The sequence below is a fragment of the Alphaproteobacteria bacterium genome (assembly GCA_016124955.1).
Lineage (GTDB): Bacteria > Pseudomonadota > Alphaproteobacteria > UBA9219 > RFNS01 > RI-461.
Genome location: WGMR01000007.1, coordinates 113,540 through 226,121, shown reverse-complemented (window position 1 = coordinate 226,121; position 112,582 = coordinate 113,540). Strand labels below are relative to the sequence as shown.

Genomic DNA, 112,582 nt, shown 5'->3' with positions numbered 1-112,582 from the left:
ATGCGGCGGTTGAGCACGACATCGAGCACGTCGATATCCGCCAGCTGCGCCTTGAAGATATAGCCGTATTCGTCGGCCAGCGATTGCAGCGCGCGGGTATATTGCATCGAAAGATAGCCGTGTTGCTGGCGCGCGACCTGCAAATCGTACATCGGCTGGTCGGGCGAAGGCGGGCGCTCATGGCCTTCGTCATCGAACGCTTCGTCAACGAAGCCCGGCAGCGTATTCAAATAGCCCTGCAAGCCGCGCACCACGCGTTCGGGCATGTTGGGATCGCGCGAAAGGCGGATGATGGGCCCGAGCTCGAGATGATCGCGCACCACGCCGACATCGAGCAAAAGACCCTGCTTGTCGCGCTTCCATGTCAGCGCGGGCATCAGCGCGAACATCAGCGCCACCGCGCGCTCTTTCCACATCGCGTTATCGCCGCCCGCATCCGGCATCAGGCTGACGATCATGTTGCTGAGATAGGAAGCCGAACCGTTCGAAAACGGGTTCATCGAATTGGAAACCGCGCCGTCGTCCGAGTTGCCGGTCATGTAATTCAAAATCAGCACGTCGTCATCGCGGCCGAAACGGCGGGCGACGGAATACAAATCGGCCCACAAATCGGTGTCCGCCTTGCCGTCAACGTAAACGTAGCCCGAACCCCAAGTCAGCGAATTGGTGACAAGCGATTTAAGCCCTTCCGTCTTACCGGCGCCGGTGGTGCCGATATACAGGAAGTGCGTGCGCGCATCGCTATTGGTTACCCAGGCTTCCTTGCCGGTGGGGTTTTCGTTGCCGATGAAAAGGATGCCTTCGGCCTTGCCCGGAGCGCCGGTGCCCGGCACAGGGTTGTTGGGATCGCGGATCTTGCGGCCCGCATAGGCCGGCAATTTAAAGGGAAGTTTGAACGGGCTTTTCAGCACCCAGCGGTAATACAGCAACCCGAAGAGCAGGACGAAATCCGCAAGCGTCGAGAATTCGGGCGAAAGAGCGAGGGAGAGCGCGAGGCCGATCATGATCAGCCCGCAATGCTCCATCTTGCTCATGAACAGCAAGAAGCGCGATGATAACGGGCTTATATCCCGGTACCAATAGGCTTCCTTCATTTGCATGTCTTGGACTGGCGTAACCATGCTGCTCTTCCGCTGTCTTGCCAAAACGGGGCTGCAAACAACCCCATCCATGCCTTACGATTGGACGGTTAATATACCTTAAAACGCCGCAAAAATCTTGTCTTTCCTGTCCCTCTGCCACCAACGCCCTCCGGCGCGCAAACGCCGGCTTCATGCATTTCAGGCACTTACGGCGCCTGCAGCACTTCGTCGGCCGACAAGGGAATGCCCGAAGGTGTCGGCGCCGGTAACGCCACTTGTCCCGGCTGGATTTGCGCTACGCCGATTTTGCCGCCAGCATCGCCGCTTGAAACACCGTTAAGCGCAACAGCGCCGATCAGCAAAATGACCGTGATCGTCGCGGTGATGGCGGCGGTGCGGATCACTTTGTTCAGCAAGCTGGAGGGCGAGGACATAAGCGCGCGCTGCACGCATGCGAAGGCGGTATCAACCTCTTCCCGCGTGGCGAAGCGCGCCACCACGGTAAATTCACCGCGCGACGACATGATCCCGAGTTCCCATTCGCCTTCCTTGCCCTGAATGGCGACGGCAAAGCTGTGATTTTTATCGAGATCCATGCGCCAAACGGTCGGCGGGTTGCTATCGCGGAACAGCGCAACAAGCGCCCGTTCGTTGATCGTGGCCTTGGTTGCAACCATCATGTTTCCCCCTTCACCTTTCTTTTACTTTGCCTTCGAACGTCCTACTTTGCCAGCTTTTCCGTTTTCCGCAAGCGGCGGAATCTTGGCCTGCGTATTGGCAAGATACTGGTTCAGCGTCACGATCGCGGTATCGATGCGCGGTATGGGCAAGGGCTTTTGCGCAATCTCCTCGGCCATGAAATGCGCCATGGCGCCGGCGCCTTCGCTATGGAACGCCCGGCGGCCGAAATTGTTGAGCGGGTACCAAAGATCGCGGTCGGCGCCGCGCAACCACAGAAATTGTGCGGGCGCGAGCACGCCGCCCATGGCGCGCGCCCATTTCAGCATGCCGATCATCGCGGTCGTGCGCCACGCATAACGCGCCGCGACGGGCTCGATCGTCCCGCCCAGCTCCGGATCGCGTAAAATTTTCTCGATTTTCTCGCGTAATTTATCTGTCACCACCAGCCCGGCCTTGTGCGACCAGCACATCGCGATCTCGCCCAGCAATTCCTCGGCCTCCTCGCGGCGCTGCGCGCCCTTGACCGCGAAAGCCGCAATCAACGCCTTGATGTGGATCGGCACGTTGCCGAAGCCGTTCCAGCGCGGGCCGAGTTGCTGGGTAAAGGCGCGCCGGGTGGCTTCGCGTTCGGGGATGCCGTTCACGACCTTGATGCGGTGAAAGGCGATCCATTCTTCCGGCGCCAGCGCTTCGGCAAACAGCGGCAGCGTGCTGGGCACGGGCGTATTGTAATTGCGGGCGCTGGAATTGATCGGATCGAAATCGACGATCGGGTTGATCACCGGCCACACCTTGGCCTGGTATTTGATCAGCGTTTCAAGATTAAAGTTGTGGGTAAAGCCGACGCGATTGGAGAAAAAGGCGGCATAGACGCCGATTCCGCCAATGACCAGCACCGCCGGCCACTTGATATAGTACATCACGATACCGTTGACCTGCGCCGAAACATCGCTGGTGAAGCGGGTTGGCGGCACCGTCTGTTCCTTGGCGGCGGTCGCATTCTTGATGAATTCGAGCCAGTCGCCATGGTTGCCGGTCAGGCCATTGATGATGCTCAGTTCGCCGACACGCAGCCAGCGCATGGCTTCCATGAAATAAACGCCGAGGAAATACCAGGCCAGCGCCCCGACCACGAACAGAAAAATCAGCAGGAAGAAGAATGCCGTTGAACTGTCGTCCCTGCCTCCGCCGCCTCCGCCGCTCATTGCTTCACCCCGTATGCCATGCTTGCATGCCGCAACCTAGCGCCTTTCGGCGCGCCCGTCATCCCGTCTCTCATGTTTGCTCGGCCCCATGGCCCAGCACCTGAGCCGCCAGCTCATCGACCAGCTCCTGCACAACAACGGTCGAAGCACCGCTTTCGACCTCGCCGCTTTCGGTGCGCATGATCACGCGACGGCGGATTTCCTGCCGCGCGCTGCCGCCGGGGAAGTTCTGCGCCAGCACCTGCCTGGCGCGGGCGGCACCGAGTTTTTCGTAAAGGCGCGTACGCAGCGTCACGTCTTCGGCCGATGTCGAAAGCGCCCACAGCTCAATGGGGCCCAGCGTGTTGATCAGATGCTGTTCATAACGTCCCTCGTTGGTGCTGAGCAGCATCAGCACCGGGGCGCCCGAAGGCCGCGGACCGGTCAGCCGGTAACGCATCACCCAGCGCGCGGTATCGGAAAGGCCGAAACATTGCGCGGTCGCGTTGATCGCGCGTTCGCTCACGGCCGTACCGCAGATCCATACGCCGGTCGCAAGATCGACCATGTCGCTGGAAAAATCCTCAAGCAATTGGGATGCGAGCACGATCTGCACGCCCCATTTACGGCCTTCGCGCACGTCGCGCACGACCTGCGAGCGCACGGCGGGTGTCTTGCTGGTGCGGTGGAATTCGTCGTAGCAAATACGCTTCGGGCTTTCCCGGATCTCGCGGATGCGCTGCTCGTGATAGGCACGGTATTTTTCAGGAATCGAGCGCAGCGCATCCGGCCCCATCCACCAATGCCGCACCAGCGCATGCCGCGCGAGCATATACATGATCGCGGTCTGCCTGTCGGCGTTATCGTCGCCCTGCGGCGCCACATCCTGCAAATCGACCGCGCACACCCGGGCGCCGCCGATATCGAACCGCGTGATCGAAGCGAGGATCGGGAATTCGCGCACCGCCGAAGCGATCATGCGCTCGAACGCGTGGATCACGCCTTCGGCCGAACCGCCGATCTGGGTTTCTTCGAGCAATGTACGAATTTGCGGGCGGCGCGCCGCCGTCACGGCATCGACCAGCGTCGGCACGGCGTGGCGCTGCGCCAGCATCGCTTCGTGGAACAGTTCGCGTTCGTGCAGCGCATCCACAACTTCCCACCAGTACGGTTCGGGCGGCAGGCGCAGATCGTGTTTCTGTATGGCTTCGTCCACATCCGCCTCGACGCGCGCGAGATAGGGGCGCGCTTCCGTATTCGCGCCGCTGTCGTCGCGCCAACGGTACATTTCATCGACCACAAAGCCGACAAGTTGCGTCATGCCGTCATAGGGCTGTTCCTGCCCCGGCGGCGTGCAGAGCAGCACCAGCAATTCGCCAAGATAGGAACGCTCATCCGGCATCGGGTAGCGGCAGCCGAGCTGGGTGTCGAACGGATTGACCGAATATTCCGGCGTCATGCGCAGCTTGAAATGCATCGCTTCATAGCGCCGTTCGGGCGGCAGCGCATCGCGCAGCAGCGATATAAGGCCGGAGGAAGATGGCCCGATATCGAGCACGGCGATGAAGGGCAAGCGCGCGATACCGGCCGAAAGACAGGTGCCGAGGTTGAGCGCGTTCATCAGCACCGATTTACCGGCGCCGGGTTGTGCGAAAATCAGATCGAACCATGTGGTGGTGAGCGTCGTACCCATCTGGTAGGGCCATGTACGGCCATCGGCGGTACGGAACAGCACCGAGCCTTCATCGAACGGCGAGCAGGCGCGCTGCCACGGCAGCAGCTTTACAACTTCGCGCAAGGGCGCGATCGCGGTCGGCGCGGTCGAAGCGCAGGCGACGCCGAGCGCCGACGACATCACGCATTCCAGCGGGTCGCCGCCTGCGCTGGAAGCCTGGCAATAGCCCCATGATTCGACCGCCTGCGTCAGCGAAGCGAGCCGCGTTTCGATCAGCCGCTCTTCCCCGGCGGGGGCGAAGGTTGCAAAGGAAATGCGCAGCTTCACGATCGGTTCGCTCTGCGAAAGATGTTGCAGCGCGTCGAGCGAACGTTTGATGGATTTGTTCACGTCGCTCGAAAAAGCGAGCACGGAGGAAATGAATTTCTTGAACCCTTCGCCCTGCATGCCGCCGCCTTCGATCAGGAAGGACATGCGGAAGGGCGTGTCGCTATCGATCAGGCGCGCGAGCAACTGGGTGAAGGGCGAAGGTTCCGCCGGCGCAAGCGTTAGATCCAGCGCGCCCCAAAGCGTATCGCCGATCCGGGCAACGGTGGGGGAAATGATCTTGGCGTCGCCCGTTGACAATTGCTGGCGCAGCGGCGGCCACAGCACATCGGAAAAATCGCGCGATTTTTTCGGCAAGCGCGGCATAAGCGGATCGCCCGGCAGGTTCGCGCGCCACTGGTCGTTGCGCAGCTGAGGATAGATGCTGGTCCGGATCGCGGCCAGCGCTTCGTGCACTTCCATGGCGCCGACCTTGATCCCGACATCTTCGAACGCGGCCAGCGAGGCGGAAACGTAGCTTTTATGGCGCACCCGGAGCGGTTCCAGCGCGGCATGCGGATGCTGGGCCTGCGTGGCTTTGACCCACTTCTTCTTGCCGCGCTCTTCGAACGCCTTTTTCATATCCGCGGCAGGCACCGCGGTGGGCCGCGTCCATAATGCCAGATAGATATCTTCGTGCGCCAGAAAGCGCGCAAGATTACGGCGGCGTTCGCCAAGCAAATCATCGAGATCGAGCTGTACCGCCTTGGCGGCCTGCCGGTTTGGCTTCATGTTGCGGTCGAGTTCGTGCCAGACCGCACCGGGGTCGCGCAAGAAATAGAATTGCATCGCATGACCGGGCCGGTCGAAGCGTGCGCCGAGCTTTACGCTCGCCTGATCCACAATCCATTGATATTCGCTGTCGCCGATAATCTGTTTTGCGCCATGGACGCGCACCAGCGTCATCAGCGAACCGTCGGCCGTAACCAGCGTGCGCTCGTCATCGGCGGTTTCAAGCTGGATGAACGCCTCCACCGGCTGGCGGACCGCCAGCAGGCCTGCGGCAAACAATTCGTCCAGAAAATTCAGCATGCGCCGGACCGGGAAATCCTTCGGGGTGGAAACAACGGGGCTACCCAGACAAAATGACTGAATCAGCCAAACAAATCAAAAGATTATTAACACAAGGTTGAAGGGGCGGCGGGGAGCGGGCAAGCAGCGCAGCCAGGCGGAAGAAGGTTGGCGGCCTAGGCCTTGCCGATCGTTTCGGTGGTGGCGTGCAGCATTTCCTGCCAGCTGTCGCTGGGGATCTGGCCGAAGGGGCCGTCCGCGCTGCGCCAATAGTTCAGCATGGCGGGAAACTGGTTGATATCGCCGGTCCGCCCGGCCACGACGCGCTTATCGAGCGGCAAAAGCCGCACGCCATCAAGCTTTTCGCCGCGCTTGCGGTATTCGTCGTCTTCAAGGTTTTCCAAAAGCACGGTGGCGAGAATCATGGGGTCGTCGCCGCCGATGCGGCGCTTGATATCGCTGCGGCGGGCCTTCAGGGCTTCAAGCGCGCTGTCGGCGGCCGTCGCCAGGCCGCTATCCTCGGCCTTGGCGACATAGATGGCGCGCGCGATGTGATTGAGATCGGCCTGAGAAATTTCAGGCAGCCAAAGCAGAGAGCCGGAGCCCATCGCAGTGACCGTTTCGAGTGCGAAACATTGTTCGCAGAATGTGCAGGCCGTCACCAGGTTGCTCGCACTGGTATCGGCCGCCGCCCAGTCGCGCGGGATTACGCGCTGAAAGCGGCTGGAACGGAAGCCGCAATATTGGCAGGTATAGTCATCACGACGCAAAATCGCCTCGGCATTGACGCGAGGCGGCGGAGATTTTTTGCGAACGGGGGAAGGCTGCCCGGCGTCAAGCTTGCGCTTGACGCCGAGCGTGATGGAGAAGGTCATAGGGCTCCTAGAAGTTCAGGGCGCCCACATCGACACCCGCACCGCTGCCCGACATGCCGAGCGTGTTCTTGAAGAACCCGGTCAGCGCAGGCAGGCCGACCATGGCGCCGCCGGCAAGCGTCTTGGCGATGCCGTTCTTGAGCGGCGTGCCGTTCGGGTTATCCGCGTGCTTCTTGAGGTCGATGATGCCAAGGCCGACGAACAAAACGCCAACCACAAACAGGATCATAGTGATGATGCCCGGAACCGTACCCATCTGAGTTTGGGTCTGGTTCGCGAAGCCGGACAGGTCGGTCACCTGCGCCAGCGAGATTTCCGGAAACGCCATACCAAGCGTAACCGCGATCAGGGCACCCGCGACGAGGTCTTGGGTGAATTGCTTACTCATGTTTGCCTCCTTCTTCCATCGTTGTTCGATTTACCCACCATTATACCACAACCCGTACGCGCGTCCCTAAACCACGAAACTGACCCCGAAGGTCCGCTCCGCGGCATAAAGGAACAGCGGAATATTTACGGCAATGGCGCCGCCGATCACATGCGTCAACCCCTGCCCGATGGTTTGCTGGCCCACGCCTTCGACCGCATGCTTGACCATAACCCAGCCGCGCAGAAAGGCAATCAGCCCAACAAGCTGGAAAAAGATAATTGCGGCCCGGATCGCTTCATCGGCGCGGGTTGTGTCACCTGAAACGCCGATCGACGACCAATCGATCCCGGCAAAGGTCGCAACTTCGGACTGCCCGAAAATCGTTTGCAGCATTCCGCCGAGCGATTGCGACAACACCACAAGAATGGTGCCGAACACCAGCTGGGAAACGATAATATGCATGGAATGCGTGCGCGGATCCTGCCCGAAGCGGGTGATCTTGAACAGTCCGCGCGCGATATAGAAAACGCCCAAAAGGAAAGCGATGGCAGCAACGCCGGCGATAATGGGCTGCTTTATGTCTTCGATGAAGTTGACCATCATCGCGGCAAGGTCGCCGCCGCCATCGGTCGTACCGCCGCCGGGCTGGCAATAGAAAGCGCCGCCGGCGCCATAGCCGAACATCGACTGAATTGCCCAACTGACGACTTCAGGCAGCGAAAGCAGCAGGCCGCCGCCGATGAGCATCAGAATTGCTTTGTGCGGCGGGCTGCGCGAACCGTCTTCGGCGCCCTGGCGCAACATCTGCACGCCAAGCGCAATTACAAAAATGCCGCCTATATAGCAGATGATCTGTATGACGGTCGGCAACTCGCCCATCTGCGTGAACGTATTGCACATCATCTCGCCGAAGCTGAGCGATTGCGCGAAGGCGTTTGCCGGCATGGCAAACATGGCCGCCAGCACCGTCAGCGCAAACAGAAGCGGGTTTTTAAGCACGGCAAGAACGGGGTCCGGCAACGCGATAGCGCGCCCGGCCGCGGGGCCGCGACGGGAAGCGGAAGCCCCAAGGGGGGCGCAAGGAAAATTCTTTCTGTTCATACAGTTATAGGAAAGCGCAAAGCATTAAAGAAAGATTTAATTTTCGACAATTTTGCCGGAATGCCCTGATATACCAAACGAATCAAGTTTGTAATTTCGCACTCGAAACAATCATCCGGGCAGCGATTCTGGGCGGGTAAAAGGGTTAAGCGCGCATTCACCATAAAAGCCCTGCCAAGAAAAGGCAGGATGCCGGGCACCGTTAACGCAGAATGCCCTTGCTGCCTTCGACCTGCCACTTGCCGTTGACCATGCGGATATTGCGCACCGTGCCGATGCCGGAAACGACATCGCCCGCCTTGATCTCAAGCAGTTCGCTCGAATGCGCACTTTTTGAAACCCAGGCAGTGCCTTGCACGGCGCCACGCAGCACCCAGCTTGGCGCGGGTTTGGCGGCAGGCTTGGGCTTGGCGGCAACCTTCTTGGTTTCGGTCTTTTTAGGCGCGGCCTTTTTCGGTTCCGTTTTTTTAGGCGCGGGCGCTGCCGCCTTTTTTTCCGGCTCTCCCATGGCCGTATCTTTGTCCGTCGGTTTGGGCGTCACCACGGTCTTGCTTTCGACCTTAATCCCGCTGGCCGCAGGCGTTGTGCTGACGCCGGCCAATTTTTCTTCAACCTTCGCGAGCCGCTTGTTGATTGCGCCGACATCCGTATCCGAAACCGCGCCGCCGTTGACCATGGCGGCCATCAGTTGGCCGACATCGGACTTAATGCCGGTAATGTCCTGACGCAGCGCATCGATATCTTTCTGCAGTGCCGCAAGCGTGAGATCGCCCGCCGTGGCCGGCACGGCTTCCGGAGCCGCAACAGAAGCGGGTGCTGCAGGCACAACCTCGACCGGTGCAACCGCCTGTTCACCTTCACCCGGCTGCGCGGGCAACGCTTCGGAAACCGGCAGCGCCGTTTCCGCAAGCGGCGCGGGCGCGGCAACGGGTTCCGGCGCGGTTGCTTCCTGCGCGGGCGGCATGGCGGGGCCCGGTTCTTCCTGCGCAGCCGGCGGCGCATTTTGCCCCAGAATAACGGAAAGGTCTTCGGTTTGCGCCATGTCGGTCACGATATTTTCCGGCGCGCCCGTGGTGATGGGCGGCAACATGTCCGCTTCAACTGCCGGGGTCGTTGGCGCCGCGCCTTCCATGCCGTCAAAGATCGTGCCGCTGGCCATGACTTGCTTGTCGGCCGCGCTTTCATCCATGGCCATGCCCGGCATGGCACTGCCGGTTGTCGGCGCCGCTGCTTCCATATCGGGTTGCGGCGCAGCTTCGTCCGGCGCCGGCATAGCCGGCGGCAACGTCTGTCCGCCCGCAAGGAACGTATAACCCACGCCGCCGATCGCGAGCAGGCTCACGGCCCCGACGACAAGCATGATCAGGATTGAAGATTTTTTACGGCCCGGCGTAACAGCCTGTTCCCCGCCTTGTCCCGGGCCGGGTGCAGCGGCCTGTGCCGCGGGATCAGGTTCGCCATCCGCCGGCATGTCGGCAAAATCGTCAACCGGCGGCTGACCGTCGTCCCACGTCTCGGTGGCGAACTGATCCTGCCCAAGATCGTCGGCGGCGCCGAAATCGTCGTCCGGGATCTGATCGTCGTTCTTGAAGGGATCGTCGTTCATGGCCTGCTCCGGTCAAAAAGTGCGTGGCGCGACGCAACCGCGTGCATCAGGGCGCGGGGGCCGCATAAGATGCATTTGTGGGCGCGGTGCTGGGGACGGGCACCGAACCCGGCTGCGGATAGTTGGTGACATTCGCACCGGCCTGGTATGCGGGCGCGCTGCCGGGCGGCGCATAGCCGGCTTGCGGCGCGTAACCGCCTTGCGACACGGCGCCGTTGTAATAGCCGCCGGCATAGGGCGCATAGGACGGCGGTTCCGGCGCGCGGTCTGTGACCGATTCGACAAAGAAAATCCCGATCGGCGCGCCCGAAGCGACGCGCACAAGCGTCTTGGTTGCATCCGCCTTTTGCTGCAGGAAGGTGCCGACCGTTTCCCCGGCTTCGCTCAAACCTTCATACACGCCCTGGCTGATGCTTTTCTTGCCCTGTTCCTGCAACGTCGTATCGTTGTTGATCGTGGTGGTCGATCCGCCTTGCGCCAGCGCCCGCCCGATACCGCGCGCGAAAGCGGCGGCGGCGGGCAAAATCACACGCGTGAAGTAACGGTGATCAACTTCGGTCGCGAGACCGCCGAGCGTGCTTTCGGGATCGAGCGCGAGCGCATTGACCGAATAATCCTTGCCCTTGTAGCTGATGAGATTAAAGGTCAGCACAAGATATTCTTCGAAATATTTGAACGAACCGACCGCGCGCGCGCCCGCAAGCGGGCCGGAAAGGATTTGCGCCAAAATCGGGCCAGGCACATCCGAATTCGCTTCCGTCAGCATCTGGCCGTAATTGACCGTGCCCGCCGGCACAAGGATGGTGCTTGGCGGCGCAGCGGTTTCCGGGGCATCCTTGCCGCCATCCTTGCCCGCATCATCCTTCGCCTTCAGCTCGTCCTTCAACGAAGTGCCGGAAACCAGCTGCAGCTGCTTTGGTTGCCAGCCTTCAAGCAACTGGTTCATCTGCGAACGCATCGCCTGCGAAAGCTTGTCGTCGAATTGTTCGGGGCGTTGCTGCTTCACCTGCTGCTGGATCTGCTGCACCTGCACCTTTTGCTGCTGCTTCATGCGCGCCAGTTCGTCGCGGAATTCCGCCAGCTTGTCGCCTTCATTCTCGTCCTTGTTTTCAAGGTCATCAAGCGAAATGCCGGTGCCGACCGGCGTCGGCATCGCGCTGCCGCCGGTTTTTTGCGCCGCGGCGGCGCGCTGTGCGGCCGCCTGTTTTTGCGCTTCGATGAATGCAGGGGTCGCGGTGCCGCCCGGCGCTTCGCGCAGGTCAGGCGTGCTCGCGACCCTTGAGGGAACCGGGGTGTTCGGGCTGCTGGTCAGGCTCATGATCGAAGCGATCACGGCCGCAACCACGATCATAACGACAACAAGCTTGAAGAAGGGCTGCGTACGCCAAGCTTCCGACACGTTCGCCATCATGCGTTCACGGCGACCGGCGCCGCCGTCTTCCGTATCTTCGGAAAGGACGGGCTCTTCCATCGACTCCTCGAAGCCGGCGGCTTGTTCTTCGAAATCGTCTTCGTTATCAGCCATCATTCTTCTTCCCGCGCAAGGCGTGCCCGCACCATCGCGCCGTTATCCGACAAAAGCAGCACGGGCGCATCACCTATTTCGTAAACCGTCATCCCGTCCGATGAAGCAACACTGGCATTCCAGGCGGGCGACAGCAAGGTCAGCGGCGTGCGCACGAAAACCTTTTCCCCCATCGACCATGCCATGGTGCGCGTATCCATGCCGCCAACCTTCAGGCGCTTGGCATCGCGCGGCGGCGCGTTATCGAGAAACGCCATGATCAGGGCGTCGCCGGCGCTCAGGCGCGGGCGGCTGATCAGCGGGGCCTTGCCGTTGGGCCCTATCATCGGTATGCGGGCATCGAAACGCAGATGCACCTTCGGCCCGCCGGCGACGAGGCGGAAGATGATCGGGGTCTTGAATTCCTTGAGCAGGACCGAGATATTGCCATCGCCAAAACGGGTCAGCGGCGTGATGCGGACAACATGCGTGCCCGCGGCGGTGGGCGACACTTCAAAGTTGCCGCCGACGCCGACATCGAGGATCGGCCACGGTTCGCCGGTCGAATCCAGCATCGCGATCGTGGTGACATAACCGGCCGCCACGTTGACGACCGGCGGATCGACGCCGGGATCAAGCGAAACGGTCTGGACCTTCACCTCGCCCTTCGGCGCACCGGTCGTGGGCGGCACCGCCGCTTCCTGCGTGGTTTCAAGGCGGCGCATGAAGGCGCGCACCTGTTCGGGCGAAAGCGGCAGCGTGCTCATGGTCGCGCGCTCGTAGGATAAATCATTGTGCTTTTCTTTGGCACGCTCCTGCTCGGCATCCATCTCCGCCGCCGCAGCCGCTTCGCTGGCTTCCATCATCAAAAGATCGGGATCGGATGTAATTTCGCCGGATTGCGGCGGCGCAGGCAGATCAATGCCGCCTTCCTGTGCGCCGGCCATGCGCGGCATAAGCGCCAGAAAGGCGCACAGCATCAGCAGGGCTGGGAACATGGGCAACGAGCGCATACACAATCCTTCACCGGGCCCCGTTTCGCCGGGACCGCCGCGCGGCTGGCACGGCGCCGTGGCGCGCCGAATCAACCTTATTTTCCGGTTATAACCTTTATTATGCAGGGCGTTAAGCAAATTGGCGACCCGCCATGTGCGGGCACGGCCCTTGACCGGGCCCGGTTGCCCCGCAGCCACACAAAACCGGTACTTTTCAGCCTTGCCCGGGCAAATCATCCTTATTCCTTACGTTTCTTGGCGTTCCACACCTTGATGGCAACGCCGTCCGGGTTTTCCGTGGTCGGCACCCGCACCACGGTCAATTCAACAATATTGCGTCTTTGCACGCTGCGGTTGTTGTTGGTCACATAGTTCATGATAACGGGCAGCTGCACAACCCACTGATAGCGTTTGTCCACAACCCCTTCCGATGTGATCACGGGCGCGCCGAACGGCGCCGTCGTCAGCACCAATTCCTGTTGCTGGAACTTTTTCAGCATGTCGTCCTGCAGCAGAACCTTGACGAACTGTTCCCAGCTTTTGGACAGGAACTTGCGCTGATGCTTCGATATCTCCTGGTTAAAGTTCGCGAAGTTGTAGGTCATGACCTGGGTTACGGTCGTGGTCACCCACGAAAGCACGGCCTGGTGCGTCATGTTCGGCATGGTCAGCGCAACCATGCGCTTGACCTGCCCCGCAGGCGTGGTGGCGAAATAGACGTTCTTGGTGCCCAGCATGGGCACGCCGACAATCATCAGCCCCACAAGCGCGATGATCGCCCACACCTCCATCATCACAAGCCGGCGCAAACGCGTGAAGCGCGCGTGGAAGGTCCGAAGATCAAGCCGCGCCTCGGCGGCCGTGAGCGTGTCGTCGAACAGGCCGAACGGACCGTCCTTGCCGCGCGGACGCGTGCGCACGGTTGCGCTTTCCGTCCCCCCGCGGCGCAGCGGCACCAGCGCCCGCGAAAGCGCGGCGCCCGCTGCGGCGGCCGGGTTTTTCGGTGGGGCAGTCTGATTTGCCATGGGGCGTTAACGCGTCTGCCGCGGCGCGGCGATCCATTGCTTGATGCCGATGCCCTTCGAACGTTCGAGCGTCGAGACGCGCACGATGGTCAGCTGCAGATCAAGCCGCTGTTCGGCCGGCGCCTTGTCGCCCATATATTTGACCGTGATCGGCACGCGCACCACCCATGTATAGATGCCGTTGTTATTGCCTTCGGCCACCACTTCGGGCGCGGCATCGATTTCGGCATCGACAACGAGACGCCGCGCGGTGATGGTTTCAATGATGCGCGCTTCCTTCAAAACGGATTTGGTGAAACTCTCCCAACCATCGGCGGTGAAATACTGCGCCGAATCCTGCAGCCGTTCGCGGTAATCGTGGTAACCGAACTGCATCACGCGCTTGGTTGTATCGGCCACCCACGAAACCAGGTCGCCGCGGCTGATAAAGGAATCGCTCAGCGGCACGATCGGCATGATGCGGCCGTCCGATGTGGTGGCGAAAAACACATGCTGCACGTTGGTGGTGACAATCATGCCGATCAGCGACCCGGTGAGCACAAGGATAACGAGCGCGAGGATGATGCTGAGCCGCAGCATAAGCCTGTAACCATCGCGGTAATAAGCGTTGCGATTAACAATGGTCTGAACGGCGTCGCGGATGGCCATGGCGGTTTACTCCGGAAAGTCGAGGTCGGGCAGCCGGTTGCCGGCTGCGTAATCGTTCGAATCCTTGCAGCTGTTGCAAATACGGTTATGCCGCCCTGCGGATGGAAATTTGGTTAAACACATCAGGCATACGCGCTCAACCATCGGTTCAGCCGGCTTGGCTTCTGCAGCGGGGGTTGTGTAACGGCGGGCCATGCCGGGTTGGGTTACTTCCCCTTCAGCCCGCTTCTGGCTTGGTTTGCGCCCCGGCGCGAAGCGGCGCGGCAACCCAAGGCGCGCGGCGCGCGTCATCACAGCCGCTACCGAACGGCCCAGTTTTTCAGCAATTTCTTCCGGCTGTTTGCCTTCCTGCCAGAGCGAACGAAGCATTTCGTCCTGATCGGCCCAGCTCGGAACGGCGGGCATTTTCTGGGGCGGCGTAGCGCGGACAGGGTTGTCAGTGTTCACCGGAAAAAACCCATGCAAAGCAGGAATAGAAGGCGTGCAACTAATACTTATACGTCCCCGTAATACTTGCAAGCGACTCTTGCAAGTATTACGAACGATTTCCGTGGAATAGTTGCATTTGAATCAGCCATAGCACGGGTCAAATTTCCGTAAATGCTGCGCAGGCAGATCCGAGAAATTTAAAAATATTATTATATAACAAATACTTAGTTGAAATCCAGCGTAAAGGCCTTTTCCTGGCCTACATCGGCTTGCGCAAAGCCGGCATCGAGATAGCCGCGAGGATTGCAGTCCATATCGCCTTCGATGCGGAAGGGCTTGTCGTCAGTGCAGAAACGGTATTTGCCGCCCCATTCCTGATGCGCGGGGCCGAGCGAGCGGGCGAAATAGAAATAGAAGCGGGCGGACAGCGCGGGGCCGTAAACCCGCAGGCATTTGTCGGGCTCGATCCGCCACCAGCCTTCGGAAACCCATTGCCCGCCTTCGCGGTAGCCAAGCGCCGCTTCGATCGGTTCCGCATAACGGTTGCAATAGATGAAAGCGGCGTGCGCTACGCCCGGCACGTAAAGGCATGCGACAAGCGGCACAAGCAGCCAGAACCGTTTCATGGCATCCCCGAATTTCCCTGCCGGTATCTATAGTGGTATCGTTAACCTGTTGGCAAGGAAACTACCTTATCAAACATAGTGGATTATTCCACCCGCCGCCTATAGCCACCGCCAAGGGAGCTCCGCATGCCCACCCACACCGGCCACGATACGCTGAAAACCCGCGCCACACTGGAAGCGGCCGGCAAGGCATATGATTATTTCAGCCTCAAGCTGGCGGAAAAGCATCTCGGGGACATCAGCCGCCTTCCCTTCTGCCTGAAGGTTTTGCTTGAAAACCTGCTGCGTTATGAAGACGGGCGTTCGGTCACCGTGGACGATGTCAGGGCGCTTGCCGGCTGGCTCAAGGATAAAAAAAGCGACACCGAGGTCGCCTACCGTCCCGCGCGCGTGCTGATGCAGGATTTCACCGGCGTTCCCGCCGTGGTCGATCTCGCGACCATGCGCGAAGTCGCGATCAAGATGGGCGGCGATCCGCAGCGCGTGAACCCGCTTTGCCCGGTCGATCTCGTGATCGACCATTCCGTGATGGTCGATGAATTCGGCAGCACCAAGGCGTTCGGCGTCAACGTGCAGCGCGAATTCGAACGCAACGGCGAGCGCTACAAGTTTCTGCGCTGGGGCCAGAACGCGTTCGATAATTTCCGTGTCGTGCCGCCGGGCACCGGCATCTGCCACCAGGTCAATCTCGAATATCTCGCACAGGTGGTCTGGGCCGATACCGATGCCGAAAACGGCAAAACGGTCGCCTACCCCGATACGCTTGTCGGCACCGATAGCCACACAACCATGATCAACGGCCTCGCCGTGCTCGGATGGGGCGTGGGCGGGATCGAAGCCGAAGCGGCCATGCTGGGCCAGCCGGTTTCGATGCTGATCCCCGAAGTGGTCGGCTTCAAGCTTTCCGGCCGCCTGCCCGAAGGCACGACCGCGACCGACCTTGTGCTCACGGTCACGCAAATGCTGCGCAAAAAAAGCGTGGTTGGAAAATTTGTGGAATTCTACGGCCCGGGCCTTGACGGCATGACGCTGGCCGACCGCGCGACCATCGCCAATATGGCGCCCGAATACGGCGCCACCTGCGGCATTTTCCCGGTCGATGCCGAAACCATCAACTACCTTAAATTCACCGGCCGCGAGGCTGACCGCTGCGCGCTTGTTGAAGCCTATGCCAAGGCGCAAGGCATGTGGCGCGATGCGAGCACGCCAGATCCCGTCTTCACCGACACGCTCTCGCTCGATCTTTCGACGGTGCAAGCCTCGATCGCCGGGCCGCGCCGCCCGCAAGACCGCGTAACCCTTTCCACCGCCGCGACGGAATTTGAAAAGGAACTGCCGAGCTTCAAGGTCACGCCCGAGCTGCGCGGCAAGAAAATCGCGGTCGAAGGCACGAACTTCGACCTGAAGCATGGCGATGTCGTGATCGCCGCCATTACATCATGCACCAACACATCGAACCCGAGCGTGATGGTCGCCGCCGGCCTTGTCGCGCGCAACGCGCGGGCGCGCGGCCTTACCGTCAAGCCGTGGGTGAAAACCTCGCTCGCGCCCGGCAGCCAGGTGGTGACCGATTACCTTGAAAAGGCAAACCTGCAAGGCGATCTCGATGCCATCGGCTTCAACCTTGTCGGCTATGGCTGCACGACCTGCATCGGCAATTCGGGGCCCCTTCCCGAAAACATCAGCAAGGCGATCACGGAAGGCGATCTGACCGCCTGCGCCGTGCTTTCCGGCAACCGCAATTTCGAAGGCCGCGTCAACCCGCAAACCAAGGCCAACTATCTTGCTTCGCCGCCGCTTGTTGTCGCCTACGCGCTTGCGGGCAACATGGCGATCGATATCACCAAGGATCCGCTCGGCACCGGCAAGGACGGCAACCCGGTTTACCTGAAGGATATCTGGCCCAGCCTCGCGGACATCAACGCCGCGGTCAAACAGGCGTTGACGCAGGAAATGTTCCGTTCGCGCTACGCCAATGTATTCAAGGGCCCGAAGGAATGGAGCAGCATCGCCACCGCCACCGGCAAGGTCTATGCGTGGGAAGATGCTTCCACCTATGTGCGCCTGCCGCCCATCTTCGACGGCATGGGCGTGGCACCCGCGCCGCTGAACGATATCAAGGGCGCGCGGCTGCTCGCGCTGTTCGGCGACAGCATCACGACCGACCACATATCCCCCGCCGGTAACATCAAGAAAACCAGCCCCGCGGGCAGCTACCTTACGGATCATGGCGTGCAGGCCGCCGATTTTAATTCCTACGGCGCGCGGCGCGGCAACCATGAAGTGATGATGCGCGGCACTTTCGCCAACATCCGCATCAAAAACGAGCTGATGGCCGAAAACGCCTCCGACGGCAACATGGTTGTGCCCGAAGGCGGCAACACCAAGCATTTCCCGTCCGGCGAAGCGATGACGATCTATGACGTCGCCATGCGTTACATGAAAGACGGCGTGCCGCTGATTGTGGTGGCGGGCAAGGAATACGGCACGGGCTCGAGCCGCGACTGGGCCGCCAAGGGCACGCGCCTTCTGGGCGTGCGGGCGGTCGTTGCCGAAAGCTTCGAGCGTATCCACCGTTCCAACCTTGTCGGCATGGGCGTGCTGCCGCTCGAATTTACGGGCGGCATGACGCGGGCCAACCTCAAGCTCACGGGCGGCGAAACCTTCGATCTCGGCGGCTTTGCCGGCGCGATCAAGCCGCGCATGGAAATCACGCTTGTCGTCCGCCGCGCCGATGGCACAACGGACGAGGTGAAGTTGCGCAGCCGTATCGATACGCTCGACGAGGTCGATTACTTCAAACATGGCGGCATTTTGCACTATGTGCTGCGCGGCCTTGCGGCGAAGGCAGCCTGACGGTTTTGCGTTGCCAGCGAAAGCTGGCGCGGGCCGCACGGAATGGCTAAACTGGGCGGGCACCAACCCGCCAGACAGAAGCCCATGTCCTCTCTCACCGCTACCGCTCAATCCATCAGCCTTGCGCGCGGCTGGCGCCGCATTTTGCTCGCGCTTTCGGCGGGCGCGCTTTCGGCGCTGGCGATGCCGCCGGTCAATTTCATTCCCATTCTGTTTGTCACCTTCCCCTGCCTCGTCTGGATGCTCAGCGGCACGCGGCGTTTGCGCGGGGCGTTCTTCGTCGGCTGGCTTTTCATGTTCGCCTATTTCACTTGCGGCCTTTATTGGATCAGCTTCGCGCTGCTGACGGACGCCGAGAAATTCGGCTGGCTGGTGCCGTTTGCGGCGCTGGTGCTGCCCGCGGTGCTCGCGCTGTTTTACGGTATCGCCGCCGCGGCGTGGCGGGCGGCGGCGTGGCGCGGCCCGGCCGGCGTTATTCTGTTCGCGCTGCTGTTCTTTCTGGCCGAGCTGGCGCGCGGCACGTCTTTCAGCGGCTTCCCGTGGAACCTGTTCGGTTATGGCTGGAGCGGGTTGTGGCCGGTGATGCAGCTTGCGTCCGTGACCGGTATTTACGGCCTGACGCTCATTACCTTGCTGCTATGCGCCTTGCCCGCCTTGCTTGCGCAAAAGAACGTTCTTCATTTTACGCTGGCGGCGACCATCGCGTTGCCGTTGATCATATTCGGTTGCTGGGGCAGCTGGCGGCTGCTTGATGTGCCGAACGATACCGTGCTCGATGTGCGGCTGCGCATCGTGCAACCGAACCAGGGGCAGGTTCTGCGGCTCGATGCCGCGCGGCGCGAACAAAATTTCGGCGAATTGCTGCAGCTCTCGGCGCAAAAAAACGATTTATTCGCGCCCACGCATATCATATGGCCGGAAACCGCAACGCAATACATGCTGGCGCAGGACCGCACCCGGCAAAGCCAGATCGCCCAGGCCTTGCCCCCGGGCGCGGTGCTGCTGACCGGCACCGTACGGTTGCAGCAAAATGGCGGGCAGGCGGATTATTTTAACTCCCTCGCCGCCATCGGCCCGGATGGCGATACGATGGCCACCTACGATAAAAGCCACCTTGTGCCGTTCGGGGAATATGTGCCGCTGCGTGCCATTCCGGCCATCGCTGCCGCCGCGGGCGGGATTGGCGATTTTGCCGCCGGGCCGGGCCGCCGGACCATGCGCGTGGCCGGTTTGCCGCCTTTCAGCCCGCTCATTTGCTACGAAGTGATATTCCCGGGCGCCGTGACGGGGGCGGGCGGGCGGCCCGCCTTCCTGCTTAATGTCACGAACGATGCCTGGTACGGCGATACATCGGGCCCGCGCCAGCATCTTGCCATCGCCCGCGTGCGCGCAGTGGAAGAAGGCCTGCCGCTGATCCGCGCCGCCAATACCGGCATTTCGGCGGTGGTGGACGCTTATGGCAATATTGTCGGCAGCCTGCCGCTGAATACGGCCGGGGTGATCGATAGCGCCCTGCCCGCCCCGATTGCACCGACATGGTTTTCCCGCCACGGCATAGCCACCGTGGCCGCGATGTTTTTGGCATTACTGGGAATCGGGCTTATGATGCGAAGGGAAGGAAACCGGGCATGACCGCAAAGAAACGCTTTTCCATCGGCGATCAGGAGCTTGACGATCTGATCCACCGCTACACGCGCGATATTACCGCGGCCGACAAGGCGGGCAAGTTCGATCCCATCTCGAACCGGGATGAGGAAATCGATAAAATGGTTCTTATCCTGCTGCAACGTCTGCGCAAAAACGTCCTGTTGCTCGGCGGCGCGGGGGTGGGCAAAACCGCTTTGTTCATCGGCCTCGCGCAGCTTATCAATAACAACAAGGTGCCGGGGCCGCTCAAGGGCGCGCGCATCATTGAACTTGAAATGTCGATGGTCGGCGCCGGGTCCACGTCGCGCGCCGATCTTGAAGGAAGGCTGATGCCGATCGTCAAGGGCGTGGCCGAACGCAACGCAACCCGCGAATTGCCGCCGATTATTTTCTGTATCGACGAATTCCACCAGCTCACGGTCGCTTTCAAAAGCTCGTCCGCCGCCGGCGTCGCCGATTTGATGAAACCCTATCTGACCACCGGCGATATCTATGTGGTGGGCGCCACCACGCGGGAAGAATACGAAGATTATGTGAAGCTCGATCCCGCCGTCGATCGCCGTTTCCAGAAGATTGTTCTGGAGCAGCCGGACGTGAAACAAACCGTCAGCATCCTGATCAACATGAAGCGCAATTTCGAAAAATATTACAACATCACGATCGCCGACAAGGATTGCGAACGCATCGCCAAGTTGACCGACCGCTTCATCCGCAACCGCAACAACCCCGATAAATCCATCCTCGCGCTCGATCAGGCCTGTGCCCGCGCCATCAAGGACGGCGACGGCAAGAAGCTCGATGGCGCTTCCGTCAACGCCGCCATCGCAGCCGACGCGGGTATCGACCCGATCGCGCTGGAGCAATAGCCCGTGGGCGCCGACCGGCCCATCCGCGTCGCTGCCATAGGCCTCGGCTGGGTCACCCGGCACCGCCACATACCTGCGCTGCTCCGCAATCCTTCTTTCCGGCTGATGGGCGTAATCGACCGCAACGGCAAGGCGGCGCAGGAAGTGGCGGCGCGCTATAACCTGCACCGCGTCGCCATCACGCACGATCTCGGGCTCGTGCCGTGGCTGGACGATATCGATGCCGTCACCATCGGCACCGCGCCTTTCGCCCATGCCGAAATGGCCTGCGCCGCGCTCGCGCGCGGCAAGCATGTTTTAACCGAGAAGCCCTTCGCCATGAATATCGCCGAAGGCGAACGCATGCAGGAAACCGCGCGCGCGGCGGGCAAGACGCTCGCGGTCATGCATAATTTCCAGTTCAGCAAGGCTATGCGCGCCTATGCGCGCGATGTGGCGCGCGGGCGCATCGGCACGGTCCGGCGCATCGCCGCAACCCAGCTCGGTAACCCGCGGCGGCGCCTGCCTTCCTGGTACCAGGACCTGCCCTTCGGCCTGTTCTATGATGAAAGCCCGCATTTCTTTTACCTGCTGCGCAAACTGGCGGGCGGGCCCTTGCTGCTTTTGCATGCGCATTGCCTTGAAGCTTCGCGCGGCGGCGCAACCCCCGCCGCGGCCGAACTGGTTTACCGCAACCACGCGGGCGTGCCGGTCACGGTTTCCTGCAATTTTGAAAGCCCGGTCAGCGAATGGTTTATTGGCGTGTACGGCGAAAATGCGCTGGCCTTGATCGATATCTTCCGCGATATCTACATCCGTCTGCCCAACGACAATACCCATGCCGCAAGCAACATCCTGCGCACCAGCATGGCCGTGGGGCTGCAACACTGGCTGCAGCATATCCCGAACGGGCTCGCCTATCTCACATGGCGGCTCGATTACGGAAATAACGAAGTATTCGCCCGTTTCGGTGATGCGATCCATGACGGCGCGGAACCCGCGGGCATTGCCGCCGCCGACGGGTTCGAGGTGTTGCGCATGCAGCACGAAGCGATTGAAGCGATGCAAAAATGCTGTCTGTGAAAAACATCCTCACCGTCACCCACTATTACCCCGGCCACGGCGGCGGGATCGAGCGTGTGGCGGCGAAGCTGCAGGAAATGCTGGCCGCGCCCGATACGCATTTCACGTGGGCCGCGAGCGATTGCGATGCGCCGCCCGCGATCCCCGGCGTAAAACCGATGCCGATGCGCACCAACAATTTTATCGAACGCACGAGCGGGTTACCGGTGCCGCTTTGGTCGCTGGATTCGCTGAAAGAACTGTGGCGTGCGGTCGAAGTGCACGATGCCGTGTGGCTGCACGATACGCTGTATATCGGCAATATCGTCGCTTATTTCGCCGCACGGCATTTCAAAAAGCCGATCCTGATCACGCAGCATACCGGGCCTTGCCCCTTCCGCAGCGTCACGCTGCGCGCATTGCTGCCTATGCTGCTTTACCTTGTCAGCACGCCTATGCTGCGCTTTGCAGACCACGTCGTGTTCATCAGCGATTTTGTGGCCGAGTTTTTCCGCGCCCGTGCATCGCTGCCGCATGCCCGCATGGTGCCGAACGGGGTCGATAGCACGATCTTCCGCCCCGTGGACGATGCCGAACGGGAACGGCTGCGCATCGCGCACAACCTCGACCCCGATCAGCCGGTGGCGCTTTATGTCGGGCGCTTCGTCGCGCGCAAAGGTTTGCCGGTGTTGCACGAACTTGCGCGCAAGATGACGCATATCAATTGGGTGTTCGCGGGCGCGGGCGCCGGACGTGGCAGCACGCTCGATCCGGCGCGATGGCAACACCGCAACGTGCTTACCTGGCATAATATCGGCCAGGGCGCGCTTGCAAGGCTTTATCAGCTGGCCGATTTTCTCGTGCTCCCCAGTGTGGGCGAAGGTTTTCCGCTGGTGGTGCAGGAAGCGATGGCTTGCGGCTTGCCCGTGGTGTGCAGCGAAGATGCGGCCAGCGGCAGCTATGCCGCGCGGGGGTATTTTACAACCCTGCCGGTCGATATCAGCCATGTGGCGGCAACGGCAAAATTATGGGAAACCGCCATCACCGGCAATCTTTCCGGCGGTCCGGCCACGGCGCAAAGGCGCGCCGAGCTGGCGTCCTTCGCCGCCAATATGTGGCATTGGGACCATGTAGCCGCCATTTACCGCGAATTGCTGCACGCCTCCTAGAAATCACGATTTGCCGGCGGGCGCCGCAAACATTGCGTGACAGCCCATGCGCCATGAAGCTATAATTTTGGCAGCAGTTCACCGGTTTTCCGTAAACGCGTTCCTTTCATGCCCCTTATCTGTGTCGCGATTGTAACCTACCGCAGCGACCCCACGCTTGAGCGGTGCATCGACAGCCTCGAAAAACAGACCTTCCGCGATTTCGAAGTGGTGATCGTCGAAAACGGCCTGACCACGCGTGTCGATGAACTCGCGTCGCGGCTCAGCGTGCCGGTACGCGTAATCAGGCCGGGCAAGAATATCGGCTTCGCGGCCGCCAACAACCTTGCGGCCAAGGGCACGGGTGATGGCGTGCGCTGGCTTGCGACCCTAAACCCGGATGCCTTTGCGGGCGCGCACTGGCTCGAACACTTCACGCACGCTTTGAAAAAATATCCGCATTGCGCGATGTTCGGTTCGCTGCAGCGCGACGCAGCCCGCCCCGATATCGGCGACGGGCTGGGCGATGCCTATCACGCCTTCGGTCTTGCGTGGCGCACCGGGCACGGCTTTCCGATACCGGAAAACCTTGAAGATGCCGAAGTATTCTCTCCCTGCGGCGGCGCGGCTTTTTACCGGCTCGATATGTTCCGCGCGCTTGGCGGTTTCGACGAGGATTATTTTTGTTATGGCGAGGATGGCGACCTTGGTTTCCGCATGCGTTTGCGCGGTCAATACTGCATCCAGCTCGCGCACGCCGCCGTGGCGCATGTCGGCGGCGCATCAAGCGGCGACAATAGCAAGAAAAGCGATTTTGCGGTCTATCACGGGCTGCGCAATCTGGTTTGGATATTCGTGAAGAACATGCCGCAACCGCTGTTCGCGCTGCTGCTGCCGTTCCACATACTCGCCATCGCCACCCTTGCGCTGCGTCATGTGCTGGGCGGCAATGGCGGGGCCGTACTGCGCGCTCTGCGCGACGCGGTGCGCGGAATCAAACCGATGCTCGGGAAACGCAAGGAAATCCAGGCCGCGCGCACAGCCGGGGCGCTGGAACTGATGCAGGCCTTTAGCTGGATGCCGGGCAAGATGTTGCGCCATGCCACACGCGGCAAGCCGGCACCGCCCAAGCCGAATGCTAGCGCGCCAGCTCCGCCGCACTGAGAAACTGCGCGAGCCGCGGATGCGGCGGATTGTCAATAATCTCGGGCCCGCCCTGCGCCACGATTTTTCCGGCATCGATGAACACGATGTTATCGGCGCTGCGCCGGGCAAAGTTGATCTGGTGCGTAATCAGCATCATGCCGATGCCGCGTTCCTTCAGTTTCGCGAGATGCCCGAGGATCACGCCCACCTGTTCAATATCGAGCGCCGAAGTGATCTCGTCGCACATCATGTATTTGGGGCGCAAGATCACGGCACGCGCCAGCGCCGCCCGCTGCCGCTGGCCGATCGAAACTTCATTCGGGTAGCGGTCAAGGAACGCTTCCATACCCAAAAGCTCGTTCAGCTCCGCAAGGTCGCGGGCGGCATCGATGCCCTTGCGGTTTTCGGTCGCCAGCATAATGTTTTGCCGTATCGTCAGATGCGGCCACAGGAACAATTGCTGGAAAACCACGGTCAGATCCGGATATGGCGGCGTGAGCGGCTGATCGGTCGTCCACGGGAAAACATATTGCTTGCCGTCCACCGCAATCATGCCCTTGTCAGGCGGGTCGATCAGCGCAAGCGAACGCAAGAACGTGGTTTTGCCGGTGCCGCTGGACCCGATCACGGCGGTGATGGTGCCCGGCGCGATCTTGAGCGATACGTCATCCAGGATGGCTCGCTCGCCAAAGGCCTTGCTGATATTACGCGCTTCGAGCATGCGTCAATGTTCCGAAAGATTACGGCCGAATTTTTTACGCAGCGCAAGCGCAAGCCCGTTGATCGGCAGACAGACGGCAAGGAAAAAAAGCCCGAGCGCGGTGTAAATTTCAACCGGCTTGTAGATCATGGCATTGATACGCTGCGCGGCGCGGAACAGCTCATCGACCGATATAAGCGAGGCGAAAAGCGTCACATGCAGCATCGTCACCTGCAAAAGCATCAATCCGGGCAACAATTGTTGCACCAAAAGCGGCAGCTGGATCTTCCAGGCAATCTGCTTGCCGGTCATGCCCGAAACCCGCGCAGCCAGAATATATTGCTGCGGAAAATCGGCGCAGGCCACGCGCACAAGATCGGCCACCGCAAAAACATTGATAACCGTAAAAGTAAAAGCCGCAGTATAGAACGGGTCGATCACCACATTCATCACCGCCTGCGCCGGGTAGTGCAGCCAGAACAGGAATACGAGAATCGGAATGCCGCCAAGAACGAAGGAGGCGATGCGCGAAGGCATGCCCACCGTGGCGGGGTGGCGCCAGCCCATGTAGCCGAGCACGGCGCCGAGCGAAATGCCGACGCCCCAGACAATGAGGGAAAGCTTGAGCGTCACCAGCAGCCCCGCAAAAAAGGCCTGATGGTAGGTTACGAGAATGTTATAGACGCTGGCGAGCATGCGCGCTCCAGCTTAAAGCATTCCGCCCGGCACACAAGGGCGGCGGCGGACGAAGGGCCATTGTCGCGTTAGTCGGCGTGATGTTCCTGCGGCCCGTTCTGCACATGCACCTCGACCACGGCTTCCCCCGCTTGCGCGAAATGCAACGTAAGCGGGAAAGTATCGCCCGCCTTGTAGGCCTGCCGCACGTCAAAAAGCATAATATGCCTGCCGCCGGGCCGCAGCGCCACGGGCTTGCCCGGCAAAAGCGGGATTTCCTGCACTTCCCGCATGCGCGCGATATCGCCATCCTTGATCACTTCGTGCAGCGAAGCTTCCGCCGCGGCGGGCGTGCTTGCGCCCGTCAGCGCATCGGGCTCCGCGCCGCCGTTCAAAAGCGGCAGATAGACCGCGCCGGTCGCGCCTGTCACGCGGGCCCAGACATGGCCGATGCTGATCGCGCCATGCTTATAGCTGTGCGCCTGCGCAGGTTGCGCGATCAGCGCGCAAATGAGAAATAAAACAAGTCTTGCTGCCGTAACCATGGCCTTCTCCTCAGTTCACGATATTCACGGGACGGCCGGCAACAAAGGCTTCGACATTGCCTGTCAGCACGTCCGCCATGCGACCGAGCGCTTCTTTGGTAAACCACGCCACATGCGGCGTCAGCACTACATTTTCCATTGCATAAAGCGGGCTTTCGTTTGCCCATTTGGCCAGCAGGTCCAGCCCGGCCCCGGCGATGCGCCCCTGCTTGAGCGCGGCAATCAAATCTTCCGTATCCACCTGCGGACCGCGCGCGGTGTTGATAAGCACGGCCGTAGGCTTCATCTTTGCCAGCGCCTTGCCGTCGATCAAGCCTGTTGTTTCCGGCGTTAGCGGTGCGTGGAGTGATAACACGTCCGCTTCGTGCAAGAGCGTATCGAAATCCACTTCCCGCACGCCCGGAATATTTTTGGGCGTACGCGTGCAGGCAATCACCTGCATGCCAAAGCCCTGCGCGATTTTCGCGGCATGCTGCCCGATTGCGCCCAACCCATAAATACCAAAAGTTTTTCCGGCAAGCCCGGTGCCAAGCGGCAGCGCTGCCACACGCTCGCTCGGCTCGGCGCCGAACAACCCGCCGCGGATCAACCCGTCAGCCACCACCAATTTGCGCATCACCGCTTGCGCCAGCGCGAACACGTGTTCCGCCACCGCTTCGGTGGAATAACCCGGCGTGTTGCCGATTTTGATGTCACGCGCCGTAGCAGCTTCGATATCGACAAGGTTCGTGCCTGTGGCATTGACGCATAGATATTTCAGATCCGGCGTGTGTGCGAAAAGCGAAGCTGTTGGCCGAACGCGGTAGGGGCTGACCAGGGCGATGTTAACACCCTGCAACCGCGCGATGGCGGCATCTTCTCCTGCTGTGTCTTTATAAAGCAGAAGCTCGCCGAGTTTATGCAGCCGGGCAACATGGCCCTCGGTCAGATAACAGTCATCAACGTTAAGTACCGCTATTTTCAAGCATTTATCCTTATTTGCGCCTTTCCTCGGTTGCAGACTAGCAGTGCTACGCAGCCCCCGGAAAGAGGCAAGCACCACACGGTTACGCCCGCCGCCATCATGCCCCCCTGTGGATAAACGGGCCGGGAAGGCCCGTTAAACCTGCATTTTTATGCACCCGAAGCATAAAAACCCGCTTGCCAATTGCACAAATTGGCTTAACCTTGGCCCACTTGTTGGTTTAGACGCAACAACGCCGCCGCCGGGAATGTTCCCGCGCGGGGCACAACATAAGGAAGGTAGAACAATGGCTGCAACGCAACCCACCGTCACGCTCAAGCACATCGCGGCTGACCTCGCTGACAAGCATGAGCTGTCGAAGAAGCAGGCGAACCAGATCATGGACGATCTGGTGACCCATGTCGTAAAGAACCTGAAGAAGGGCAACCGTATCCGTATGGCCGGCCTCGGCATCCTGCAGGTCCGCAAGCGCGCCGCCCGCATGGGCCGCAACCCGGCGACCGGCGAAGCCATCTCGATCCCCGCGAAGAAGAAGATTGCCTTCCGCGCGGCGAAGGAACTCAAGGAAGCCGTCGGCAACAAGTAAGTTGACGCTTTACGCAATAACGAAACCCGCCCCCCGTTACCGGGGGGCGGGTTTTTTGCTGCGCGCAATCCTGCTTGCCTGCGCGCTTTGCCTTGTGCCCGCCGCCGCGCAGGCCCATAGCCCTTACTTTGTAGATTTTTCCGGCCCGGTTTCCTATGAAGGCAATGCATACAAAATGCAGGGTTGGTTCGGCGACGGCATATTTGCCGCCGACCCGGTCAGCATCGTCATGCGCCACCCGAACGGCGGCTTCAGCGCCACGACTTTTCCGGTGACACAGGCCTCCGGTTTCTGCCCGCATATCAATTTCTGCTGGGGCTTTTTGTTCGACCCGACCGGAACCATCCCGCTCATCGTCCTGAGCCTGAACCCCGAAGCGATGATCAAGGACCCGCCCAAACTGCCGGAAAGCGGCCCGGCATATCCGGACTACGCCAAGCCGGAAATGGCCGGCTTTGAAGTTTCAATCAACTATCTGATGGCACCCATAGGCTTCATAGCCGCCGTCTGGCAAATGCAGCGCGTGCTTGTTGTTACCACACCTCTGGCTTTGCTGGCAGCGGGATGCCTCTATTTCATGCGGCGCTGGCGCATGGAAAAAACCGACGGTCTGTATAGAAAAGCGATCATCCTTTTTATGAAACTGGTTCTTGTTAGCGTGCTGCTGGGTATCGCCTTGGTGTTTGCCTATATTGCGCTTGTGGCTGCCAACGGCGCGGCCATCGCTGCACCTGTAATTCTCTGTTTTGCGGCAAAATATTTCTACAAAAAATACAGGCCGGCGCGGACATAACCTTCCGCCTGCCCTGCTGCCCCATAGGGACTTGCGCAATAAACTGCCGGCTTATTTATCGGTTGCGCCGGCAGACCCGGCAGGCGGAATAACGGCCGTTTCCGGCTCTGCCGCGGCGCCTTCCGGCGTTTCGGCCTTCGCGCCGCCGCGGCGGTAGAACGGGCTTTCCCCCGTCATGCGTATGGCGTAATTGACCGCGAACGGACCCGCGGTTTCAAGGATCGCGACCATGGCGAAAATCACGGTCACAACTTTGCTGCCGGCTTCGGGCGCAAGCATTTGTAAAGTTTGCGCAAGCCCGATCGCCAGCGCCGCCATCGGCATCAGCATGAAACTGAGCGCAACGGTTTCGCGATGATCGCGGCGCGGTTCCCCGCGGTTAAGAAGCAACGCGCTGTATTTCGCGAGCGAACGGATAATGGAAACCACAAGCGCGGCGGCGCCTACGGTCATCAGTTCCTTCACATGCAGGTTGGCGCCCGCCATCACGAACAGTACGATGAAGAAAATATCGGCGCTGGAGCCGAATTCGATGGTCGAAAGGCCGTTGCGCTGCGGTTCGAACCAGCGCGTAAAGATGCCGAGCATCAGCGCCGCGAACAGCGAGGAAACCTCGAACATCGCGGAAAGACCAAGCGTCACGGTAATGCCGCCGATGATCAGCGCAAAACGGTAATGCTGGTCTTCCTTGTTAAGCGCGCGGTCGATACGCTCCATGAAGAAAGCGATCGCGAGGCTGATCGCCATGGCGCCAAATGCCCTGTAGAGCGGAATGCCGAGCACGCTATACCAGTTCAGATCATGCCCGCCGAGCGCGAACGGCAAAAGCAGGGAAAACAGGAAGAACGCCAGCACGTTGTTCAAAGTCACGAGCGCCTTGGCGCGGTGGATGATCGGCCCGCGTGCCTGCATTTCGTCGGCTACGTGCACAAGCACGGCGGGCGAGGACGAAACCCCGATCGCGGCAACCAGCGCGCCCACCAGCATGCTGTAGCCGAAGGCGATCATGGCCGCGAGCACGCATATGAAGGTAAAGGCAGCCTCGGTCAATGCCGTGCGCCATACCGGCGTGGAGCGCAACATGTGCCGCAGCTGCACATCGCTGCCCAGTTTATAGAGTATGAGGCCGAGCGCGACATCGATGATCACGCGCGATTCCTTCAATATGTCAGCCGTAATCAGGCTGATCCCGCTTGGCCCGATGAATACGCCAAGCAGCATGAAGGCGGTGATGACCGGCAGCCAGCGCGCCCTGTGCGCCACGATCGCGCCCAGCACGCCAAGGATCAGGAACAGCCCGAACACGAACAGGATGTTCGGCAGCACGAAGGCGTGCGGCTGGAAGATTTTGAGCGCGATTTCAGGCGTGTCCATGGGTTGTACGCAAACGATCCGGCTGGCAATAACAGGGAAAAAACGATTCAACCCGCCGCCGCGCCTTATTGCAACCCTTTTATTTTAAAGCCCGCGGTCGGGCGGCGCCGCGCGGAAGAAACCTTCGGCGATCCAGCGCGGCAAACACTGTAAAAGCTGTGCGCCGCCCGCATGTTCGGCGGCCGCGCCCAGCGGGGCCCCTTCCCCGCCCAGCACGGAAAGAAACCCATATTCCCAGGGCGCCAGCCGGGCGCGCCGTACCTCGTTCTGGTGCCGGTACAGATAAAGGTATGTAGGCGCGGCTGCAATTGTCGCGGGATCCCCGCGTTTAAAGGCATCAAGATAAGCGGGCGCATCGTGCGCAAGACACAAAAGCTCGCTCGCCGGGCGCAGCGCCAGATGCATGCGCTCCAGCGTCTCGCCCGTAACGCCGGCCAGCGCGCCAACGCTCAGCGCTTCGCTGCGCGGGCCCATAAACACCTCGGCCATCACGCCTTCAAGCGCGGCAAGCGCGTGCGCGGCCGGATCGGCATGGGTTTCGCGCACAAAACGGCGGAAGGCAAAGGGATAGAAATCGAGATTATAGCTTTGCGAAGGCGTTTGCGCCGCATAGCCGCGCGCCAACCGCTCCATCGTCGCATCGCCGAGATAGCGCCCGAGCGCGGGGTAATCCGCGCGTACCGCGCTTATCAGACGATGGCGATAGCCTTGCACATAAATATCCAGCTGTTCGCGCGCGCTCATACGCTCATGCGGGCGCAACAACGGCTGCGCCGGCGCAGTCTTGCCGGTGATTACGGCGCGCTGTACGCGTTCAAGCGCATTGCGGTATTGCATGCCCCGCCTCTTTTGCCGTTTGCGCGGCTTGTGCATGGCGGCGCGCCTTGCCCACCTCTTCCAGCAACACAGCAAGCGGCGGGATCTGTTCGTCCCATTCCACCATGCTGCTCACAAGCCCCTTTTGCTGCACGGCATAGGCATACAGATCCCACACCGCGTCGATCACATGCGCGTCATGCGTATCGATGATATGCGTGCCCTTGTTCAGGTGCCCCGCCAGATGCATTTGCGCGATCTGCCCCGCGGGCATCGCGTCGATATAGGCGCGCGCGTCGTAGCCGTGATTAAAGGCGCTGACATAAACATTGTTCACGTCAAGCAAAAGCCCGCAGCCGGTCCGCTGCGCCAGCGCGCGCAAAAATTCCCATTCCGGGATGTCGGACGCCGCATATTCGAAATAACTCGAAGGGTTCTCAAGCACCAGCGGGCGGCCAAGAGATTCCTGGGCCTTATGCACGCGCGCGGCAATATGGGAAAGCGCCTTTTCGGTATAGGGCAGCGGCAGCAAATCATGCGTATTGTGGCCGCCAAGCCCGGTAAAACACAGATGGTCGGAAACCCAGGCCGGGCTCAGGAAAGCGGCAAGGTCTTTGAGCTTGGCCAGATACGCCTCATCCAGCGGGTCGGGCCCGCCGATCGAAAGCGAAACGCCGTGCATGACGAAAGGGTAATCGGCGCGCAGATCGGCCAGCATCTGCCAATAGCCTTCATGCGCATCAAGAAAGTTTTCGGAAATAATCTCAAACCAATCGAGCGCGGGCCGCCGTGCAATAACATCCTCGTAATGCGGGGCGCGCAGCCCCGCACCGAAACCGAGAAATGGATATGCGCCGCCGCTCATGTCTGTCGCCTGAAAAAGAAAGGCGCGGACCGCGCTTTTTTGTGAAAGCCGGTCCGCGCCCCGTTCTTTTTTCGTCCCAACGCTTATTCAGCCGGGGGCGCAAGCGTGCCGCCCATGCCTTCGCAGGCGCCGGTGTCAACCAGCTTCCATTCATACGGATCGTTATCCGTCGTGGCGTGACCGGCGCAGGCGTGCGAACCGTTGGCCGATTTGCAATCATTCTTGCCGGCCTTGGCGACGCCATAACATTTTTCCTTGGCTTCCATCTTCATATCGTGGTCCTCGGCGAAAGCGGCGCCGGCAGCACCTGCAGCAAGCACGCCCGCAAGGGCGGCACAAAGCATCGTCTTGTTCATGGTTCTCTCTCCTGTGGAAAGTTATTAACGGCAGGCGGGGTGCCTGCACGGTTTCATTCGCCGCCCATACCGGCCCGGTTACATCACCAGGAAAGATATTTACGCCCGAGAAACGCGCCCAGAATGGCAAGCGCCAGCATGGGCAGCAAGTGGGATTCGGCAAAATGCAGCACCGAATCGTCCGATTCCGCAAATTTCAGCACAAGGTGCCCGGTCGAGGATGCAGCCAGCAATGCGATCGCACCCGCAAGGCGAGGGTGCGCCGGCGCATTGCGCCGCAACAAGCGAAACATCCAAAGCCCGGGAATGACGGCAAAAATCGCGATGCACAGCGCGCAATTTATGCCGTGCTCTTCGGGTGCGGGCGCACCGTTCAATTCGGGATGCATAAGCCGGTACCCCAGAAGCCCGACATACAGCAGCAGGAACGGAACGGGCGCGAACGGAATGGCGCGTTGCTGCCGCATATCCGGGAACCCAAGCCACACCCCGGCAGCGCCGGATGTAATCACAAGCGCGGCCAGCGTTGCCGCTTCGGCAAGGAACAGCGGGGAGGCAAGCTGCAAAGCAAGATCATGCCGCGGCGCAAGGAACAACACTATCGCGCAGGTTCCGGCAAAGGTGGCAGCAAGCCAGCCGAGCAAAAGCAGCCACGGCCGCGCCAGGCGCACCGGCGCCGCACCGGCCACAATGCTTTCAATCGTTTGATCGATCCTGCTTGTCATAACTTCATGCCTTCATGCCTTCATCGACTTTCTGAAAACCTTGTAGCTGCGGTGCGCCGCCACCTTAACGGCGGAAACGCTCATGCCCATTTCGCCCGCAACCTCGGTCACGCTCTTATCCTCGCCATACATAAGCTGCAGTATTTTCCGCTGCTTTTCCGGCAGGCCCGCCATGACCCTTCTTATATCTTCGCTGTTTTCCATGCCTTCGGTTACATCGGTCGCCAAAGCGGCCTTAAAATCTTCTATATCGTCGGTTTCGCCCATATGGCGGCCATAATGGTGGCGCCAATAGTCATTGAGGCGATAGCGCGCGATTGCCATAACCCACGGCATCAACGGCTTGGCCGGGTCATAGGTGTGCCGCGCCCGGTGCAGCGAAAGCAGCACGTTTTGCAGCACCTCCTCGCGGTCCTTGGCGGGCGTTTTACGGGCAATATATCCCTGCAGCGGGCCGGTAAGTGACCGCAAAAGCTTTGTATAGGCCTGTTTGTCGCCTGCCTGCGCGGCGCACATCAGGGCTTCCGGCGTTGCCGCTTCAGGCGTCATGTTGTAACCGCCCGGCCATACGGCGCGAAGAAACCGGATATACGTTCCGCCGCCCCTCGAACCGCAAATGGTGCTGCCATGCCCAAACCCCTCCAGCAGATCGCCGTCAAGCTTGCGGCACGCATATTACCTGTCCTTGAATGGCTGGCAAACATCGTTCTTCTGGCCGTGCGGCTGTGGATGGCACGGGTCTTTTTCCTTTCCGGCCTTACCAAGCTTGAAAGCTGGGACAACACCCTGTTCCTTTTTACCCATGAATATGCGGTACCGTTTCTGCCGCCCGCCATCGCCGCCGCAGCGGGTACGCTGTTCGAGCTCGCCTGCCCGGTTTTGCTCACGCTCGGGCTCGGAACGCGGCTGGCCGCGCTGCCGCTATTGGCCATGACGGCCGTCATCCAGTTCACCTACATCAGCCACACGGACCATCTGTACTGGGCGTTGCTGCTCGCCGCCCTGCTGTGCATAGGCCCGGGCCGGGTATCGATCGACCATCTGATCCGGCGGAAATATATGCCCTAGTTCTCGACCGGCCGTATAAGCGCGAGCGGCATCGGCAATATGTCGATGACGCGCAGCGTAACGTCGGCGATATCGATCGTCTTGCCGCCGGGGGCCGAAATCACAATGGGCCGCACCAACAAATAATCCCCGCCGCCGCCCGCTCCGGCTTCATAAGGCACCGCGAAATCGCGCACGATCGTCTGCCATTCCGGGGTAAGCGTATAAGAATCCGTGCGTTCGGGCGCAATCATGGTCATGCGCTGCCCGCTGCTTTCTTCCGGCACATAGGCCACCTGCAGATCGGCCGTTACCTCGCCTTCCGGCGCGCGCGCGCGGAAAGCCAGCCGGAACTTGCGGCCGCGCAACGTCTTTGCGCCATCCTGCCGAATTTCGAAAGTAGCCCCGGTCGCAGGTTCAGGCAGGCGCCAGCGCACGGCACGCGCGCCGGCTTCCTGCTTTGCCCCGTCTGCCGGCAGCGCTTCTATTTCGTTCGCCTCAAGCGGCATAAATTGCCACACGGCTTCCCGCGCCATGTCCGGGCGCAGCGCGGCGGCTTTCTCGTCGCCCACGCTTTCAAGGAACTTCACCAGCTTGACGCGCATGAAATCGTTCAGCCGTTCGCGCTTCGCGCCGCGAAAGATCATAATCTGCCACGAGCCGCACTGGACCCGCTCGTCAGGCTCGCCGAAATAGAATGGCACGCGCTGGTACGCCGATCCTGCGGGGTACGACAAAATGAAATCATAACCGGGCTGCCCGCTCTTCGGGTCCAGAACATCCTGATACCAATGATAATTGTTCATCCAGTGCAGGATATCGAATTCGTACGTGACCTGATGAACCTGCACACCGGCTCTTGAAAACTCGGTAACCGGCTTGGCCTCAGCGTACTCACTGAGCCCATATCGCAGCCCTTCGCGGCGGGCAAGTTCGTCAACGCAAAGCATGTGCGGCCCGTAAGATGTACGGGGCAAGCCAAACGTGCCGTCTTCCCTTCGCAGTTGATCGAATATGTCCGGGCGGACAAACATCAGGACCGGCAAGGCCGCAACTAGCGCCGCAACCGGCAGCGCATACGCCAGCACGCTTTTCCACCCTTCGGTGGCGCGCAGATGCCTGAAATAGAACAACCCCGCAATTATCCACGCGCCGAATACATAGCTGCTAAGATAGCGGAAGTTCGGATACGTCCACAATTTCACGATCACGATCGCCGTCATGGTCGTCAGCAACGAAACAAGAAAGACAAGGTGAAGCGCTTTCAGCGCCAGTTGCCGTTCGGGCGATATGGGGGCGGCGGGCAAGGGTGAAAACCACCGGTCTTCGCGCTTCCGCATCAATGTCAGCGCGCCCAATGCGACCGCAGGCAGAAAGATACCGAGCGAGAAAACCGGCAGGGCGGCAATCATAAGGCCAAGATCGGCCAGAAGGTGGCCGAGATGACGGAGCGCGGGGCTGCCGGTTTCGCCGATCGGCACGTTCGAGAAATAAAGCGCCGAGGTTTCCTGCAACAGGAAAACAACACCCTGCGAGGCGACCACGCCCGCGCCCATCGCCACCAGAAACGGCAGGTGACGCCGCCACGGCAGTTCGCCGCGCGCCATAAACCAAAGCGCAACAAGGCCGATGGGCACGCCGAACCATATGATCCACCACTGGTCGGACATGCTGGCCAGCGTGGCAAACAGGAAAAGCCCGGCCAGCATACCCTTGCCCGCCGGGCGGGAAAGCGAGCGCAGCCAGAGCCCGAGCACGATAAGCCCGCACACGGCGGCACCGGCATGGATGGTGGGGGCAAGCAGTTGCAGCATTTCCAGCGGGACCGTTACGCCCTTCGGCGCCGGGAAAATATTGAAACAGGACGCCGTGATTAGCACCAACCCCCAAAACAGGATGAAAACGCCGTCACCGAAACGCAGGCGCCCGAACAGATACCGCGCCAGGCATGCAAAAAAGCCCGTCATAAATAGAACGATAAACAGCATATAAAGCGCGAAAGACTGGCTGTAATCCGCGCCGGTTTCGCGCAGTGCAAAAAATACCGCCCAGTCGGGGAAGAAATACGGCGCGCGGCTTACCAGCCAGCCGCTTATCGGGTAGGAGCGTTCGAAGAAATCCCGGTAAAGCGATTCTATATATACAAGATCACCGTTCAGTATTTTTCCGTGATAGTTGAAAGCTTCAAGCACCATCATGCAGGCAGCCAGAAAAGCGGCGCCAAGCGCGGCAAGCAAAATCCATCCGGCAATCTTCTTCATCGATCTTTCCTCATTCACGACACCCGCCGCAGGGTGGCGGCAAAACTTGCTTCATCCCTGTTCGCCAATTGCTGCAGCAGCGAGGCGGCAGCCTTGCGGCCTTCACGGATAGCATAGTTGGTGCCGCGATCCTCGGGATATATCTGCGCCATGGTGGCAATATGCGCGTTTTCGAACGGGGTTTGCTGGCGCGGCACATAATCGGAATAGCCGCGCTCGGTGACCGGCTGCGCGTAGGTTGCGCGCCAAACCTTGTAATCCTTGATCCAGGCGCGTTCAAAAGCGGGGAACATGCGCTGCAGATGCGGCAGGGCAAAATCCAGATACGATTCGTCATCATATTGCCAGACGGGTTCGGAAGAAGCCAGATAACGTGAAAGATAAACGACCCTGCGCCCGCCGTAATTTTCCGGCGGATCGAAATTCGTATGTTCGATCACGCCGACAAAAGGAAAGCCCGGGTCATTGACGTTTAGCCAATACGTATCGGAAAGGCTGCGATCGAGCGCGAGCACGAGACAGATGTTGCCGAGATAACGCACGCGCCGCAACCCGGCAAGCCAATCCGCCTGTGCGCCTTGCGCAAAAATATCGGCGATCACCGGCAGTGCGGGCGTGAAAAGATATTCCAGCGCCGTCACATCGCCGCCCGCGCCGGTTTGCAGCGCAACGGCGCGGCCCGCTTCCGTGCGTACGCCGGTAACGGCGCATCCATAGCGAATTTCACCGCCATGCGCGCGGATATCCGCCGCAAGCGCCTCGGCCAACCGCCCGAAGCCGCCCTTGAAATAAGCGAGCTGTTCGCCGCCGCTGCGGTCGCGCGTGGAGCCGCGCAAGGCAAGTTTTTTCCAGAACCAGACTGCGTTGATATCTTCCGCGAAGCACGAGAATTTTGCCGAAATCAGCGGTTCCCACACCACACGAAAGGCATTCTTGCCGCAAAGCGGCTCAAGCCATTCGCGGATGCTGAGATGTTCGATTTTCTTCCAGTCCTTCAAACCCCGCACGCGCAGCACCAGAAGCCCGAGCCTGATGCGATCGAGCAGCGGCAGCGCCGTGAATTTCAGCAAATCAAGCGGAGTCGAAAGCCGCCACATTTTCCCGCTGTAATACATGCCGGTACGTGACGCATGCGCCACAATATCACCCTCGAGGCCGAGTTCGCGCACCAGCGGCGGCACATATTCATCGTTCAAGAACCAGTGATGGTAAAATTTCTCGATCCGCACGCCATCACGAAAGGTAAAGGTGCCGGCAAGCCCGCCCGGCGCGGCATCGGCTTCAAGCAGCACAACCTTTTTGCCCGCGCGCGCAAGATCGAACGCGGCGGCAAGCCCCGTGAACCCCGCGCCCACGATCGCAACATCATATTGTTCGCTCATATATCCCGGCTCATTTGGTCCGCGCCTGCAAACAAGCGCCGATTGAACATGATCACCGCTGTTCCCGCAAGGGTCACCGGCAGCCACAGCCCCAGATGCGCAATAACGGAAAAACCGGCCGCCGTTTCGGGCGTGGCGCCCAGCATGGTGGCGGCGGCATAGCCCGCCAGATGGAACGGGCCGATATAGCCCGGGGAAGAAGGCACAAGCGTGGAAAGCGTCACCATAGCCGTCACCACAAGCGCGGCGGGATAGGCGGCCGAAATGCCCGACCCGTTCAGAAGCGCCCAAATCAAACCGCTTTCGCCCGCCCATACAAAGACGGAAAGCAACCCGGCGGTCACCAGCGCGTTGCGCCTGACCATGCTTTGCAGATCGGCCACAAAACCGCCAAGCACACCGATGCCGCTGGCCAGACTTCCCATGCTGCGCTGCTGCATCCAGCCGCCCAGCCGCATCAATTGCCGCATGGTGAAGTTGCCGAACCGCATGAAGCCGATCAGCGCGACCACGCCGCAAAGGGATAGAATAACCGCAATTTCCTTGGCCGCCTGCGGCAGTTCAAGACCGGGGCTAAGCAGCAACCCGGCGCCAAGCACCGCAAGCAATGTCAGCAAATCAAGCAGCCGTTCAAGCACAAGGCTGGCAGCGGCCGTTACCTTGCCCGCGCCGATGGCGGCGGGAAAAACCAGCGCGCGCACGACATCGCCCGCCCGCAACGGCAAAACATTGTTCAGCGCCATCGACCCCATGAAAGGCGCGGCGCAACGTAAAATCGCAACCCGGGCACCGCCCGCACGCAACATCAACGCCCACCGCACGATGCGCATCGCATAGCCAAAAACAAGCGCAGCGAGTCCGCCAAGCAGCAGCGCAGGATCGAAGCCCGACACAGTGCGCCACAGCGCGGCTATATCCAGTTGCCGCAAAACGAAATAGAGACAAACCACCGAAATAACGATGCCGATCAAACCGCCTGCGCGCCTGCGATGCTTTCCGGCCTTTGATGCTTCGGGCGGACGGGCGCCGGGCTCGATAATTTCCATAGTTTATTGCAGCCAGGGCGCCTGGCCCAGTTTCCATAAATCTTCGAGCGCGCGCTTGTCGCGCAGCGTATCGCATGCCTGCCAAAACCCGTGGTGCGGAAAGGCCATCAGCTGTCCGTCCTTTGCCAGCCGCGTCAGCGGCTCGCGCTCCCACGACGTGCGGTCGTCTTCGATATAATCCATAACGCCGGGAGAGAGAACGAAAAAGCCGCCATTAATCCAGCCCATTTCGTCCTGCGGTTTTTCTTCGAAACGCGTTACCTGCTTCGTATCGCCAAGCTTCATCACGCCGAAGCGGCCCGGCGGCTGCACCGAAGTAACGGTCGCCAGTTTCCCGTGCTTGCGGTGAAATTCGATGCTGGCGCGAATATCGACATCGGCGACGCCGTCGCCATACGTCATGCAGAAATCCTCGTTCCCCAAATATACGGCGACGCGCTTGAGCCGGCCGCCGGTCAATGTTTCCTCGCCCGTGTCGATCAGCGTGACGTTCCAGTCCTCGGTATGCGAATTGAGCACGCCAAGTTCGCCGTTTTTCAAATTCACCGTGATATCCGACATATGCCGGTAGTAATTGAAAAAAAATTCCTTGATCACGTATCCCTTGTAACCGAGACAGATCACGAAATCCTTCACGCCGTGCCTGCTGTAGGACTGCATGACATGCCAAAGCAGCGGCTTGCCGCCGATTTCCACCATCGGCTTGGGCCGGTTATCGGATTCTTCCGCAATCCGCGTTCCGCGCCCGCCCGCCAGAATAACGGCTTTTATGCCGGTTTTTTTCAAAGCTTGACCTCCTCAGGCAGAAAATTCAACGTCTCATCGACGATCGCCAACGGCTCCTGCCGCAAAATAAGATAGATGCGCAGCAGGTATTCGCCAAGCAGCCCGAGCAGGAACGAAAGAAAGCCTATGCCGAACAGCACCAGAATGTGCAGGCTGGCAAGGCCTTGGGGCAAATCGGGGTGCACGATCTTCAGAAACAAATAATAGCCGACACCAACAATGCTGACGCCTACGAAAAACAGCCCCATATAGGTGGCAAGGCGCAACGGCACGGTCGAATGATTGAACACCCCGGTAAGCCCAAGATGTATCATTTTTTTAATCGGAAACTTGCTGAGCCCGGCGGTACGTGCTGCACGATCATAGACAATGCCTGTCTGCCAAAAACCCAATCCGGCGATTAACCCGCGCAAATATGGTTGCGGGTAGCGGTACTTTTTGCACGCTTCGATCACCTTGCGGTCAACGAGGCGAAAATCCCCGACGTCGCGCGGAATTGGGTGCTCGCTGATCGCGTCAATCACCCAGTAGCCGAACTTGCGGAACTGGTTCAAAGACCAGCCTTCCTGGCGCCCGCGGCGCACACCGTAAATCACATCATAGCCTTCTTGCCACTTGGCGAAGAACTGCTCCAGCATTTCGGGCGGGTCCTGCAGATCGGCATCGATTTGCAGTGCCGCTTCGCCGCGCGCGTGAATGTAGTTGGCAAGGATCGAGCGTTGAAAGCCGACGCCTTTTGAAAAACGAAGCGCGCGCACACGCTGATCATGCCTGGCAAGCTCGGCAAGCCGTTCCCATGTGCCATCGCTGGAACGGTTATCGGTAAAAATAAATTCAAGCGAACAGCGGTCCGCCATCTTGTCCGCCAGCGCCTGTAAACGGCTATAAAGCGGGCCGATGTTATCCACTTCGTTCAGCACAGGAATACACACCGAAATAAGCGGCGGTTTTGAAAAGTTGCGTTTGCGTAACAATTGTTTCTGCATCTGGTTTACCAGCAGGAATACAGGGGGGCCGGGGCCGTGGGCCGGCTCGCAGGTTTAGCACGCTTTTTTGGCCGACGGCAAACGGTCTAGCTGCGCCTGCCGGAAAGCGACCGCGCCGGGCTTAGCTGTTCGATCATTGCCGCGCTGATGCCCGCCTGCACGTCATAAACCGGCCGCCAGCCGCAGGCGGCCTGCAGGCGCGAAGGGTCGCCCACCACATAAGGCAAATCGTCGGGCCGCAAGGGCAGGCGGTCGAACTGCAAAAGGTCTTCCGGCAATTTCAGTCTTTGCGCGACCGCGCGCGCAAAATCCGCCACGCTGGTGCCGTGGCCGGTACAAAGATTATAGGCGCCGCTGGCCATGCGCCCTTCCATCAGCGCCGCCAGCGCCATCCACAGGCCGTTACAGACATCGTCGGCATACACAAAATCCCTCACCTGCGTGCCGGGTGAAAGGAGCGCGGGCTTTCCATCCTTCAGGCTGCGGATCAAGGACGGCAACAGCCGGTGCTTGGCCTCGCCCGGTCCATAGATATTGAAGATGCGGATCACGGCTACGGGCAGCCCGAGCGCGACGCCCTGTTCGAGCGCGAGCTGGCCGCCTGCCGCCTTGCTGGCACCGTAGGTCTTTTCGGCTTCAAGCGGCATGTCTTCCGTCAACAGCGTGCCCGGCGGAGCGGGCCTGTATTCGGCGCTGCTGCCGGTGAGCAAAACGGCCTTCGCGCCGCGCGCGGCGGCGAAGGCAACCAGCCAGCCGGGCAAATCGCGGTTGATGCGCGTCAGCACCTTCACGTCGCGGTCGTCGGGGTCAACGCCTGCGGCGGCAAGGTGCAAAACAACATCGAACTTTTCGTCGCCCAGCACATCATCGATAACGGCGGGCACAAGGTCGGGCACCGTGATGCTGTGCACAAGGCTGTGAAGCGAAGGGCTGCGGCCAATATTGATGACGCGCTCGATACAGCGACCGATCATATAGCCGCCGAGCCGCGCGCCCAGAAAACCGCTTCCACCCGTCATCAGGACGCGCATGCCCGGTCCTTTCCCTGTATGGCCGCAAGCGCTTCGCGCCATTGCCGCAGCTGCGTTTCCGTCAAATCGCGCGCGTGCGCGGGCCGTTCATAATAGCCGCGATACCATGCTGCCGTTTCCGCTATCGCGCGCCTTGTATCCCACGGCGGAACCCAGCCAAGCAGATCGCGTGCCCGCGTGCTGTCCAGCGCCAGCAGGCCTGCTTCGTGCAAGGGTTCCTGCATGAAATCAAGCGCAGCCGGCGTCCATTCTTCGGCAAGAACCGCCAACACATCGCGCACCGTCAGGCGCGCATCGTCAAGCGGGCCGAAATTCCATGCGCATGCATACTGCTGCGGCGCTTCCGGAAGGCCCGCAAGAAGAAGCAGATACCCATATACGAGCCCAAGCACATGCTGCCACGGCCGCACGGCGCCGGGATAGCGCAAAACCAGCTTCTTCTTTGCCTGCTGCGCGCGCACATAATCGGGCACAAGGCGGTCTTCCGACCAATCGCCGCCGCCGATAATATTGCCGCCGCGCGCCGAAGCGATCGCCATGTTTCCGGCTTTGCCGAACGAATTTCTGTACCCGTCAATGATAATCTCGGCCGCCGCCTTCGATGCGCTATAGGGATCGCACCCGCCAAGTGGATCGGTTTCGCGATGCGCATGGCCGTCTTCGTTGTTTTGGTAAACCTTATCGGTCGTGACACACACAACGGCGCGGCACGTACCCGCCATCCGCGCCGCTTCCAGCACATGCGCGGTACCGAGCGCGTTTACGGCGAAGGTTTCAAGCGGCGCACGGTAGGAACGGCGAACCAGGGGCTGCGCCGCCAGATGCAAAACCGCATCGGGCCCGATACTGCGCACAAAGGCGTTCAGTTTCTCCGTATCGCGGATATCACCGATACAGGATTGCATATCGCTCTCGATCCCGAGCAGATTATACAAAGCCGGCTCAGTTTCCGGCGCAAGCGCATAGCCCGAAACCTCGGCACCAAGCGCCCGCAGCCACACACAGGCCCAGCCCCCGGTAAAACCGGTATGGCCGGTTACCAAGACCTTGCGTCCGCGCAGTTTTTGCTCAAAATCCAGCATCATGGCGGATCATGCCACGCGCGGACGCAGTGGAAAAGCCTTCATGCCGCCGGTCTGCGAGAAAAATATATGCGGTTCCCTGTTTTGCCCCAGCCTTGTAGTTTACACCCATAAACGCAAGCACCCGTGTAAATCATGACAGAGCATCCATCCCGGCCATCCGATTTTTCCGGCTTCGTGCAAAGCTCGGCGCGCATAGGCGCTGACCCGCTTCTGGTACAGGGCGGCGGGGGCAATATGTCGGTCAAGCATGGCGCCGCCATGTGGATCAAGGCTTCCGGCACATGGCTTGCTGACGCTGCGCGAGGCGATATTTTTGTTCCCGTGGATTACACGGCGCTGCGCGCTGATATTGCGGGCGGGCGCGAACCTGTTGCCGAAACGGTTGGGGCCGCAAACGGCCTGCGCCCGTCGATCGAAACATCCATGCATGCGGCGCTGCCGCAACGCGTTGTTGTGCATGTCCACGCTGTAGGCGCGATTGCGCTGGCCGTGCGGCAGGATGGCGGCACCCAATGCGCCGGGCGGCTGGCCGATATACGCCACGCCTTCATCCCCTACGCGCATCCGGGCTGGCCGCTGACCCGTGCGATCCGCGTAATCGCGGGTGAAACGCCGCCGAATGTCATTGTGCTCGGTAATCACGGGTTGATCGTCGCGGGCGAAAGTGTCGAGGAAACCGAAAAACTTCTTGCCGAATCCGTCGCACGGCTGGCCGCGCCTGCGCGCGTATCGCCCGCGCCCGATCACGTCTATCTTCAACGCATGGCGCGACAGGGCGCGTGGCGCGTTCCGGAGAACCCCGTTGTGCACGGCCTTGCAAACGATGCCGACGCTTGCGGCTTCGCTTGCGGCGGCACGCTGTACCCGGACCATGCCGTGTTCCTTGGCCGCGGCGTGAAAGTTATCGATGCCGAAGACTTTCCAGACGCCGACCCGTCCGCCGCGCCGCTTTTGCTGGTGCGCGGCAAGGGCGCGCTGCTTTCGTCCGCGCTTTCAAGGGCCGGGGAAGCGATGGCCGAATGCCTCGCGCAGGTGCTGCTTCGCGTTCCCGCCGACGCTTCGCTTCATTATCTTAGCGCGGCGGACGAAGACAGGCTGCTGGATTGGGATGCGGAAAAACACCGGCAGGCGCTGGCGCGCTGACGCTCAGCCTGCACGCAAAAGATCCGCCTCGTTGGCGCCGGCCAGCGCACCGAGCGCGCCCGACCAAAGCCCCGGAAACTTGCTGCACACCGCATCGAACGCAATGTTTTCTTTTTCCAGCCGCGCGCGATACTTCAGCACACCGCGATAAATCGCCGCGAGCGCGCCGGGCACGTAACTTTGGCCATACCTGTGCGCATACAGTTCCGGCGAGCATATGCACAGCCGCGCACCCGCGCCGCGCAGCTTCGCCGCTTGCGCCGGCGTAAACGGCAAATGCGCCCGCGCAATATTTTCCGTAAGCCCGCGCGCCCAGCAATCGACCCAAACCCAAAGCGGCGCGGACGTGTCTTCGATATAGCGAGCCAGTTCGTCCGCACCGCGATACTGCCACAGCCGCAAAGCGGTGACATGCGCATCATTTTGTGTACGCACGATATCGGCGCTCACTTCCGTCTCGTTCAGAAAGAAATAATTTTTTATCCCCGCGCTGCGTAAATGCGGCATAACGAAAGCGGCCGCGCCTTCTCGTTTGCAATCGAACACAAAACCGGCGATCCCGGCTTCCTGCGCGGCACGCATATAATCCTTTAGCCGGGCGGGCGGCGGATCCATTGCACCCGGCGGTGCGGGCAACGGGTCGTGCGCCAGATATGCTTCGCCTTCATGCAATTCGATATCAACCTCGACCCAGTTGCCGCGCGCCACGGCGGCAAGGTCGGCCAGGCGGTTGCGGCGGTGCGCAATAAGGATGGGGCCGGTCTGGGGCATGGAAATCGCCGGGAATTAGGTGTTTTTTGCGCCGGTCGTTCCGGCTATAGTGCCATGAAATACTATATCACGGGCGCATGGATGCAAATTATTATCCCCATGTCAGGCTCCGGCGAACGTTTTCGCCGCGCGGGCTACAAGGTTCCCAAACCGCTGATCGAGGTTGAGGGCAAACCCATCATCGCCCATGTCGTCGATCTGTTTCCCGGCGAACAAGATGTCCTTTTTATCTGCAACCGCGATCATCTGGCTGAACCCGCATGGAATATGGCCGGCATGCTCGCAGCGCTGCGGCCCGCGGGCACGGTCGCGGCGATCGAGCCGCACGGGCGCGGCCCCGTGCATGCCGTGCTGGCCGCCGCCGACCATGTAAAGCCGGACGAGCCCGTGATCGTCAGTTACTGCGACTATGCGGGCTTGTGGGATTATGCCGCCTTCCGCGCCATGACGGAAACGACCGCGTGCGATGGCGCGCTGATGGCCTATACCGGCTTTCATCCGCACATGCTGCGCAACCACCATTACGGTTATGTGCAAATGGACGGGACGCGCGTCGCCGCCATTCAGGAGAAACAGCCCTATACCGACAACCCGATGAGCGAATATGCGCTTTCCGGCGGCTATTACTTCCGCACCGGCGCGCTAATGCTGGAAGTCATGCGCGCGCTGGAAGAACGGGACGATCTGCAGATTAACGGTGAACATTACGTAAGTCTCGCTTATCGTCCGTTGCTGGAACGCGGGGCCGATATCCGCGTGGCCGCGATGGATCATTTCATGCAATGGGGCACGCCCGAAGACCTGACCGATTTCACCCGCTGGTCATCGCTTTTACGAAGCCAGATGCAGGAGCCATCCCGCGCGCAGATCGCGGGCAGCGTGGTTGTGCCGATGGCGGGGCGGGGCCGGCGGTTCGCGGACGAAGGCTATGACGCGCCGAAACCGCTAATACCCGTAACCGGGCGACCGATGGCGGTACAAGCGCTGGGTGATTTGCCGCGCGCCGAGCGTGTGCGCGCGGTTTTGCGGCGCGATCTGCCCGGTCTTGACCGGTTGCAAAAATCATTGCGCCTTGAAGTTCCGGGCATCGATATAGCTTTGCTTGAAAGCCTGACGGAAGGCCAGGCGATCACGGCCCTGGAAGGCCTCGCAGGCATGCATGACGAAACCATGGTCACTTTCGGCGCGTGTGATCACGGCATGATCTATGATGCGGCAGCGCTGGCGCGTCTGCTGGCAGACCCTGCTGTGGACGCAATCGTCTGGGCGGTGCGCGGCCACCCGCAGGCGGCGCAGAAACCGCAAGCCTATGGCTGGGTCGATGCCGACGGAGCGGGCAGAATACGCAACGTTTCCGTCAAGGTCCCGTTGGCAGACCCGGCACACGACCCGGTTGTCACAGGCACCTTCACTTTCCGTCGTGCGGGCGATTTCCGCCGCGCGGTCGCGCGCATGCAAGGACGCAACGCCCGCGTGAACGGCGAATTCTATATCGATACCGCCATCAACGATGCCTGCGCGCTCGGGCTCGATTGCAGGTTGTTCGCAATCGATCATTATCTCGGATGGGGTACGCCGAACGAACTTCGCAGCTATGAATATTGGCAGAATTGCCTTGATCGCTGGAATATGCACCCTTATTCCCTGGCCGGCGACCCGGACAGAAGCCGCGCCGATACGCAAGATATGCGCAGCGCATAACACGAACGGAAAGGGCCGATCCCGCCATGCAAGGCCTTTTGCCGCGAGCCTTTCTTCCCTCGCACGAAGAAAGCCGTTTCATTCACAAAGGCAACATTGCGCGTTCGCGCGAACTGTTCCTTTCGCGCCGCCCCCGGAATCTCGATTACCTTTTATTCAAGCGCTATGACTGGATGAACAACTACATCAAACCGGGCGGCAAGGTGGTCGAACTTGGCGCGGGCGCTGGGCTCGCACGCGAATATATCCGCAATGGCACTCTGATCCTCACAGACGCCGAACCGCGCCCGTGGATCGACGAAGTGGTGGATGCGCTGAACCCGCCCTACCCGCCGGAAAGCCTCGATGCCGTGATCTGCAGCCATATGATTCACCATCTTGCCTATCCGATCGCGTTTTTCCGCCGTCTCGCATCCGCGATCAAGCCGGGCGGTTATATCCTGATACAGGAAATCAACACCTCGTTCCTGCTGCGCCTTATGCTGTACGTAACGCGGCACGAAGGGTGGTCTTATGAACATGATGCATTCGATGAAAATACGCCCGCGAACCGCGCTGACGATCCATGGTCGGCCAATTGCGCGATCCCGGAAATGCTGTTCCGCGATGCGGCGCGGTTTGAAGCGCAGGTCCCACAATTCAGCGTCGTAAAGAACGAGGTGAACGAATGTTTTATCTTTCCGCTTTCGGGTGGCGTTGTCGTGCAGACGCGCACGATCAACCTGCCGCGCTGGGCGCTGCGCTGCGTTGATGCGCTTGATCATGCGCTGATCGCGATCGTGCCCGGCATCTTCGGCTGCGGGCGCTCGGTCGTGTTGCGGCGGCGTTGATCGCCTTGCGCCGTGTCCCATCCTTATTTTGGGCATGAAATTCGCGGTTTTCCGTGCTAAAAGCGCCCTATGATCGCCCCGCGCCTTTCGCTTGTCATTCCCTGCTACAACGAAGCCGCCAACCTTCCGGCGCTGCTTGAACGTTGCCGCGCCGCGCTGGCCGGGGGCGATATGGAAATCATCCTCGTCGATAACGGTTCAAGCGACGCAAGCCCGCAATTGCTGGCCGAAGCGACGGCGGGGCAGACGCGGTTGCGGGCCGTGCGCGTGCCGGTCAATCAAGGTTACGGCTTCGGTATTCTTGCGGGCCTGCGCGCTGCGCACGGCACCGTTCTCGGCTGGACCCACGCCGATCTGCAAACCGACCCTGCCGATGCCGTGCGCGGGCTGGCGTTGTTCGATGGCGGCGGAAAAATTTTTGTGAAGGGCCTGCGCTACGGCCGCCCTGCTGGCGATATTGTGTTTACACTCGGCATGGCCGCATTTGAAACGCTGCTGCTCGGCTACCGCTTCCGCGATATCAACGCCCAGCCAACCATGTTCCCCCGCGCGCTGTTCAATGGGTGGGGTGAAGCGCCGCACGATTTCTCGCTCGATCTTTTCGCCTACTGGTCGGCGCGGCGCAGCGGCTACGATGTCCGGCGCTTCCCTGTGCATTTCGGGGCGCGTTTACATGGCGCGTCGCACTGGAACGTGGACTGGCGCAGCAAGGCCGGGATGATTGGGCGCACCGCCGCCTTCAGCTGGCGGCTGCGCCGGAATATCCGTAGCAATATTGCGGCGCGTCACAACCGCCGCGCCGGTTGATTTAAGGGGCGCTTTCCGGCGCCAGTTCCTCGAACGCCTGCCGCACCGGGTTGAACCCGAGCAGCTTGCCGCCGACCATGTCGAAATACCAGCCATGCAGCTTCAGCCGCCCGTCCTTCACGCGCGGCGCGATCCACGGGAATGCCATCAGGTTGTTGAGCGAGGCGAGCACGGCTGCCTGTTCCAGCGCGCGTTGCCGCACGGCGGGCGCCACACCTTCCATCTCGGCATCCACCGCTTTTCTGGCGGCAAGCGCGATCTTCACCCACGGCGTCAGGAATTCATAGGCTTCGCCGTCCGCATTGCGGTCAAGCGCGCCCGGCTCCGCGCCGCACGAACAGGCGGCCAGCGTCTCGATCCCGCCGCACAAGGCATGGCCGAGCACAATGATGTTCTTCACCCCGAGCCCCTTGACCGCAAATTCGATCGCGGCGCTGGTGCCGTGGTAATGCCCGTCCGGCTCATAGGGCGGCACGAGCGCGGCGACATTGCGCACAACGAAAATATCGCCCGGCTCCGCGCGGGTCAGCAGCGCGGGATCGTTGCGCGAATCGCTGCAGCCGATCACAAGCGTTTCCGGCTTCTGCCCTTCGTTCACAAGCGCGGCATAGCGGTCGCTGTTGGTAAAGTAATCGGTCTGGAACTGCCGGAAGCCTTCGATCAGTTTATGATATGTCATGGCGCTGTACCGGTTCCGTCATACGGCTTCTTCCATATGCCGCGTGGCCTGCCATCGGGATGCAGGAAGGTCGCTATTTTCGCATAGCCCTGCGCGGCATGGAAGCCTTCCGACCCCGCATTCAGGGGTTTTTCGACGATCGCGAGAAAAATATCCGCCTGCGCGCGGCGCATCAGCGAGTCGTATAAATGACCCGGATAGCCCTTCCGGCAATGACCCGGATGCGTGCCGACCTGCTTGACAATCACGGCCCGCGGGTTGCATGCCTGCCTTATATAGTCGCTTCCGGCATCATCCGGCGTTATGCCGTCATGGGCGCCGTATGCGGCAAGGAAGCAAAGAACCTCGTCGTCAGCCACGACCGCGAATATACCGCCCTCCATCGCGGCCCATGCGGCATATTTTTCTTCTGTGTAGCCGGAAACAAGGAAACCGCGCGCCGCAAGCTTCGCGGCTTCATCGGGCGGCAGGCTGTCGAAATCATCCGGCAGCACCCAGCGCTTTGCGATCCCGGCAATGCCGCGCAACAAGCCGCGGTCGCCCGCGCCGATGCGCCTTACGGACGCGCCCTGCGGCAGCGGCGCACGATGGCCCGTATTTTCCATGCCGGGTTAAAGGATAGTTTCGCCCTGCTTCAGCTGCGCGTAGCGCGCTTCCACCTTGGGCCAGTCCAGCACCTTCCACCAAGCTTCCAGATATTCAGGGCGGCGATTGCGGTAGGTCAGGTAATAGGCATGCTCCCATACATCGTTACCGAACAGGACGGATGTTCCCTCCATCAAGGGCGTATCCTGGTTGGGGCGCGCGGTAACGGCCAGCTTGCCGCCCGCTTCCACGGTCACAAACACCCAGCCGGATCCGAACTGCTTCACGCCCGCATCGTTGAATTTCTTTTTCAGGTCATCGAGCGAACCGAACGCGGCATCGACCGCCTTTGCAAGTTCGCCGCCGGGCTTCGCGCCGTCTTTCGGCGGGCCCATGACCTGCCAGAACATGCTGTGATTGACGTGGCCGCCGCCGTTGTTGCGGATCACGCCGCGCACGGCTTCGGGCATTTCCTGTACTTTGGCCATCAGCTCGGTCAGCGAAAGCTGCTGCGCCGCGCTGTGGTCCTTGAGCGCGCCATTGAGCTTGTCGATATAGGCCTGATGGTGCTTGCCGTGATGCAGCCCCATGGTTTCGGTATCGATTACGGGCGCAAGCGCGTCTGCGGCGTAGGGAAGATCGGGAAGCTTATAAGGATATGCCGACATGGGAACCTTTCCGTTTTCTAAAGGGTTGCGGGCTGGAACAGAGGCGTGCGACGGGCCATGGGCAGAAAAGGCGGTCAGCGCCAAGCCTGCGCCGGAAACTCCGGCAACATTACGCAAGAACATACGCCGCGTCATGACCATGCCGACCCCTTCTCCGTCATGAGAGAAAGCAGGGTCATCTATAGGAATTTATAGCCGTCCGCGCAAGAGCCGCGCGCCAAAGGCGTGGAAATACAAGCCTTCAGTTCGCAGCCAGCCGCGCTTCGATAAACGCGTTCACGCTATCCGTGTAAGGGCCGGGTTCGCCGAGATCGGCATTGACCTGCCCATGCGTACGGTCTTGCGGCAATACTTCCGCCGGAATGCCAAGGGCGCGCACGCGGTGCGCAAAGACGTGCGCATCAGGGCATGGAACCTTGCGGCGCGATGAACAAACAAGCAGAACGGGCGCGGCATCCTTCGTCAAACGGTGAAGGGGTGAAAGTTGGCGCCAATAATCCGGGTCGTCGCCGAAAGCCTTGTCGTAAAGTTTTGGATGCGGCGCACGCATGAAGGCGGGTACGTTCAGCACGGCGGTATCGAGCGAAACCACGCCGCGCCAAGGCTGCGCGCCCGCCTTGACCGCAGGCGCGGGGTCGGCGTTTAAAAGCGAAACCAGATGCGCGCCCGCCGAATGCCCCATCAGGATAAATTTTGCGGCGTCGGCGCTCCATTCCGGCGCATGCGCTTGCGCAAAAGTTACGGCGGCGGCGATATCTTCAAGCTGCTGCGAAACCGGCGTATCGGGCAACACGCGGTAATTCACGGAAATAAAGATGAAGCCGCGGGCACCCCAATAGGCGCGTTTGTTTTTCACGACACCGCGCGAATCTTTGTCGCCGATGCGCCAACCGCCGCCATGCACCATCAGAATAACCGGTGCACGGCCGTTTGCGCGGGCCGCTTCGGGCACATAAACATCCATGCGTTGCGCCTTGTCCGGCCCATAGGAAACATCGCGCACCGCCTCATCCGCGCGCACGGGCACTGCAGGCGCAACAAGCAGAAACAAAGAAACAAGAAAACACACGGGCTTGGATATCATACGGCACCCCGGTCGGTTACACACCATACAAGCCCGGACGGAAACAAAAAGGCAAGCAGGAAGCGGAAATCTAGTGCGGTTGCGGGATCAAGCCCACGAATTCACGTGCGCCCCTTATATAGGCCATATCGGCGGCAAGCATGCGGGTGAAAATGTTGTGAACATCGCCCTGCTGCGCAACTTCGAGCCCGCGCTGGATCAGCGCCGCCCCGGCGCGGCGCGCGGCTTCATCGCCGCCGGCGTGATTGAGAAGATGGAACGAAGCTTCCTTGCTGAATTCAACCATGGATGCCGGGTCGCCTGCATTTGCAAGCGCCTGTAATTCGGGTGAAAGCGCGGCGAACTGATCGACCGTCAGAACGCCTTCAAGCCCGGTCGGCAGCGCGCCGCTTGCGGCGACTTCGACCAATGCCGCGCCGCTTGTTACATCCGCTTCCGGGCCCGGCGCAATGAGCGGCGGAACAGGCGCTTCGTTTGGCGCGAATAAGCCGTGCAGGAATCCGTCCGCGCTCAGGAAATCCATGACCGAGAAGCCGATGCCGCCGCCGATCGCGCCCGGCAACAGGCCGCCGGCGAACGATTTCCACCACCAGCCTTCCTTGCGTTCGCCCGGCGTAAGCGCAGCCGTGACCAGCCTTGCAATGCCGCCCGCCAGCGCGCTGACCGCCATTGCGACGCCTATGGTGCCTGCGAACGCGAGCGAAGCGGGAAGCGTGGCCGCACAGAAAAAATCCGGCAACGCTGAATAACACCGCAACCGCGGCCGTGCGCAATAAAGGGCGGCTACGCATCGCGGCTACGCCTTATAATTGTTTTAATAAAAGTCGTGCCGCCCCACAAAAGGGGCGGACACGAACCATTCAGTTTTTATTCGCCGGGGCCTTCTGTCGGACATGCCGTTGTGCAAACACGCAGCTCAATCCGCGCGGTGGGCGCGACCGGAGCAACCACAGCATCAGGCACACGCCGGCCCTGCGCAGCGGCACACTGCCGGTATGTCGCAAGAGCCACTGCCGGCTCTTCGCCGCCAAGCTGGGTGGCCGCAACAAACCTGTCCATGCACGGGCCACTGCCGGTGGCAAGCGCGCTGGCAACCGTGGCGCGGCTGCGCAGGTTTTCAACGAAATTGCGGCGGCCGCGCGCACGCCTTCGATACGCTCGGCGCTGTCAAGCACTGCACTGATGCAATGCATGTCCGGACCCGCCGTCATGGTCGCCTGCCCAGTTTCGCTGCGGCTCACGCCGCCACCGATAACCGGAACCGTAAAGCCGGAAGCTCGGCCCGGCAAAACGGTCTGGGTTGCCGTGCCGCATTGCTCAAGCGCAACAGCGGCAAGATCGCTCGCATCAACGCTCGCACTGGCGCCGCCCGGCGCACCAAAGGCATAGCTTCTAGTCGTCACGGTGCCGATACCGGTGCTGCGCGCAGTCGCTTCGGGGTCAATGTCGTTAAGCGTATCGCCGCCACTAACATTAACTGTAAGACCGCCATCGACCGGCGCCTCACCACCGCCATGACCGCCGCCATGGCCACCACCGCCATGACCGCCACCGCCGCCCGCATGGGCAGGCGTGCCGACTGTCGCCAGCAATGTTGCAAAAGAAACACCGATTCGTTGAACTAAATTAGGCATCGCTAATCCTCTTTATAAAATGAAAAGCCCCGTAATAACTGTCGCGGCTTCTAACAATCCGGGCGAATGTAAGTCAAGGGAATACGCACTTGGTTTTTTTCTTTCCGCACATTCTTTTTGAATTAACCATGATGACACCGCAGCAAACGTTTTTTGCGTATCTTGTTACCCGCCAAAACAGCACCGGAACGGCGTTCATGGTTAACGCACGCGGGGGGTTTTGTAACCATGCCGGCGGCGCAACCCGGTTTTCCGCATCCTTTCGTGCAGCACGCGGAGTTGAAAAACCACGGCAATCGGCGCGGCATGGTGAAGCGCGATTAACCCTAATAAAATTTGAATAAAATCCAATATTTAAGATAAAGACGTAACGCAATTTTAAGGTTTTTGCCGCAAGATGAACACATTGCGTAACACAAGCATTGGGCCGGGCCGCGGGGAAATGCGGCGCAGGCAAAATGTATTTCAACAATCCATTTTGGAAGGATCGCACCATGGCCATGTCAAAAGAATCGATGCAGATGCTGATTGACCTGGTCGAGATCAAACTGAGCACCATGCAGGTTTCCGATCGCGACGATATGCGCGAAATGGTTATGCTCCAGCGCTGTCTTTCCGAGCTGCGCGGCGCACGCCTTGCCGAAAGCGGCGTGCTGAGCAGCTTCTCAGCCCCGCGCCGCGGCCGGCGCCGCAAGGTCGCCGCCTACGCATAAGCGCGGTAATCCGGCATTTTTTGTCATCCCATGCAAACACGGCGTCATTGGTATCCATCCGATACAGCCAGCGTTATGCTGCTGGCCGCCGGGCTCGTATGCGGGCTTGGCTATCTCGCGCTTAAAGGCGGCACAGCCGGGGCACTGATTGCCATGGCGGCAAGCACGGCAGGCGCAGCCGTTCTGGCGCCGGTCGTTTTGTACGGGGCATACTGGCTTTTCAAAAACAGGTCGCAGATCTCGTTGCGCCCGGCGGCGCCAGCGGCGCGCTGAGCTTTCCTTCAATCTATTCCGCCGCGTCGCGCAGCAATTCCGAAAATTTGCTGCGCGCCAGCGCGCCGCCGAAATCCGCCTTGCGGTTTTCATGCAGCCACGCGCGCACCTGCCGCCGTAGCCGCGCGAACTGAAAGTTGTTTTCCGCCAGAAGCCTGATCTGCGGGCGTTGCGCCGCCTCGGCGCTTAATTCCTGATAGAATTTGTCGTTTTCGGGCATGAAGGGCTTTTGCCGCATGGCACAATAGCGCGTATGCAAATACATGAACACATCCGCCGGGATTTGCTCTTGGCCCGGCGCGGGCCGCACAGCATATTTATACGTCCAGGCATATTCGGCACTGTAATCGGCGCGGGGCGACGGGCGGCGGTAGGGAATATCGAGAATACGGAACCCCATGCGCCCGAACCATAAATCACGATCAAAGCAATCGATCCCGGTACCCATGCTATCCACCAGGAAATCGCGCGGCGATTGCGCCAGCGGGTGCATATGGTTGGTAAAAGCCGCGATTTGCCCGCCCGGCGGCACCGGACGGCCCATTTTTTCAAGCGTCACGTATATATCACTGACCGCAGCCTTGATCATGTAGTCGGCCATCTTGGGCATACGCGATTGAGGCCGTACACACGTCACCGCTACATACAACGCCGCCGCATAGGGCGCGAAATTTTCCGGCAACGGCACGGTCAGATAGCTGATCTGGCCAATGCTGGCCATGTCGCGCGGATCTTCGAGCGAAAGCACGCGATATTGAAACGGCCCGTATTTTTCCTGCAAAGCCTTGTTGTGATTCTGTTCGAAGTAATAATAGTAAACGTCCGGCGCAAAAGGCAGCTCGTGGTCAAACAACTCAAGATAAATTTTATACGCCCGGTCATAAGCCTCCCCCGGCCCTTCGATGATCGTGTGCTTGAGCGCGTTGTAATAGACGGGATAGCTGCCCCAACGCGTAAGCACGCGCGTGCGTTCGGCCGAAGCGGCGGCGGCGATCGCGTCGCGGCGGCGCGTCTCCTCCTCCAGCGCCTCGCCGATGGTGGACAGCTTCAGAAACTCCGGAAGTTTGTGGTTTTCAAATACCGCGTTGGTCATGGCTCGGCTGGGTGCGGGCAAGGTCTGTAGAATCGGGATTTATTTACTGGGCACGAAGCGCGATAGCTGTGTGGGCACTTCGCCGACATAGTTTTGCGTCATGAAACGGGCCATCGCCTTGGCGTCTCCGCCATGCAGGCGCAGCGCAATCTCGGTTTTCGCGAGCGCGCTTGAAAGCGTCATATCCAGCGGGGTCGCGCCCATGCGCACGGCCTTGAAACTGGAAAGATATTCGACGCGGTAATCGGCATGCACGGGGTTGACCACAAAAACGGGTATGCCGCGTCGCTTGGCGGGTTCCACCGTGGCGGCGATAATATCTTCGTGCACCGTGCCGGCACCGAACGAATACAGAATGACCGATCGCACGGAAGGCTGTTCGATTTGATGCGTCACCATTTTCGGATCAAGCCCCAGCGTGGATTTGACCACCAGCGTATGAGAATGGTCGCCCTGCCAGATTGTGGGCTTGAACGGCGCGCGGCGGCGGGGCTTGAGCCAATCCGCCAAAGGCACCGGGTGGTCCATGCGGTTATAACGCGCCACATAATGGTGGCGCGGCGCATCAAAGGCATTGGCCAGCGTATCGTTCACCTTTTCCGAAGAGGTTGCCAGAACCGCGCGGTCGCCCATCACGATCAGCACTTCGGCCATATTCTTGGCGTGCAGAGATTCCAGCGTATAAAGCGAATTACGTATGTTGATCTGCACGTCGCTCAGCGGGTCTTCCATCGGCCGCTGTGCGCCCGTATAGACGACCGAAAAGGGCATGCCCGGCCCCATCATCAACGAGGTCGCGGCGGCGGCATAGCTCATGGTGTCGGTGCCGTGCGTGACAAGAAAGCCGGTAAACGGCACCTTGATGGCACCCCACAGCCACGTCATCACAATCGCAAGTTCGCGCGTATGGCGATAATCCATCTGCGAACTATCGATATTAAAGGCCTGCAAACCGCGAATCTCGAACCGTTCGGCAAGGTTGCCGCCCATATGGGTAAAAAGCTGCTGGAAATCGAGATGAGGTGTGCGGATACCTGCCTCGGTCCGCATCGCCAGTGTTCCGCCAGTGGCAAGCACAATGGCCAGCTTCTTGCCACGTAATTCGCCGCGCTTGATGCGGTTGATATCCTCGGAAAGGGTGCGCACGGCCTGTGCCGAGATTATTTTTAGCTGCTTCAGATCGTCGGGCGGATTCAGAAAACCCTTCCGGATATCGTCGCTGCCTCCTGCGCCGATTTTCGCGCGCGCCATTTTCGTCGTTTTCTTCACAGCCATATCCATATCAGCCCTTTAGCTTTTTCCCGAGTAAATCGTTCAACGCCGCCGGGTTTGCCTTGCCCCCGGTCGCCTTCATCACCTGGCCTACGAAAAAGCCGAACAGCTTGTCTTTTCCGCCCCTGTATTCCGCCACCTTGTCGGCATTGGCGGCCAGCACCTTGTCGATCTCGGCTTCGATCGCACCCGTATCGGTCACCTGCCGAAGCCCCTTTTCCTCGACGATCGCGGCGGCGTCCCTGCCGGTTGAAAACATTTCCGCGAACACATCCTTGGCGATACGGCCGGAAATGGTGTTATCGGCGATCAGATCAATCAGCCCGCCGATTTGCGCGGCGCTGACCGGGCTTTCGGAAACGCCCTTGCCCGCCTCGTTCAGCGCGCCGAACAGGCTACCGGTGACCCAGTTGGCGGCCAGCTTGCCGTCCCTTGCGCCCGCGGGCCCCTTGGCGACCTGTTCATAAAAATCCGCGACCTCGCGCTCCGCCGCCAGCACGCCCGCGTCATAGACGCTGATGCCGTATTCCGCCACGAAGCGCGCCTTCTTTTCATCCGGCAATTCGGGCAGCGTCACCCTGATATCATCGACCCATTTGGCATCGAGCTTCAGCGGCAGAAGATCGGGGTCCGGGAAATAGCGGTAATCATGCGCCTCTTCCTTCGAGCGCATGGCGCGCGTCTCGCCCTTTTGCGTGTCCCACAGGCGCGTTTCCTGGTCGATCTTGCCGCCCGCTTCCAGGATTTCCACCTGGCGGCGCGCTTCATATTCGATCGCCTGCATCACGAAACGCACCGAATTGACATTCTTGATCTCGCAGCGCGTGCCAAGCCTGCCTTCCCCGACCGGGCGCATCGAAAGGTTGACGTCGGCGCGCATGGAGCCTTCCTCCATGTTGCCGTCGCAGGTACCGAGATAGCGCAAAATCGTGCGCAACTTCTTGATATACGCGGCGGCTTCCTCGGCGCTGCGCATGTCGGGTTCCGACACGATCTCCATCAGCGCGACGCCGGCGCGGTTCAGATCGACGAAGGTTTCACTATCGCTCTGGTCGTGCATGCTCTTGCCCGCATCCTGCTCGAGATGCAGGCGCGTAATGCCGATGGTGCGCGCCTCACCGCCCGGCAGGTCGAGCACGATCTCGCCCTTGCCGACAATCGGGTTCAAATACTGGCTTATCTGGTAACCGGCGGGCAGGTCGGCATAAAAATAATTCTTGCGATCAAAAATCGATTCAAGATTGATTTGCGCCTTGAGTCCGAGCCCGGTGCGCACCGCCTGCTCGACGCATTTGCCGTTGATCACCGGCAGCATGCCGGGAAAACCGGCATCGACCGGCGAAACCTGGTCGTTCGGGGCGGCACCGAACCTGGTGGCGGCGCCGGAAAACAGCTTGGCGGCCGAGGTCACTTGCGCGTGCACCTCAAGCCCGATCACCATCTCCCACTTGCCTTTTTCGCCTTCGATTATGCCGCTCATGGTCCGCGCCTTGTTTTTCCCGGTCCCGCCGCGAGGGGGCCTTTATCAAGCATAGCAGCTTCGCGGCCGGAGGGTATGCTTTTTACCCCGAATAACAGCAGCGCGGCAAGCGCAAGCGCGGCAAGCGGGGCAAGCAGCGCGAAACGCAGCATAAAATGCGGGTGATGCAGCGTGTGGTTGGCAAAAACCATGTACCAGGCCGGAAACACAAGCACCGCAAGCATGCCGCTTCCATACAGCCGCCATATTGGCGAAGGGGTGGGCCGCGACCCGAAAATCACGGGCAGCCCGATCGCGGCCGCCCCGCCCGCGGCCATGATAGCGCCGTAAAGCCACGCGCCCATCCAGGGCAGCGCGGCAAAACCGGGCTGATAGGTCAAAAGCGCTTCGACCGGGGTGGCGTAAAGGGCTTTTTCTTCGCCCGTGTCCACGCCCTGCATTCTATAAAGCAAATGATCGAAGAAATTATTGATGAATACTGTATCGCCCATCAGCGCCGCGACCGCGACAAGCTTCAGCAAAATCGTCGCGCCCAATCCGGCCGCAAACGCAAGCGCGCCCGCAAACGCATCACTGAAGCGCGCATCATGACGCAATGAAAGCGTAAGCATAAGCAGCATAAGGTTGAAAGGTATCCCGCCGAACAGCATATCGAAGAACGCCGTGAGCGCGCCGAGCGCGCCCGCGCCCGCGAGCCACACATATTCCCGCCGCGCCGCGTCTGCCGCACGTTTTTCGCGCAGCAGGCAAACGCCAAGCAGCCACGGCGCGATTATAAAAACCGGCGCATGTGCGAGGTTTGTTTGCATCCCGCCCCAATGCGCGAACGCGAAGCAACCCGCAAACAGCGTACCCGCAACGACCACCAGCGCCGGGTGCCGCCGCGCCGCCAAAAGAAAAAAACCGATGCCGGTGATGGTGAGCCAAAGGTAACAAAGCCGCATGCCGCCGGGGCCGATGGCGGGCAACAGCGCGCGCAGCAAAAACGCGGGGCCCTGCCAGTAGCGCGCATTCAATTTAGGCACCTGCGCCGCTTCCTTGTGCACCATCTTCGCAAGGTTGCGGCAGTAATGGTCGGGCGGCACCATCAAAAGCGGGTTCAAAACCCTGTGCAACAGGCTGCGGCCCGTAGTCATCGCTGCGCTCATCATCGCGCATTCGGTAAAATAATCGCCCGGCAACATGTGCAGCTGTTCCGCGCTCGGCGGCGACCAATTTGCCTGCAGCGTCTTTTCCACAGCCGCTTCCGGCACCAGCATCGCGAGCGAGGCAAAAACGCCAAACCCCAGCCAGGCCGCAAGCAGCCCGGCCAGAAAGCCGCGCGGCGCGCGCATCTTCATCAGGCCATGAAGGGCGGAGCGGCCTTGAAGGCTGCTGCCTGCTCGAGCGCGCCCGCGGCGCGCAGCAGCGTTTCTTCGTCAAACGCGCGGCCCATCAGCTGCAGCCCGAGCGGCAACCCGTCTGCGCCGAGGCCGACAGGCACGGAAATACCCGGCAACCCGGCGAGATTGAGCGTGACGGTATAAACATCCTCCAGATACATCTGAAGCGGGTCGTTCTGTTTTTCGCCGATCGCGAAGGCGGTCGAAGGCGCGGTCGGGGTCAGGATCACGTCGCATTTTTCGTAAGCCTGTTCGAAATCGCGGCGGATACAGGCGCGGACCTTCTGCGCCTTCAGGTAATAAGCGTCGTAATAACCGGCGGACAAAACATAGGTGCCGATCAGGATGCGGCGCCGCACTTCGGCGCCGAAACCCTTGCCGCGCGTATTTTCATACATTTCGATCAGGTTCCGGCCTGTCTCGCGCTGGCCGAAACGCACGCCGTCATAACGCGCGAGGTTGGAAGATGCCTCGGCGGGCGCGATGATGTAATAAACCGGCAGCGCGTATTTGGCGTGCGGCAGGCTGATATCGACGATCTCGGCGCCCTGATCGCGCAGCATCGCCGCGCCCTTGTCCCACATATCGCTGACCTCGGCCGGTACGCCGTCGATCCTGTATTCCTTGGGAATGCCGACGCGCAAGCCCTTCACCGGCTGGCCGACGGCGGCGGTGTAATCGGGCACCGGCTTGTCGGCCGAGGTCGAATCCTTGTCGTCGAACCCCGCCATCGCGCGCAGCATCAGCGCCGCATCCCACACCGTGCGGCTGAGCGTGCCCGCCTGATCGAGCGAGGATGCGAACGCCACAATGCCCCAGCGCGAACAGCGGCCATAGGTGGGCTTGAAGCCGACCACGCCGCAAAGCGCCGCGGGCTGGCGGCACGAACCGCCGGTGTCGGTGCCGGTCGCGCCAAGACAGGCATGCGCGGCGACGGCGGCGGCCGAGCCGCCCGAAGAGCCGCCGGGCACCAGCTTGCGGTTGGCGCCCGCCGGGTCGGGCCCCGACCACGGGTTGATCACATTGCCGAAATGGCTGGTGGTGTTGGAAGACCCCATCGCGAATTCATCGAGGTTCAGCTTGCCCAGCATCACGGCGCCGTTCGAAAACAGCTTTTCCGTCACCGTGGATTCATATGTGGGTACGAAACCTTCAAGGATACGGCTCGCAGCCGTGGTCTGCACGCCCTTCGTGCAATACAGATCCTTGATCCCGAGCGGCAAGCCTTCCACCAGACCCGCCGCGCCCTTCGCGCGGCGCGCATCGGAAGCTTTTGCCATATCAAGCGCAAGGTCCGGCGTTTCGGTGATAAAGGCGCCGAGCGGGCGCGTCTTTTCCATCGCCTTGATGTAATCCTGCGTCAGCTCGGTCGAGGAAAATTTTTTGGCGGCAAGGCCTTCAAGCGCCTCGCGCATCGTCAAATCGGTCAGCGCACTCATTCCACCACCTTCGGCACGGTGAAAAAATCGGCGGTGCGCGAAGGCGCGGCGGAGAGAATGTCGCCTGCGCGCGCGCCGTCCGTCACCTTGTCCTCGCGCCAGCGCAGCGGCATATCGTGCACGCTCTGCATCGGCGGCACATTCTTCACATCGACCTCGTCAAGCATCGCGACCCAATCCAGGATCTGGTTCAGCTCGCCCGCGACCTGCTCGAGCTGCTCGTCCGGCACCTTCATGCGTGCGAGGCGGGCGATGCGCGCGACGGTGGTTTTATCGATGGACATGGGCTAATCTTCCCCCCGGAATAAATGCCTCCGGAACCTATCACCCGCCATGCCGCTCTGCAATATCGCCGACCTTAAAAGCCTGCTGCAGCCGGGGCAATGCCTGCTGGGGCTCGATCTGGGCACGAAAACCATCGGCCTTGCGGTATGTGACCCCGGCCTCGCGGTCGCCTCGCCGCTCAAAACGCTTGCGCGCGGCAAGTTCGCGGCCGATGCCGCGGCACTCGCGGCCGTGATCGCGGAACGGAGTGCGGGCGGGCTCGTGATCGGCCTGCCGAAAAACATGGATGGAAGCGAAGGGCCGCGCGCGCAATCGGCCCGCGCTTTTGCGCAAAACTTTCTTACGCTTGGCAAGGCGGGCGATATCGCCATCGCTTTCTGGGACGAACGTCTATCCACCATGGCAGTCGAACGCTTCATGCTGGAAGACGACATGACCCGCAAGCGCCGTGACGAGGTGGTGGATAAAGCGGCGGCGGCCTATATCCTGCAAGGCGCGCTGGATCTGCTGAAAAACCGCGCGGCGCCCTAGACGCGTTCTTCCACCACGCTCACGAGCGGCAAGTCGGCGGGCAGCAATTCATAATTCCGCAATGCGCGCGGGCGGACCCAGGCCAGATCCTGCCCTTCCTGCGCGCGCGGGGTTCCTTCCCATACGCGGCATATATAAAGCGGCATCAGAAGGTGAAAATCGTCGTAAGCATGGCTCGCGAAGGCCAGCGGGGAAAGGCAGCCGGGCGATGTTTTGATCGCCAGTTCTTCGGCCAGTTCGCGCACGAGCGCCGCTTCCGGTGTTTCGCCCGTCCCCACCTTGCCACCCGGGAATTCCCAAAGCCCGGCGAAGGCCTTGCCCGGCGGGCGGCGCGCGATCAGCACGCGCCCGTCGCCATCCACCAGAAGCGCGGCGGCCACGAGCCGCAGCGGGCGGGTGCGCTCGTCATCGGCCGGCAACGTGACATCGATGCAGGCCGTCATGTGCGGGCGCTTTCGGCGGTTATTTCATAGGCGTGCACGCCGTCGTCGCCGCGCAAACGGCCATGGCGCTGCGGCGGTTTTTGTTCGCCGATATAACGGTAGCCCGCGGTTTCGAGCGCACGGCGCGATGCGGCGTTATCGAGACGCGTGCAGGCAAAAATGCGCGCGAGGCCGAACGCGGCAAAACCGTGCGCCGTGATTGCCGCGATCGATTCCGCCGCATAGCCGAAACCCTGATGCGGCAGCCCGAGCCAGTAGCCGAGCTCCATTTCGTCCGCCTTCGGATTTTCGTCCATATATTTGATGCCGATATGCCCCAAAATCGTACCGCTTTCCCGCGCGGTGATGGCGAAGCGCGAAGGCGCGGCAAGGGAAGCGTTGACCTTGATCGATTGCGCGATGAAATCGTGCGCATGCTGTTCGGTATAGGGCCACGGCACCACCGTCAGCCATTTGATAATATCCCAATGGCCGATCAGCGCGGCGAGCTGCGGCGCTTCTTCGGCACGCAGCGTCCGCAACACAAGGCGTTCGGTTATAAGTTCAGCTTCGGTAATCGGCATTGATGCTGATGTAACCATGCGTCAAATCGCATGTCCATACCGTAGCAGTACCCTTGCCGATACCAAGCGCGACATCGATATTCACATCTTGCCCGCGCATATGGGCGGCGACCGGCGCTTCATCATAGCCCGGCACCTGCAGCCCGTGCGCGCAAATCAGAACGCCGCCGATGCGGATTTTGATTTTATCGCGATCGGCCTTTTCGCCCGCCTTGCCGATCGCCATCACGATCCGGCCCCAGTTGGCGTCTTCGCCCGCGATCGCGGTCTTCACCAGCGGCGAATTGGCGATCGAAAGCGCGATCTTGCGCGCGGCGCTATCGCTGGCCGCGCCCGCGATCTTGATGGTCACGAACTTGGTCGCGCCCTCGCCGTCGCGCACGATCTGCAACGCAAGGTCGCGCAGCACGGCTTCAAGCGCCTTGGCAAAACCGGCGCCGCGCTTGTCGGCCGCGCTTTTGATCGCCTTGTTGCCCGCACGGCCGGTGGCGGCCACCAGCAGCGTATCGCTGGTCGATGTATCGCCGTCCACCGTAATGCTGTTGAAGGTGCGCTCGTTGACCGCGCTCACCATCGCCTGCAGCGCCTTTTGTTCGATCGCGGCATCGGTGAACACATAAGCCAGCATGGTCGCCATATCGGGCGCGATCATGCCCGAACCCTTGGCAATGCCGCAGATCGTCACTTTTTTGCCGTCTATCGTCGCCTTCGCGACCGAACCCTTGGCAAAAGTATCGGTGGTGGCGATCGCCCATGCCGCGTCTTCCCAGCTCGCGCCGCCAAGACCGTGCACGAGCCCCGGCACCGCTTTCGCCAGCAAATCGGCCGGCATCGGCACGCCGATCACGCCGGTCGAAGATGAAAACACCTCCCGCGGCGGGCATTTCACGCCGCCGGCGACGGCAGCGACCGCGCTTTTCATAAAGGCTTCGCCCGCCTTGCCGGTAAAGGCGTTGGAATTGCCGGCGTTGACAAGAATGGCGCGGGCCTTCCCGTGCTTCAGCCCGGTACGGCATGCAAGCACCGAAGCCGAAGCGGTCAGCGATTTCGTCAAAACGCCCGCAATCACCGTGCCGGCATCGCATACCGCCAGCATCGCATCGTTCCGGCTCTTGTTCTTGCGGATCCCGGCATGGCAGGTCGCAAGGCGGACGCCTGCCACCTGCGGCATCTTGGGGAACGCCTTGGGCGCAAGGGGGGAACGCGTATATTTCATGGCAGCCTCGTATTTTCTCGGTCGTTGCTTTGTTTTGTTATCTTGTTGCCCCTGCCCCAGGAACAGGGGCAAGAAAAAGGGGCGGGAAGCTCGCGCCGCCCGCCCCCGGATCTTTCCGGCATCTAGTTCTTCTTGCCGGGATCGTCCTTGGATTGGGTGGCCTTTGCGCTGGCGCCTGCGGGCGGCAGCGGCGAGCCGTCGATGTTGTATCGTTCGACCTTCGCCTTGGCCACAAGGCCCTTGACGATATCGGTCATCATTTCATTGCCGAGCTGGGTGCGGATCTGATCCTGCACCGCTTCCATCGGCGGCGGGGAAGACTTGCGCTTGTCTTCAACCTTGATCACATGCCAGCCGAAATCGGTTTTAACCGGCTTGTCGCTCAGCTCGCCCGGCTTCATCTCGAAGGCCGCATCGGCGAAGGGCTTCACCATCGCGCCGCGCCCGAAGTAACCGAGATCGCCGCCTTCCTTCATCGAACCGCTGTCTTTCGATTTTTCAGCCGCCAGCTTGGCGAAATCGGCGCCGTTCTTGAGCTGCTCGATGATTTCCTTGGCCTCGGCTTCGGTCGGCACCAGAATGTGGCGCGCCCGCACCTCGTCTTCGGGCTTCACCTTCTTCACAATCTCGTTGTAGCGCGCCTTGATCTTGTCTTCGGTGATCTTGGGCATGATGGTCTGGTTCAGGTACAGATCGGCGACCACCTGTTCCTCGGCGCGCTTCAGGCGCTCCTTCGCTTCCGGCTTGTTCTCAAGCTTCTCGGCGTAGCCCTTGGCGGCAACGACCTGCGTGGCGATCAGCCGTTCCAATACCTGCGGGTACAGCGTCTGGATCGGGATCTGCGAAACTTGCGGACCGAGCGTGTTGATCTCGCGCACAACGTCCGAACGCTTGATCGTAGCGCCATCGACCTTGGCGACGACAGGGTCGGCGGCCTTGTCGGCTGCGCGCGCAGGCAGCGCCGGGGCGCCGGCCACAAGAATGGCGCCAAGGAGCGCGGGGGCGAATTTCAGCATGCTGGTCATTGAAGTATGTCCTTTCGGTGCGTTCGGGAAGCGGGAACTTCCAGCCATAGGCGGCAAACGCGGCAACATTAAGACGTTTCTGGCGGGCGGAGCAAGGGGGAATCTTGCCCGGGATAAGGCCTTATGGCGGCCTTAGCTGGCCTTGCCGTAGCGCGGCAAAAGTACCGTTTCCCGGTATCGTGCGCCGCGGTGCCACGCAAGCGCGGATTGCACAATCTCGGTCAGCCCCCGTTCCGGCTGCCAGCCAAGCAAACGGCGGGCCAGGGCGGCATCGGCCACCAGCTGCGGCGGATCGCCTTCGCGGCGCGGACCGGTCTTTTGCGGCACCGGCGCGCCAAGATGCCGGCCAACGGCATCCACCACCTCGCGCACCGAATAGCCCTGCCCGGTGCCAAGGTTGCACGCCGCCGTCGCGCCGCCCTCCATCATATAGCGCAGCGCAGCGACATGCGCGGCGATCAGATCAAGCACATGGATGTAATCGCGCACCGCGGTGCCGTCCGGCGTGGCGTAATCGGTACCGAAAATCCCGATCGCGGGTTCAAGCCCGAGCGCAGCAAGGATCACGCGCGGGATCAAATGGCTTTCAGGCCAGTGCGCTTCGCCGATGCCGGCTTCTTCGGGCGCGGCGCCGGCGGCGTTGAAGTAGCGCAGGCTGACCGAGCGCATGCCCTTTTCCCCGAGCGCGCGCAAAGCCTGTTCCGCCCGCAGCTTGCTTTCGCCGTACGGGTTGATGGGCGCGAGCGGGGTATCTTCGGTGATCGGCGCGACACGCGGCGGCATGCCATAGACGGCGGCAGTGCTGGAAAACACCGCCTGCGTCACGCCGGCTTCAAGCGCGGTTTCGAACAGGCGCTGCGCCTTGGTAAAATTGTTCCCGATATACTTTTCCGGATCCTTCACGCTTTCGCCCACTTCGATGAAGGCGGCAAAATGCATCAGCGCGGCCGGGCGGTATTTTTCGCACACCGCGCGCACGAAGGGCGCGTCGCCCACATCGCCAACCTCAAGCGGCGCATCGCCCACAGCCCAGCGGTGGCCGTTCACGAGGCTATCGAGCACGACCGGCGCATAACCCGCGCGCGCCAGCGCCCAAACGGCATGACTGCCTATATACCCGGCACCGCCGGTGATCAGGATTACGGGTTTGCTCATGCGTACGACACGGGGATACAGCCGGAAATAGCGAAAAATCCTAGGAAACCCGATCATAAACCGGATTGGTTAAATTATCCGAAATTCCTCTGGGGCCAGAACCGCAGCTTGCGGCCATCCTTAAGGGAAACACTGGTTGCAGGGGCCGGGTTGCCGCCGCCGCCTTTGTGCGCATCGATAACTTGCTGGAAAGTGCCAAAAATATGGGCGGCACCGGCGTCTTGCAGCTTCTTCGCATGCGCCGGCTTGTTCGCGATCTGGCTGCATACCGTCATGCCCATGACGTTTGTGATCCCGGCGTTGCGGGCCGATCTTACGCCGCTGGAAGAATCCTCAAACGCCACAATCTGATTTGCCGCAACCCGCGGCCCATAACGCATGCGCGCTTCAGCATATGGCAGGCCATCGGGCTTGCCGATATTCTGACAATGATCGTAGGCGCTGACGATACGGTATGGCGGCAAGGGCCCGGCGCGCGAAGCCGCGTCACCCTTATGCTCGAAATATTTCAGCAGCCCGACATGGCGCAGGTAATTCACGACGCGTTGATATTTACTGTTGGTAACAATGGCAAAGGGAATACCCTGTTCCTTCAGAAACTGCAGATATTCTTCCGCCTGCGCGACCGCCTTAACATTCGCGCTCGGTCTCTGGTCGATGCGCGCCGTGTGCACCGTATCGATAATCTGTTTCTTCTGTTCCGCACTTACATTGATACCATGAACCAGGTATTCGACCATGGCTTCGGTAGCCCAGCCCGAAAACTGCATGGGATCAATGCCGGAAAAATTGGCATCAAATCCCATGTCCTTGAGTTCCGTTTCAACAGTCCTCATGACAAGTTCGAAGGTTTCTTTTTCCGCGGCATCGACCAGCGTGCCGTCGAAGTCGAAAAGAACCAGCCCCGCTTCGCGCAAGGACTTCCCGGCACCGGCTTGATCGGAAACTTCACCGGCGGCGGCTAAATAGGATGCAGGTTGAACGCTCATGCGAAATAACTTCCGGCTAAATACGGCCTCTTTTTATGCGGCCCTTATATAGTTCTTTTTTATCGTAAGGCCATGAAAATAAATAAGAAATTATCCGCCCGCCCCCAACCCTCTGTAAAACAAGGACTTTCGTACCTATATCGGGCTGCGCTGCTTTGATTCGGGGCCGGTTTCCGCTATGGTCGCCCGCCTGATCGGCGGTGCCGCCGCGCCCGCGCGAAGGCATCCGCTCTATGTGATTACGGAGTTATAATGTTCGCTTCCCTTGCCCGCGCCGTCTTCGGTTCCCATAACGATCGTGTCCTGCGCGGCTTCGACCGCAAGGTCGCCGCCATAGGCGCGCTGGAGCCGGAAATCGAAAAGCTTTCCGATGAAGAGCTGCGCGCGCAGACGGAAAAATTCCGTGCCCGCATCAACAAGGGCGAAAAGCTCGATGCGCTTTTGCCTGAAGCTTTCGCCACCGTGCGCGAAGCGGCGCGGCGCGTGCTCGGCCAGCGGCATTTCGACGTGCAGCTTGTCGGCGGCATGATCTTGCACGAAGGCCGCATCGCCGAAATGAAGACCGGCGAAGGCAAAACGCTGGTCGCCACGCTCGCGGTCTATCTGAACGCGGTGGCCGGCAAGGGCGTGCATGTCGTGACGGTCAATGATTACCTCGCGAAGCGCGATAGCGGCTGGATGGGGCAAATCTATGGCTTCCTCGGCCTCACGACCGGCGTGATCGTGCACGGTCTGAACGACAGCGAGCGGCGCGCCGCCTACGCCGCCGATATCACCTACGGCACCAACAACGAATTCGGCTTCGATTATCTGCGCGATAACATGAAGTTTTCCGCCGCCGATCTGGTGCAGCGTCCGTTCAACTTCGCCATCGTCGATGAAGTCGATAGCATCCTGATCGACGAGGCGCGTACGCCGCTGATCATTTCCGGCCCCGCCGAAGACAGTTCCGAACTTTACACCAGGATCGACGCGCTGATCCCCAGGCTGCGCGAAAGCGATTATGAAAAGGATGAAAAGCAGCGCACCGTGGTGCTGACCGAGGAAGGCAACGAGCAAATCGAAGTGTTGCTGGCCGAAGCCGGCCTGCTGACGCCCGGCGCAGGCATGTATGATGCGCACAACGTCCAGATCGTGCATCACGTCAATCAGGCGCTGCGCGCGCACAAGCTTTTCGCCCGCGACACGGATTACATCGTGCGCGACGATATGGTCGTTATCATCGATGAATTCACCGGCCGCATGATGGAAGGGCGCCGCTATTCCGAAGGGCTGCATCAGGCGCTCGAGGCCAAGGAAAAGGTGACAATCCAGCGCGAAAACCAGACGCTGGCCTCGATCACCTTCCAGAATTATTTCCGCCTGTACCCCAAGCTTGCGGGCATGACCGGCACCGCCATGACCGAAGCGGCGGAGTTCGGGGAAATCTACAGCCTCGATGTCGTCGAGGTGCCGACCAACGTTCCCGTCAGCCGCGCCGATATGGACGACGAGGTTTACCGCAATCTTTCCGAAAAATACGAAGCGATCGCGGCCCAGATCGCGGAATGTCAGGAGCGGCAACAGCCGGTTCTGGTCGGCACCGTGTCGATCGAAAAATCCGAGCTTCTCTCCGGCCTTCTGACGAAAAAAGGCGTGGCCCACAATGTGCTGAATGCCCGCCACCACGAAAAGGAAGCCAGCATCATCGCGCTGGCCGGGCAGCCGGGCGCCGTCACCATCGCCACCAACATGGCGGGCCGCGGCACCGACATCCAGCTCGGCGGCAATATCGATGCGCGCCTGGCGCTGGAACTTGAAGGCATCACCGACGAAACCGCGCGCGCCGCGCGCACGGCAAAGATACGCGCCGAGGTTGACGCGGCGCGGGAAAAAGTGCGCGGCGCGGGCGGCCTGTTCGTGATCGGCACCGAGCGGCACGAATCCCGCCGCATCGATAACCAGCTGCGCGGCCGTTCCGGCCGGCAAGGCGATCCCGGTGCATCGAAATTCTTTCTTTCCCTCGAAGATGACCTGATGCGCATTTTCGGCTCCGACCGCATGGAGCCGGTGCTGGCCCGGCTCGGCCTCAAGGACGGCGAAAAAATCGCGCACCCGTGGATCAACCGCGCGCTCGAGAAGGCGCAGGAAAAGGTGGAGGCGCGCAACTTCGATGTCCGTAAAAACCTTTTAAAGTACGACAACGTCATGAACGACCAGCGCAAGGCTATCTACGAACAGCGGCGCGAGGTCATGGCGGCGGGCCATGTTTCCGACACGCTGCGCGATATGCGCGCCGACGTGATCGAAACCATGGTTTCGCGCGCGATCCCGGAAAATTCATACCCCGAACAATGGGACATGCCCTGGCTGGCCGAACAGGCGCGCGATACGCTCGGGCTCGATTTGCCGCTCGATGCATGGGCCAAGGAAGAAGGCATCGCGTCGCGCGAAATCATGGAGCGCATGATCGCGGCGGCGGACGATAAAATTGCGCACAAGGCGGCACAGATCGGGCTCGAAAACTGGCAGCGGGCGGAAAAGGCCACGCTGCTCGGCATGCTCGATCAGCAATGGAAGGAGCATCTGCTCGCGCTCGATCACCTGCGGCAGGGCATCCACCTGCGCGGTTACGGCCAGCGCGACCCCTTCAACGAATATACGCGCGAAGCGTTCGAATTGTTCCAGACCATGCTCGATAGCCTGCGCGCCATGCTCACGCGCGTGCTGATGCTGGCTGAATTGCGCATGCCGAGCGTGGAAGAGCTGGCCGAACAGCAGCGGCAGCGCCAGCAGCTGATGCAGGAAGTGCACGAAACGCCGGGCAGCGCGGTCGGGGAAGATGATAGCGCCCCCGTGCCCGGCCGCATCACGCCCACGCGCGTGCAGTTCGATGAAAACGACCCCGCCACCTGGTCGCACACGCCGCGCAACGCCCCCTGCCCCTGCGGCAGCGGCAAAAAATACAAGCAATGCCACGGGGCGGTAAGCTGACGGCGTAAAGTCTTCCCGGGTTTATTCGGGGCGGCTAACCGCGTTCGCACGCGCCGCTGACAGGTTCGGCGCCGGTTGCGCCTTCGGCCACAAACTTCAGTGAAGCGCCGTTCATGCAATAACGCTTGCCGGTGGGCGGCGGGCCGTCATCGAACACATGGCCGAGATGCCCGCCGCAACGGCGGCAATGCACTTCCGTGCGCGGAACGCCGATCAAATGATCGGTCGTCGTGCCCACGGCATCGGGCAATGGCTGGAAGAAACTGGGCCAGCCGGTACGGCTGTTGAATTTCGCGTCCGACGAAAACAGCGGCAGATCGCACCCGGCGCACACATAGGTACCCGCGTCATATTCCTTATCGAGCATGCTGCAGCCGGCGGGCTCGGTACCGTGGCGGCGCAACACACGATATTGTTCGGGCGTTAGAATTGCGCGCCATTCCTCGTCCGTCTTCGTAATCTCGAATTTCTGTTCGTCGCCCATCGCGAATCCCCGCTTTGTTAACCAAGCTGCCGTTGTAATCATTGTTAACGCAGCCGCCAGCCCCATGACAAAACGCCGTCTATTCAACCCGCTGCGCTGTGTTGTTAACATAGCGAAATCATCCTCGTTATTCGTGGCGTCCGCATCGATTCTGGTGTAGAATAGAACCGTTAAAAAGTAGGCCATGAATATGGCCACGGCAAGGCACGAAACGGTCTGGTTTGTTCGCTCAAGCTTCGGCAACCCCATAACCGGGCGGCAGAAGCAAAACCCCGGGGTTCGCCATGCGTCACGAAGAATATATCAAACTCACGATCGGCAACGATACGCCGATGACAAGGCGCGAATGCCAGCTGGCCTTCATCGGCCTCGCCTTTCTTGCGCTGCTCGCCACCTGCGTCGTCATGCTTGTCACCATAGGCCTGCGGCCCGATATCGGCGCGGCGGTGATGGATGCGCCTGCCATCGGCAAGGTCGTGTTCTGCCTGTTCCTCGCGGCTGCCTGCACGCTCATGCTCTATTGCGCGATCCAGCCCGAAGGCAAGGTCGTCTGGTATTTGCTGTTGGTGCCGTTCGCGCTGCTGCTTGCGGGCGCGGGCGTGAATATGGCGATGACGGATTCTTCAACATGGTTCGGGCTTATCTTCGACGGGCGCGGGAAATTCTGCCTGCTTTACATCAATCTGCTGGCAATCCCGGCCTTTATTATTTTGACGCAGGCCGTGCGGCTCTTTTCCCCCGCCAATCTGCGGCGCGCGGGCATGCTAACCGGCCTGGCCGCCGGCACCATCGGCGCGGTCGCCTTCGGTATGCGCTGCATGCACGATTACCCGCTCTGGATCGCCGTGTTCTATATGCCGGCAATCGCCATCACCGGCTGGGTCGGCCGCAAGATCGGCCCGGTCTTGCTGCGCCGCTGGTAGGCGCGGGCGGGCGCTAGTTAAGCGTCTTTTTTCCCATCGCAATAAATTTTTCCGCACGCTCCTTCATGAGCTGGTGCGGCTCCTTGCCGCCAAGCTCGGCCAGCGCGGCGGCTATGGAATCGCCGAGGCGGGTAATGGTCGCGCGCGCGCCGCGATGCGCGCCGCCAACAGGCTCGGCAATCACATCGTCGATCAAACCGAGCTGCTTCAGGTCTTGCGCCGTAAGCCTGAGCGCGGCGGCGGCATCCGCCGCGTTGGCCGCGCTGCGCCAAAGGATCGAAGCACAGCCTTCGGGCGAAATCACGGAGTAGATGGAATGTTCGAGCATCAAAATGCGGTCGCCGGTCGCGATGGCGATGGCGCCGCCCGAACCGCCTTCCCCGATCACGCAGGCCACAATCGGCACCGGCGCGCGCAGACACGCTTCGATCGAACGCGCGATGGCTTCCGCCTGCCCGCGCGCTTCGGCTTCCACGCCCGGAAAAGCGCCCGCGGTGTCAATGAACGTAATCACCGGCAGGTTGAAACGCCCCGCAAGCTGTAAAAGCCGCTGCGCCTTGCGATACCCTTCGGGCTTGGCCATGCCGAAATTGTGGCGGATGCGGCTTTCGGTATCGTGGCCGCGCTCCTGCCCGATCACGACGCAAGCGCCGCCGCGAAAACGCCCGAGCCCGCCGATGATCGCCTGGTCTTCCGCGAACAGCCGGTCGCCGGCCAGCGGCGTGAATTCCTCGATCAGGGCGGCGAGGTAATCGCGGCAATGCGGCCGTTCCGGGTGACGCGCGACCTGCACCTTCTGCGCCGGGGTCAGCTTGCCGTAAATACCGCGCAAAAGCCGGTCCACCTTTTCCTGCAGACGCGCCACTTCCTCGGCGATATTCATCTGGCTGCCGTCGGAAAGGTGCCGCAGCTCCTCGATCTTCGCTTCAAGCTCGGCGACGGGTTTTTCGAAATCCAGCGTTTGCATTCCTGTCCTGCAAAATCCGCGAAATTTAAGGCGCAAACACCTAGCATCAAACGCCCAACGGGGCAAATATGCCCTTAACGGTTTGCGGCGGCAACCGGCTTGCAGCCAATGCCGCTTTCATCTTATGTATTTGCCGTCACTAGGGATACTGCTCACATCCATGCTCTTCGGCGATAAAACCCTTGCCTGGTTCGATCTCTGGTCGTTCGAACATTTTCTCTCCGGCATAGCGCTCGGGCATATCGTGCTGTACGCGCGCCGGGCGCTCGGTAACGCCGGCGACAGGGGCGCGGCAGAAAGCGGGCTTGAAAAAAGCTGGCCTTACCTTGTCGGCCTTTTGCTCGCTTATATGTGGGAGCCGGTGGAATTTTATTTCGAAGCCGGCTTTTCGGGCAGCGAAGCCATCACACACTGGTTCCAGGGGGTGGAATTCTGGGGCAACCGCCTTATAACCGACCCGGCTATTACCGTTCTTGGGCTCAGGGCGGCTCTGCTGCGGCCCTTTTTCGTATGGCCGGCGCGCATCTGTTCGCTGGCGTGGCTCGCGGCGCACATTTTCCTGATGCCGCACAGCATGTACCTGCAGCACGAAATTCTCGGCTGGTAGCGGCTACTTCCGTTTCGCCAGCGGGTGATGCTTTGTTACTGCGTCGCGCAACCGGTTCGTGGCCACATGCGTATAGATTTGCGTGGTGGCGATGTCGGCGTGACCGAGCATTTGCTGCACGCTGCGCAAATCGGCGCCATGTTCGATCAAATGCGTGGCGAAGGCGTGGCGCAAAACGTGCGGGCTGAGCCGTGCGGGCGCGATCCCCGCTTTCGCCCCGGTTTCGCGCACCAGCTGGAAGAAACGCTGCCGCGTCAGATGGCCCGTTCGCGCGCGGGCGGACGGAAACAAAAACGGCGAATCCTTCCCGCCTTCCTTGCGCCGCACCGCCAGCCATGCGCGCACAGCCTCGGCCGCCGGGGCGCCCAGCGGCACCATGCGTTCCTTGCCGCCCTTGCCGCGCACGATCAGCGTCTTGCGATTCTGCGCCAGCGCATTGAGAGGCAGAGAAACCAGCTCGGTCACGCGCAGCCCGGTGGCGTACAAAAGTTCCAGCAGCGCGATCAGCCGTAACCCGTCCGCGTCGCCGCGCGCGGCGGCGGCCTGCAAAAGCTGCGCAACTTCCTCCTCGCTCAAATATTTGGGCAAGGCGCGGCCCAGCTTGGGCGCGCGCAAAAGCCGCGAAGGGTCTTCCTGCCGCAAACCTTCCGAACAGAGAAAGCGGTAAAACTGCTTCAGCGATGAAATGCGCCGTGCCTGCGTTGCCCGCGCCTGCACGCCGAGCGCGGCGGCGTAGGCGCGCAAATCCTCCTCGCTCGCTTTCAAAAGATCGCGCCCGCGCGCCGCAACCGCCTTTGCCGCGCCCTCAAGATCGCGGCGATAGGCGGCGCAGGTATGCGGCGAAGCGTTGCGCTCCGCCAAAAGCGCGTCGATGAAACGGTCGATCAGATAGCTGGCAACCGGCGCAGCCGGCGATGTCTTGTTCATACCGTTCCCGCCGCAGCGCCGGTTACCAGGCGGCAAGCGCCTCGCGCGCTATCGCCTTTGCCTCATTCGCAAGGCCGGCTTCGTGCAGCGCGCGCGCCATTTCCACCACGCGGGCGGGCGGCAAATCGGCAACCGTATCCTCGCCCGCCATCAAAAGCGTCAGCAGCGCGGTTTCGCCGCGCCTTTGCGCGCGCGCGCTTAACTTGTAACGCGCATCCAGCACGGCGGGCGGGACCGTATAGCGTTTCTTGTTTTCGCCCTGCTCGGTAATCACGGCCCAGCTTTCGTCGCTGACCGGCAGCCCCAGCGCGGCCAGCAAGGCCATGATGCGCCCGGTGCGCACACGCCCGACGGTATCGGTATCCTTCAGCATCACCTTCAGCCATCCCGCTTGCTGCGCGGTGAAACCCGCATCATCGATCATCCCGTTCACGGCCATCAGCGGCCAAAGCTCAAGCAGTTTGTTGTTCATCGCCGGGTTGGCGGCCACCGCGCTGCGCGCCGCGTTAATCCATGCCGCCGCCAGATCGCCGCGCCCGGCCAGCATCAACGCGCCGGCGATGGATGGCGCATCATCCACAACCGCCGGCTGGGGCGGTAAATCTTTGATAATATCGGCCAGCAGCGTGCCATGCGTGCCCGTAAACATCGGCCGCGGGGTCAGGAACACGAACTTGGCCAGAAGCTGGGCCTTCTTTTGCGGGTTCAGCTCGGCCAGCGCGGCCTGGATCAACACCGTGCGGCTGCGGCTGTTTGGCGTGATCAGTTCGGGCGCGAGCGCGATTTCCGGCGCCTGTACCGCCACCGCTTCATAGACGCTGCGCAGCATGCCCGCATCGATCTGGCCGCGCATCCCCGCGCGTTCGGCAAGACCGAGCTTCGCTTCCGCATCCGTCACACGGCCCGCAAGCAGCGCGGGGACCAGCGCCGCATCCTGCCGTGCGAACAGTTCCGGCGTCAGCGGCACACCGCCCATTTGCATGAGCGCGAGGTTAACGGGGCGCAGCGGCGTCAATTGGCGCGGCAAAACCTTGGCCGGGTTGTTCACGCGATCGACAAGGCCGAAAAACAAATCGTCCTTCACGCCCTGTTCACGCATGGTCGCGATGCCAAGCTGTACTTCTTCCAGCTTTTCTTCCTTCAGCTGGCAGAAAATCAGCAAGCGTTGCCAATCGTCGTCGGGTTCCTGCTGCATATAGGTCGGCACCTTGGCGCAGGTTTCGCTTTCGCCCGCACCGAGGATCGAAACTTCCGCCACCTGCCGCACCGCGCTATTCGCAAGGTTCCGGTCTAGCGCGAAGTTGCTGAGCTGCAACGCGCCCGCGCCGTCGCCCATCGCCAGCAGCGCCTCGACCCGCAGCGTGGTAAGCGATTTTTGCTTCAAAGCTTCGCGCGGCGTGACATCGACCGCGCCGGGTAGCGCCGGATCATCCGCCGCCGGCACCGGCGGCGGCAAACCGGGGCCCGAAGGCGCACGGCTAAGGCTGAGCATCAGGCGGCGCGCAAGGTCAAAAAGTGCGGGCGAAGCGGGCGGCAGCACGAGCGAAGGCATGAGCCGTTCAACAAGCGCGCGCGGCGTGCCCTGCCAGATATCGAGCCCGAGCCCGCCGTTTTGCGGCAAAAGCACGCCGACAGAATCGGGGTCCGCCGCTTCAAGCGCCATGGTCGTGATGGCCGCATCCTTATTCGTTTGCGCATCTGCCGGAGGAACAACCTTGTCCTGTATCTCGGACCCGACCTTCGGCGCGGCGCCTTGCATGATGCGTTTCAACACATCCGGCGGCAATTTACTGGGGTCAAAGCCCGGAGGAAGTTTTCCGGGGTCAAAACCGGGCGGCCAAGCCGGCTTTTCTGTGGCTGCGCCCTCCACCGTTGCGGCATCAGGTTGCGGCGCTTCGCTCGTAGCCGCCGGGGCTTCGGGCACAACCGGCTGCGCAGGCGCAGGCGGCAAAAATTCGGGCGGCGGCGCAAGCGCCGAGCGCGTGCCGGACGGCGGCGCGGTTTGTGCGGGCGTGCCGGGTGGCGTTAATGCGTTTTTTTCGGATGCGGGGGTTATGTCTTCGTCCGCCCCAACGGGTGCGACGACGGGCGTTTCCACCTGCGGCAGATTCTGCGCGGCGGCGGGAACAGCGGCGGCCAAAAACGCGGCCGCAAAGCTGACGGCGCCGCGGGCGAGCCTAGTTTTGCAAGCGGTCATGCGGCAGCGCGGCCTGCACGGTTTCCACCGGCGGGCTGATATCGGCAAAGCTGAGCCAGATGGCGCCGCCGCCGATGCAAACAACAAGCAGGGCGGCGATGATGAGGATGATGCGTGTCATAAGGCCTGCATGATGGCACATCCCGGGCACGAGTTCCAGCCGCCTTGCGGCCCGGCCCGCCAGTCTTTATACAGCAGGGCATGGCCACCATCGGTAATGAAAATGCCCTGCACGGCCCTACCCGCACGATCGTGCTTGTGGGCATGATGGGTTCGGGAAAAAGCAGCGTCGGGCGCAAGCTTGCGGCGCGGCTTGCGCTGCCCTTCACCGACTCCGACAGCGAGGTTGAGGCGGCGGCGGGTTGTTCGGTCGCGGAGATTTTCGAACGTTACGGGGAAGCCGAATTTCGCAACGGCGAGCGGCGCGTGATCGCCCGCCTGCTGGCCGGGTCGCCGCAGGTGCTGGCGACGGGCGGGGGCGCGTTCATGGATGATGAAACCCGGGCGCTGATCAAGCAACGCGGGCTTTCGGTCTGGCTTAAGGCCGATCTCGAAACGCTGGTACAGCGCGCCGGGCGTCGCGGCGACCGGCCGCTTTTGAAGGACGGCGACCCGGCCGAGGTTTTGTCGGCCCTGATGATCAAGCGCGAACCCATTTATGCCGAAGCCGATATCGCGATCCAGAGCGGCAACCATCCGATCGATGAAACCGTCGATCAGATCATGCAAGCGATTGCCGCCGCGCGCTGATCCGCTATGACAAGACCGGCCTTATCCTGTATTCTGCTTTCATGACCGAACCCGCAATCATACGCGTCGCCCTGCCGCCCGAAGGCACCGACCGCGCTTACGATATCACGATCGGCACCGGCCAGATCGCGCAAGCGGGCGCGCTGGCGGCGGCGCGCCTTGGTACGCGCAGCTGCGTCGTCGTCACCGACAGCACGGTCGGCGCGTATTATCTGAAGCCGCTGGAAGCGAGTCTGCGCGCGGCCGGGCACCGGCTGCTGGAACCCGTGGTCATTCCGCCGGGCGAAGCGAGCAAGAATTTCGTCCAGCTCGAAAAGATCCTCGATGCCCTGCTCGCGCGGCGCATCGACCGTAAAACCCTGCTGTTCGCGCTTGGCGGCGGGGTTGTGGGGGATATCGCCGGGCTGGCCGCCGCGCTGGCGTTGCGCGGCATACCTTTCGTGCAGGTGCCAACAACGCTGCTGGCGCAGGTCGATAGCGCGGTCGGCGGCAAAACCGCGGTCGATCATCGCATCGGCAAGAACCTCATCGGCGCCTTCTACCAGCCGCAAATGGTGGTGATCGATACCGAAACGCTGAAAACCCTGCCGGCGCGGGAATTGCGCGCAGGCTACGCCGAGGTTGTGAAATACGGGCTGATCAACGATGCCGCCTTCTTCGGCTGGTGCGAAAAGAACGGCGGCAAGCTGCTGGCGGGCGATAGCGAAGCGCAGGTTTATGCCATCAAGGCCAGCTGTGCCGCCAAGGCGGCCGTGGTCGCGGCCGATGAAAAGGAAGCGGGACAGCGCGCACTGCTTAATCTCGGTCACACCTTCGGCCACGCGCTCGAAGCCGCGACCGGCTTCGACGCCACCTTGCTGCACGGAGAAGCGGTGGCGCTTGGCTGCGTGCTGGCCTTCAGGCTTTCGGCCGATCTGGGTTATTGCAAATCCGATGTCACGGCGCGCATCGCCGCGCATTTCGCCGCGCAAGGCCTGCCGATCCACCCGCCGAAAATACAGGCGGATGCCGCGCAGCTCGTGAAACTGATGGAACAGGATAAAAAGGCGGAAGGCGGGCGCCTTACGCTCGTGCTCGCACGCGGAATAGGCGAAGCTTTCGTCGCCCGCGATGTCGATCCGGCCGCCGTACGCAACGTGTGGGCGGGCGTTTTGTCCTAACCCGTCTATTTACGCACTAGCCCGCCGTTCGCCATCGTGGCTTCGATACGAAAAGGCATGCCCGCGCCGTGCCCGGCGATGACATGGCCCTGATCGGTCGCGGCGGCGCGGAAATAGGCCATAATGAAAACCCGGATCGCGGCGGTCAGCGAAGACCCCTCGCCCTTGCGTTCGGCCACGGCCGTGCACACTTCATGGATTGTGGTGCGCTCGCGCTTGCAGATATCGCTAAGAGCCGCCCACATATCGGGCTCAAGCCTTACGCTGGTGCGGTGCCCCGCGACCGTAACGTTGCGGCTGACCAGGCTGGAGCGGCCCTGGCTGCGCGGCATCGGGGTCGAAAGCATGGCTTCGCGCGCGTTTGCGAGCATGGCTGGCGCCGGAGCCATCGTGCCGGCAATCGCGCCTGTCGCTTGGCCCTGAAGTTCGCTTAGGTTGTTCTCGGTCATAGGAATACTCCTATTCAACGGGTTGAGCAGAACGAGGCCGGACAACCGGGGGGAAGCCTGTTTTTATGCCTCGCAACACGCAGGAGTATAACATAACATTTTATGCAGGTAAAATATTTTTCTTTTAATATCAATGTCATACAAGTGTCTGCATAAACCATTATGTTGATGGTTCAAGGTATTTTATTACCTATTACTTGTATATTGGTGGCCCGGGACGTTACCGCTAATCGGCATCCTGTTCGCCTAGTGCCTTGATCGTCAGCGCGTGCAGCCCCGCCGCCAGCTCTGCGGCCAAAACCTGATTGACCATGCGGTGACGTTCAACCCGGCTTTTGCCGTCAAACGCGGGAGCAATGATTGTGAGCCTGAAATGGCTTTCCCCGCCCGCAGGCGCGCCCGCATGCCCCGCATGGCGGGCTGATTCGTCAACCAAATCAAGCCGGGATGGTTTAAATGCGGTAACCAGTTTTTCCCGGATCGATCGTGCGCGCGTACCTTCAGCCATCGCTAACCTGCCTGCCCTACACTATAAATGTGCCCAAAAGCCTTGTTTACGGTAATTTCGCCAAGCATATTATGGGGATGCGCAACACCATCAAGGAAAAAGACGCCGCCCTTTACGGGCTCGACCGGCCGGTAAAGCTGAAAGCCTGCGATTGTCCCGGCTGCAGCGAGGCCGGGCTTTACCGTGCGCCCAAAAGCCGCGCGCAGCTAAACGATTATTACTGGTTCTGCCTCATCCACGCCCGGCAATACAACGAAAGCTGGGATTATTTCGCGGGCATGAGCGAAACCGAGATCGAGGAGCATATCCGCTTCGATACCTGCTGGCAGCGCGGCACCGCCCCGCCGGCAGGCGCCCGTCCCGCCGGGGGCTGGCGCGCGGCCGAGGATAATTTGCGCGCGAACGTGAAGCGCGAATTTTTTGCCGAAGACGACGATACGTTTGCAAGCGCCTTTTCCCCGCGCGAACCGCGCAGCAAGGGCGATGAGCTGCCCGCCACCATCGCCGCCGCGCTGACGGTGCTTGAATTGAAAGCGCCGGTGACGCTGGACACCATCAAGGCGCAATACAAGGTGCTGGTGAAAAAACATCACCCGGATACCAATGGCGGCAGCAAGCAGGCGGAAGAGAAATTCAAGGTCATCAACCAGGCCTTTGCCGTGCTAAAAACATCCTATGGCGCACCCGCGGACGAATAAAGTGCCCGCCGCCCGCACAGGCCGGAGAAACCATGAACCAGATTTACACCTATCCCGGCTTCGGCAGCAGCGGCGGCACGACGGTACAGGATTACGCCGGCTATACCGAAGCCGAACAGGGCCGCTGGCGCACGCTGTTCGCGCAGCAAGCAAAGCTGGCCGAAACCCACGCAACGCCCGAACATCTTGCCGGGCTCGATGTGCTGGATACATGCGAACGCATCCCCGATATCGCCCGCACCAGCGAACGGCTTGAAGCGCGCACGGGCTGGACGCTGATGCCGGTAACCGGGCTGGTCTCGAACGACGATTTCAACGCCATGCTGTCGAGCCGGGTGTTCCCGGTCACCTGCCGCATGCGGTCGGCCGAGGAAATGGATTTCTATGTGGCGGAGCCCGATATTTTCCACGATTGCTTCGGCCATGTGCCCATGCTGTGCCACAAGCCGTACGGCGATTTTCTTGCAAGTTTCGCGCGCCAGGGCGCCCTGGCGCGCAGCGACGGCGAGGCGGCCATGATGGCGCGGCTTTTCTGGTACACAGTGGATTTCGGCCTGATCGATACGCCGCGCGGCCTGCGCATCCTTGGCGGCGGGCTTTTGTCTTCACCGGGCGAAACCGATTATTGCCTCAACGATCCGCGGCCCTTGCGCGTCGGACTCGCGCCGGAACGCATGGTGCAGACGGATTTTTATGTCGGCCACTTGCAGAAAATCTATTTCGTTGCCCATAGCTTTGCCGACCTGACGGCCATGACGGCGGGCGATTTTATGCCGCTTTACAGCCGCTATGCCGGGTGCATACCGCTGCCGCCCGGACAAGCGCTGCCGGAAGACGAATTGTTCGAACCGCGCGGTTACTAGGCGGCCCGGATAGCCGGCGGCAACGAAAATTCCCATTATAACAATTGTTTAATATCATTCCCTGCCGCTGGCGCGGGGCCGGGCGTGCTGTTACACTGGTAAAATACCGCCAACACAAGGATTTTTCATGCAAGCGCCTGCCGCCACCGCCGACGAAACCGGCCTCCCGGACATCAAGGTTTCGGTCCGCCAGACCTTCGGGCTCGATAGCGATTTGCAGGTTCCGGCCTTTTCGGCCGCGGGCGATCATGTGCCCGCGATCGATGACGCCTACCGCTTCGATCATGATACCACACTCGCCATCCTCGCCGGCTTCGCGCACAACCGCCGCGTGCTGGTGCAAGGCTATCACGGCACCGGCAAATCCACGCATATCGAGCAGGTGGCGGCGCGGCTCAACTGGCCCTGCATCCGCATCAACCTCGATAGCCACATCAGCCGCATTGATCTGATCGGCAAGGACGCCATTGTGCTGAAAGACGGCAAGCAAATCACCGAATACCGCGAAGGCATGCTGCCGTGGGCGCTGCAACACGCCTGCGCGCTGGTGTTTGATGAATATGATGCCGGCCGCCCTGACGTCATGTTCGTGATCCAGCGCGTGCTGGAAGTCGAAGGCAAGCTCACCTTGCTCGATCAAAACCGCGTGATCCGCCCGCACCCCGCCTTCCGCCTGTTCGCCACGGCGAATACGGTCGGCCTTGGCGATACCACCGGTCTTTATCACGGCACGCAGCAGATCAACCAGGGCCAGATGGACCGCTGGAACATCGTCGCCACGCTCAATTATCTGCCGCATGATGAAGAAGTCGCGATCGTGCTCGCGAAGGTCAAAGGCTTCGACGATACCGAAGGCCGCAAGACCATTTCCGCCATGGTGGCGCTGGCCGATCTGACGCGCGCGGGCTTCATGCAGGGCGATCTTTCCACCGTGATGTCGCCGCGCACCGTCATTACATGGGCCGAGAACGCGCAAATATTCGGCGATGTCGAAACCGCCTTCCGCCTCAGCTTCCTCAACAAATGCGACGAGGCCGAACGCGCCGTGGTGGCCGAATATTACCAGCGCTGCATGAATGCCGAGCTTACGCTCGACGCGCGCTCCCTGGTGCAATAGCGCGGCAATGACCGCCCCCGACACGCCCGCTGAAACCTTCAAGCGTGCCACAGCCGCTACGATCCGTGCCGTTTCGCGCGCCCCCGATCTCGATATCGTGTTTTCCACCGAAGCGCCGGCCACGCGCGGCAAGCGCGTGCGCGTTCCGTTGCCGTCCATCGCGCTGACGCAAAGCGAGCGCACGCACGTGCGCGGCGCGTCCGATGCCGCCGCGCTGCGCGTCCGCCACCACGATCCCAAGTTGCACGCCCGCGCAGCGGCGCAGGCGGGCGGCGGCGAAATGGCGCGCGCGATCTTCGATGTGATGGAGCAGGCGCGCTGCGAAGCGCTGGGTGCCGCCGCCATGCCCGGTGTGGCCGCCAACCTTGTCGCGCTGCTCGAAGACCGCTGCGCCAAGCAGGGCCTTGGCCAGGTAACAGAACGCGCGCAGGCGCCGCTGCCGGATGTCATGCGCATGATGACATATGAAGCGCTTTTGCAAACGCCGCCGCCGCAAGCGGGCAAGGCCGCGCTCGATCTGTGGCGGCCGTGGCTGACGAAGCGCATCGGCCGGCAATTGCAGCAGCTGCCCGCCAGCATGCACGATCAAAAACTGTTCGCCGACAATATCCGCAAGCTTCTGCGCGCGATGCAAATGGATTTTCCTTCTTCGCGCGAGCAGGAGGAGGGCGAGGAAAGCGAAGACAGCAAGCCCGAGCCGGCCGAAGCGCCGCAAACGGAAACCGAAACCGTTTCCGCCGAAAGCGGCGCGGCCGACAAGAGCGAAAACGAACCGGCCGAGGCCATATTGGCGGCTTCCGACGAATCCGCGATGGCAGACGAGCAGGAGGAGGATGAAACGCAGGACGGCGCTACGGATCCCGAAGCGGGCGCGCCGCCCTGGCACAATGAAGGCGCGATGGCGAACGGCCCGCGCACGCAATACCGCGTTTTCACCGACCGTTTCGACGAGATTGCTTCGGCGGGCGATCTTTGCCACCCGGACGAGCTCGGGCGCCTGCGCGGGTTGCTCGATCAACAGGTCCGCAGCTATCAGGGCATGATCACGCGGCTCGCCAACCGGCTGCAGCGCCGCTTGCTGGCGAAACAAACGCGGGCGTGGGAATTCGATCTCGAAGAAGGGCTGCTCGATACCGCGCGGCTGGCGCGCATCGTCGCCGCGCCGGCGCATCCGCTTTCCTACAAGCGTGAAAAACAGGCCGATTTTCGCGATACCATCGTCACGCTTCTGCTCGATAATTCGGGTTCGATGCGCGGACGGCCGATCACGCTCGCGGCCATGAGCGCCGATATCCTTGCCCGCACGCTCGAGCGCTGCTCGGTCAAGGTCGAAATTCTCGGTTTCACCACCCGCGCATGGAAGGGCGGCCTCGCGCGCGACGAGTGGGTCAAGCACGGCAAACCCGCCAACCCCGGCCGCCTCAACGATCTGCGCCACATCGTTTACAAAACCGCGGACGAGCCCTGGCGGCACGCGCGCCGCAATCTCGGCCTGATGCTGCGCGAAGGGTTGCTCAAGGAAAATATCGATGGCGAGGCGCTGATGTGGGCGCATGCGCGATTGCTGGCGCGGCCCGAACAGCGCCGCATCATGATGGTCATTTCCGATGGCGCGCCGGTCGATGACGCCACGCTGTCGGTCAACCCCAGCCACTATCTCGAATCGCATCTGCGCAGCGTGATCGACTGGATCGAAACCATGTCGGATATCGAACTGCTCGCAATCGGCATCGGCCACGATGTGACCCGCTATTACCGCCGCGCCGTGACGTTGACCGATGCCGAACAGCTTGGCGGCGTGATGATGGAACAACTCGCATCCCTGTTCGACGAAGAACAGCGCCCGGGCGCGCGGCGCGGACGCAGGGGAACGGCATGAAAAAGGCCGCGGCGAAGGGCACGAAGAAACCGCGCGGCAAAGCCGCACAAAAAACGCCCGAACGCCGCCGCAGGCGCGGCCGGCGCGCCGAAGATTTGCTGCCCGATTTCCGCGATCTGATCGATAACGCGGTGCAGGGCGTGGTGGTGCATCAGAATTTCCGCGCGGTTTACGCCAACGAAGCTTTTGCGCGTCTGTTCGGCTTTAAATCGGCCAGGGAAGTTCTGGCGATGCCGTTGCTGCGGCCGCTGGTGCCGCCCGAAAACTGGGCGATGGTCGAACAGCGCAATGCCGCGCTGCTGCGCGGCAAGAACATCCCGCCCATCAACCGCGAGCGCGCGCAAACCATAGATGGCCGCGAACTGTGGATCAACGCCACCCGCCGCGTGATCGACTGGCACGGCACGCCCGCCATGCAGGTCAATGTGTTCGACGTGTCCGACCATATGAAAACCGAGCAGCAATTGCTGGCGACCGAACAGCGCCTGCGCGCGGTGCTGGAAGTGCTGCCCTACCCGGTTGCGATCACGCGCCGCAAGGATGGCCAGATATTGTTCGTCAACCGCAAGACCTGCCTGCTGCTGGGGCGCAGCGGCGCGCTTTTGCGTAAAATGAAACTGTTCGATTTCTTTGCCGATCCGGAAGACGCCACGGATTTCCACACCATGCTCGATACCATCAAGGAATTGCGCGAACTCGAAATTCGCATGAAGAACCATGGCGGGCGCGAATTCATGGCCGAGGTTGCCGCCATTCTCACGGATTACAGCGGCGAAGGCGCGGTGCTGGTCGCGCTCAACGATATATCCCAGCGCAAGCAGCTTGAAGCCGAACTGTTCCATCAAGCGACAACCGACGCGCTGACGGGTATCAGCAACCGCCGTCATTTCCTCGATCAGGGCGAACAGGAATTGCGGCGGGCCCGCCGTTTCGCGCGCGACCTTACCCTGCTGATGCTCGATATCGATCATTTCAAGGCGATCAACGACACGCACGGCCATGCCGCGGGCGATATCGTGATCCAGCAAGTTGTAAAGGCGTGCCAGGATGAATTGCGCCAGACCGATCTGATCGGCCGCCTGGGCGGCGAGGAATTCGCGATCCTGCTGCCCGAAACCGGCATGAAGGCGGCGACGGAAACCGCCGGGCGCCTGCGCGCCGCCATAGCGGACCGCAAAATCCCCGCCGGAAAGATCGCGGTTCAATGCACCATTAGCGTCGGCCTGACGCAGCTTGAAGCGCAGGACGGCGATATCGACGCGCTGCTCGCGCGCGCCGATGCGGCGCTGTACCGCGCCAAGCAGGCCGGGCGTAACCGTGTTGAGGCTACGTAACGCGCATGCAACCTTTCCTTCCCTCTCCGCTCGCGGCCGCGCTGCTTTCGCTCGCAGCGTTCCAGGCATGGGTGCTCAGCGACGCGTTTATCAAATGGGGCAGCGCCACGATCGCAACGCCGCAACAAATGGTGATCGTCGGCGCATGCGCCGGGCTTACGGTGCTGGTCTTCGCGCTTTTGCGCAGCGGGCGCGCTTCGCTGCGAATCGCCAGCCCGCGCATTATCTTCACGCGCAGCATCCTTGCCTGTTGCGCCGCGCTTTCGACCGTGCTGGGCGTCACCTGGCTGCCATTGGCCGATTTTTACACCATCATATTCGCCGCGCCGCTGATCACGGCCGCCATGGGCGCGCTGTGGCTGCGGGAAAAAACGCCGCGCGGCGTTTTGCTGGCAATCCTCGTCGGGTTCGCCGGTGTTATCCTGGCGGCGCGCTACGGCATAGCGCCAAGCGAAGAAGGCAGCTGGGCCGGCGTAATCGCGACCGCGGCGGGCGCGCTGTTCTTTGCCGGACAAAACGTCTATACGCGCTTCGCACATGCGCGCGAAAGCTCCATGGCGCTCGCTTTTTATCCCGATCTGCTGATCGTCGCCGTGTTCGGCGGCCTGATGCTTGCGCGCGGCGAGCCATGGGCCGGCGACATCGAAGGGCTTGCCGCCACCGCGCTTGCGGGCGTCGCCAGCGGCGCCGGCATGATGCTGATGGTCGCATCGCTGCGTCACGGGCAGGCGGCGATCGCCGGTTCGTTCCACTATAGCCAGATCGCTGGCGGCGCGCTGCTCGGCTGGGTTGTGTGGAGCGATGTGCCCGCCCCCGCAACGGTTGCGGGCGCCACCGTCATCATTCTTGCCGGGCTGTATGTGATATGGCACCAGAACCGCAAGGCAAAACGCTTGATCGCCGCCGCGCCATAGACGCACGGCGCACGGTTGCCATACAGATGGGTTGTCTTTAAACTGCCAGCATTCCACGGCAACGAGGCACCATGCTTTTTGCAAGATTCCTGTTACCGCTGACGCTTTGCCTCGGCCTGCTTACCTTGTTGCTTCTGCCATGGGCGGAAAAGCTGGTCGAAAGCTGGATCACGGCCGATCTTGAATTGCGTTCGCGTTTGATTTTCACTTCAATCGAAGACGATCTTTCCACAATCCTCGAGAATGAACGCGCCGCGCGGCTTGACCAAAGCTTCACCCGTATGGCGCGCGATGAACGCGTCGGCGGGCTCGCATATTGCGAAAAAACCGGCAAGCCGCGCTCGCAAAGCAAGAACTTTCCCGCCGGCATTCTGTGCACGAACGAAAAAATTGCGGATAACGGCACGTTCGAGCGCCGCACAATCGGCGATGGCACTTTTATGCTGGCAAGATTCGCGGCCCCCCGGCCCGAACAGGCCGGCATGCAAGCAGCTGAAACGACCGGGGTATTTACGCCATATATTATGATCGTCCATAATCTCGCTTATGCCGTGCAGCGCAGCGAAAAAACCAAGACTTATATACTTTGGTCGATCCTCGCCATCAGCTTCGTTGCCGGCGTCATCACACTGATTGTCGCACGCTTTACGCTTTCCGGCTGGCTCGCCAGCTTGCGACAATATCTGCGCACCGGTGAAAAGGGTCCGGGCATTACACGGGAAATGCTGGTGCTGGCGCGCGAAATCCAGCATCGCGTTCGCCAAATAGAGCGCGAATATTCGCGCCAATCGCTTTCGGGCGCAATGTGGTCGGCCGCAACACTTTCGGCCTTCGTGCGCAACAGCCTGCCTTCAGAACAGCTGATTGCCGTTTCATGCCGCGAACCCTATTCACACATGCATACCGATAAAGGCATCACCTGCACCACGCCGGCCAGCGGCCTCGTTACGGCGCTGGAGCCTATCATGAAGGCCTGCAACGGCACATGGGTCGCGGTCGCCACCGGTGACGCCGACAAGGAAGTCGTTGACGCGCATGACCGCATCGCTGTACCGCCCGACCAACCAACCTACAGCCTGAAGCGCCTGTGGCTAAGCGCGGAGGAAAGCGCCGGCTTCTATCTCGGTTTCGCCAACGAAGGCATTTGGCCGCTTTGCAACATCGCCTATGTCAAGCCGCGCTTCCGCGCCAGCGACTGGGCCATGTATAAGCAGGTCAACCAGAAGTTTGCGGACGCCATTGTGCAGGAAGCCAAGACATCCTCGCCGATCGTCTTCATACAGGATTATCATTTCGGCCTGCTGCCCAAGCTGGTGCGCGAAAAGCTGCCGAATGCGCTGATCGTGCTGTTCTGGCATACACCGTGGCCGAACAGCGAGGTATTCGGTATTTTGCCCTATAAGCGCGAGTTTCTGTCCGGTATCCTCGCCGCCGATATCATCGGCTTCCACACCCAGTTCAACTGCAACAATTTCCTCGATTGCGTCGATAGCTATATCGAAGCGCTGATCGACCGCGAACACGATACCGTGCGCCACGGCAACGATTTGTGCCTTGTGGAACCCTACCCCATTTCCATCTCATGGCCGGAAAAGAGCCCCGATCATCTTACCGCCGCCGAATGCCGCAAGAAATTGGGGCGCGATCTCGGCCTAGCGCCGGACGTCAAGATTCTCGTCGGCGTCGAGCGGCTCGATTACATCAAAGGCATCACGGAACGGCTTTCGGCCTACCGGCTGTTCCTTGAAAACGAGCCGTCCTGGCACGGCAAGGTCTGCTTCGTGCAGGTCGCGTCCCCCTCGCGTTCCGATATTCAGGCCTATGCCGATCTTGACCGCGAGATCGAGGAGGCGACGCGCGAAATCAACGAAGCCTTCGGCAACAACAAGTGGCAGCCCGTCATTCTCTACCGGCGTAACTTTACGCCGCGCGAAGTGCGGCACATCTACCGCGCCGCCGATGTTTGCGTCGTGTCCTCGCTGCATGACGGCATGAACCTTGTGGCGAAGGAATTCGTCGCGGCGCGCGATGACGAGCTTGGCGTGCTGGTGCTGAGCCAGTTTGCAGGCGCGTCGCGCGAACTGATTGATGCCCTGATCGTCAATCCCTATGACGAAGAGGGTCTGTCCCAGACCTTCCTGCAAGCGCTGACGATGGACGAAGGCGAACAGGCCGCACGCATGAAGAGCATGCGCGATTACGTGCGCGAACATAACGTGTTTGGCTGGGCGGGCGAGATTTTGCGCGATGCTGCACGCCTGTTTAACCGCCGCCAGCTCAACACCATGCTGCGTGAAATGTACCCCACGCAAAACCTGCTGACGGGCGAAACCGGCCAGAACGGCAAGAAGCAAAAAGACAAAATCGCATGACAGGCATGATAACGACCAAACCCACCTGCCCGCTGCCCGGGCCGGCGCCCGATCTTTCTGTCACCGCACTCTTCCTCGATTTCGACGGCACGATCACCGATCTGGTCCCCGATCCCGCCAAAGTGCGCGTACCCGGTAACGTACACGAGGATTTGCGCGCCTTGATTGCGGCCGGTTTCCCGGTTGCGATCATCACGGGCCGGGCACTCGGCGCGATCGACAGTTTTCTGCCAGGCCTGCAGCCCGCCGGGGCCGGGTGCCATGGCGCAGAACTGCGCGAAACCGCGGGCGCGGCCATAACCCATATGGTGCCGTCGCCGCCGGAAAAACTCGTGGCAATGGCGACGAAAGCGGCGCTGGAATTCGGTTGCTTCTTTGAACACAAACCCTTCGCGCTGGCCCTGCATGGTATCACGCCGCACAACAGCGGCCAGGTGGCGGAGCGCCTGAGCGAACTGACCGCCGCTGACGCCGGAAACGGAGATTATGTGGTCAAAAAAATCGGGCCCAGCTACGAAATTATACATAAAAATGTCAGCAAAGGTCTCGCTATCGGTCATTTCATGCAGCTTCCCGCTTTTGCCAAGCGCGTACCTATCTATATCGGCGACGATGTGGGGGAAGAACCGAGCATGGATACCGTTGGCGCATGGGGCGGGCGCCAGATCGGCGTAACCGCGCCCACGATCGTGCCGGGGGACCCGCGTCACAACGATCCGCGCTATCTTCTGGATGGCCCGGCAGATTTGCACGCCTTTTTGGCATGGGTCGTGCAAAGCATCACCTAGGCCGCTTGGCTTCTTGAACTACCCCGCGCCCATCATCTTGCCGATCACCTTGGCGGTGTAATCCACGAGCGGGATGATGCGCGCATAATTGATCCGCGTCGGGCCGATCACGCCGATCGCGCCGATCACGCGCTCGCGGCCGTCCTTGCCGTCCTGATCCGCGGCAAAGCCGGGCGTGAAGGGCGCAACGATCATGGCGCAGCCGGTATCGGCGAACAGCGCGTTTTCGGCGCCGATGAAAATCTGCACGCCTTCCGCTTGGCCCGTGGCATCCAGCAGTTTGAGCATGCTTTCGCGCGTTTCCAGCGCATCGAACAATTTGCGAATGCGCTCGAGATCCGAAAGCGCCTGCACATCGCTCAAAAGCCGCGATTGGCCCTTCACGATCAATTGCCCCGCGCCCGGCGCGGCTTCGCCGCTCCAGACCGCAAGCCCGCTTTGCACCAGCCTGGCCGTCAGCCCGTCAAGCTCGGCGCGCTGCGCTTCAAGTTCGGCAAGCACGGCCTTGCGCGCGGCCGCGAGCGTTTTGCCGCCCAGATGGTGGTTAAGATAGTTGGCCGCCATGGTCAGGCTGCTGATCGGTAAATTCAGCGGCGCTTCGATCACGCGGTTTTCGACCATGCCGTCCTGACTCACAAGAATGACAAGCACGCGCCCCGGGCCCAGTTGCACGAACTCGATCTGCTTGAGCGTGCGGTCGGCCTTGGGCGCGAGCACAAGCCCGGCACAGGAAGAAAGCCCGGCAAGCGCGCTGGTCGCCTGCTCGAGCATATCGGATAGGCTGCGTCCGCCCGCGCGGCAATGGCTTTCGATGCTGTTGCGGTCATCGGCGGCAAGATCGCCGACCTCGAGAATCCCGTCGATGAAAAGCCGCAAGCCCATGTCGGTCGGCACGCGCCCGGCCGAGGTGTGCGGCGCATGCAAAAGCCCGAGCGCTTCGAGATCCGCCATCACATTGCGGATCGAAGCGGGCGAAAGCACCATGCCCGGCTGGCGCGCGAGCGTGCGCGATCCCACCGGCGCGCCGGTCGCCACATAGGCATCGACCACCATTTTCAGGATCGTGCGCGAACGTTCGTTCAGTTCCGTCATCATGCCCGGTAAATCTAGGTATTGCCCGCCCCGCAGGCAAGCGGCTAGACTCCGGCCATTGGTTAACCTTTAGGCCCGTTTTCATGTCCGCATCCGTGCAAAACCCCGCGCCGCCCGCCATCCGCCACGACTGGACGGCGGACGAGATTCGCGCGTTGCTTGAAATGCCGCTGCTCGATCTCGTCTATCACGCGCAAACCGTGCACCGTGCGAGCCAAAACAACGACGTGCAGCTCGCCAGCCTGCTTTCGATCAAGACCGGCGGCTGCCCCGAAGATTGCGGCTACTGCCCGCAAAGCGCGCATTACGCCAAAAAGACCGGGCAGGCGAAAGAACAGATGCTCGATGTCGGCGATGTGCTGGACAAGGCGCGCGTGGCGCGCGAAGCCGGGGCCACGCGTTTCTGCATGGGCGCGGCCTGGCGCGAAGTGAGGGACGGCAAGCCGTTCGACGATGTCTGCGCCATGGTGCGCGGCGTGCGCGAACTTGGCATGGAAGCCTGCGTTACGCTCGGCATGCTGCAGCCGCATCAGGCGCGCAAGCTGGCCGATGCCGGGCTGACGGCCTACAACCACAACCTCGATACCAGCCCGGAATTTTACGGGCACATCATATCCACTCGCTGCTATGAAGACCGGCTTGAAACCATTCGCCATGTGCGCGAAGCGGGCATCACGGTTTGCTGCGGCGGCATCATCGGCATGGGCGAAGGCAATACCGACCGCGCGCGCATGCTGCAGGTTCTCGCCAACATGGATCCACACCCGGAAAGCGTGCCGGTCAACGCGCTCGTGGCCGTGCGCGGCACGCCGCTTGAAGGGCAGCCGCCGGTCGATCCGCTCGATCTCGTCCGCATGGTCGCGGCGGCGCGCATCACCATGCCCCGCGCCCGCGTGCGGCTTTCGGCGGGGCGCTCGGAACTGACGCGCGAAGCGCAGGCGCTGTGCCTTCTGGCCGGGGCCAATTCCATCTTTTACGGCGAAAAACTGCTAACCACCGACAATAACGATGCCGCAGCCGACCGCGCGCTGATCGCAGATCTCGGCCTCACCGTCGCCGCCTGACACACATTATTAATTAAAATCAATATATTAGGCATAGGTCGGTTGCGGCCATAAAGGCTCTCTTGGTTAATCGCTCGTTAGCAACTTTTCCGGCACAATGCGTGCATGCGTATCTGGGAAGTTGACGATATCAAAACCATGCCCGCCGACATGGTGCGGGAACAGGATTTCATCATGCGCGTGCGCCGTATGCACCGCGCGGGCGAAACCCGTTTGATCGTCAATGTCGTGTTCGATGCGCTTGAAGTTGTGCGCAGCGACCGCACGCTCAAGGAAAATTTGCAAAAGCAGGTTGAAGCCGCCACCAGGGATATGGGCGGCGATTGCCACCTGATGGCAAACGGCGATGCCTTCGTCGTTCTGCAAATCAGCAGCGCCGGCGATCGCGACAGCAAGGTCGCGCGCATCGCGCAAGCCGCGCTGCCGCCCGGCAGCGCTTCGGACGACACCGAACGCATGATCCGCAGCTTCACCATGCCCGCCGATTACACGCCGCTGCGCGAACGCACCAACCACTATATCGATGCCGCGCGCGCCGCCAGTACGCTCAGCGCCGCGCACATATCGCCGCAACAGGCGCTGCAGGCCGAACAGGTGCGCGGGCCGCTCACCGCCTGGAGCCTTGATCAGATCGAGCGTTTGCTCGGGGAAATCGATATCTCCCGCTATGTCCGCAAGCAGCCGATTTATCACCGCGCCGACGAAAAGACATGGAAGCCTGTCTGCGAGGAATATTTTATCAGCATCGAGGATCTGAAAAACGAACGTTTCCCGCGCCTGAACATCCGCACGCCCGAACGGCTGTTCATGGAGCTGTGCTGCACGCTGGACCGCCGCTTGCTGATGAAGCTCACCGAAAGCCCGGATAGCTGGGCCAACACGCCGGTCAATATCAACCTTTCGGCCGATACCATTTTGTCTTCGACCTTCGCGCAGTTCTGCCGCGCGGTCGCGCCCGAAAAACGCGCACTGGTTGGGTTTGAATTGAACCGCGCCGATTTGCTGCTGGATTTTTCCGTCACCCGCAACGCCATCGGCGTGCTGCGCAAGGAAGGTTTCCGTACCTGCATCGACGGCCTGCATCCGGATGTGCTGCCCTATCTCAATATCGATGCGTTCGGGGCCGATTATTATAAGTTGCGCGTCACCAAGGATCTCGTTGGCCAGTTTTCCGAAAGCCCGGTGATCGAATCGCTTAAAAAACTGCCGGTCGCCAAAATCATATTCTATCGTTGCGATAACGAAACAGCCCTAGAGATCGGCGCACGGCTTGGCGTCAATAAATTCCAGGGCTGGCTGATCGACGACGTCGTACACCACCGCCATAACGTATAGGAAATTGACGATAGCGATGCGCGCGGCACACGCTTTGCCGTAAATGCCTGCCTGCCTGCAAATGCGCGCTAGGAATGGCGTTGCCACTGCGCTAACACAATATGTTATGGATCCTTTCTTTGCCACCGGCTCGATCGTCGGCCTGGTGACGATCTTCGCAGCCACCGGGGCAGTCGCCGGCGGCGTGGCCGGGCTTTTCGGCATCGGCGGCGGCGTCATCATGGTTCCCGTGCTTTCAACCGCCTTCATGATGTTCGGCGTGCCGCATGACCAATCCGTGCACGTCGCCGTCGCCACCTCGCTTGCCGCGATCATCCCGACATCGCTGATATCCTATCGCAACCACAGCCGACACGGCGCGGTCGATTACGAAGTCCTGCAACGCTGGGCGCCCTTCCTCGTGCTCGGCGGGATAAGCGGCGGCATCACCGCCACATTGGTGCCGGCACATGTGCTCGGTGTTATGTTCGCGCTTTCCTGCGGCTTCTTTTCCTTCCAGTTCTGGTTCAACCGCCGCGCGGTGGGCGAAGGCAAAAGCCCGGTCAGCCGCAAGACCCAGTGCTTCTTTGCTTTCTTGATCGGGCAGGCATCAAGCATGATCGGCATCGGCGGCGGCGTGTTCGGCGTGATGCTGATGAGCGCGATGCGCCGCTCGATCCACCGCTCGGTCGCAACCGCCTCGGCGGTTGGCTTCCTTGTCGCCGTGCCCGGCACCATCATTCACATGATCGGCGCCGCGCCCGGCTTCACGGTGCCGTTCGGCACCATCGGCATGATCCACCCGGTCGCGCTGCTGCTTATGGTGCCAACCGCCATGGCGGTCACGCCGCTTGGCGTACGGCTCGCGCACAAACTGCATGCCCGTATCCTGCAGCGCATCTTTGCCCTGCTGCTGCTCAGCATGGCATTGAAAATGTTATATTCGGCAATAACTTAGCCATTCATTCCAGTAATGGCGCTAACGATTTCCTAACAAAGACTTGACCATTTCTTAAGGCGCGGACCGCTAAAATGCCAGATAACGTCCGCAACCCTTGCGGACGGGCTTTAAGGGGTTTGCAGATGGCCGAAATCGGCTTTCACCCAAAGAATTACGGACGCACGACCAATGACGTGCAGGGCGACAGCCCCATCACCGCGCGTTTCATCGGGAATTTGCGCAAGGATATCACGCGCCTGAACGTCGTGAGCGCGCTTACCAAAAACGACCTCGTCGATTTCTTCAATTTCCGCGTCTATGAAGGCGGGAAAATCGGCGTAGGCGTCACCGGCGATCTTGGTGTTCGCACCCAGATCGTTGAACGTTCGAGCGGTCGCATCATTGCCGACAGCGAAGCCAAACAGGGCGAAAAAGCGGACCGCTGGTTCGAAGCCATAACCGGCAAACTAGAGCTTAAGGCGCGCGAATATGTGCTGAAGGTCACGCGCGCGAACAATGTCAATCGCAGCCAGAACCCGAACTACGCGATCCAGCTCACGATGGGCGATAAGTACAGGGAAGATTACGACACGCTTGAAAAGCCCGTGCAGAAACAGAAAACGCAAATTACGCCCGCTTCCAGCGGCGTGGTCGATTTGCTGGTCGGCGGCAACAACAACGAACTGGGCCTGATCAACCTGTTCGCCTAAAGCCGTCCCGGCAGCCAGCCGCGCCACGCCGCGCGCGTCTTTTCAAATCCAAACATAAAAGCGTGCACAAGCGCGCAAACCGCGAGCATCGACGCGGCGGCATAGATAACGTCAGACATAAAATGCGCGCCCATGGCAATGCGGTTGACCCCCATCAACCCCCCCGCGCCAAGCCCGGCCAGAAACAGACGGCGCGAACGCGCGCCGGCGGCAAGATAGGCAAAGGCCGCAAGATAAAAACCGAAGGAAGCGTCGCCGGAAACGAACGCGCAATTCCGCACGCACTGATCTGCCGGCAAAAGCGGCGGCGTGAACTGCGCCGTGCCGCCAAACTGTTCGATCTGCGAGGGCCGCGCGCGGCCCCAATGGTCCTTAAGCACCAAATTGGCGGTCAGGCCCGGCCCGATCAGCAGCGCGCCCAGCAAAAAAAACCAGGCCCGCGCACTCTGTCCGCATACCGGTTTTTTGCGCAAGGCGGCGGACAGCGCGGCCGCGATAAAGAAAACACCCATCGCACGCGGCAACCATGTCGCGGCTTCGGTCAAGGCCACGCTCGGCAGCCATTGCCGGGCGATGAAGCCGTTTTCCCCGCTATAAAACCAGCCGCTTACAACAAGGTCGCCGCCCGGCCAAATCACGAGCGCAGCCAGCAGCGCGGCAAGCGCGGCTATGGGCCAGAATATTTTCGGGTTGCGGGAAAAAGCCATGCGCCATTCAAGCCGCTTGGCGGCGCGGGGGCAACAGCTAATTGAAGGGCGGCGGCTTCAGGCGGCGGACGGAATCTGAAGCGCCTGCGCGGCGGCATTGACCACGGCGGCGATGCGCACGGCGGATTGCACGGCGGCCTTGCTCAGCCCCGCCTTGGTCACCTCGTGCGTGTGCGATTCCATGCACATGCCGCAACCGTTGATGGCGGAAACCGCAAGGCACATCATCTCGAAATCGGCCTTGGCGATCCCCGGCTGGCCGATCACATTCATGCGCAGCCGCGCCGGCATCTTCCTGATCTCCTCGTCGCCCGCAAGATGCGTGGAACGGTAATAGACATTGTGCATCGCCATGATCGTAGCGGCGGCGTGCGCCGCCTGAACGGTCGCTTCGTCGATCTTGCCTTGCGCCTCGCCCGCAATCGCGGCGATCACGCCCTCGCAGCGCGTCGCGCAAGCGGAGGCAAGCGCGATGCCGAAAATCTGCGCTTCGGTCAGATCCGGCGCGCCGTCCGCGCCCAGAACGCTGCCAAGGTTGAGGCGAATGTCTTTCGCAAAATCCGGCAACCGTTCGCGCAGGCTTTCAACACTGGCAAGCGCGGGTCCGGCGGCGGAAACGACAGCAAGGTTCGGCTGGGTCATGAAAATCTCCCGGGTTCTGTGGATATGAAACAAATTGCGCTAGGTTGTGGCGGATAGCCGCGTTTTCGAGAACCGTAACGGAGCGTACTTTGAGGGTACGTGAGTAACGGAAGCGCAGAAAACGCGGCTAGGCGCCCAACATAGTAGCAATTACGCGGCGACCTTGATCGTATCCTGGCCCTTCTGCCAGTTACAGGGGCACAGCTCGTCGGTCTGCAACGCGTCAAGCACGCGCAGAACTTCCTTTACGTTACGGCCGACGCTCAGATCGGTCACCATCACGAAACGGACGATGCCCTGCGGATCCACGACATAGGTCGCGCGCTGGGCCACGCCTTCTTCCTGATCGAGGATGCCGAGCTGCGCGCAAAGCTCGCGCTTGATGTCGGCAACCATCGGGAAGGGAAGCTTGTTCAGCTCTTCCTTGTTCTGGCGCCAGGCAAGATGCACAAACTCGCTGTCGGTGCTGCAACCGATAACCTGCGCATCGCGATCGTTGAAGTCCTTGTTGAGCTTGCCGAACTCGGCAATCTCGGTCGGGCACACAAAGGTGAAATCCTTGGGCCAGAAGAAGGCAACCAGCCACTTGCCCTTGAAATCTTCTGTCGAACAATCCTTGAAGGCGGTCTTGATGTCGCTCGAGACGGTGGATTTAAGCTTGAACTGGGGGAATTTCTGGCCGACGCCGATCATGGTCTTACGCTCCTAACTTGGGTGAAATATCAGTGAGCGTATTTTAGAATAATTCTAAACTAAGTCAAGCCGCAAAAATACGGCTTTACCGGCCTATTTCAGGCGGATGACCACATCCACGCGTTCGACCGTGCGGCCCTTGGGGGCATCGGGCAAACGGGCCAGCTTCACGGCGCTGGCTTCCACATCCGTCAGTGCGCCGGTGGCGGTATCGAAGAAATGATGATGGCTGCCGGTGTTGGTATCGAAATAAACACGGGTGCCGTCCACCGTTACTTGCCGCAAAAGCCCCGCCGCCGTGAATTGATGCAACGCGTTATAGACGGTCGCGAGCGAAAGCGCCGTGCCGCTTACAGCGCAGGCGGCGCGGTGCAGCTCTTCGGCCGTTACATGCTTGTCCATGCCATCAAACAAAAGCTGCGCGAGCGCCACCCGCTGCCGCGTCGGGCGCAGCCCGGCATGGCGCAGCACGGCTTCCGGACCTCTTGTTTTGCCGGTTTCCGCCGCTGTTTTGGCCTTTATCTTAACGTCTTTCATCCGGCCAGAATACCCGTTTTGCCGGCACCGTGCCACCTCTTTTCCGCACCCGCCCCGGCAATTGCGCACAGCGGCGGGCGGGCGTAGAAAAATACCATGGAAATAAAAGGCAAACTGGTCGGCGGCGTGCTCGGCTTCCTTGTCGGCCGCCTCGCGGGTGCGGTGGTCGGGGTTATGCTCGGGCATTTCTACGATCGCCAGCGCGAAATGATGCGGGAATTCGTCCAGCAGGCGCGCGAAAGCGAAGTTCATATCGGCCACACCATGGATCAGGTGGCCTTTTCCATCGGTGTCATCACGCTGGGCGCGAAAATGGCCAAGGTCGATGGCGCGGTCACGCGCGACGAGATTGATGCCTTCAAGCGCGTCTTTCGTATCCCGCCCGAACAGGAAGCGCAGGTAGGCCGCCTGTTCGACCGCGCCAGGCGCGATGCCGGCGGCTATGAACCCTATGCCCGCCAGCTTGCCTGGCTGTTCCGCCGGCGGCCCGCCGTGCTGGAAGAATTGCTGGGCGGACTTGTACTGATCGCGGCGGCGGACGGCGCCATCAGCGCCGCCGAACGCGCGTTTCTCGAGCATCTCGGGCAAATCTTCGGTTTTTCGGAACATGATTTTGCCCGCATCATGGCGGTCAGCGGCGCGCGCTTTGCGGAAGGCGGCGAAGGCGCCGGGCGCAGCGGCGGGCGGGCGGCGGGCGGCGCGCCGAACGCCTATGCCGTTCTGGGCGTCGATCCTTCGGCCGATGACGGCACGGTCAAGGCCGCATGGCGCAAACTGATCCGCGAGCATCACCCGGACAAGCTGATCGCGGACGGCATGCCGGAAGATTTTATCAAGGTCGCGAACGAGAAGATGCAGCGCATCAACGCCGCCTATGATACGATTTGCCGCGAACGCGGCATAAAATAGCCGCACGACCGGGATTTGCCGCATGCCGCCTTTTTTCACCCACCGCCCTTCCCCCAACTTTGATGCTCGTGCGCTCGGCAAGCAGATCGATTATATCATTCTGCATTATACCGGTATGGAAAACGCCGAAGCGGCGCTTGCGCGCCTCACCGATCCGGCGGCGAAAGTCAGCGCGCATTACGTGGTCGGGGAACGGGGCGATATTATCCAGCTGGTGGCGGAAGAAGACCGCGCATGGCACGCGGGCGAAAGTTTTTGGCGGGGGGAGCGGGACATCAACAGCCGCTCGGTCGGGATCGAGCTTGTGAACCCCGGGCATGCGCTCGGTTACCGGCCGTTCCCGCACAAACAGATCGCGGCGGCGCGCGCGCTGACGACCGATATCATGAAGCGGCACTTCATCGAACCGCAGGGCGTGCTGGCGCATAGCGATGTGGCGCCGCAGCGCAAGGAAGACCCGGGCGAGCTGTTCCCCTGGCGCGAATTTTCGGGGGCGGGCATTGGTGTTTGGCCGGACATAACAGGCGAAGACCGCGCACGCGCCGCCGGCGCAAGCGTCGCGGATGTGCAAGCCATGCTACGCGCGATAGGCTACGATTGCGCGGAGGATGGCCAGTATGACGGAGCTATGCGCCGCGTGCTGCTGGCATTCCAGCGCCACTGGCACCCGACCAGCCTGACCGGGACTATTGAACCAGAGACTGCGGCACGTATCGCGGCGCTTGCGCGCGCGGTTGGGGTATAGCCGGCATCAACGTCTTTCGTGCCGTAAAATAGCTGCGCAGCTGCGCGAAGGCGTTTTCCACCCTGCTGTAGGCATCGCGCCGGTGATTATCCGCATCCGCCCACAGCTTGTTGGGGTTGGCCCACATGGCTTCCGTAAACTCTTTATCGGTGTTCGATGCACTCGATACATGCGCATTAATCTGTTGCAGCAGCGCGGCATCGGATAGCGGATTTTTAGGGTCATACTGATCCACGACCTGCAGTGCGAACCAATAATGTTTCTGCCCGCGGTATTTGCCGCCGCCATTGCCGCGATCGGGGAAAACCATCTTGGTCTGGCCCCGCATCTGGCCGATGACGCGGACCTGTTCCGGCCTGAGGCCGAGCTCTTCCTTAACCTCGCGCATCAGCGCTTCATACGGGCTTTCGCAGCGCCAGCGCTTGTCGCCCGCTTTGCCATAGGTATTGATGCCGCCCTGCGGCAATTGCAGCGTACCCGCGCCCGGCGCTTTCAGCCGCTTGCCGACCAGCATTTGCCCGGCGCTGTTGAACAGAACGATGCCGACGCCGACACGATACGGCTTGCGCCCCGGCCACCACCTGCGGGTGCGAAGGGTGCGGGTTTCCTGCTGTGCTTGCGCTGTATCTGCGGTTCCGTGCATACCTCATTCATACCAAATAGGCGCGATACTATTATCCGGATTCTATGGTTAACTTCACGCTTCCGGCTTCCCAAAAACGGTAAGTCGGTAAATTTTACAGCTTTCCGGCCCTGATTCTATCGCGCAGCGGCCCGAATTGCCGGGCAAGCTCGCTATAAACCGCCCGCTTAAAATCCACGATCAGCGCTGCGGCCTCCTCAAGCTCGACCCATTTGAAGCGCGTGAATTCCGGTTGCTCGGCTTCATGTTCGTTCACAAGGCGGATATCGCTGTCCTCGCCCTCAAACAAAAATGCGAACCAGTGCTGCTGCTGGCCGCGATATTTTCCCTTGAACGCCTTGTGCCCGAGATAATCGGGAAATTCGTAGCCCAAAGGCCCGTCCGCGCGGCCGATCATGCGCGCCTTGCCGGTGCCGAGCTCTTCGCGCAATTCGCGCTGCGCAGCGGCGGCAGGGTCGGCTTCCTCCCCTTCGTCCACGCCGCCTTGCGGGAATTGCCACGCGCCCGGCGTGTCGCGCCTTTCGGCTACCAGCACGCGCCCGCGGCCATCGAACAGAACCATGCCGGTCCCAAGCCGCCATGGCGCGCCGCCGTCCTGCGCGGGCAAAGTCGCTGTCTTGGTTTTCTTGTTCATGCCTACTGGGCGGTCGCCGACAAAGGCGCCAGCACCACGCCCTGCCGTTCAAGCCGCGCGGCCCAGCGGTTGATGCGTTCGAAAGTCAGAGGGTTCGCCGCCGCAACGCCGACGGCGCTGCCCGCCTGCTGCGCCTGCCGGGCGAGCTGCACGAGCGCGGATTCGATGGCCTCAGGCGTCATCACCTGATCGATCCGCAGTGCCGCTTCCGCATGCGGCATGCCAAGATTGCGCGCGATTTCCCCGGCGACCGAAAGCGGCGCCGCTTTGGCATCGAAAAACACAAGCCCGCGCCGGTTGATCTCGCGCAATACAGGCTCGATCGCTTCGGGCGCCGTCGTGAACTGCGCGCCCGATACGGTGGTAATGCCGATATAACCGCTGGTACGGCGCATAATATCGAGCAGCCGGGTCAGGTTTTCCGTGGGCGCGAGGTTGGTAAGCAAGGTTCCCGGCCCCGGGTCGCTGCGCGGGTAATCGAACGGCTCCATCGGCACACCGAGCAAGGTTTCATGCCCGACCTGCCGCGCGCGGAACACCCAGGAACCAAGCACGGGGCTTTGCGCATCGAACGACAGGGTAACTTCGTGCGGCAGATTATCGATTGCGGCGGCGGTGTTCACCGTTGACATGCCAAGCCCCGTTATCACGATCGCGACGCGCGGCCGGTCGCCTGCGGTAAAGGGCCTGCTATACACAAGCCACGGCTTGCGGCCATCTTCGGCGATTTTCGGCAGCGGGCCGGTGCTGGTATCTTCGGTTACATCCGGCGAAGGCGCAACTTCAAGCCGCACGTCTTCGGGTTGCTCCGGCACGGCGCGTGCGTCATCGCTGCCGCCAGCCATGCCCTGCATGACCCCGTCATCCGGATTGTTTGGCACAAGCACCGGGGCCGGCGCCGCAGCGCCGCCGCCGGTATAGATGGTGGCTTCCTGCACTTCGGTCAGCGCGGTTTCAACAACCTGTTCCTTGTTCACATCCGCATGCAGCTGATCCGGCAGCGCGACCTTGCTGTTGCGCTCGAGCGCAATCACGGTCCAGATCACAACACCCGCGAGCGATAGCAGCCCGAGCGTCATCGCGATCAGAAGCGGCAGATAGGTCTTGAAGCCGGGCGGGCCGGCGGCGGGTTTTTTTGCCTTCTCCGGCGTAGCCCCGGGGGCCGCAGCGGGCGGCGGGCCGGACGGCTTACCGGGTTGTGGCTTCGGTCCGGCCATGGGGCGCTACTTCTTGTCGGGCTTCCCGCCCGCCTTGTCGTCACCTTCGGCCTTGTCGTCGGTCTTCGGCGGCGGCGCGTCCTTGTTTTCGAACAGATACAGCCCGCGCAAAAGATCGATGCCGCGCGCAAGCTGGTAATCGAACGGCTCTTTCTTCTCGCCCGGCTCGCTCTTTTTGCCATCGTCGGCGGCCGCAGTTTCCTTTTCGCCGCCGGCACCGTCGCCGTTCGGGTTCGGTAACGCGCCCTTCAGATCCGCTTCGCGCACGCCCATGCCCTGCGCCACTTCTTCAAGCTTGGCGGGCTGCACCGTGATATCGGGCTCGATCCCGAGTTGCTGGATCGAACGGCCCGCAGGCGTGTAGTAACGCGCCGTGGTCAGGCGCATCGCGCCTGAACCGGCGATGGGGATGATGGTCTGCACCGAACCCTTGCCGAAACTTTTGGTGCCGAGCACGATACCGCGGCGATGATCCTGCAGCGCGCCGGCAACGATTTCGGAAGCGGAGGCCGAGCCGCCGTTGATCAGCACGATGATCGGCTTGCCCTTGGCGCGGTCGCCGCCCTTGGCGGTAAAGCTTTGGTTATCTTCGGCATGGCGGCCGCGGGTCGAAACCACCTCGATGCCGGGCTCAAGGAATGTGCCGGAAACGCTGACCGCCTGATCAAGCAAGCCGCCGGGGTTATTGCGCAGATCAAGCACATAGCCGATCAGCTTCTTGCCCATGGTCTTGCCAAGCTCGTCTATCGCCTTATCGAGGCCGGTTTGCGTCTGTTCGTTGAAGGTGGTGATGCGGATATACCCCACATCCTCGCCCTCCTGCCGGAAACGCACGGATTGAATTCGGATCACGGCGCGCGTGATCGCCACATCGAAGGGCTGGCCCGCGAGCCCGCCGCGGCGCACCGTCAGCGTCACCTTGCTGCCGGGAGAACCGCGCATGATATCGACCGCTTCGGAAAGGCTAAGATCGGCAACCGGCTTGCCGTCGATATGGGTGATCAGGTCGCCCGGCTGCATGCCGGCGTTGGCGGCGGGTGTGCCGTCGATCGGCGACACGACTTTCACAAGCCCGCCTTCCATCGTCACCTCAAGCCCGAGCCCGCCAAACTCGCCGCGGGTCTGGGTCTGCATTTCCTGGAAATTCTTTTTGTTCAGATAGGCCGAATGCGGATCAAGCGCGGTCAGCATGCCGTTGATTGAACTTTCAATCAGCTTTTCGTCCGTCACCGGATCGACGTAGTCGGCGCGCACGCGCTCCAGCACGTCGGAAAACAGGCTAAGCTGCTTGAAGGTATCGTTCGAAGAAACGTCGCCGGTATCTTCTTCCGCGCGCGCGTTCTGCGGCACCGCGATGGCGGCCACAAGGGCTATAACCAGAAACCATTTCGGCAAAGCGGGCCAGTGGCACTTGGGCATCGAAAAACTCCCGGCAAACAAGGCATGAAACCGCGAAAGGCGGTCGATTCACAATCTAACAGTGAAAACAGGTGCTTGCCAAGGCGCACGAAAACCGGCGTTTAGCCGAAAGGGTCCACCGGCTCGCCGTCCTGCCGCAATTCGAAATACATCGGTGCGTCTTCCCCGCCCGCGGCGGTGCCAAGCGGCTCGCCCGCCGCCACCTGCTGGCCGGTTTCCACATCGATCGCGCCAAAACCTGCCAAAAGGCTGTGCATGCCTTTGCCGTGCTCGACGATCACGATCCGGCCATAACCGCGGAACGGCCCCGCGAACATCACCCGGCCCGCGCGCGGCGAAACCACGCGCGCGCCCGCGGCCGCGCGCCAGCTTATGCCTTCGCTGTCCACGCCATATTTGTCTTTTTTGCCGAACGCGGCCACCTGTTCGCCCGCGACCGGCATCACCATGCTGCCGCGCAGCGCGCGCTGCGCTTCCTTGCCGCCCGGCTTGCCGCCGGGAAGACGGCGGCTGACCTTGTCGAACAACTGGCGCAGGTTGGCGGCTTCCTTGCCAAGTTTTTCGACATCATTGCGCAGCACGGCATATTGCGCGCCCTGCGCGACCGCGAATTTCTGCCGCGCGGCGATCAGATCGTTCAATTCCTGCTGCTTGCGTGTCAGCGCGCGGCTGGCGCCCGCTAAATCGGTGCGGCGTTCAGCCATCTCGGTATGCAGACGGTCAAGCTTGTAGCGCGCTTCCTGCGCCGCTTGCGCCCGCGCGCGCAAAGCGGGGATCGCGGCGCGAAGCAAAAGTGCGGTGTGCCATGGCGCGGCGGCGGGGTCGGCAACCATTGTATCGCCCGCTTCGCCGCGCGGCGGGGAAACGCTGGCGTGCAGCAAAAGCGCTTCGGGCGGCAAGCGGCTGAGGCGCGTCAGCGCCGCCAGCGCGGCGGACGCCTGTTTTTCCGATGCGCTCCATTCCGCCTGTTTCGCTTCCGCCTCCCGCTGCAAATGCGCGAGCTTGGAGCCGAGCCTGTCTTTTTCCGCCTGCTTCTTGCGCTCGTCCGCCGCCGCGCTCACAAGCTTGCCGCGCAAAGCCGCCAGCTCGGCTTCCGCCTTTCTGCGCGTCTCTTCCAGCGCGGCAGCCTGCTGCTTCTTTTTTTCAAGCTGGCTTTCGATTTTCCTGACGTCCGCCGCCGTCGCCGTTGGCGGCGACAAAGGTTGGCCGGCCGCGGCCGGTTTTGGCAATTTCTTTTCCGCCGCCTGCGCGGGCAGGCTAAGGCAAGGCAGCAGCAGAAGCGCGATCAGGATACGCGCGGCGCGGCGCATCAGGCCAGCAAGCTCTTGCCGTCCATCACGGGCGGCCGCGGCAAGCCCATGATTTCGAGCAAGGTCGGCGCCACATCGGCCAGCCGCCCGTTTTGCAGCTTCTTCACGCCCGCCGGCGCGCCCAGCAAAATCGCAGGCACGGGGTTCAGCGTATGCGCGGTGTGCGGGCCTTTGGTGCCGGTATCGAACATCATTTCGCAATTGCCATGATCGGCGGTCGCGAACAGCGCGCCGCCCGCGCGCGTCACGGCATCGGCAATGGCGCCGAGTCCGCGATCGACCGCCTCCACCGCCCTGATGGCGGCTTCGATATCGCCGGTGTGGCCGACCATGTCCGGGTTGGCAAAATTGATAACGATAAAATCGAACCTGCCCGCGTCGATCGCGCCCACAACCTTGTCGGTCACCTCGGCGGCCGACATTTCAGGCTGCAGGTCATAGGTGGCAACCTTGGGCGAAGGCACCATGATGCGCTCTTCCCCCGGATACACAACCTCTTCGCCGCCATTGAAGAAATAGGTGACATGCGCATATTTTTCGGTTTCCGCGATGCGCAGCTGCTTCATGCCGGCGCGCGACACAATCTCGCCCATGCCGTCCTTGATGCTTTTGGGCGGAAAGATCGCGGGCAGAAACTTGTTGAGCGCGGACGAATATTCCACCATCCCGGCGGCGGCCGCGAACTTCACGATATGCTTGCGCGTAAAGCCGTCGAATGCGGGATCGAGCAGAGAAGCAAGGATCTGCCGCACCCGGTCGGCGCGGAAATTCGCCATCAGCAAACCGTCGCCGTTCTTCATGCCGCTGTAATCGCCGATCTTGGCCGGCAGCATAAATTCGTCGCCCTTGTCCGCCTTGTACGAAGCCTTGATCGCAGCGGCAACGTCGTTCGCCAGCTGCGCATCGCCGTCCGTCAGCATGGCATAGGCCTTTTCCACGCGGTCCCAGCGTTTGTCGCGGTCCATCGCGTAATAACGCCCGCACAGGGTCGCGACCCGCACGCCCGGAATGGCCGCCATCCGTTCCGCCAGCGGCGGAATGGTGGAAAGCGCGTTTCGCGGCGGCACGTCGCGGCCGTCAAGGAAGGCATGCACGGCAACCGGCACGCCGGCACCCGCAACCTCGCGCGCAAGCTCGATCATATGTTTTTCATGACTGTGCACGCCGCCGGGCGATGCAAGCCCCATCAAATGACAGGTGCCGCCGCTTTTCTTGAGCGCGGCGATAAAATCGCTCAAAACCTTGTTGGTTTTCAGATCGCCGGCGGCGATCGCGCGGTCGATCATCGGTAAATCCTGAAACACGACGCGCCCGGCGCCAAGGTTCATGTGCCCGACCTCGGAATTGCCCATCTGCCCTGCGGGCAGCCCGACATCCTCCTCGCCGGTCTTTAAAAAACCGTGCGGGCAGCTTTGCCAAAGCCGGTCAAAGCTGGGCGTGTTGGCGCGGGCAACCGCGTTATCTTCCCCGCCTTCGCGCCAGCCCCAGCCGTCAAGCACGCATAAAACAACAGGTTTCGGGCGTTTATCTGTCATGTTTACCCATGGTTTTTTCGGTCTGTTCCTCGCCGCGCCTTTATACTAAAGTACCCGCATTCAGGGACATGTTTATTGGCACTAGTGTATTACACAAAAACACGGGAATTGTGAAATGGGCCTTCCGGCAATAGTACGCAGCCGCGATGTCGTCGTGCACCAAAGGGCGCAAGGCCCGATGGCGGAATTTCGCATTACAAAAAGGCATGTCGCGGCCGGGCTTACCGGGCTCGGAAGTTCGGCAGCCACCGGGGGAACCGCTTTCGCCATCCATTCCCTGAATGCGGAAACCACCATGGCGGCGTTTACCGAAACCGGCGCGCACCTCACGGGCCTGAACTGGTCGCTGGTCAAGGATGCGGTGCTCTACCTCGCGCACAACCCCATCGCGCTCGGCATAACGGCAACCGCCGGCGTCGTCGCCCTGGTTACCGTCATGATGGTGAAACGCGCTCCCATCACAGCGAAAAACATCCGCATTACCGCCGGCCCGCCGCCGTTGCAAATTGAAGGGCCGCGCCGGTAAACGCGTTCTACGCCCTGTGATACGGGTGCCCGGCGTTAATTTGTTTCGCGCGGTAGATTTGTTCGATCAGCATGACGCGCGCCAGCATGTGCGGCCATGTCTTGGCGCCAAGCGACAGCGTGAAATCGGCGCGTTCCAGCACGCGCGCATCCAGGCCATCGGCGCCGCCGATGATAAAGGCGGCGTTCTTGCGCTGCTGCCATGCCGAAAGCTTTTCCGCCAGCGCCTCGCTGCCGATATCCTTGCCGCGCACATCGAGCGCGATCACGAAACATTCGCGCGGCAACGCGCCAAGCAGCTTGTCGGCCTCCGCCCGCTTCAGCGCGGCGCCCGTAAGCGCGCGCGGCGCGGGGAATTCCCGCGCCGTCAAAGCCGGCTTTATACGCTTCGCATATTCGTTGAACAGTTCGGCTTCCGCGCCCTGCATTTTCCCGATGGCAATGATATGCAGCGCCACGCCCGCTAGTCCCGCGGCGGCGCAAGGCCGTAGATGGTTTCGATATTATAGAAATGCCGCACTTCGGGCCGGAACAGGTGCACGATCACATCGCCCGCATCCACAAGCACCCAATCGCCCTGCTGTTTGCCTTCGATGCGCGGCGGGGGCGAACCGGATTTCATAACAACTTCGCGCACGCCGTCGGCCAGCGCGGCGATCTGGCGCGAAGAGCGGCCCGTGGCGATGATCAGGTAATCGGCGATCGCGCTACGGCCGCGCAGATCGACGGTCATGACATTTTCGGCCTTGCGTCCGTCGAGCGCACGAAGCGCCAGATCGCGCAGCTGTTCGGGCACGCCCGCAGGCGATGCCGTCCTTTGCCGCGAAGGCGCAGCCAGCTTTTTCGGCGCGGGTTTTTTCGGCGCGGCATTGCGCGGTTTTGCCGCAGGCTTGCGCGCCGGTTTTTTCACGGCGCGCGCCTTGGTCTTTTTCGGGCTTTTCCTGATTTTGCTTTTCGGGCTTTTCTTTTTGCCGCTGCCGGTTTTCCGGGCGGGCTTCAATCTCGCTTTGGCCACGCAATTCCTCTTCTGCTATATCGCGGGCCCCGCCTACTTGCCCGCGGCGGTGCCTTCGCGAATTACCGTGGCCGACAGCGCATGTTCCGGATTGTCGCAAAGCGCCCAAGCCGGCAACTTGGCCCCGGCAAGAAGCGCCGCATCCTGATCCGGAAGACGGTACCGCCCGAAGGTATGAGCGGCCCGCGCCGTTTCCACCATCGCAGAATAGGGCGGGCGGCGAAGCACTGCAATGGGGATCAGGCTGAAAATTTCCTGCCAATCCTTCCACTGGTCCATCTGCAACATGTTGTCTGCGCCCATGAGCCAGATAAACTGCTTGCCCGGGTTTGTGCCCATAAGCGCGCGCAGCATGTCGATGGTATAATTGGTACCCGTCTGCTGCTCGAAATCGCTGACCGTAACGCGCGGCTCGCCAGCCGCAATGGCGCGCGCGCCCGCAAGCCGATCGGCATAGGGTGCCATGCCGTGCTGGCCCTTAAGCGGGTTTTGCAGCGCCACCATCCACCAAACGGCATCGAGCTTCAGGTGATCGAGCGCATAGCGGCTCATGGCCAGATGCGCGTGGTGCGCGGGGTTGAAAGAACCGCCGAGAAGGCCGATCCGTTCCCCGCTTTTGTTGGTGTCCTTGTTTTTTGCCATAGCCGCCATCATATCAAAAAAGAGGCGAAAACGCCGTGAAAATCGGCATTTGCGCTGCACCATTGCTATTTTATTCAATGATTACAATATGTTGAAACTATGGCAGGAACAGCGCGCATGCGGGGAAATGGGTGTTTGAGCCCGATAGGGCTATGGATTCGTTCTTGTTTTTCAGTATGATGGTGTTGCCCATGACCACCCATGACCCTTCGCCCGCTTCGCCGCTTCTGGCCGGGCCCCGGAAGGGCGACGATGCCGGCACCGGTATCGCCGTCAAAAGCAAGCCGGCCACGAAGAAGCCGTCGCTCTACAAGGTTCTGCTGCTCAACGACGATTACACGCCGATGGAGTTTGTGGTGCAGGTACTGGAGACCTTCTTCAACAAAAGCCGCGAGGAAGCCACCCGCATCATGCTGCACGTCCACCGCAAGGGAACGGGGCTGTGCGGCGTCTATACCTATGAAGTCGCCGAAACCAAGGTGTCGCAGGTGATGGATGCGGCGCGCCAGAACCAGCACCCCCTGCAATGCACGATGGAGAAGGAATGATGCTCTCCCGCAATCTGGAAAGATCTCTCCACCGCGCACTCGCGCTCGCCAACGACCGGCGGCACGAATTCGCGACCCTCGAACATATGCTGCTGGCGCTGACCGAAGATCAGGATGCCGTGGCGGTGATGCGCGCCTGCGGCGTCAACCTTGACCGGTTGCGCAGCGACCTTGCCGGCTACCTTGATGGCGAGCTTGAAAGCCTCATAAGCGCGGAGACCGGCGATGCCAAGCCCACCGCAGGCTTCCAGCGCGTGCTGCAACGCGCGGCGCTGCATGTGCAATCGGCGGGGCGCGAGGAAGTCACGGGTGCCAATGTGCTGGTTTCCCTTTTCTCGGAGCGTGAAAGTCACGCCGTATTCTTCCTGCAGGGACAGGATATGACGCGCTTCGATGCCGTCAACTATATCTCCCACGGGATCAGCAAAACATCCGGCGCACGCAGCGCGGCCGGGGCCAATGCCGAAGGCGGCACGGGCGCGGAAGAAGAACCCGCGGAAGGCAAATCCGCCAAAAAGGGACGCGAAGCGCTTGATGCCTATTGCGTCAACCTGAACGACAAGGCGCGGGGAGGCAAAATCGATCCGCTGATCGGTCGCGCGGCCGAGGTCGAACGCACGATCCAGATTCTCTGCCGCCGCCAGAAAAACAACCCGCTTTACGTGGGCGAGCCCGGCGTCGGCAAAACCGCGATCGCCGAAGGGCTGGCGCGGCGCATCATCCACGGCGAAGTGCCGGAGGTTTTGAAAGATGCGGTCATTTTCGCGCTCGATATGGGCATGTTGCTGGCCGGCACCCGCTACCGCGGCGATTTCGAGGAGCGGTTGAAAAACGTGCTGGCCGAGCTGAAAACCATTCCCGGCGCGGTGTTGTTTATCGACGAAATTCACACCGTGATCGGTGCGGGCGCGACATCCGGCGGCTCGATGGATGCATCGAACCTGCTCAAGCCCGCGCTGGCGCAGGGAGGGCTTCGCTGTATCGGTTCCACCACCTACAAGGAATACCGCAACTATTTCGAAAAAGACCGCGCACTGGTGCGCCGCTTCCAGAAGATCGACGTGAACGAGCCGTCCACCGCCGACACGATCAAGATCCTCACCGGCCTGAAAAGCTATTACGAAGACCATCATGGCGTGCGCTATACCGCCGATGCGGTCAAGGCTGCGGTCGATCTTTCCACCCGCTATATCGGCGACCGCAAGCTGCCGGACAAGGCGATCGATGTGATCGACGAGGCCGGCGCTTCGCAAATGCTGCTGCCGCCGTCAAAACGCAAGCGCACCATCGGCGTGAAGGAGATTGAAGCGATCGTGGCCAAGATGGCGCGCATCCCGTCAAAAACCGTTTCCAGCGACGACCGCGCCGTGCTGCAGAACATGGAGCGCGATCTCAAGGCCATGGTCTATGGGCAGGACGATGCCATTGCCGCGCTGGTTACCGCCATCAAGATGGCACGCGCGGGCTTGCGCGAGCCGGAAAAACCCATCGGCTGCTACCTTTTCTCGGGCCCCACGGGTGTCGGCAAAACCGAAGTGGCGCGGCAGCTTTCCCGCTCCATGGGGGTCGAGCTTAAGCGTTTCGATATGTCCGAATATATGGAACGTCACAGCATCAGCCGCCTGATCGGCGCGCCGCCGGGTTATGTCGGCTTCGATCAGGGCGGCCTTCTGACCGACGCGGTCGATCAGAACCCGCATTGCGTGCTTTTGCTCGATGAAATCGAAAAGGCGCACCCCGATCTTTTCAACGTGCTGCTGCAAGTGATGGATCACGGCAAACTCACGGACCATAGCGGCAAGGCGGTCGATTTCCGCAATGTCGTGCTGATCATGACCACGAATGCGGGCGCGGCCGATCTCGCGAAGCACGCGATAGGGTTCGAGCGCGGCGTCCGTACCGGCGAGGATACCGAAGCGATCAACAAGATGTTCACGCCCGAGTTTCGCAACCGGCTTGATGCCATTATCACCTTCGCCAACCTGTCGCCTGCGGTGATCGGCCGCGTGGTCGATAAATTCATCCTCCAGCTCGAAGGCCAGCTCGCCGACAGGGGCGTGACGATCGATCTGACGGATGAAGCGCGCGCATGGCTCGGCGCCAAGGGCTACGATCCGCTCTATGGCGCCCGCCCGCTGGCACGCATTATTCAGGAACATGTAAAGAAGCCGCTTTCGGAAGAGCTTCTGTTCGGCCGCCTCGCCAAGGGTGGCGTCGCGGTTATCGGTGTCGATAAGGCTGCCGACAAGCTTGGCTTCGCCTACCCGCCCGCGCCGGACGTAAGCGGTGGTTCGGGCGGCAAAAAACCGAAGCGGGGCCATAAATCCCGCGCGCTGGCGGAACGGTAACCTTTGCACCCCATCGAACAAAAGCTCGCTTCGCTCGGCATCGCGCTGCCAAACCCGCCCGCCCCCGTGGCGGCCTATGTGCCTTTCGTTATGACGGGCAAGCTCGCCTATATTTCGGGGCAAGTGCCCATCGAAGAAGGAAAAATCAAATATACCGGCAAGCTTGGCGATGGCGTCGATCTGCAAACGGGCGCGGCGGCGGCGCGGCTTTGTGCCATCAACGTGATCGCGCAAATCAAGGCCGCGCTGGCGGGGGATTGGGGCAAATTCTCGCGCATCGTGCGTGTCGGCGGCTTCGTTGCCTGCGCGCCCGGCTTCACCGGTCACTCCGCGGTGATCAACGGCGCGTCGGAATTGTTCGTGGAAGTATTCGGGGATGCGGGCAAGCATACCCGCGCCGCCGTGGGCTGCCCTTCATTGCCGCTCGATGCGGCGGTCGAAGTCGAAGCGGTGGCGGAAATCAGGTAAGAACCTTACCCGTTGGTCGGGTTGTGGGGACGGCCAAACAATAACCGCGCCCCGCGCAAGACCGCGCCCCCAAGGGCATCCGTGCCTACAAGAAAAACCAGCGTTGCCGGAATGGCCATCGGGTTTCCGGTTCGCATGCCGGCGGCAATGGATACGGGAACGTAAACAAGACTTCTATGCACCGTGCCGTTGTTCAGAAACGCGCCTACGGCAAAGGAACGGGAAATCTTGTAACGGGCGAGATCGCGCGAAGCCTTGGGCTCGATGATCATCGCCGGGCCTATATTGCCGGTTGCACGGCGGCTGCCGCGCGGCGCCGCATACGCGAAACACGGTCAATCACATAACCCGTTCCGACAGAACTTGCGCTCAGATGCAACCTTAAACCCGCCGCAGGGTAATACCCTATATGCTGCCCGCCGCGTTTGGCGACATTCACGCCGCCATTGCACCAGGCCTTCACAAGCGCGGTGCGGTCTGCGCCAAGCTTCGCGATATCGGTCATCGCAAAACCCGTCAGCGTCAGCCCGCCAAGGCCGTCGTCTTTTGTATCGCTTTCGTCGCGCATGGTTCGCCCCCGTTTCCCATCGCCCAGATTTTTTCCGAATCTTTTTTTCTTGGGCGAAAGCATCACGCCGCGTGCAACGGTCTGTCAATAAACATTCGTCGTTGCAGTGCGGCAAATATCGCCGATTAGCTTCTCATCGCGAGCATGGAGCCTTTCACCCAGTATCCGCCGGCGAACAATGCTTCGGTGCTGCTGATCGCAAGAGCCGCCATCCAGCTGAATTTCATCAATGCCGCTGCCGGCGGAAATGTTATGGCAAGGGCAACGCCGACAACACCTGTTGCAAGGCTTCCCGCCTTCCTTTTCAGCTTATCGTCGCCGCCTGTAATCATGCTGCCGAAAGTGCCGCCGGCCCATAAACCGAGCGCCGGCAAGGGCGCCAAGCCGGTCGCCCAGCAAGCCAGCATGCAAACGCCCATGGCGGCTACCTTGAAAAGCTTGTCAAAGGCCTTTTCGCCGCAATGCATGGACTCTGATGAAAAATTTCTGCTCACGGTTATCCGCATAAAAAATTATGCCGTAAAATGACTGCGAAACTTCACGCCCTTACGCGGCGGTCTGTCAATAAAAATTCGTCGCTGCGATGCGGTATAAAACCGGCAACATTGTTGCCTTAACCATAAAAAATACAAATGAAGGCTGATGTGCCGGAGCCGCCTAAGCGGATGCAATATTGCGTTGCATGGTTTCGCGCAAAATATCGCGGGCGATCGGCGCGGCAGCGCCCGAACCGCTGCCGCCATGTTCCACCACCACGGCGACGGCATAGCGCGGGTTTTCCACCGGGGCGAAAGCAACGAACAGCGCGTGATCGCGTTCCTTCCACGGCCTGTCTTCGTTCCGCACCACGCCCGTGGCGCGCTCGGCCTTGCTGATGCGCCGCACCTGCGACGTGCCGGTCTTACCCGCCATCGCCATGCCCTCTTCGGCGATGCGCGCGCCGCGCGCGGTGCCGTGCGGCCCGTTGACCACGCCATCCATCGCCTTCCGGATCATCGCAAGGTGGTTGCGGTTGACCGCCAGCGGTGCGGGTTCGGCCGCTATCACCGCGTGCCGCGTCATGCCGGGCATTACCGCAAGGCCGCCGCCGATACGCGCCGCCATCACCGCAAGCTGAAGCGGCGTCGCCAGCATATAACCCTGCCCGATCGCATTGATCAGCGTTTCGCCCTGTTGCCATTTTTCATTCATGCGCGCCAGCTTCCAGCCCTGGTCCGGCACCAGCCCCGGGCGCTCGTGCGGCAGATCGATCCCGCCCTTGTGTCCGAGCCCGAAACGCCGCGCCATCGCGGCGATGCGGTCGATCCCGGTGCGGCGCCCGGCCTCATAGAAATAGGTGTCGCACGAACCGGAAATTGCGCTTTGTAAATTCACATGCCCGTGCCCGCCGCGCTTCCAGCAATGGAAGCGGTGTTTGCCCAAATCATAATGGCCGGGGCAAAACACGGTTGTCCCGGCATCGACCGTGCCGGCTTCAAGCGCCGCCAGCGCCGTGATCATCTTGAAGGTGGAGCCCGGCGCATACTGGCCCGAAATCGCCTTGTTGGTCAGCGGCGCGTTTTCATCATTGTTCAGCCCGTCCCAATCCTTGTGCGAAATGCCGTAGGTGAACAGGTTCGGATCGAACCCGGGATGGGACGCCAGTGCGTAAACCGCACCGCTTTTCACATCCATAACCACGGCGGCGCCGCTGCGCTCGGCCAAAAGCCGGTTCTGGGCATATTGCTGCAAGCCTATATCGATCGTCAGCTGCAGATCCTCGCCCTGCACCGCCGCGTCGCTTTGCAAGGTGCGCACGACATGGCCGTGGGCGTTGACCTCCATCTGTTCGGCCCCCGGCTTGCCGCGCAGCATATCGTCATATTCGCGCTCCATGCCGCTTTTGCCGATCCGAAGCCCGGGCAGAGAAAGCAGCGGTTCGGCCGCCAGCTCGGCTTCCGAAACCGGCCCGACATAGCCAAGGATATGCGCAGTCACCGCGCCATAGGGGTAGGTTCGCACCTCGCCCGCCTGTACATCGATCCCGCCAAGGTCCGGCGCGGCGAGCCCGAGCGCCGCGACCTGGTCCCATGATAGATTGTCCGCAACCAGAACACCGTTGACGCTGCGTTTCTCCCTGATCTCGCGCACGATGCGCTTGCGCTGCACATCCCCGAGCGGCACGATCTTCTCAACCCCGTCCAGAATCGCCTTCACATCCGCGCCGCGTTCGGGCGCGATGATGGCGCGGAAATTTTGCTGATTGACCGCAAGCGCGGTGCCGGTACGGTCAAAGATCTGGCCGCGCGGCGGCGCGGTCAGCCGCAAGCTTATGCGGTTATCCTCGGCCAGCGTGCGGTAATGCTCCGCGCCCAGCACCTGCAGCTGATAAAGCCGCCCGGCCACCAGCGCGAACACGCCAAGCTGCAACCCGCCCAGCAAAACGGCGCGGCGGGAAAATTTGCGAAGGCGATCATAATCGGTAACGGCCATGGCGCTATACTAGCCGCCCGGCGGCATATGCCGCCAGTCGTCCGCGGAAAGGGCGTGGCGCTGCAGCGCGATCAGCAGCGCGGCGGGCAACGGAAACAGAAGCCCCGCCAGCACCGCCTGCACCAGCGGCGCGCCGAGCGGCATCCAGCGCGCTTCGTAGGCCGAAAGCCCGATCCATTGCAGCAACGCCACCGCAAGCGCGCTGACGGCAAAACCGAACCATAAAATGAAAAAAGAATGGTTCACGAACAAGTGCCGCTGCTGCAAACAAAGCTGGTGGATCACGACGAAACTGAGCGCATGCAGCCC

Annotated in this window: 114 protein-coding genes (2 of these 114 cut by a window edge); 40 read left to right on the top strand and 74 right to left on the bottom strand. The window is 61.2% G+C overall.

The window, feature by feature from the left end; genetic code table 11:
- From GC131_06970 to GC131_06905, 14 genes are all read right to left on the bottom strand, one after another.
- A protein-coding gene (locus GC131_06970) for a TraM recognition domain-containing protein (GenBank protein MBI1273808.1) crosses the window boundary here: on the bottom strand, positions 1-1,172 show its beginning. The gene continues 1,411 nt to the left of window position 1, outside the view; only the first 1,172 of its 2,583 coding nucleotides appear in the window; it begins with the start codon at positions 1,170-1,172; its stop codon lies beyond the left edge, outside the window.
- Positions 1,173-1,288: 116 nt separating this feature from the next.
- Positions 1,289-1,762: a hypothetical protein gene (locus tag GC131_06965; protein ID MBI1273807.1), complete on the bottom strand. Its 474-nt coding sequence runs from the start codon at positions 1,760-1,762 to the stop codon at positions 1,289-1,291.
- A gap of 21 nt (positions 1,763-1,783) precedes the next feature.
- Complete coding sequence (locus GC131_06960) at positions 1,784-2,968, bottom strand: hypothetical protein (GenBank protein MBI1273806.1); 1,185 nt, start codon at positions 2,966-2,968, stop codon at positions 1,784-1,786.
- Between the two features lie 70 nt (positions 2,969-3,038).
- Entirely contained in the window at positions 3,039-6,020 is a 2,982-nt protein-coding gene (locus GC131_06955; GenBank protein MBI1273805.1) for a type IV secretion protein IcmB, read from the bottom strand.
- 155 nt (positions 6,021-6,175) lie between these two features.
- Entirely contained in the window at positions 6,176-6,874 is a 699-nt protein-coding gene (locus GC131_06950; protein MBI1273804.1) for a type IV secretion protein DotN, read from the bottom strand.
- Positions 6,875-6,881: 7 nt separating this feature from the next.
- Positions 6,882-7,262 (bottom strand): hypothetical protein, encoded by a 381-nt coding sequence (locus GC131_06945; protein MBI1273803.1) that lies wholly within the window; start codon positions 7,260-7,262, stop codon positions 6,882-6,884.
- Between the two features lie 66 nt (positions 7,263-7,328).
- A complete protein-coding gene (locus GC131_06940) occupies positions 7,329-8,264 on the bottom strand; it encodes a hypothetical protein (GenBank protein MBI1273802.1) in 936 nt (311 codons plus the stop codon).
- 283 nt (positions 8,265-8,547) lie between these two features.
- Positions 8,548-9,951: a hypothetical protein gene (locus GC131_06935; protein MBI1273801.1), complete on the bottom strand. Its 1,404-nt coding sequence runs from the start codon at positions 9,949-9,951 to the stop codon at positions 8,548-8,550.
- A 46-nt stretch (positions 9,952-9,997) separates the two neighbouring features.
- Positions 9,998-11,479 carry a hypothetical protein gene (locus tag GC131_06930; GenBank protein ID MBI1273800.1) on the bottom strand — a complete coding sequence of 494 codons (1,482 nt, stop codon included), beginning with the start codon at positions 11,477-11,479 and terminating at the stop codon, positions 9,998-10,000.
- Positions 11,476-12,687, bottom strand: coding sequence for a type IV secretion protein DotH (locus GC131_06925; GenBank protein MBI1273799.1), 1,212 nt, complete (start codon positions 12,685-12,687; stop codon positions 11,476-11,478). Before GC131_06925 ends, GC131_06930 begins: the two co-directional genes overlap by 4 nt.
- 2 nt (positions 12,688-12,689) lie before the next feature.
- Positions 12,690-13,475: a hypothetical protein gene (locus GC131_06920; protein MBI1273798.1), complete on the bottom strand. Its 786-nt coding sequence runs from the start codon at positions 13,473-13,475 to the stop codon at positions 12,690-12,692.
- Positions 13,476-13,481: 6 nt separating this feature from the next.
- A complete protein-coding gene (locus GC131_06915) occupies positions 13,482-14,123 on the bottom strand; it encodes a type IV secretion protein IcmL (GenBank protein ID MBI1273797.1) in 642 nt (213 codons plus the stop codon).
- Between the two features lie 6 nt (positions 14,124-14,129).
- Entirely contained in the window at positions 14,130-14,528 is a 399-nt protein-coding gene (locus tag GC131_06910; protein MBI1273796.1) for a hypothetical protein, read from the bottom strand.
- Positions 14,529-14,776: 248 nt separating this feature from the next.
- Positions 14,777-15,178 carry a DUF1036 domain-containing protein gene (locus GC131_06905; protein MBI1273795.1) on the bottom strand — a complete coding sequence of 134 codons (402 nt, stop codon included), beginning with the start codon at positions 15,176-15,178 and terminating at the stop codon, positions 14,777-14,779.
- Positions 15,179-15,304: 126 nt separating this feature from the next.
- Here GC131_06905 and acnA point away from each other — a divergent pair, with 126 nt between their 5' ends.
- The 6 genes from acnA (at position 15,305) to GC131_06875 (ending at position 23,900) form a co-directional block, all read left to right on the top strand.
- The gene (acnA, locus tag GC131_06900; GenBank protein ID MBI1273794.1) at positions 15,305-18,034 is read left to right on the top strand and encodes an aconitate hydratase AcnA; all 2,730 of its coding nucleotides are present in this window, start codon (positions 15,305-15,307) and stop codon (positions 18,032-18,034) included.
- A 42-nt stretch (positions 18,035-18,076) separates the two neighbouring features.
- Entirely contained in the window at positions 18,077-19,666 is a 1,590-nt protein-coding gene (gene lnt, locus GC131_06895) for an apolipoprotein N-acyltransferase (protein ID MBI1273793.1), read from the top strand.
- The gene (locus GC131_06890; GenBank protein MBI1273792.1) at positions 19,570-20,547 is read left to right on the top strand and encodes an AAA family ATPase; all 978 of its coding nucleotides are present in this window, start codon (positions 19,570-19,572) and stop codon (positions 20,545-20,547) included. The genes lnt and GC131_06890 overlap by 97 nt, the downstream gene beginning before the upstream one ends.
- 3 nt (positions 20,548-20,550) lie before the next feature.
- Positions 20,551-21,609: a gfo/Idh/MocA family oxidoreductase gene (locus GC131_06885; GenBank protein MBI1273791.1), complete on the top strand. Its 1,059-nt coding sequence runs from the start codon at positions 20,551-20,553 to the stop codon at positions 21,607-21,609.
- Positions 21,597-22,757 (top strand): glycosyltransferase, encoded by a 1,161-nt coding sequence (locus GC131_06880; protein MBI1273790.1) that lies wholly within the window; start codon positions 21,597-21,599, stop codon positions 22,755-22,757. Before GC131_06885 ends, GC131_06880 begins: the two co-directional genes overlap by 13 nt.
- Positions 22,758-22,865: 108 nt before the next feature.
- Positions 22,866-23,900 (top strand): glycosyltransferase, encoded by a 1,035-nt coding sequence (locus tag GC131_06875; GenBank protein MBI1273789.1) that lies wholly within the window; start codon positions 22,866-22,868, stop codon positions 23,898-23,900.
- On the opposite strand, the gene GC131_06870 is transcribed toward GC131_06875, so the two are convergent.
- From GC131_06870 to GC131_06855, 4 genes are all read right to left on the bottom strand, one after another.
- The gene (locus tag GC131_06870) at positions 23,875-24,603 is read right to left on the bottom strand and encodes an ATP-binding cassette domain-containing protein (GenBank protein MBI1273788.1); all 729 of its coding nucleotides are present in this window, start codon (positions 24,601-24,603) and stop codon (positions 23,875-23,877) included. The two genes, GC131_06875 and GC131_06870, sit on opposite strands and share 26 nt — an antisense overlap.
- A 3-nt stretch (positions 24,604-24,606) precedes the next feature.
- Positions 24,607-25,278 (bottom strand): ABC transporter permease subunit, encoded by a 672-nt coding sequence (locus GC131_06865; protein ID MBI1273787.1) that lies wholly within the window; start codon positions 25,276-25,278, stop codon positions 24,607-24,609.
- Positions 25,279-25,346: 68 nt separating this feature from the next.
- Positions 25,347-25,802: a copper chaperone PCu(A)C gene (locus GC131_06860; protein ID MBI1273786.1), complete on the bottom strand. Its 456-nt coding sequence runs from the start codon at positions 25,800-25,802 to the stop codon at positions 25,347-25,349.
- Positions 25,803-25,812: 10 nt separating this feature from the next.
- Complete coding sequence (locus GC131_06855; protein MBI1273785.1) at positions 25,813-26,844, bottom strand: hypothetical protein; 1,032 nt, start codon at positions 26,842-26,844, stop codon at positions 25,813-25,815.
- Between the two features lie 208 nt (positions 26,845-27,052).
- Between GC131_06855 and GC131_06850 the strand changes: the two genes are divergently transcribed.
- Together GC131_06850 and GC131_06845 are read left to right on the top strand one after the other, a co-directional pair.
- Positions 27,053-27,352, top strand: a complete 300-nt coding sequence (locus GC131_06850; protein ID MBI1273784.1) for an HU family DNA-binding protein — start codon at positions 27,053-27,055, stop codon at positions 27,350-27,352.
- 55 nt (positions 27,353-27,407) lie between these two features.
- Positions 27,408-28,145 carry a hypothetical protein gene (locus GC131_06845; GenBank protein MBI1273783.1) on the top strand — a complete coding sequence of 246 codons (738 nt, stop codon included), beginning with the start codon at positions 27,408-27,410 and terminating at the stop codon, positions 28,143-28,145.
- 51 nt (positions 28,146-28,196) lie between these two features.
- On the opposite strand, the gene GC131_06840 is transcribed toward GC131_06845, so the two are convergent.
- The 6 genes from GC131_06840 to GC131_06815 form a co-directional block, all read right to left on the bottom strand.
- Positions 28,197-29,519: a peptidase gene (locus tag GC131_06840; protein MBI1273782.1), complete on the bottom strand. Its 1,323-nt coding sequence runs from the start codon at positions 29,517-29,519 to the stop codon at positions 28,197-28,199.
- A gap of 84 nt (positions 29,520-29,603) precedes the next feature.
- Positions 29,604-30,392, bottom strand: a complete 789-nt coding sequence (locus GC131_06835; GenBank protein ID MBI1273781.1) for a hypothetical protein — start codon at positions 30,390-30,392, stop codon at positions 29,604-29,606.
- Positions 30,334-31,200 carry a DUF692 family protein gene (locus GC131_06830; protein MBI1273780.1) on the bottom strand — a complete coding sequence of 289 codons (867 nt, stop codon included), beginning with the start codon at positions 31,198-31,200 and terminating at the stop codon, positions 30,334-30,336. Before GC131_06830 ends, GC131_06835 begins: the two co-directional genes overlap by 59 nt.
- A gap of 83 nt (positions 31,201-31,283) precedes the next feature.
- On the bottom strand, positions 31,284-31,556 hold the full coding sequence (locus GC131_06825; protein ID MBI1273779.1) for a DUF2282 domain-containing protein: 273 nt from the start codon (positions 31,554-31,556) through the stop codon (positions 31,284-31,286).
- An 83-nt stretch (positions 31,557-31,639) separates the two neighbouring features.
- Positions 31,640-32,281 carry a DUF1109 family protein gene (locus tag GC131_06820; protein MBI1273778.1) on the bottom strand — a complete coding sequence of 214 codons (642 nt, stop codon included), beginning with the start codon at positions 32,279-32,281 and terminating at the stop codon, positions 31,640-31,642.
- 12 nt (positions 32,282-32,293) lie between these two features.
- Positions 32,294-32,830: a sigma-70 family RNA polymerase sigma factor gene (locus GC131_06815; GenBank protein ID MBI1273777.1), complete on the bottom strand. Its 537-nt coding sequence runs from the start codon at positions 32,828-32,830 to the stop codon at positions 32,294-32,296.
- A 78-nt stretch (positions 32,831-32,908) separates the two neighbouring features.
- Between GC131_06815 and GC131_06810 the strand changes: the two genes are divergently transcribed.
- Positions 32,909-33,349, top strand: a complete 441-nt coding sequence (locus GC131_06810) for a DoxX family membrane protein (protein MBI1273776.1) — start codon at positions 32,909-32,911, stop codon at positions 33,347-33,349.
- On the opposite strand, the gene GC131_06805 is transcribed toward GC131_06810, so the two are convergent.
- From GC131_06805 to rfbG, 7 genes are all read right to left on the bottom strand, one after another.
- On the bottom strand, positions 33,346-35,589 hold the full coding sequence (locus GC131_06805) for a hypothetical protein (protein MBI1273775.1): 2,244 nt from the start codon (positions 35,587-35,589) through the stop codon (positions 33,346-33,348). The two genes, GC131_06810 and GC131_06805, sit on opposite strands and share 4 nt — an antisense overlap.
- Before the next feature lie 14 nt (positions 35,590-35,603).
- Complete coding sequence (locus GC131_06800; GenBank protein MBI1273774.1) at positions 35,604-36,971, bottom strand: FAD-dependent oxidoreductase; 1,368 nt, start codon at positions 36,969-36,971, stop codon at positions 35,604-35,606.
- Complete coding sequence (locus GC131_06795; protein ID MBI1273773.1) at positions 36,968-38,017, bottom strand: flippase-like domain-containing protein; 1,050 nt, start codon at positions 38,015-38,017, stop codon at positions 36,968-36,970. The genes GC131_06800 and GC131_06795 overlap by 4 nt, the downstream gene beginning before the upstream one ends.
- A 3-nt stretch (positions 38,018-38,020) precedes the next feature.
- The gene (gene rfbF, locus GC131_06790) at positions 38,021-38,788 is read right to left on the bottom strand and encodes a glucose-1-phosphate cytidylyltransferase (protein MBI1273772.1); all 768 of its coding nucleotides are present in this window, start codon (positions 38,786-38,788) and stop codon (positions 38,021-38,023) included.
- Between the two features lie 11 nt (positions 38,789-38,799).
- Positions 38,800-39,789: a glycosyltransferase gene (locus GC131_06785; protein MBI1273771.1), complete on the bottom strand. Its 990-nt coding sequence runs from the start codon at positions 39,787-39,789 to the stop codon at positions 38,800-38,802.
- 86 nt (positions 39,790-39,875) lie between these two features.
- Positions 39,876-40,862 carry an NAD-dependent epimerase/dehydratase family protein gene (locus GC131_06780; protein ID MBI1273770.1) on the bottom strand — a complete coding sequence of 329 codons (987 nt, stop codon included), beginning with the start codon at positions 40,860-40,862 and terminating at the stop codon, positions 39,876-39,878.
- Positions 40,808-41,902 carry a CDP-glucose 4,6-dehydratase gene (gene rfbG, locus GC131_06775; GenBank protein MBI1273769.1) on the bottom strand — a complete coding sequence of 365 codons (1,095 nt, stop codon included), beginning with the start codon at positions 41,900-41,902 and terminating at the stop codon, positions 40,808-40,810. The genes GC131_06780 and rfbG overlap by 55 nt, the downstream gene beginning before the upstream one ends.
- 135 nt (positions 41,903-42,037) lie before the next feature.
- Here rfbG and GC131_06770 point away from each other — a divergent pair, with 135 nt between their 5' ends.
- Positions 42,038-43,048, top strand: a complete 1,011-nt coding sequence (locus tag GC131_06770; GenBank protein MBI1273768.1) for a class II aldolase — start codon at positions 42,038-42,040, stop codon at positions 43,046-43,048.
- Between the two features lie 3 nt (positions 43,049-43,051).
- On the opposite strand, the gene GC131_06765 is transcribed toward GC131_06770, so the two are convergent.
- On the bottom strand, positions 43,052-43,819 hold the full coding sequence (locus GC131_06765; GenBank protein MBI1273767.1) for a hypothetical protein: 768 nt from the start codon (positions 43,817-43,819) through the stop codon (positions 43,052-43,054).
- Positions 43,820-43,900: 81 nt separating this feature from the next.
- Here GC131_06765 and GC131_06760 point away from each other — a divergent pair, with 81 nt between their 5' ends.
- The 3 genes from GC131_06760 (at position 43,901) to GC131_06750 (ending at position 47,157) form a co-directional block, all read left to right on the top strand.
- Positions 43,901-45,520, top strand: coding sequence for an NTP transferase domain-containing protein (locus tag GC131_06760; GenBank protein ID MBI1273766.1), 1,620 nt, complete (start codon positions 43,901-43,903; stop codon positions 45,518-45,520).
- A gap of 26 nt (positions 45,521-45,546) precedes the next feature.
- Positions 45,547-46,350 carry a methyltransferase domain-containing protein gene (locus GC131_06755; GenBank protein MBI1273765.1) on the top strand — a complete coding sequence of 268 codons (804 nt, stop codon included), beginning with the start codon at positions 45,547-45,549 and terminating at the stop codon, positions 46,348-46,350.
- A gap of 69 nt (positions 46,351-46,419) precedes the next feature.
- Entirely contained in the window at positions 46,420-47,157 is a 738-nt protein-coding gene (locus GC131_06750) for a glycosyltransferase (protein MBI1273764.1), read from the top strand.
- Position 47,158: 1 nt separating this feature from the next.
- On the opposite strand, the gene GC131_06745 is transcribed toward GC131_06750, so the two are convergent.
- From GC131_06745 to GC131_06720, 6 genes are all read right to left on the bottom strand, one after another.
- Positions 47,159-47,836, bottom strand: a complete 678-nt coding sequence (locus GC131_06745) for a carbonic anhydrase (protein MBI1273763.1) — start codon at positions 47,834-47,836, stop codon at positions 47,159-47,161.
- The gene (locus GC131_06740; protein ID MBI1273762.1) at positions 47,833-48,441 is read right to left on the bottom strand and encodes a hypothetical protein; all 609 of its coding nucleotides are present in this window, start codon (positions 48,439-48,441) and stop codon (positions 47,833-47,835) included. The genes GC131_06745 and GC131_06740 overlap by 4 nt, the downstream gene beginning before the upstream one ends.
- 6 nt (positions 48,442-48,447) lie before the next feature.
- On the bottom strand, positions 48,448-49,212 hold the full coding sequence (locus GC131_06735) for a superoxide dismutase (GenBank protein ID MBI1273761.1): 765 nt from the start codon (positions 49,210-49,212) through the stop codon (positions 48,448-48,450).
- Positions 49,213-49,330: 118 nt separating this feature from the next.
- Positions 49,331-50,200: an alpha/beta hydrolase fold domain-containing protein gene (locus GC131_06730; protein MBI1273760.1), complete on the bottom strand. Its 870-nt coding sequence runs from the start codon at positions 50,198-50,200 to the stop codon at positions 49,331-49,333.
- A gap of 43 nt (positions 50,201-50,243) precedes the next feature.
- A complete protein-coding gene (locus tag GC131_06725; protein MBI1273759.1) occupies positions 50,244-50,912 on the bottom strand; it encodes a hypothetical protein in 669 nt (222 codons plus the stop codon).
- 121 nt (positions 50,913-51,033) lie between these two features.
- Complete coding sequence (locus GC131_06720) at positions 51,034-51,807, bottom strand: hypothetical protein (protein MBI1273758.1); 774 nt, start codon at positions 51,805-51,807, stop codon at positions 51,034-51,036.
- Positions 51,808-52,301: 494 nt separating this feature from the next.
- Between GC131_06720 and GC131_06715 the strand changes: the two genes are divergently transcribed.
- Together GC131_06715 and GC131_06710 are read left to right on the top strand one after the other, a co-directional pair.
- Positions 52,302-52,520 carry a hypothetical protein gene (locus GC131_06715; GenBank protein MBI1273757.1) on the top strand — a complete coding sequence of 73 codons (219 nt, stop codon included), beginning with the start codon at positions 52,302-52,304 and terminating at the stop codon, positions 52,518-52,520.
- 30 nt (positions 52,521-52,550) lie between these two features.
- Complete coding sequence (locus tag GC131_06710) at positions 52,551-52,793, top strand: hypothetical protein (protein ID MBI1273756.1); 243 nt, start codon at positions 52,551-52,553, stop codon at positions 52,791-52,793.
- A 13-nt stretch (positions 52,794-52,806) separates the two neighbouring features.
- On the opposite strand, the gene GC131_06705 is transcribed toward GC131_06710, so the two are convergent.
- From GC131_06705 to gatC, 6 genes are read right to left on the bottom strand one after another with little or no spacing between them, the layout of a single operon-like run.
- Positions 52,807-53,886 (bottom strand): hypothetical protein, encoded by a 1,080-nt coding sequence (locus tag GC131_06705; protein MBI1273755.1) that lies wholly within the window; start codon positions 53,884-53,886, stop codon positions 52,807-52,809.
- Positions 53,887-53,925: 39 nt separating this feature from the next.
- Positions 53,926-55,167: a hypothetical protein gene (locus GC131_06700; GenBank protein ID MBI1273754.1), complete on the bottom strand. Its 1,242-nt coding sequence runs from the start codon at positions 55,165-55,167 to the stop codon at positions 53,926-53,928.
- A gap of 1 nt (position 55,168) precedes the next feature.
- Positions 55,169-56,638, bottom strand: a complete 1,470-nt coding sequence (gene gatB / locus GC131_06695; GenBank protein MBI1273753.1) for an Asp-tRNA(Asn)/Glu-tRNA(Gln) amidotransferase subunit GatB — start codon at positions 56,636-56,638, stop codon at positions 55,169-55,171.
- The gene (locus GC131_06690; GenBank protein MBI1273752.1) at positions 56,635-57,978 is read right to left on the bottom strand and encodes a hypothetical protein; all 1,344 of its coding nucleotides are present in this window, start codon (positions 57,976-57,978) and stop codon (positions 56,635-56,637) included. Before GC131_06690 ends, gatB begins: the two co-directional genes overlap by 4 nt.
- Positions 57,978-59,459, bottom strand: coding sequence for an Asp-tRNA(Asn)/Glu-tRNA(Gln) amidotransferase subunit GatA (gene gatA / locus GC131_06685; GenBank protein ID MBI1273751.1), 1,482 nt, complete (start codon positions 59,457-59,459; stop codon positions 57,978-57,980). The genes GC131_06690 and gatA overlap by 1 nt, the downstream gene beginning before the upstream one ends.
- A complete protein-coding gene (gatC, locus tag GC131_06680; protein MBI1273750.1) occupies positions 59,456-59,743 on the bottom strand; it encodes an Asp-tRNA(Asn)/Glu-tRNA(Gln) amidotransferase subunit GatC in 288 nt (95 codons plus the stop codon). Before gatC ends, gatA begins: the two co-directional genes overlap by 4 nt.
- Before the next feature lie 49 nt (positions 59,744-59,792).
- On the opposite strand from gatC, the gene ruvX reads away from it, so the two are divergent.
- A complete protein-coding gene (ruvX, locus tag GC131_06675) occupies positions 59,793-60,275 on the top strand; it encodes a Holliday junction resolvase RuvX (protein MBI1273749.1) in 483 nt (160 codons plus the stop codon).
- On the opposite strand, the gene GC131_06670 is transcribed toward ruvX, so the two are convergent.
- The 6 genes from GC131_06670 to GC131_06645 form a co-directional block, all read right to left on the bottom strand.
- Positions 60,272-60,718, bottom strand: a complete 447-nt coding sequence (locus GC131_06670) for an NUDIX domain-containing protein (GenBank protein ID MBI1273748.1) — start codon at positions 60,716-60,718, stop codon at positions 60,272-60,274. The two genes, ruvX and GC131_06670, sit on opposite strands and share 4 nt — an antisense overlap.
- The gene (locus GC131_06665; GenBank protein ID MBI1273747.1) at positions 60,715-61,299 is read right to left on the bottom strand and encodes a GNAT family N-acetyltransferase; all 585 of its coding nucleotides are present in this window, start codon (positions 61,297-61,299) and stop codon (positions 60,715-60,717) included. The genes GC131_06670 and GC131_06665 overlap by 4 nt, the downstream gene beginning before the upstream one ends.
- Positions 61,262-62,497 (bottom strand): bifunctional glutamate N-acetyltransferase/amino-acid acetyltransferase ArgJ, encoded by a 1,236-nt coding sequence (gene argJ / locus GC131_06660; protein MBI1273746.1) that lies wholly within the window; start codon positions 62,495-62,497, stop codon positions 61,262-61,264. The genes GC131_06665 and argJ overlap by 38 nt, the downstream gene beginning before the upstream one ends.
- Before the next feature lie 122 nt (positions 62,498-62,619).
- A complete protein-coding gene (locus GC131_06655; GenBank protein MBI1273745.1) occupies positions 62,620-63,591 on the bottom strand; it encodes a peptidylprolyl isomerase in 972 nt (323 codons plus the stop codon).
- Between the two features lie 63 nt (positions 63,592-63,654).
- A complete protein-coding gene (galE, locus tag GC131_06650; GenBank protein MBI1273744.1) occupies positions 63,655-64,677 on the bottom strand; it encodes a UDP-glucose 4-epimerase GalE in 1,023 nt (340 codons plus the stop codon).
- A gap of 74 nt (positions 64,678-64,751) precedes the next feature.
- Positions 64,752-65,666 (bottom strand): HAD hydrolase-like protein, encoded by a 915-nt coding sequence (locus GC131_06645; protein MBI1273743.1) that lies wholly within the window; start codon positions 65,664-65,666, stop codon positions 64,752-64,754.
- A gap of 252 nt (positions 65,667-65,918) precedes the next feature.
- On the opposite strand from GC131_06645, the gene secA reads away from it, so the two are divergent.
- Complete coding sequence (gene secA / locus GC131_06640; GenBank protein MBI1273742.1) at positions 65,919-68,639, top strand: preprotein translocase subunit SecA; 2,721 nt, start codon at positions 65,919-65,921, stop codon at positions 68,637-68,639.
- Positions 68,640-68,673: 34 nt separating this feature from the next.
- On the opposite strand, the gene msrB is transcribed toward secA, so the two are convergent.
- Positions 68,674-69,189, bottom strand: coding sequence for a peptide-methionine (R)-S-oxide reductase MsrB (gene msrB, locus GC131_06635; protein MBI1273741.1), 516 nt, complete (start codon positions 69,187-69,189; stop codon positions 68,674-68,676).
- 218 nt (positions 69,190-69,407) lie between these two features.
- Here msrB and GC131_06630 point away from each other — a divergent pair, with 218 nt between their 5' ends.
- Positions 69,408-70,046 carry a DUF1109 family protein gene (locus tag GC131_06630; GenBank protein MBI1273740.1) on the top strand — a complete coding sequence of 213 codons (639 nt, stop codon included), beginning with the start codon at positions 69,408-69,410 and terminating at the stop codon, positions 70,044-70,046.
- 13 nt (positions 70,047-70,059) lie between these two features.
- Here GC131_06630 and GC131_06625 read toward each other — a convergent pair whose 3' ends face one another.
- Positions 70,060-71,013 (bottom strand): acetyl-CoA carboxylase carboxyltransferase subunit alpha, encoded by a 954-nt coding sequence (locus GC131_06625; GenBank protein ID MBI1273739.1) that lies wholly within the window; start codon positions 71,011-71,013, stop codon positions 70,060-70,062.
- Between the two features lie 160 nt (positions 71,014-71,173).
- On the opposite strand from GC131_06625, the gene GC131_06620 reads away from it, so the two are divergent.
- A complete protein-coding gene (locus tag GC131_06620; protein MBI1273738.1) occupies positions 71,174-71,620 on the top strand; it encodes a hypothetical protein in 447 nt (148 codons plus the stop codon).
- Positions 71,621-71,623: 3 nt separating this feature from the next.
- On the opposite strand, the gene GC131_06615 is transcribed toward GC131_06620, so the two are convergent.
- Together GC131_06615 and GC131_06610 are read right to left on the bottom strand one after the other, a co-directional pair.
- The gene (locus GC131_06615; protein ID MBI1273737.1) at positions 71,624-72,547 is read right to left on the bottom strand and encodes a tyrosine recombinase; all 924 of its coding nucleotides are present in this window, start codon (positions 72,545-72,547) and stop codon (positions 71,624-71,626) included.
- A 22-nt stretch (positions 72,548-72,569) separates the two neighbouring features.
- Positions 72,570-74,744, bottom strand: coding sequence for a hypothetical protein (locus tag GC131_06610; protein ID MBI1273736.1), 2,175 nt, complete (start codon positions 74,742-74,744; stop codon positions 72,570-72,572).
- 201 nt (positions 74,745-74,945) lie between these two features.
- Between GC131_06610 and GC131_06605 the strand changes: the two genes are divergently transcribed.
- Both GC131_06605 and GC131_06600 read left to right on the top strand, forming a co-directional pair.
- Positions 74,946-75,494: a shikimate kinase gene (locus GC131_06605; protein ID MBI1273735.1), complete on the top strand. Its 549-nt coding sequence runs from the start codon at positions 74,946-74,948 to the stop codon at positions 75,492-75,494.
- A gap of 41 nt (positions 75,495-75,535) precedes the next feature.
- Positions 75,536-76,654: a 3-dehydroquinate synthase gene (locus tag GC131_06600; GenBank protein ID MBI1273734.1), complete on the top strand. Its 1,119-nt coding sequence runs from the start codon at positions 75,536-75,538 to the stop codon at positions 76,652-76,654.
- Positions 76,655-76,659: 5 nt separating this feature from the next.
- Here the strand turns inward: GC131_06600 and GC131_06595 are convergent, their stop codons facing one another.
- Both GC131_06595 and GC131_06590 read right to left on the bottom strand, forming a co-directional pair.
- Positions 76,660-77,001 (bottom strand): hypothetical protein, encoded by a 342-nt coding sequence (locus tag GC131_06595; GenBank protein MBI1273733.1) that lies wholly within the window; start codon positions 76,999-77,001, stop codon positions 76,660-76,662.
- 328 nt (positions 77,002-77,329) lie between these two features.
- Positions 77,330-77,611, bottom strand: coding sequence for a BolA/IbaG family iron-sulfur metabolism protein (locus tag GC131_06590; GenBank protein MBI1273732.1), 282 nt, complete (start codon positions 77,609-77,611; stop codon positions 77,330-77,332).
- 77 nt (positions 77,612-77,688) lie between these two features.
- Here GC131_06590 and GC131_06585 point away from each other — a divergent pair, with 77 nt between their 5' ends.
- The 8 genes from GC131_06585 (at position 77,689) to otsB (ending at position 87,576) form a co-directional block, all read left to right on the top strand.
- Entirely contained in the window at positions 77,689-78,309 is a 621-nt protein-coding gene (locus tag GC131_06585) for a DnaJ domain-containing protein (GenBank protein MBI1273731.1), read from the top strand.
- Between the two features lie 32 nt (positions 78,310-78,341).
- Complete coding sequence (locus tag GC131_06580; protein MBI1273730.1) at positions 78,342-79,172, top strand: phenylalanine 4-monooxygenase; 831 nt, start codon at positions 78,342-78,344, stop codon at positions 79,170-79,172.
- Between the two features lie 127 nt (positions 79,173-79,299).
- Positions 79,300-80,289, top strand: a complete 990-nt coding sequence (cobS, locus tag GC131_06575) for a cobaltochelatase subunit CobS (protein MBI1273729.1) — start codon at positions 79,300-79,302, stop codon at positions 80,287-80,289.
- A gap of 7 nt (positions 80,290-80,296) precedes the next feature.
- Positions 80,297-82,168, top strand: a complete 1,872-nt coding sequence (cobT, locus tag GC131_06570; protein ID MBI1273728.1) for a cobaltochelatase subunit CobT — start codon at positions 80,297-80,299, stop codon at positions 82,166-82,168.
- Positions 82,165-83,502, top strand: coding sequence for a diguanylate cyclase (locus GC131_06565; GenBank protein MBI1273727.1), 1,338 nt, complete (start codon positions 82,165-82,167; stop codon positions 83,500-83,502). The genes cobT and GC131_06565 overlap by 4 nt, the downstream gene beginning before the upstream one ends.
- A 5-nt stretch (positions 83,503-83,507) precedes the next feature.
- Entirely contained in the window at positions 83,508-84,416 is a 909-nt protein-coding gene (locus GC131_06560; GenBank protein MBI1273726.1) for an EamA family transporter, read from the top strand.
- Between the two features lie 71 nt (positions 84,417-84,487).
- On the top strand, positions 84,488-86,788 hold the full coding sequence (locus GC131_06555) for a trehalose-6-phosphate synthase (GenBank protein ID MBI1273725.1): 2,301 nt from the start codon (positions 84,488-84,490) through the stop codon (positions 86,786-86,788).
- Complete coding sequence (gene otsB, locus GC131_06550) at positions 86,785-87,576, top strand: trehalose-phosphatase (GenBank protein MBI1273724.1); 792 nt, start codon at positions 86,785-86,787, stop codon at positions 87,574-87,576. Before GC131_06555 ends, otsB begins: the two co-directional genes overlap by 4 nt.
- A gap of 18 nt (positions 87,577-87,594) precedes the next feature.
- Here the strand turns inward: otsB and hrcA are convergent, their stop codons facing one another.
- Positions 87,595-88,671: a heat-inducible transcriptional repressor HrcA gene (gene hrcA / locus GC131_06545; protein ID MBI1273723.1), complete on the bottom strand. Its 1,077-nt coding sequence runs from the start codon at positions 88,669-88,671 to the stop codon at positions 87,595-87,597.
- An 80-nt stretch (positions 88,672-88,751) separates the two neighbouring features.
- Here hrcA and bioB point away from each other — a divergent pair, with 80 nt between their 5' ends.
- From bioB to GC131_06525, 4 genes are all read left to right on the top strand, one after another.
- Positions 88,752-89,732, top strand: a complete 981-nt coding sequence (gene bioB / locus GC131_06540) for a biotin synthase BioB (GenBank protein ID MBI1273722.1) — start codon at positions 88,752-88,754, stop codon at positions 89,730-89,732.
- A gap of 105 nt (positions 89,733-89,837) precedes the next feature.
- A complete protein-coding gene (locus GC131_06535; GenBank protein MBI1273721.1) occupies positions 89,838-91,067 on the top strand; it encodes an EAL domain-containing protein in 1,230 nt (409 codons plus the stop codon).
- A gap of 43 nt (positions 91,068-91,110) precedes the next feature.
- Positions 91,111-92,004 carry a TSUP family transporter gene (locus GC131_06530; protein ID MBI1273720.1) on the top strand — a complete coding sequence of 298 codons (894 nt, stop codon included), beginning with the start codon at positions 91,111-91,113 and terminating at the stop codon, positions 92,002-92,004.
- A gap of 125 nt (positions 92,005-92,129) precedes the next feature.
- Positions 92,130-92,696, top strand: a complete 567-nt coding sequence (locus GC131_06525; protein ID MBI1273719.1) for a hypothetical protein — start codon at positions 92,130-92,132, stop codon at positions 92,694-92,696.
- Here the strand turns inward: GC131_06525 and GC131_06520 are convergent.
- From GC131_06520 to GC131_06505, 4 genes are all read right to left on the bottom strand, one after another.
- Complete coding sequence (locus GC131_06520) at positions 92,693-93,403, bottom strand: phosphatase PAP2 family protein (GenBank protein MBI1273718.1); 711 nt, start codon at positions 93,401-93,403, stop codon at positions 92,693-92,695. The genes GC131_06525 and GC131_06520 overlap by 4 nt on opposite strands.
- A gap of 57 nt (positions 93,404-93,460) precedes the next feature.
- Positions 93,461-94,045 carry an alkyl hydroperoxide reductase gene (locus GC131_06515; protein MBI1273717.1) on the bottom strand — a complete coding sequence of 195 codons (585 nt, stop codon included), beginning with the start codon at positions 94,043-94,045 and terminating at the stop codon, positions 93,461-93,463.
- A 150-nt stretch (positions 94,046-94,195) separates the two neighbouring features.
- The gene (locus tag GC131_06510; GenBank protein MBI1273716.1) at positions 94,196-94,738 is read right to left on the bottom strand and encodes a redoxin domain-containing protein; all 543 of its coding nucleotides are present in this window, start codon (positions 94,736-94,738) and stop codon (positions 94,196-94,198) included.
- A gap of 93 nt (positions 94,739-94,831) precedes the next feature.
- Positions 94,832-95,275, bottom strand: coding sequence for a transcriptional repressor (locus GC131_06505; protein ID MBI1273715.1), 444 nt, complete (start codon positions 95,273-95,275; stop codon positions 94,832-94,834).
- A gap of 96 nt (positions 95,276-95,371) precedes the next feature.
- Between GC131_06505 and djlA the strand changes: the two genes are divergently transcribed.
- Both djlA and GC131_06495 read left to right on the top strand, forming a co-directional pair.
- The gene (gene djlA, locus GC131_06500) at positions 95,372-96,184 is read left to right on the top strand and encodes a co-chaperone DjlA (protein ID MBI1273714.1); all 813 of its coding nucleotides are present in this window, start codon (positions 95,372-95,374) and stop codon (positions 96,182-96,184) included.
- A 22-nt stretch (positions 96,185-96,206) separates the two neighbouring features.
- Positions 96,207-96,929 (top strand): N-acetylmuramoyl-L-alanine amidase, encoded by a 723-nt coding sequence (locus tag GC131_06495; GenBank protein ID MBI1273713.1) that lies wholly within the window; start codon positions 96,207-96,209, stop codon positions 96,927-96,929.
- Here GC131_06495 and GC131_06490 read toward each other — a convergent pair.
- From GC131_06490 to GC131_06465, 6 genes are all read right to left on the bottom strand, one after another.
- Entirely contained in the window at positions 96,871-97,572 is a 702-nt protein-coding gene (locus GC131_06490) for an NUDIX domain-containing protein (protein MBI1273712.1), read from the bottom strand. The genes GC131_06495 and GC131_06490 overlap by 59 nt on opposite strands.
- 94 nt (positions 97,573-97,666) lie before the next feature.
- The gene (locus GC131_06485; GenBank protein ID MBI1273711.1) at positions 97,667-98,206 is read right to left on the bottom strand and encodes an RNA pyrophosphohydrolase; all 540 of its coding nucleotides are present in this window, start codon (positions 98,204-98,206) and stop codon (positions 97,667-97,669) included.
- A 2-nt stretch (positions 98,207-98,208) separates the two neighbouring features.
- Entirely contained in the window at positions 98,209-99,423 is a 1,215-nt protein-coding gene (locus GC131_06480) for a divergent polysaccharide deacetylase family protein (protein MBI1273710.1), read from the bottom strand.
- Between the two features lie 6 nt (positions 99,424-99,429).
- Complete coding sequence (locus tag GC131_06475) at positions 99,430-100,842, bottom strand: PDZ domain-containing protein (protein ID MBI1273709.1); 1,413 nt, start codon at positions 100,840-100,842, stop codon at positions 99,430-99,432.
- A gap of 101 nt (positions 100,843-100,943) precedes the next feature.
- Positions 100,944-102,152, bottom strand: coding sequence for a peptidoglycan DD-metalloendopeptidase family protein (locus tag GC131_06470; protein ID MBI1273708.1), 1,209 nt, complete (start codon positions 102,150-102,152; stop codon positions 100,944-100,946).
- On the bottom strand, positions 102,152-103,687 hold the full coding sequence (locus GC131_06465) for a 2,3-bisphosphoglycerate-independent phosphoglycerate mutase (GenBank protein MBI1273707.1): 1,536 nt from the start codon (positions 103,685-103,687) through the stop codon (positions 102,152-102,154). Before GC131_06465 ends, GC131_06470 begins: the two co-directional genes overlap by 1 nt.
- A 115-nt stretch (positions 103,688-103,802) precedes the next feature.
- On the opposite strand from GC131_06465, the gene GC131_06460 reads away from it, so the two are divergent.
- Positions 103,803-104,213 carry a hypothetical protein gene (locus GC131_06460; protein ID MBI1273706.1) on the top strand — a complete coding sequence of 137 codons (411 nt, stop codon included), beginning with the start codon at positions 103,803-103,805 and terminating at the stop codon, positions 104,211-104,213.
- A gap of 7 nt (positions 104,214-104,220) precedes the next feature.
- On the opposite strand, the gene GC131_06455 is transcribed toward GC131_06460, so the two are convergent.
- The 3 genes from GC131_06455 to nadD all read right to left on the bottom strand — a co-directional run bounded on the left by GC131_06455 (position 104,221) and on the right by nadD (position 105,932).
- Complete coding sequence (locus tag GC131_06455; GenBank protein MBI1273705.1) at positions 104,221-104,664, bottom strand: 23S rRNA (pseudouridine(1915)-N(3))-methyltransferase RlmH; 444 nt, start codon at positions 104,662-104,664, stop codon at positions 104,221-104,223.
- 11 nt (positions 104,665-104,675) lie between these two features.
- The gene (gene rsfS, locus GC131_06450; protein MBI1273704.1) at positions 104,676-105,122 is read right to left on the bottom strand and encodes a ribosome silencing factor; all 447 of its coding nucleotides are present in this window, start codon (positions 105,120-105,122) and stop codon (positions 104,676-104,678) included.
- 138 nt (positions 105,123-105,260) lie between these two features.
- Entirely contained in the window at positions 105,261-105,932 is a 672-nt protein-coding gene (gene nadD, locus GC131_06445) for a nicotinate (nicotinamide) nucleotide adenylyltransferase (GenBank protein MBI1273703.1), read from the bottom strand.
- An 89-nt stretch (positions 105,933-106,021) separates the two neighbouring features.
- Between nadD and clpS the strand changes: the two genes are divergently transcribed.
- The 3 genes from clpS to GC131_06430 are packed head-to-tail and all read left to right on the top strand — an operon-like array spanning position 106,022 to position 109,233.
- Entirely contained in the window at positions 106,022-106,417 is a 396-nt protein-coding gene (gene clpS, locus GC131_06440) for an ATP-dependent Clp protease adapter ClpS (GenBank protein MBI1273702.1), read from the top strand.
- On the top strand, positions 106,417-108,765 hold the full coding sequence (clpA, locus tag GC131_06435; protein MBI1273701.1) for an ATP-dependent Clp protease ATP-binding subunit ClpA: 2,349 nt from the start codon (positions 106,417-106,419) through the stop codon (positions 108,763-108,765). The genes clpS and clpA overlap by 1 nt, the downstream gene beginning before the upstream one ends.
- 3 nt (positions 108,766-108,768) lie before the next feature.
- Positions 108,769-109,233: a RidA family protein gene (locus tag GC131_06430; GenBank protein MBI1273700.1), complete on the top strand. Its 465-nt coding sequence runs from the start codon at positions 108,769-108,771 to the stop codon at positions 109,231-109,233.
- A gap of 5 nt (positions 109,234-109,238) precedes the next feature.
- On the opposite strand, the gene GC131_06425 is transcribed toward GC131_06430, so the two are convergent.
- Positions 109,239-109,505: a hypothetical protein gene (locus tag GC131_06425; protein MBI1273699.1), complete on the bottom strand. Its 267-nt coding sequence runs from the start codon at positions 109,503-109,505 to the stop codon at positions 109,239-109,241.
- Between the two features lie 8 nt (positions 109,506-109,513).
- Positions 109,514-109,801: a hypothetical protein gene (locus tag GC131_06420; GenBank protein ID MBI1273698.1), complete on the bottom strand. Its 288-nt coding sequence runs from the start codon at positions 109,799-109,801 to the stop codon at positions 109,514-109,516.
- A 186-nt stretch (positions 109,802-109,987) separates the two neighbouring features.
- Here GC131_06420 and GC131_06415 point away from each other — a divergent pair, with 186 nt between their 5' ends.
- Positions 109,988-110,329 carry a hypothetical protein gene (locus GC131_06415; protein MBI1273697.1) on the top strand — a complete coding sequence of 114 codons (342 nt, stop codon included), beginning with the start codon at positions 109,988-109,990 and terminating at the stop codon, positions 110,327-110,329.
- 129 nt (positions 110,330-110,458) lie between these two features.
- Here GC131_06415 and mrdA read toward each other — a convergent pair whose 3' ends face one another.
- On the bottom strand, positions 110,459-112,273 hold the full coding sequence (gene mrdA, locus GC131_06410) for a penicillin-binding protein 2 (protein MBI1273696.1): 1,815 nt from the start codon (positions 112,271-112,273) through the stop codon (positions 110,459-110,461).
- A gap of 9 nt (positions 112,274-112,282) precedes the next feature.
- Positions 112,283-112,582, bottom strand: the 3' end of a protein-coding gene (mreD, locus tag GC131_06405) for a rod shape-determining protein MreD (protein ID MBI1273695.1). 381 nt of this gene lie beyond the right edge of the window; only the last 300 of its 681 coding nucleotides appear in the window; the start codon falls outside the window, past its right edge; it ends in the stop codon at positions 112,283-112,285.

What these genes read in the sequence shown, in the direction of transcription:
- GC131_06965 (MBI1273807.1), bottom strand. Translation starts at nt 1,762, where the DNA reads ATGATGGTTGCAACCAAGGCCACGATCAACGAACGGGCGCTTGTTGCG.
- GC131_06960 (MBI1273806.1), bottom strand. Translation starts at nt 2,968, where the DNA reads ATGAGCGGCGGAGGCGGCGGAGGCAGGGACGACAGTTCAACGGCATTC.
- GC131_06955 (MBI1273805.1), bottom strand. Translation starts at nt 6,020, where the DNA reads ATGCTGAATTTTCTGGACGAATTGTTTGCCGCAGGCCTGCTGGCGGTC.
- GC131_06950 (MBI1273804.1), bottom strand. Translation starts at nt 6,874, where the DNA reads ATGACCTTCTCCATCACGCTCGGCGTCAAGCGCAAGCTTGACGCCGGG.
- GC131_06945 (MBI1273803.1), bottom strand. Translation starts at nt 7,262, where the DNA reads ATGAGTAAGCAATTCACCCAAGACCTCGTCGCGGGTGCCCTGATCGCG.
- GC131_06935 (MBI1273801.1), bottom strand. Translation starts at nt 9,951, where the DNA reads ATGAACGACGATCCCTTCAAGAACGACGATCAGATCCCGGACGACGAT.
- GC131_06930 (MBI1273800.1), bottom strand. Translation starts at nt 11,479, where the DNA reads ATGATGGCTGATAACGAAGACGATTTCGAAGAACAAGCCGCCGGCTTC.
- GC131_06925 (MBI1273799.1), bottom strand. Translation starts at nt 12,687, where the DNA reads ATGATTTGCCCGGGCAAGGCTGAAAAGTACCGGTTTTGTGTGGCTGCG.
- GC131_06920 (MBI1273798.1), bottom strand. Translation starts at nt 13,475, where the DNA reads ATGGCAAATCAGACTGCCCCACCGAAAAACCCGGCCGCCGCAGCGGGC.
- GC131_06915 (MBI1273797.1), bottom strand. Translation starts at nt 14,123, where the DNA reads ATGGCCATCCGCGACGCCGTTCAGACCATTGTTAATCGCAACGCTTAT.
- GC131_06910 (MBI1273796.1), bottom strand. Translation starts at nt 14,528, where the DNA reads ATGCCCGCCGTTCCGAGCTGGGCCGATCAGGACGAAATGCTTCGTTCG.
- GC131_06905 (MBI1273795.1), bottom strand. Translation starts at nt 15,178, where the DNA reads ATGAAACGGTTCTGGCTGCTTGTGCCGCTTGTCGCATGCCTTTACGTG.
- acnA (MBI1273794.1), top strand. Translation starts at nt 15,305, where the DNA reads ATGCCCACCCACACCGGCCACGATACGCTGAAAACCCGCGCCACACTG.
- lnt (MBI1273793.1), top strand. Translation starts at nt 18,077, where the DNA reads ATGGCTAAACTGGGCGGGCACCAACCCGCCAGACAGAAGCCCATGTCC.
- GC131_06890 (MBI1273792.1), top strand. Translation starts at nt 19,570, where the DNA reads ATGGTTTTCCCGCCACGGCATAGCCACCGTGGCCGCGATGTTTTTGGC.
- GC131_06880 (MBI1273790.1), top strand. Translation starts at nt 21,597, where the DNA reads ATGCTGTCTGTGAAAAACATCCTCACCGTCACCCACTATTACCCCGGC.
- GC131_06875 (MBI1273789.1), top strand. Translation starts at nt 22,866, where the DNA reads ATGCCCCTTATCTGTGTCGCGATTGTAACCTACCGCAGCGACCCCACG.
- GC131_06870 (MBI1273788.1), bottom strand. Translation starts at nt 24,603, where the DNA reads ATGCTCGAAGCGCGTAATATCAGCAAGGCCTTTGGCGAGCGAGCCATC.
- GC131_06865 (MBI1273787.1), bottom strand. Translation starts at nt 25,278, where the DNA reads ATGCTCGCCAGCGTCTATAACATTCTCGTAACCTACCATCAGGCCTTT.
- GC131_06860 (MBI1273786.1), bottom strand. Translation starts at nt 25,802, where the DNA reads ATGGTTACGGCAGCAAGACTTGTTTTATTTCTCATTTGCGCGCTGATC.
- GC131_06850 (MBI1273784.1), top strand. Translation starts at nt 27,053, where the DNA reads ATGGCTGCAACGCAACCCACCGTCACGCTCAAGCACATCGCGGCTGAC.
- GC131_06840 (MBI1273782.1), bottom strand. Translation starts at nt 29,519, where the DNA reads ATGGACACGCCTGAAATCGCGCTCAAAATCTTCCAGCCGCACGCCTTC.
- GC131_06835 (MBI1273781.1), bottom strand. Translation starts at nt 30,392, where the DNA reads ATGCACAAGCCGCGCAAACGGCAAAAGAGGCGGGGCATGCAATACCGC.
- GC131_06830 (MBI1273780.1), bottom strand. Translation starts at nt 31,200, where the DNA reads ATGAGCGGCGGCGCATATCCATTTCTCGGTTTCGGTGCGGGGCTGCGC.
- GC131_06825 (MBI1273779.1), bottom strand. Translation starts at nt 31,556, where the DNA reads ATGAACAAGACGATGCTTTGTGCCGCCCTTGCGGGCGTGCTTGCTGCA.
- GC131_06820 (MBI1273778.1), bottom strand. Translation starts at nt 32,281, where the DNA reads ATGACAAGCAGGATCGATCAAACGATTGAAAGCATTGTGGCCGGTGCG.
- GC131_06815 (MBI1273777.1), bottom strand. Translation starts at nt 32,830, where the DNA reads ATGACGCCTGAAGCGGCAACGCCGGAAGCCCTGATGTGCGCCGCGCAG.
- GC131_06810 (MBI1273776.1), top strand. Translation starts at nt 32,909, where the DNA reads ATGCCCAAACCCCTCCAGCAGATCGCCGTCAAGCTTGCGGCACGCATA.
- GC131_06805 (MBI1273775.1), bottom strand. Translation starts at nt 35,589, where the DNA reads ATGAAGAAGATTGCCGGATGGATTTTGCTTGCCGCGCTTGGCGCCGCT.
- GC131_06800 (MBI1273774.1), bottom strand. Translation starts at nt 36,971, where the DNA reads ATGAGCGAACAATATGATGTTGCGATCGTGGGCGCGGGGTTCACGGGG.
- GC131_06795 (MBI1273773.1), bottom strand. Translation starts at nt 38,017, where the DNA reads ATGGAAATTATCGAGCCCGGCGCCCGTCCGCCCGAAGCATCAAAGGCC.
- GC131_06785 (MBI1273771.1), bottom strand. Translation starts at nt 39,789, where the DNA reads ATGCAGAAACAATTGTTACGCAAACGCAACTTTTCAAAACCGCCGCTT.
- GC131_06780 (MBI1273770.1), bottom strand. Translation starts at nt 40,862, where the DNA reads ATGGCGCGAAGCGCTTGCGGCCATACAGGGAAAGGACCGGGCATGCGC.
- rfbG (MBI1273769.1), bottom strand. Translation starts at nt 41,902, where the DNA reads ATGCTGGATTTTGAGCAAAAACTGCGCGGACGCAAGGTCTTGGTAACC.
- GC131_06770 (MBI1273768.1), top strand. Translation starts at nt 42,038, where the DNA reads ATGACAGAGCATCCATCCCGGCCATCCGATTTTTCCGGCTTCGTGCAA.
- GC131_06765 (MBI1273767.1), bottom strand. Translation starts at nt 43,819, where the DNA reads ATGCCCCAGACCGGCCCCATCCTTATTGCGCACCGCCGCAACCGCCTG.
- GC131_06760 (MBI1273766.1), top strand. Translation starts at nt 43,901, where the DNA reads ATGCAAATTATTATCCCCATGTCAGGCTCCGGCGAACGTTTTCGCCGC.
- GC131_06755 (MBI1273765.1), top strand. Translation starts at nt 45,547, where the DNA reads ATGCAAGGCCTTTTGCCGCGAGCCTTTCTTCCCTCGCACGAAGAAAGC.
- GC131_06750 (MBI1273764.1), top strand. Translation starts at nt 46,420, where the DNA reads ATGATCGCCCCGCGCCTTTCGCTTGTCATTCCCTGCTACAACGAAGCC.
- GC131_06745 (MBI1273763.1), bottom strand. Translation starts at nt 47,836, where the DNA reads ATGACATATCATAAACTGATCGAAGGCTTCCGGCAGTTCCAGACCGAT.
- GC131_06740 (MBI1273762.1), bottom strand. Translation starts at nt 48,441, where the DNA reads ATGGAAAATACGGGCCATCGTGCGCCGCTGCCGCAGGGCGCGTCCGTA.
- GC131_06735 (MBI1273761.1), bottom strand. Translation starts at nt 49,212, where the DNA reads ATGTTCTTGCGTAATGTTGCCGGAGTTTCCGGCGCAGGCTTGGCGCTG.
- GC131_06730 (MBI1273760.1), bottom strand. Translation starts at nt 50,200, where the DNA reads ATGGTGTGTAACCGACCGGGGTGCCGTATGATATCCAAGCCCGTGTGT.
- GC131_06720 (MBI1273758.1), bottom strand. Translation starts at nt 51,807, where the DNA reads ATGCCTAATTTAGTTCAACGAATCGGTGTTTCTTTTGCAACATTGCTG.
- GC131_06715 (MBI1273757.1), top strand. Translation starts at nt 52,302, where the DNA reads ATGGCCATGTCAAAAGAATCGATGCAGATGCTGATTGACCTGGTCGAG.
- GC131_06710 (MBI1273756.1), top strand. Translation starts at nt 52,551, where the DNA reads ATGCAAACACGGCGTCATTGGTATCCATCCGATACAGCCAGCGTTATG.
- GC131_06705 (MBI1273755.1), bottom strand. Translation starts at nt 53,886, where the DNA reads ATGACCAACGCGGTATTTGAAAACCACAAACTTCCGGAGTTTCTGAAG.
- GC131_06700 (MBI1273754.1), bottom strand. Translation starts at nt 55,167, where the DNA reads ATGGATATGGCTGTGAAGAAAACGACGAAAATGGCGCGCGCGAAAATC.
- gatB (MBI1273753.1), bottom strand. Translation starts at nt 56,638, where the DNA reads ATGAGCGGCATAATCGAAGGCGAAAAAGGCAAGTGGGAGATGGTGATC.
- GC131_06690 (MBI1273752.1), bottom strand. Translation starts at nt 57,978, where the DNA reads ATGAAGATGCGCGCGCCGCGCGGCTTTCTGGCCGGGCTGCTTGCGGCC.
- gatA (MBI1273751.1), bottom strand. Translation starts at nt 59,459, where the DNA reads ATGAGTGCGCTGACCGATTTGACGATGCGCGAGGCGCTTGAAGGCCTT.
- gatC (MBI1273750.1), bottom strand. Translation starts at nt 59,743, where the DNA reads ATGTCCATCGATAAAACCACCGTCGCGCGCATCGCCCGCCTCGCACGC.
- ruvX (MBI1273749.1), top strand. Translation starts at nt 59,793, where the DNA reads ATGCCGCTCTGCAATATCGCCGACCTTAAAAGCCTGCTGCAGCCGGGG.
- GC131_06670 (MBI1273748.1), bottom strand. Translation starts at nt 60,718, where the DNA reads ATGACGGCCTGCATCGATGTCACGTTGCCGGCCGATGACGAGCGCACC.
- GC131_06665 (MBI1273747.1), bottom strand. Translation starts at nt 61,299, where the DNA reads ATGGTTACATCAGCATCAATGCCGATTACCGAAGCTGAACTTATAACC.
- argJ (MBI1273746.1), bottom strand. Translation starts at nt 62,497, where the DNA reads ATGAAATATACGCGTTCCCCCCTTGCGCCCAAGGCGTTCCCCAAGATG.
- GC131_06655 (MBI1273745.1), bottom strand. Translation starts at nt 63,591, where the DNA reads ATGTTGCCGCGTTTGCCGCCTATGGCTGGAAGTTCCCGCTTCCCGAAC.
- galE (MBI1273744.1), bottom strand. Translation starts at nt 64,677, where the DNA reads ATGAGCAAACCCGTAATCCTGATCACCGGCGGTGCCGGGTATATAGGC.
- GC131_06645 (MBI1273743.1), bottom strand. Translation starts at nt 65,666, where the DNA reads ATGAGCGTTCAACCTGCATCCTATTTAGCCGCCGCCGGTGAAGTTTCC.
- secA (MBI1273742.1), top strand. Translation starts at nt 65,919, where the DNA reads ATGTTCGCTTCCCTTGCCCGCGCCGTCTTCGGTTCCCATAACGATCGT.
- msrB (MBI1273741.1), bottom strand. Translation starts at nt 69,189, where the DNA reads ATGGGGCTGGCGGCTGCGTTAACAATGATTACAACGGCAGCTTGGTTA.
- GC131_06630 (MBI1273740.1), top strand. Translation starts at nt 69,408, where the DNA reads ATGCGTCACGAAGAATATATCAAACTCACGATCGGCAACGATACGCCG.
- GC131_06625 (MBI1273739.1), bottom strand. Translation starts at nt 71,013, where the DNA reads ATGCAAACGCTGGATTTCGAAAAACCCGTCGCCGAGCTTGAAGCGAAG.
- GC131_06620 (MBI1273738.1), top strand. Translation starts at nt 71,174, where the DNA reads ATGCTCTTCGGCGATAAAACCCTTGCCTGGTTCGATCTCTGGTCGTTC.
- GC131_06615 (MBI1273737.1), bottom strand. Translation starts at nt 72,547, where the DNA reads ATGAACAAGACATCGCCGGCTGCGCCGGTTGCCAGCTATCTGATCGAC.
- GC131_06610 (MBI1273736.1), bottom strand. Translation starts at nt 74,744, where the DNA reads ATGACCGCTTGCAAAACTAGGCTCGCCCGCGGCGCCGTCAGCTTTGCG.
- GC131_06605 (MBI1273735.1), top strand. Translation starts at nt 74,946, where the DNA reads ATGGCCACCATCGGTAATGAAAATGCCCTGCACGGCCCTACCCGCACG.
- GC131_06600 (MBI1273734.1), top strand. Translation starts at nt 75,536, where the DNA reads ATGACCGAACCCGCAATCATACGCGTCGCCCTGCCGCCCGAAGGCACC.
- GC131_06595 (MBI1273733.1), bottom strand. Translation starts at nt 77,001, where the DNA reads ATGCTTTCGACCCCGATGCCGCGCAGCCAGGGCCGCTCCAGCCTGGTC.
- GC131_06590 (MBI1273732.1), bottom strand. Translation starts at nt 77,611, where the DNA reads ATGGCTGAAGGTACGCGCGCACGATCGATCCGGGAAAAACTGGTTACC.
- GC131_06585 (MBI1273731.1), top strand. Translation starts at nt 77,689, where the DNA reads ATGCGCAACACCATCAAGGAAAAAGACGCCGCCCTTTACGGGCTCGAC.
- GC131_06580 (MBI1273730.1), top strand. Translation starts at nt 78,342, where the DNA reads ATGAACCAGATTTACACCTATCCCGGCTTCGGCAGCAGCGGCGGCACG.
- cobS (MBI1273729.1), top strand. Translation starts at nt 79,300, where the DNA reads ATGCAAGCGCCTGCCGCCACCGCCGACGAAACCGGCCTCCCGGACATC.
- cobT (MBI1273728.1), top strand. Translation starts at nt 80,297, where the DNA reads ATGACCGCCCCCGACACGCCCGCTGAAACCTTCAAGCGTGCCACAGCC.
- GC131_06565 (MBI1273727.1), top strand. Translation starts at nt 82,165, where the DNA reads ATGAAAAAGGCCGCGGCGAAGGGCACGAAGAAACCGCGCGGCAAAGCC.
- GC131_06560 (MBI1273726.1), top strand. Translation starts at nt 83,508, where the DNA reads ATGCAACCTTTCCTTCCCTCTCCGCTCGCGGCCGCGCTGCTTTCGCTC.
- GC131_06555 (MBI1273725.1), top strand. Translation starts at nt 84,488, where the DNA reads ATGCTTTTTGCAAGATTCCTGTTACCGCTGACGCTTTGCCTCGGCCTG.
- otsB (MBI1273724.1), top strand. Translation starts at nt 86,785, where the DNA reads ATGACAGGCATGATAACGACCAAACCCACCTGCCCGCTGCCCGGGCCG.
- hrcA (MBI1273723.1), bottom strand. Translation starts at nt 88,671, where the DNA reads ATGATGACGGAACTGAACGAACGTTCGCGCACGATCCTGAAAATGGTG.
- bioB (MBI1273722.1), top strand. Translation starts at nt 88,752, where the DNA reads ATGTCCGCATCCGTGCAAAACCCCGCGCCGCCCGCCATCCGCCACGAC.
- GC131_06535 (MBI1273721.1), top strand. Translation starts at nt 89,838, where the DNA reads ATGCGTATCTGGGAAGTTGACGATATCAAAACCATGCCCGCCGACATG.
- GC131_06530 (MBI1273720.1), top strand. Translation starts at nt 91,111, where the DNA reads ATGCCTGCCTGCCTGCAAATGCGCGCTAGGAATGGCGTTGCCACTGCG.
- GC131_06525 (MBI1273719.1), top strand. Translation starts at nt 92,130, where the DNA reads ATGGCCGAAATCGGCTTTCACCCAAAGAATTACGGACGCACGACCAAT.
- GC131_06520 (MBI1273718.1), bottom strand. Translation starts at nt 93,403, where the DNA reads ATGGCTTTTTCCCGCAACCCGAAAATATTCTGGCCCATAGCCGCGCTT.
- GC131_06515 (MBI1273717.1), bottom strand. Translation starts at nt 94,045, where the DNA reads ATGACCCAGCCGAACCTTGCTGTCGTTTCCGCCGCCGGACCCGCGCTT.
- GC131_06510 (MBI1273716.1), bottom strand. Translation starts at nt 94,738, where the DNA reads ATGATCGGCGTCGGCCAGAAATTCCCCCAGTTCAAGCTTAAATCCACC.
- GC131_06505 (MBI1273715.1), bottom strand. Translation starts at nt 95,275, where the DNA reads ATGAAAGACGTTAAGATAAAGGCCAAAACAGCGGCGGAAACCGGCAAA.
- djlA (MBI1273714.1), top strand. Translation starts at nt 95,372, where the DNA reads ATGGAAATAAAAGGCAAACTGGTCGGCGGCGTGCTCGGCTTCCTTGTC.
- GC131_06495 (MBI1273713.1), top strand. Translation starts at nt 96,207, where the DNA reads ATGCCGCCTTTTTTCACCCACCGCCCTTCCCCCAACTTTGATGCTCGT.
- GC131_06490 (MBI1273712.1), bottom strand. Translation starts at nt 97,572, where the DNA reads ATGCACGGAACCGCAGATACAGCGCAAGCACAGCAGGAAACCCGCACC.
- GC131_06485 (MBI1273711.1), bottom strand. Translation starts at nt 98,206, where the DNA reads ATGAACAAGAAAACCAAGACAGCGACTTTGCCCGCGCAGGACGGCGGC.
- GC131_06480 (MBI1273710.1), bottom strand. Translation starts at nt 99,423, where the DNA reads ATGGCCGGACCGAAGCCACAACCCGGTAAGCCGTCCGGCCCGCCGCCC.
- GC131_06475 (MBI1273709.1), bottom strand. Translation starts at nt 100,842, where the DNA reads ATGCCCAAGTGCCACTGGCCCGCTTTGCCGAAATGGTTTCTGGTTATA.
- GC131_06470 (MBI1273708.1), bottom strand. Translation starts at nt 102,152, where the DNA reads ATGCGCCGCGCCGCGCGTATCCTGATCGCGCTTCTGCTGCTGCCTTGC.
- GC131_06465 (MBI1273707.1), bottom strand. Translation starts at nt 103,687, where the DNA reads ATGACAGATAAACGCCCGAAACCTGTTGTTTTATGCGTGCTTGACGGC.
- GC131_06460 (MBI1273706.1), top strand. Translation starts at nt 103,803, where the DNA reads ATGGGCCTTCCGGCAATAGTACGCAGCCGCGATGTCGTCGTGCACCAA.
- nadD (MBI1273703.1), bottom strand. Translation starts at nt 105,932, where the DNA reads ATGGTGCAGCGCAAATGCCGATTTTCACGGCGTTTTCGCCTCTTTTTT.
- clpS (MBI1273702.1), top strand. Translation starts at nt 106,022, where the DNA reads ATGGATTCGTTCTTGTTTTTCAGTATGATGGTGTTGCCCATGACCACC.
- clpA (MBI1273701.1), top strand. Translation starts at nt 106,417, where the DNA reads ATGCTCTCCCGCAATCTGGAAAGATCTCTCCACCGCGCACTCGCGCTC.
- GC131_06425 (MBI1273699.1), bottom strand. Translation starts at nt 109,505, where the DNA reads ATGATCATCGAGCCCAAGGCTTCGCGCGATCTCGCCCGTTACAAGATT.
- GC131_06420 (MBI1273698.1), bottom strand. Translation starts at nt 109,801, where the DNA reads ATGCGCGACGAAAGCGATACAAAAGACGACGGCCTTGGCGGGCTGACG.
- mrdA (MBI1273696.1), bottom strand. Translation starts at nt 112,273, where the DNA reads ATGGCCGTTACCGATTATGATCGCCTTCGCAAATTTTCCCGCCGCGCC.